Origin of the sequence: Microbacterium sp. TS-1 (genome assembly GCF_000509385.1) — a bacterium.
GTDB classification, from domain to species: Bacteria; Actinomycetota; Actinomycetes; order Actinomycetales; family Microbacteriaceae; genus Microbacterium; species Microbacterium arborescens.
In genome coordinates, this window is sequence record NZ_BASQ01000001.1 from 566,114 (window position 1) to 680,728 (window position 114,615).

Annotated in this window: 104 protein-coding genes, 6 tRNA genes and 1 other RNA gene (2 of these 111 only partly in view); 39 read left to right on the plus strand and 72 right to left on the minus strand. The window is 69.8% G+C overall.

Translation table 11 applies throughout. The annotated features are described in order from the left end of the window. Together MTS1_RS02645 and MTS1_RS02650 are read left to right on the plus strand one after the other, a co-directional pair. Window positions 1-36 carry the 3' end of a hypothetical protein gene (locus MTS1_RS02645; RefSeq protein ID WP_023951168.1) on the plus strand. Its footprint begins 927 nt before the window's first position, so 36 of the gene's 963 nt are visible here — the last part of the coding sequence; its start codon lies beyond the left edge, outside the window; its stop codon occupies window positions 34-36. Then, window positions 33-254, plus strand: coding sequence for an SCO4848 family membrane protein (locus tag MTS1_RS02650; protein ID WP_023951170.1), 222 nt, complete (start codon window positions 33-35; stop codon window positions 252-254). Before MTS1_RS02645 ends, MTS1_RS02650 begins: the two co-directional genes overlap by 4 nt. Before the next feature lie 20 nt (window positions 255-274). Here the strand turns inward: MTS1_RS02650 and MTS1_RS02655 are convergent, their stop codons facing one another. Next, complete coding sequence (locus tag MTS1_RS02655; protein ID WP_023951172.1) at window positions 275-1,543, minus strand: CDP-glycerol glycerophosphotransferase family protein; 1,269 nt, start codon at window positions 1,541-1,543, stop codon at window positions 275-277. 56 nt (window positions 1,544-1,599) lie between these two features. Between MTS1_RS02655 and MTS1_RS02660 the strand changes: the two genes are divergently transcribed. Beyond that, window positions 1,600-2,691 carry a glycosyltransferase family 2 protein gene (locus tag MTS1_RS02660; RefSeq protein ID WP_023951174.1) on the plus strand — a complete coding sequence of 364 codons (1,092 nt, stop codon included), beginning with the start codon at window positions 1,600-1,602 and terminating at the stop codon, window positions 2,689-2,691. A 31-nt stretch (window positions 2,692-2,722) separates the two neighbouring features. Here the strand turns inward: MTS1_RS02660 and MTS1_RS02665 are convergent, their stop codons facing one another. Genes MTS1_RS02665 through MTS1_RS02675 form a run of 3 tightly spaced genes read right to left on the minus strand, consistent with a single transcriptional unit; the run spans window position 2,723 to window position 6,943 of the window. Further along, window positions 2,723-4,171: a CDP-glycerol glycerophosphotransferase family protein gene (locus tag MTS1_RS02665; RefSeq protein ID WP_023951176.1), complete on the minus strand. Its 1,449-nt coding sequence runs from the start codon at window positions 4,169-4,171 to the stop codon at window positions 2,723-2,725. Further along, a complete protein-coding gene (locus tag MTS1_RS02670) occupies window positions 4,171-5,418 on the minus strand; it encodes a CDP-glycerol glycerophosphotransferase family protein (protein ID WP_023951178.1) in 1,248 nt (415 codons plus the stop codon). Before MTS1_RS02670 ends, MTS1_RS02665 begins: the two co-directional genes overlap by 1 nt. A gap of 43 nt (window positions 5,419-5,461) precedes the next feature. After that, entirely contained in the window at window positions 5,462-6,943 is a 1,482-nt protein-coding gene (locus MTS1_RS02675; protein WP_023951180.1) for a S1C family serine protease, read from the minus strand. Between the two features lie 100 nt (window positions 6,944-7,043). On the opposite strand from MTS1_RS02675, the gene MTS1_RS02680 reads away from it, so the two are divergent. Then, a complete protein-coding gene (locus tag MTS1_RS02680; RefSeq protein ID WP_023951182.1) occupies window positions 7,044-8,243 on the plus strand; it encodes an aminotransferase class I/II-fold pyridoxal phosphate-dependent enzyme in 1,200 nt (399 codons plus the stop codon). Here MTS1_RS02680 and MTS1_RS02685 read toward each other — a convergent pair. Both MTS1_RS02685 and MTS1_RS02690 read right to left on the minus strand, forming a co-directional pair. Next, window positions 8,217-9,035 (minus strand): carbon-nitrogen hydrolase family protein, encoded by an 819-nt coding sequence (locus MTS1_RS02685; protein WP_023951184.1) that lies wholly within the window; start codon window positions 9,033-9,035, stop codon window positions 8,217-8,219. The genes MTS1_RS02680 and MTS1_RS02685 overlap by 27 nt on opposite strands. Further along, window positions 9,032-9,547 (minus strand): DUF6328 family protein, encoded by a 516-nt coding sequence (locus MTS1_RS02690; protein ID WP_023951186.1) that lies wholly within the window; start codon window positions 9,545-9,547, stop codon window positions 9,032-9,034. Before MTS1_RS02690 ends, MTS1_RS02685 begins: the two co-directional genes overlap by 4 nt. A 135-nt stretch (window positions 9,548-9,682) precedes the next feature. On the opposite strand from MTS1_RS02690, the gene MTS1_RS02695 reads away from it, so the two are divergent. Then, window positions 9,683-9,756 (plus strand) — tRNA-Met (locus MTS1_RS02695). Between the two features lie 115 nt (window positions 9,757-9,871). Here the strand turns inward: MTS1_RS02695 and MTS1_RS02700 are convergent. Next, complete coding sequence (locus MTS1_RS02700; protein ID WP_233494890.1) at window positions 9,872-10,258, minus strand: MarR family transcriptional regulator; 387 nt, start codon at window positions 10,256-10,258, stop codon at window positions 9,872-9,874. 175 nt (window positions 10,259-10,433) lie between these two features. Between MTS1_RS02700 and MTS1_RS02705 the strand changes: the two genes are divergently transcribed. From MTS1_RS02705 to MTS1_RS02730, 6 genes are read left to right on the plus strand one after another with little or no spacing between them, the layout of a single operon-like run. Then, entirely contained in the window at window positions 10,434-11,489 is a 1,056-nt protein-coding gene (locus MTS1_RS02705; protein ID WP_023951190.1) for a polyprenyl synthetase family protein, read from the plus strand. Then, the gene (locus MTS1_RS02710) at window positions 11,486-12,361 is read left to right on the plus strand and encodes a squalene/phytoene synthase family protein (protein WP_023951192.1); all 876 of its coding nucleotides are present in this window, start codon (window positions 11,486-11,488) and stop codon (window positions 12,359-12,361) included. Before MTS1_RS02705 ends, MTS1_RS02710 begins: the two co-directional genes overlap by 4 nt. Continuing rightward, window positions 12,358-13,953: a phytoene desaturase family protein gene (gene crtI, locus MTS1_RS02715; RefSeq protein ID WP_023951194.1), complete on the plus strand. Its 1,596-nt coding sequence runs from the start codon at window positions 12,358-12,360 to the stop codon at window positions 13,951-13,953. The genes MTS1_RS02710 and crtI overlap by 4 nt, the downstream gene beginning before the upstream one ends. Before the next feature lie 3 nt (window positions 13,954-13,956). Continuing rightward, window positions 13,957-14,304 carry a lycopene cyclase domain-containing protein gene (locus MTS1_RS02720; protein WP_023951196.1) on the plus strand — a complete coding sequence of 116 codons (348 nt, stop codon included), beginning with the start codon at window positions 13,957-13,959 and terminating at the stop codon, window positions 14,302-14,304. Further along, the gene (locus MTS1_RS02725) at window positions 14,301-14,603 is read left to right on the plus strand and encodes a lycopene cyclase domain-containing protein (protein WP_023951198.1); all 303 of its coding nucleotides are present in this window, start codon (window positions 14,301-14,303) and stop codon (window positions 14,601-14,603) included. The genes MTS1_RS02720 and MTS1_RS02725 overlap by 4 nt, the downstream gene beginning before the upstream one ends. Further along, entirely contained in the window at window positions 14,600-15,475 is an 876-nt protein-coding gene (locus MTS1_RS02730; RefSeq protein ID WP_023951200.1) for a prenyltransferase, read from the plus strand. Before MTS1_RS02725 ends, MTS1_RS02730 begins: the two co-directional genes overlap by 4 nt. 30 nt (window positions 15,476-15,505) lie before the next feature. On the opposite strand, the gene MTS1_RS02735 is transcribed toward MTS1_RS02730, so the two are convergent. The 16 genes from MTS1_RS02735 to MTS1_RS02810 form a co-directional block, all read right to left on the minus strand. Continuing rightward, window positions 15,506-17,074, minus strand: a complete 1,569-nt coding sequence (locus tag MTS1_RS02735) for an MBL fold metallo-hydrolase (protein WP_023951202.1) — start codon at window positions 17,072-17,074, stop codon at window positions 15,506-15,508. A gap of 98 nt (window positions 17,075-17,172) precedes the next feature. Then, on the minus strand, window positions 17,173-20,100 hold the full coding sequence (locus tag MTS1_RS02740) for a DEAD/DEAH box helicase (RefSeq protein WP_023951204.1): 2,928 nt from the start codon (window positions 20,098-20,100) through the stop codon (window positions 17,173-17,175). A gap of 46 nt (window positions 20,101-20,146) precedes the next feature. After that, window positions 20,147-20,557, minus strand: coding sequence for a transcription antitermination factor NusB (nusB, locus tag MTS1_RS02745; RefSeq protein ID WP_023951206.1), 411 nt, complete (start codon window positions 20,555-20,557; stop codon window positions 20,147-20,149). Between the two features lie 16 nt (window positions 20,558-20,573). Then, the gene (gene efp / locus MTS1_RS02750) at window positions 20,574-21,134 is read right to left on the minus strand and encodes an elongation factor P (RefSeq protein WP_023951208.1); all 561 of its coding nucleotides are present in this window, start codon (window positions 21,132-21,134) and stop codon (window positions 20,574-20,576) included. Window positions 21,135-21,187: 53 nt separating this feature from the next. Continuing rightward, window positions 21,188-21,631: a type II 3-dehydroquinate dehydratase gene (gene aroQ, locus MTS1_RS02755; protein ID WP_023951210.1), complete on the minus strand. Its 444-nt coding sequence runs from the start codon at window positions 21,629-21,631 to the stop codon at window positions 21,188-21,190. A gap of 28 nt (window positions 21,632-21,659) precedes the next feature. Beyond that, window positions 21,660-22,736 (minus strand): 3-dehydroquinate synthase, encoded by a 1,077-nt coding sequence (gene aroB / locus MTS1_RS02760; RefSeq protein ID WP_023951212.1) that lies wholly within the window; start codon window positions 22,734-22,736, stop codon window positions 21,660-21,662. After that, complete coding sequence (locus MTS1_RS02765; RefSeq protein WP_023951214.1) at window positions 22,733-23,242, minus strand: shikimate kinase; 510 nt, start codon at window positions 23,240-23,242, stop codon at window positions 22,733-22,735. The genes aroB and MTS1_RS02765 overlap by 4 nt, the downstream gene beginning before the upstream one ends. Further along, window positions 23,239-24,450: a chorismate synthase gene (gene aroC, locus MTS1_RS02770; RefSeq protein WP_023951216.1), complete on the minus strand. Its 1,212-nt coding sequence runs from the start codon at window positions 24,448-24,450 to the stop codon at window positions 23,239-23,241. The genes MTS1_RS02765 and aroC overlap by 4 nt, the downstream gene beginning before the upstream one ends. A gap of 4 nt (window positions 24,451-24,454) precedes the next feature. Further along, window positions 24,455-25,315, minus strand: coding sequence for a shikimate dehydrogenase (locus MTS1_RS02775; protein WP_036304600.1), 861 nt, complete (start codon window positions 25,313-25,315; stop codon window positions 24,455-24,457). Further along, entirely contained in the window at window positions 25,296-26,711 is a 1,416-nt protein-coding gene (gene mltG / locus MTS1_RS02780; RefSeq protein WP_023951220.1) for an endolytic transglycosylase MltG, read from the minus strand. The genes MTS1_RS02775 and mltG overlap by 20 nt, the downstream gene beginning before the upstream one ends. Before the next feature lies 1 nt (window position 26,712). Next, complete coding sequence (gene ruvX / locus MTS1_RS02785) at window positions 26,713-27,183, minus strand: Holliday junction resolvase RuvX (protein ID WP_023951222.1); 471 nt, start codon at window positions 27,181-27,183, stop codon at window positions 26,713-26,715. Continuing rightward, complete coding sequence (gene alaS, locus MTS1_RS02790; RefSeq protein ID WP_023951224.1) at window positions 27,180-29,843, minus strand: alanine--tRNA ligase; 2,664 nt, start codon at window positions 29,841-29,843, stop codon at window positions 27,180-27,182. The genes ruvX and alaS overlap by 4 nt, the downstream gene beginning before the upstream one ends. Window positions 29,844-29,910: 67 nt before the next feature. Next, entirely contained in the window at window positions 29,911-30,213 is a 303-nt protein-coding gene (locus MTS1_RS02795) for a hypothetical protein (protein ID WP_036304601.1), read from the minus strand. An 88-nt stretch (window positions 30,214-30,301) separates the two neighbouring features. Next, window positions 30,302-30,931 carry a 30S ribosomal protein S4 gene (gene rpsD / locus MTS1_RS02800; RefSeq protein ID WP_023951228.1) on the minus strand — a complete coding sequence of 210 codons (630 nt, stop codon included), beginning with the start codon at window positions 30,929-30,931 and terminating at the stop codon, window positions 30,302-30,304. A 156-nt stretch (window positions 30,932-31,087) separates the two neighbouring features. Next, window positions 31,088-32,635 (minus strand): tetratricopeptide repeat protein, encoded by a 1,548-nt coding sequence (locus tag MTS1_RS02805; RefSeq protein WP_023951230.1) that lies wholly within the window; start codon window positions 32,633-32,635, stop codon window positions 31,088-31,090. Between the two features lie 3 nt (window positions 32,636-32,638). Beyond that, window positions 32,639-33,964, minus strand: coding sequence for a replication-associated recombination protein A (locus tag MTS1_RS02810; RefSeq protein WP_023951232.1), 1,326 nt, complete (start codon window positions 33,962-33,964; stop codon window positions 32,639-32,641). A 100-nt stretch (window positions 33,965-34,064) separates the two neighbouring features. Between MTS1_RS02810 and MTS1_RS02815 the strand changes: the two genes are divergently transcribed. The 3 genes from MTS1_RS02815 (at window position 34,065) to MTS1_RS02825 (ending at window position 36,349) form a co-directional block, all read left to right on the plus strand. Then, on the plus strand, window positions 34,065-34,367 hold the full coding sequence (locus MTS1_RS02815) for a hypothetical protein (RefSeq protein WP_023951234.1): 303 nt from the start codon (window positions 34,065-34,067) through the stop codon (window positions 34,365-34,367). Window positions 34,368-34,435: 68 nt separating this feature from the next. Continuing rightward, the gene (locus MTS1_RS02820) at window positions 34,436-35,698 is read left to right on the plus strand and encodes a DUF349 domain-containing protein (RefSeq protein WP_023951236.1); all 1,263 of its coding nucleotides are present in this window, start codon (window positions 34,436-34,438) and stop codon (window positions 35,696-35,698) included. Window positions 35,699-35,794: 96 nt separating this feature from the next. Beyond that, window positions 35,795-36,349: a hypothetical protein gene (locus tag MTS1_RS02825; RefSeq protein WP_023951239.1), complete on the plus strand. Its 555-nt coding sequence runs from the start codon at window positions 35,795-35,797 to the stop codon at window positions 36,347-36,349. Here the strand turns inward: MTS1_RS02825 and MTS1_RS02830 are convergent. The 10 genes from MTS1_RS02830 to pdxS all read right to left on the minus strand — a co-directional run bounded on the left by MTS1_RS02830 (window position 36,336) and on the right by pdxS (window position 46,654). Further along, a complete protein-coding gene (locus tag MTS1_RS02830) occupies window positions 36,336-38,588 on the minus strand; it encodes a bifunctional (p)ppGpp synthetase/guanosine-3',5'-bis(diphosphate) 3'-pyrophosphohydrolase (protein ID WP_023951241.1) in 2,253 nt (750 codons plus the stop codon). The two genes, MTS1_RS02825 and MTS1_RS02830, sit on opposite strands and share 14 nt — an antisense overlap. A gap of 49 nt (window positions 38,589-38,637) precedes the next feature. After that, complete coding sequence (secF, locus tag MTS1_RS02835) at window positions 38,638-39,627, minus strand: protein translocase subunit SecF (RefSeq protein ID WP_023951243.1); 990 nt, start codon at window positions 39,625-39,627, stop codon at window positions 38,638-38,640. Continuing rightward, the gene (secD, locus tag MTS1_RS02840; protein ID WP_023951245.1) at window positions 39,627-41,342 is read right to left on the minus strand and encodes a protein translocase subunit SecD; all 1,716 of its coding nucleotides are present in this window, start codon (window positions 41,340-41,342) and stop codon (window positions 39,627-39,629) included. The genes secF and secD overlap by 1 nt, the downstream gene beginning before the upstream one ends. A 44-nt stretch (window positions 41,343-41,386) precedes the next feature. After that, on the minus strand, window positions 41,387-41,890 hold the full coding sequence (yajC, locus tag MTS1_RS02845; RefSeq protein ID WP_023951247.1) for a preprotein translocase subunit YajC: 504 nt from the start codon (window positions 41,888-41,890) through the stop codon (window positions 41,387-41,389). Between the two features lie 79 nt (window positions 41,891-41,969). Continuing rightward, window positions 41,970-42,995 (minus strand): Holliday junction branch migration DNA helicase RuvB, encoded by a 1,026-nt coding sequence (ruvB, locus tag MTS1_RS02850; protein ID WP_023951250.1) that lies wholly within the window; start codon window positions 42,993-42,995, stop codon window positions 41,970-41,972. Next, the gene (gene ruvA, locus MTS1_RS02855; RefSeq protein ID WP_023951252.1) at window positions 42,988-43,605 is read right to left on the minus strand and encodes a Holliday junction branch migration protein RuvA; all 618 of its coding nucleotides are present in this window, start codon (window positions 43,603-43,605) and stop codon (window positions 42,988-42,990) included. The genes ruvB and ruvA overlap by 8 nt, the downstream gene beginning before the upstream one ends. 70 nt (window positions 43,606-43,675) lie before the next feature. After that, window positions 43,676-44,245, minus strand: coding sequence for a crossover junction endodeoxyribonuclease RuvC (gene ruvC, locus MTS1_RS02860; protein ID WP_023951254.1), 570 nt, complete (start codon window positions 44,243-44,245; stop codon window positions 43,676-43,678). Between the two features lie 124 nt (window positions 44,246-44,369). After that, window positions 44,370-45,131 (minus strand): YebC/PmpR family DNA-binding transcriptional regulator, encoded by a 762-nt coding sequence (locus MTS1_RS02865; RefSeq protein WP_023951256.1) that lies wholly within the window; start codon window positions 45,129-45,131, stop codon window positions 44,370-44,372. 10 nt (window positions 45,132-45,141) lie between these two features. Next, window positions 45,142-45,753 carry a pyridoxal 5'-phosphate synthase glutaminase subunit PdxT gene (gene pdxT / locus MTS1_RS02870; RefSeq protein ID WP_023951258.1) on the minus strand — a complete coding sequence of 204 codons (612 nt, stop codon included), beginning with the start codon at window positions 45,751-45,753 and terminating at the stop codon, window positions 45,142-45,144. Between the two features lie 4 nt (window positions 45,754-45,757). Next, entirely contained in the window at window positions 45,758-46,654 is an 897-nt protein-coding gene (gene pdxS, locus MTS1_RS02875; protein WP_023951261.1) for a pyridoxal 5'-phosphate synthase lyase subunit PdxS, read from the minus strand. Between the two features lie 88 nt (window positions 46,655-46,742). Here pdxS and MTS1_RS02880 point away from each other — a divergent pair, with 88 nt between their 5' ends. Both MTS1_RS02880 and pdxY read left to right on the plus strand, forming a co-directional pair. After that, entirely contained in the window at window positions 46,743-48,071 is a 1,329-nt protein-coding gene (locus tag MTS1_RS02880) for an aminotransferase class I/II-fold pyridoxal phosphate-dependent enzyme (protein ID WP_023951263.1), read from the plus strand. A 4-nt stretch (window positions 48,072-48,075) separates the two neighbouring features. Then, window positions 48,076-48,927, plus strand: coding sequence for a pyridoxal kinase PdxY (gene pdxY / locus MTS1_RS02885; protein WP_023951265.1), 852 nt, complete (start codon window positions 48,076-48,078; stop codon window positions 48,925-48,927). Window positions 48,928-48,936: 9 nt separating this feature from the next. Here the strand turns inward: pdxY and MTS1_RS02890 are convergent, their stop codons facing one another. From MTS1_RS02890 to thrS, 3 genes are all read right to left on the minus strand, one after another. Continuing rightward, window positions 48,937-49,518 (minus strand): hypothetical protein, encoded by a 582-nt coding sequence (locus tag MTS1_RS02890; protein ID WP_023951267.1) that lies wholly within the window; start codon window positions 49,516-49,518, stop codon window positions 48,937-48,939. A 90-nt stretch (window positions 49,519-49,608) separates the two neighbouring features. Beyond that, window positions 49,609-50,166, minus strand: a complete 558-nt coding sequence (locus MTS1_RS02895) for an HIT domain-containing protein (protein WP_023951269.1) — start codon at window positions 50,164-50,166, stop codon at window positions 49,609-49,611. After that, window positions 50,163-52,202: a threonine--tRNA ligase gene (thrS, locus tag MTS1_RS02900; protein WP_023951271.1), complete on the minus strand. Its 2,040-nt coding sequence runs from the start codon at window positions 52,200-52,202 to the stop codon at window positions 50,163-50,165. Before thrS ends, MTS1_RS02895 begins: the two co-directional genes overlap by 4 nt. 195 nt (window positions 52,203-52,397) lie before the next feature. Here thrS and MTS1_RS02905 point away from each other — a divergent pair, with 195 nt between their 5' ends. Continuing rightward, a complete protein-coding gene (locus MTS1_RS02905; protein ID WP_023951273.1) occupies window positions 52,398-53,561 on the plus strand; it encodes an SLC13 family permease in 1,164 nt (387 codons plus the stop codon). A gap of 23 nt (window positions 53,562-53,584) precedes the next feature. On the opposite strand, the gene MTS1_RS02910 is transcribed toward MTS1_RS02905, so the two are convergent. From MTS1_RS02910 to MTS1_RS02930, 5 genes are all read right to left on the minus strand, one after another. Further along, the gene (locus MTS1_RS02910; RefSeq protein ID WP_023951276.1) at window positions 53,585-54,241 is read right to left on the minus strand and encodes a DNA alkylation repair protein; all 657 of its coding nucleotides are present in this window, start codon (window positions 54,239-54,241) and stop codon (window positions 53,585-53,587) included. Next, window positions 54,238-54,744 carry a glycine cleavage system protein R gene (locus tag MTS1_RS02915; protein ID WP_023951278.1) on the minus strand — a complete coding sequence of 169 codons (507 nt, stop codon included), beginning with the start codon at window positions 54,742-54,744 and terminating at the stop codon, window positions 54,238-54,240. Before MTS1_RS02915 ends, MTS1_RS02910 begins: the two co-directional genes overlap by 4 nt. An 80-nt stretch (window positions 54,745-54,824) precedes the next feature. After that, window positions 54,825-54,896: transfer RNA gene (locus tag MTS1_RS02920), tRNA-Val, on the minus strand. A 27-nt stretch (window positions 54,897-54,923) separates the two neighbouring features. Further along, window positions 54,924-54,994 (minus strand) — tRNA-Cys (locus MTS1_RS02925). Window positions 54,995-55,049: 55 nt separating this feature from the next. Beyond that, window positions 55,050-55,121: transfer RNA gene (locus MTS1_RS02930), tRNA-Gly, on the minus strand. A gap of 151 nt (window positions 55,122-55,272) precedes the next feature. Between MTS1_RS02930 and MTS1_RS02935 the strand changes: the two genes are divergently transcribed. Then, window positions 55,273-55,349: transfer RNA gene (locus tag MTS1_RS02935), tRNA-Val, on the plus strand. Window positions 55,350-55,499: 150 nt separating this feature from the next. Here MTS1_RS02935 and MTS1_RS02940 read toward each other — a convergent pair. From MTS1_RS02940 to zapE, 4 genes are all read right to left on the minus strand, one after another. Then, window positions 55,500-56,234, minus strand: coding sequence for a VIT family protein (locus tag MTS1_RS02940; protein WP_023951280.1), 735 nt, complete (start codon window positions 56,232-56,234; stop codon window positions 55,500-55,502). Window positions 56,235-56,368: 134 nt separating this feature from the next. Further along, on the minus strand, window positions 56,369-56,932 hold the full coding sequence (locus tag MTS1_RS02945; protein ID WP_023951282.1) for a type II toxin-antitoxin system PemK/MazF family toxin: 564 nt from the start codon (window positions 56,930-56,932) through the stop codon (window positions 56,369-56,371). A gap of 181 nt (window positions 56,933-57,113) precedes the next feature. Further along, window positions 57,114-58,382 (minus strand): ammonium transporter, encoded by a 1,269-nt coding sequence (locus tag MTS1_RS02950; protein WP_023951284.1) that lies wholly within the window; start codon window positions 58,380-58,382, stop codon window positions 57,114-57,116. A 165-nt stretch (window positions 58,383-58,547) separates the two neighbouring features. Further along, entirely contained in the window at window positions 58,548-59,576 is a 1,029-nt protein-coding gene (gene zapE / locus MTS1_RS02955; RefSeq protein WP_023951286.1) for a cell division protein ZapE, read from the minus strand. A 33-nt stretch (window positions 59,577-59,609) separates the two neighbouring features. Between zapE and MTS1_RS02960 the strand changes: the two genes are divergently transcribed. After that, entirely contained in the window at window positions 59,610-60,317 is a 708-nt protein-coding gene (locus tag MTS1_RS02960; protein ID WP_023951289.1) for a dihydrofolate reductase family protein, read from the plus strand. On the opposite strand, the gene MTS1_RS02965 is transcribed toward MTS1_RS02960, so the two are convergent. Continuing rightward, complete coding sequence (locus tag MTS1_RS02965) at window positions 60,271-61,491, minus strand: S9 family peptidase (protein WP_036304602.1); 1,221 nt, start codon at window positions 61,489-61,491, stop codon at window positions 60,271-60,273. The two genes, MTS1_RS02960 and MTS1_RS02965, sit on opposite strands and share 47 nt — an antisense overlap. Before the next feature lie 25 nt (window positions 61,492-61,516). On the opposite strand from MTS1_RS02965, the gene MTS1_RS02970 reads away from it, so the two are divergent. From MTS1_RS02970 to MTS1_RS02985, 4 genes are all read left to right on the plus strand, one after another. Continuing rightward, on the plus strand, window positions 61,517-62,107 hold the full coding sequence (locus MTS1_RS02970) for a DUF3000 domain-containing protein (protein WP_023951295.1): 591 nt from the start codon (window positions 61,517-61,519) through the stop codon (window positions 62,105-62,107). Further along, on the plus strand, window positions 62,100-63,296 hold the full coding sequence (locus tag MTS1_RS02975) for an HRDC domain-containing protein (RefSeq protein ID WP_023951297.1): 1,197 nt from the start codon (window positions 62,100-62,102) through the stop codon (window positions 63,294-63,296). The genes MTS1_RS02970 and MTS1_RS02975 overlap by 8 nt, the downstream gene beginning before the upstream one ends. Before the next feature lie 72 nt (window positions 63,297-63,368). After that, complete coding sequence (locus tag MTS1_RS02980; RefSeq protein WP_023951298.1) at window positions 63,369-64,586, plus strand: thiolase family protein; 1,218 nt, start codon at window positions 63,369-63,371, stop codon at window positions 64,584-64,586. Window positions 64,587-64,597: 11 nt separating this feature from the next. Continuing rightward, window positions 64,598-66,742, plus strand: coding sequence for a 3-hydroxyacyl-CoA dehydrogenase NAD-binding domain-containing protein (locus MTS1_RS02985; RefSeq protein ID WP_036304603.1), 2,145 nt, complete (start codon window positions 64,598-64,600; stop codon window positions 66,740-66,742). Between the two features lie 60 nt (window positions 66,743-66,802). Here the strand turns inward: MTS1_RS02985 and pepN are convergent, their stop codons facing one another. After that, a complete protein-coding gene (pepN, locus tag MTS1_RS02990) occupies window positions 66,803-69,307 on the minus strand; it encodes an aminopeptidase N (RefSeq protein WP_023951302.1) in 2,505 nt (834 codons plus the stop codon). Window positions 69,308-69,371: 64 nt separating this feature from the next. Between pepN and MTS1_RS02995 the strand changes: the two genes are divergently transcribed. Together MTS1_RS02995 and MTS1_RS03000 are read left to right on the plus strand one after the other, a co-directional pair. Then, a complete protein-coding gene (locus tag MTS1_RS02995) occupies window positions 69,372-70,049 on the plus strand; it encodes a TetR/AcrR family transcriptional regulator (RefSeq protein WP_023951304.1) in 678 nt (225 codons plus the stop codon). Next, a complete protein-coding gene (locus tag MTS1_RS03000; RefSeq protein WP_023951306.1) occupies window positions 70,046-70,648 on the plus strand; it encodes a hypothetical protein in 603 nt (200 codons plus the stop codon). The genes MTS1_RS02995 and MTS1_RS03000 overlap by 4 nt, the downstream gene beginning before the upstream one ends. Here the strand turns inward: MTS1_RS03000 and dxs are convergent. The 5 genes from dxs to dut all read right to left on the minus strand — a co-directional run bounded on the left by dxs (window position 70,630) and on the right by dut (window position 77,505). Further along, entirely contained in the window at window positions 70,630-72,618 is a 1,989-nt protein-coding gene (dxs, locus tag MTS1_RS03005) for a 1-deoxy-D-xylulose-5-phosphate synthase (protein ID WP_023951308.1), read from the minus strand. The genes MTS1_RS03000 and dxs overlap by 19 nt on opposite strands. Window positions 72,619-72,721: 103 nt before the next feature. Then, window positions 72,722-75,580, minus strand: coding sequence for an aconitate hydratase (locus tag MTS1_RS03010; RefSeq protein WP_023951310.1), 2,859 nt, complete (start codon window positions 75,578-75,580; stop codon window positions 72,722-72,724). A 133-nt stretch (window positions 75,581-75,713) separates the two neighbouring features. Next, the gene (locus MTS1_RS03015; RefSeq protein WP_023951312.1) at window positions 75,714-76,481 is read right to left on the minus strand and encodes a DUF3159 domain-containing protein; all 768 of its coding nucleotides are present in this window, start codon (window positions 76,479-76,481) and stop codon (window positions 75,714-75,716) included. Continuing rightward, window positions 76,478-77,056 carry a DUF3710 domain-containing protein gene (locus tag MTS1_RS03020; protein ID WP_023951313.1) on the minus strand — a complete coding sequence of 193 codons (579 nt, stop codon included), beginning with the start codon at window positions 77,054-77,056 and terminating at the stop codon, window positions 76,478-76,480. The genes MTS1_RS03015 and MTS1_RS03020 overlap by 4 nt, the downstream gene beginning before the upstream one ends. Then, a complete protein-coding gene (gene dut / locus MTS1_RS03025) occupies window positions 77,053-77,505 on the minus strand; it encodes a dUTP diphosphatase (RefSeq protein WP_023951314.1) in 453 nt (150 codons plus the stop codon). The genes MTS1_RS03020 and dut overlap by 4 nt, the downstream gene beginning before the upstream one ends. 12 nt (window positions 77,506-77,517) lie before the next feature. Between dut and MTS1_RS03030 the strand changes: the two genes are divergently transcribed. Further along, window positions 77,518-78,015, plus strand: coding sequence for a DUF3093 domain-containing protein (locus MTS1_RS03030; RefSeq protein WP_023951315.1), 498 nt, complete (start codon window positions 77,518-77,520; stop codon window positions 78,013-78,015). Window positions 78,016-78,088: 73 nt separating this feature from the next. On the opposite strand, the gene MTS1_RS03035 is transcribed toward MTS1_RS03030, so the two are convergent. Next, a complete protein-coding gene (locus tag MTS1_RS03035) occupies window positions 78,089-78,382 on the minus strand; it encodes a DUF4193 domain-containing protein (RefSeq protein WP_023951316.1) in 294 nt (97 codons plus the stop codon). Window positions 78,383-78,610: 228 nt separating this feature from the next. Between MTS1_RS03035 and sepH the strand changes: the two genes are divergently transcribed. Next, entirely contained in the window at window positions 78,611-79,648 is a 1,038-nt protein-coding gene (gene sepH, locus MTS1_RS03040) for a septation protein SepH (RefSeq protein WP_023951317.1), read from the plus strand. A gap of 30 nt (window positions 79,649-79,678) precedes the next feature. Here the strand turns inward: sepH and MTS1_RS03045 are convergent, their stop codons facing one another. Beyond that, window positions 79,679-80,806, minus strand: coding sequence for an alkaline phosphatase family protein (locus MTS1_RS03045; RefSeq protein ID WP_023951318.1), 1,128 nt, complete (start codon window positions 80,804-80,806; stop codon window positions 79,679-79,681). Window positions 80,807-80,869: 63 nt separating this feature from the next. On the opposite strand from MTS1_RS03045, the gene MTS1_RS03050 reads away from it, so the two are divergent. Beyond that, a complete protein-coding gene (locus tag MTS1_RS03050) occupies window positions 80,870-83,329 on the plus strand; it encodes a DNA topoisomerase (ATP-hydrolyzing) subunit A (RefSeq protein WP_023951319.1) in 2,460 nt (819 codons plus the stop codon). A 110-nt stretch (window positions 83,330-83,439) separates the two neighbouring features. On the opposite strand, the gene MTS1_RS03055 is transcribed toward MTS1_RS03050, so the two are convergent. Next, window positions 83,440-85,509, minus strand: a complete 2,070-nt coding sequence (locus MTS1_RS03055; RefSeq protein WP_023951320.1) for a type IIA DNA topoisomerase subunit B — start codon at window positions 85,507-85,509, stop codon at window positions 83,440-83,442. Window positions 85,510-85,702: 193 nt separating this feature from the next. Between MTS1_RS03055 and MTS1_RS03060 the strand changes: the two genes are divergently transcribed. After that, window positions 85,703-85,921 (plus strand): hypothetical protein, encoded by a 219-nt coding sequence (locus MTS1_RS03060; protein ID WP_023951321.1) that lies wholly within the window; start codon window positions 85,703-85,705, stop codon window positions 85,919-85,921. Between the two features lie 81 nt (window positions 85,922-86,002). Here MTS1_RS03060 and MTS1_RS03065 read toward each other — a convergent pair whose 3' ends face one another. From MTS1_RS03065 to MTS1_RS03085, 5 genes are all read right to left on the minus strand, one after another. Continuing rightward, window positions 86,003-87,010, minus strand: coding sequence for a sugar-transfer associated ATP-grasp domain-containing protein (locus MTS1_RS03065; protein WP_023951322.1), 1,008 nt, complete (start codon window positions 87,008-87,010; stop codon window positions 86,003-86,005). A 50-nt stretch (window positions 87,011-87,060) separates the two neighbouring features. Next, a complete protein-coding gene (locus MTS1_RS03070) occupies window positions 87,061-88,074 on the minus strand; it encodes a sugar-transfer associated ATP-grasp domain-containing protein (RefSeq protein ID WP_233494891.1) in 1,014 nt (337 codons plus the stop codon). A 10-nt stretch (window positions 88,075-88,084) separates the two neighbouring features. Then, entirely contained in the window at window positions 88,085-88,783 is a 699-nt protein-coding gene (locus MTS1_RS03075) for a coenzyme F420-0:L-glutamate ligase (RefSeq protein ID WP_023951326.1), read from the minus strand. After that, window positions 88,780-90,102, minus strand: a complete 1,323-nt coding sequence (locus MTS1_RS03080) for an RNA polymerase sigma factor (protein ID WP_023951328.1) — start codon at window positions 90,100-90,102, stop codon at window positions 88,780-88,782. Before MTS1_RS03080 ends, MTS1_RS03075 begins: the two co-directional genes overlap by 4 nt. A gap of 230 nt (window positions 90,103-90,332) precedes the next feature. Next, window positions 90,333-91,259 carry a proteasome assembly chaperone family protein gene (locus MTS1_RS03085; protein WP_023951330.1) on the minus strand — a complete coding sequence of 309 codons (927 nt, stop codon included), beginning with the start codon at window positions 91,257-91,259 and terminating at the stop codon, window positions 90,333-90,335. A 91-nt stretch (window positions 91,260-91,350) separates the two neighbouring features. Here MTS1_RS03085 and MTS1_RS03090 point away from each other — a divergent pair, with 91 nt between their 5' ends. The 3 genes from MTS1_RS03090 to sucB all read left to right on the plus strand — a co-directional run bounded on the left by MTS1_RS03090 (window position 91,351) and on the right by sucB (window position 95,982). Next, window positions 91,351-92,817 carry a leucyl aminopeptidase gene (locus MTS1_RS03090; RefSeq protein WP_023951332.1) on the plus strand — a complete coding sequence of 489 codons (1,467 nt, stop codon included), beginning with the start codon at window positions 91,351-91,353 and terminating at the stop codon, window positions 92,815-92,817. Further along, a complete protein-coding gene (lpdA, locus tag MTS1_RS03095) occupies window positions 92,814-94,184 on the plus strand; it encodes a dihydrolipoyl dehydrogenase (RefSeq protein WP_023951334.1) in 1,371 nt (456 codons plus the stop codon). Before MTS1_RS03090 ends, lpdA begins: the two co-directional genes overlap by 4 nt. Window positions 94,185-94,248: 64 nt before the next feature. Then, a complete protein-coding gene (gene sucB, locus MTS1_RS03100) occupies window positions 94,249-95,982 on the plus strand; it encodes a 2-oxoglutarate dehydrogenase, E2 component, dihydrolipoamide succinyltransferase (RefSeq protein WP_023951336.1) in 1,734 nt (577 codons plus the stop codon). Window positions 95,983-96,000: 18 nt separating this feature from the next. Here the strand turns inward: sucB and MTS1_RS03105 are convergent, their stop codons facing one another. Then, window positions 96,001-97,320, minus strand: coding sequence for a hypothetical protein (locus MTS1_RS03105; protein WP_023951338.1), 1,320 nt, complete (start codon window positions 97,318-97,320; stop codon window positions 96,001-96,003). A gap of 120 nt (window positions 97,321-97,440) precedes the next feature. On the opposite strand from MTS1_RS03105, the gene MTS1_RS03110 reads away from it, so the two are divergent. After that, window positions 97,441-98,151: a DUF4191 domain-containing protein gene (locus MTS1_RS03110; protein WP_023951342.1), complete on the plus strand. Its 711-nt coding sequence runs from the start codon at window positions 97,441-97,443 to the stop codon at window positions 98,149-98,151. Window positions 98,152-98,178: 27 nt separating this feature from the next. Here MTS1_RS03110 and MTS1_RS03115 read toward each other — a convergent pair whose 3' ends face one another. Continuing rightward, window positions 98,179-98,613 (minus strand): RDD family protein, encoded by a 435-nt coding sequence (locus MTS1_RS03115; RefSeq protein WP_023951343.1) that lies wholly within the window; start codon window positions 98,611-98,613, stop codon window positions 98,179-98,181. 133 nt (window positions 98,614-98,746) lie between these two features. Between MTS1_RS03115 and glnA (MTS1_RS03120) the strand changes: the two genes are divergently transcribed. Beyond that, entirely contained in the window at window positions 98,747-100,171 is a 1,425-nt protein-coding gene (gene glnA, locus MTS1_RS03120) for a type I glutamate--ammonia ligase (RefSeq protein WP_023951345.1), read from the plus strand. Window positions 100,172-100,280: 109 nt separating this feature from the next. Further along, on the plus strand, window positions 100,281-100,688 hold the full coding sequence (arr, locus tag MTS1_RS03125) for an NAD(+)--rifampin ADP-ribosyltransferase (RefSeq protein ID WP_023951347.1): 408 nt from the start codon (window positions 100,281-100,283) through the stop codon (window positions 100,686-100,688). 6 nt (window positions 100,689-100,694) lie between these two features. On the opposite strand, the gene MTS1_RS03130 is transcribed toward arr, so the two are convergent. Further along, on the minus strand, window positions 100,695-101,366 hold the full coding sequence (locus tag MTS1_RS03130; protein ID WP_023951349.1) for a triacylglycerol lipase: 672 nt from the start codon (window positions 101,364-101,366) through the stop codon (window positions 100,695-100,697). Then, a complete protein-coding gene (locus tag MTS1_RS03135; protein ID WP_023951351.1) occupies window positions 101,363-102,160 on the minus strand; it encodes an alpha/beta fold hydrolase in 798 nt (265 codons plus the stop codon). The genes MTS1_RS03130 and MTS1_RS03135 overlap by 4 nt, the downstream gene beginning before the upstream one ends. A gap of 98 nt (window positions 102,161-102,258) precedes the next feature. Between MTS1_RS03135 and MTS1_RS16575 the strand changes: the two genes are divergently transcribed. Beyond that, the gene (locus MTS1_RS16575) at window positions 102,259-102,402 is read left to right on the plus strand and encodes a hypothetical protein (RefSeq protein ID WP_023951353.1); all 144 of its coding nucleotides are present in this window, start codon (window positions 102,259-102,261) and stop codon (window positions 102,400-102,402) included. Window positions 102,403-102,405: 3 nt separating this feature from the next. Here MTS1_RS16575 and MTS1_RS03140 read toward each other — a convergent pair whose 3' ends face one another. The 4 genes from MTS1_RS03140 to MTS1_RS03155 are packed head-to-tail and all read right to left on the minus strand — an operon-like array spanning window position 102,406 to window position 107,904. After that, on the minus strand, window positions 102,406-103,308 hold the full coding sequence (locus MTS1_RS03140; RefSeq protein WP_036304604.1) for a DUF808 domain-containing protein: 903 nt from the start codon (window positions 103,306-103,308) through the stop codon (window positions 102,406-102,408). 8 nt (window positions 103,309-103,316) lie between these two features. After that, on the minus strand, window positions 103,317-106,307 hold the full coding sequence (locus MTS1_RS03145) for a bifunctional [glutamine synthetase] adenylyltransferase/[glutamine synthetase]-adenylyl-L-tyrosine phosphorylase (protein ID WP_023951357.1): 2,991 nt from the start codon (window positions 106,305-106,307) through the stop codon (window positions 103,317-103,319). 4 nt (window positions 106,308-106,311) lie between these two features. After that, entirely contained in the window at window positions 106,312-107,649 is a 1,338-nt protein-coding gene (gene glnA / locus MTS1_RS03150) for a type I glutamate--ammonia ligase (protein WP_023951359.1), read from the minus strand. 33 nt (window positions 107,650-107,682) lie between these two features. Further along, the gene (locus MTS1_RS03155; RefSeq protein ID WP_023951361.1) at window positions 107,683-107,904 is read right to left on the minus strand and encodes a hypothetical protein; all 222 of its coding nucleotides are present in this window, start codon (window positions 107,902-107,904) and stop codon (window positions 107,683-107,685) included. Between the two features lie 78 nt (window positions 107,905-107,982). Between MTS1_RS03155 and ppgK the strand changes: the two genes are divergently transcribed. Continuing rightward, window positions 107,983-108,807 (plus strand): polyphosphate--glucose phosphotransferase, encoded by an 825-nt coding sequence (ppgK, locus tag MTS1_RS03160; RefSeq protein ID WP_023951363.1) that lies wholly within the window; start codon window positions 107,983-107,985, stop codon window positions 108,805-108,807. 338 nt (window positions 108,808-109,145) lie between these two features. Beyond that, window positions 109,146-109,508, plus strand: coding sequence for a hypothetical protein (locus MTS1_RS03165; RefSeq protein WP_023951365.1), 363 nt, complete (start codon window positions 109,146-109,148; stop codon window positions 109,506-109,508). 239 nt (window positions 109,509-109,747) lie between these two features. On the opposite strand, the gene rnpB is transcribed toward MTS1_RS03165, so the two are convergent. The 4 genes from rnpB to MTS1_RS03180 form a co-directional block, all read right to left on the minus strand. Further along, window positions 109,748-110,106: RNase P RNA component class A (gene rnpB / locus MTS1_RS16170), an RNA gene on the minus strand. Between the two features lie 41 nt (window positions 110,107-110,147). Then, on the minus strand, window positions 110,148-111,836 hold the full coding sequence (locus MTS1_RS03170; protein ID WP_023951368.1) for a bifunctional 3'-5' exonuclease/DNA polymerase: 1,689 nt from the start codon (window positions 111,834-111,836) through the stop codon (window positions 110,148-110,150). 7 nt (window positions 111,837-111,843) lie between these two features. Continuing rightward, entirely contained in the window at window positions 111,844-112,575 is a 732-nt protein-coding gene (locus tag MTS1_RS03175) for a zinc ribbon domain-containing protein (protein ID WP_023951370.1), read from the minus strand. A 1-nt stretch (window position 112,576) separates the two neighbouring features. Continuing rightward, window positions 112,577-112,650, minus strand: a tRNA-Val gene (locus tag MTS1_RS03180). Between the two features lie 137 nt (window positions 112,651-112,787). On the opposite strand from MTS1_RS03180, the gene aceE reads away from it, so the two are divergent. Next, a protein-coding gene (gene aceE, locus MTS1_RS03185; protein WP_023951372.1) for a pyruvate dehydrogenase (acetyl-transferring), homodimeric type crosses the window boundary here: on the plus strand, window positions 112,788-114,615 show its 5' portion. 902 nt of this gene lie beyond the right edge of the window; only the first 1,828 of its 2,730 coding nucleotides appear in the window; its start codon is at window positions 112,788-112,790; the stop codon falls past the right edge of the window.

A 114,615-nucleotide genomic window follows, 5' to 3' on the forward strand; every position in this document is an offset into this window, starting at 1 on the left:
GCCGAGCACGATCTCGACGGCGGGAAGGAATCATGACCGCTTTCCTGATGTCGATCCTCATCGTCGGGGCGCTGTTCAACGTCGTCACCTGGCCGACGTTCCTGCGGCGGGTAGCGCGCGATCCGCGCGCGACGGATGCCGCGGGCCGGCGCACCCGGTTCTTCACCGTGCACCTCGTTCTCGTCGTCATCGCCCTCGTGCTGGCGGCGCTGTTCGTGGTGGGCGCGGTGATGATCGGCGCCGCCGCGCTCTGAGCCTCGGGCGGGGCCGCGGGTCAGGCGTCGTCGAGCTCGGCCTCGTCGCGTTCGTCTGCGACCGTCACCGTGCGCGCGTCCCACTCCGCCCACCGCTGCATGAGCAGCTCGATGGCAGCGTGGAATCGTGCCGTCGCCGCGCCGGGCGATGTGTCGCCGAAGTAGTGGTGCGACCACACGCGGAGCTGCTGCGTGGCCTCCGGGTCGTCGGCGACGCGGTCGGCGATCTCGACGATCGACGCGGCGGAGTCCGCATCGAGCCACGCGGCGTCGGCGAGGTAGCCGCCCCTGTCGACGAGCGCCGCAGGGTCGACCGGACGGGTCACCAGCAGGGGCTTCGCCACCGCCAGCCGGTCGTAGATCATGGCCGAGATGTCGACGACGGCGAGGTCGGCGGCGGCCAGCTGCCAGCCCAGCTCCGGCCCGTCGTCATAGACGTGATGCGCGAGCGGGTCGGCGGCGTTGGCCGCGGCGATGGCGGCGACGATGCGTCGGTGCGCGTCGCCGTACGCCGCATCCACGACGCCGGAGCGAGGGTGCGGGCGATAGATCAGCCGATGCCGCGGTGAGGCGAGGACGGCCGAGACGAGCGATTCGCCGTGCGAGGCGATCGAGCCGTAGTGCGCGGCGGGCCGGTCGCCCTCCCACGTCGGGGCGTAGAGGATGACGCGGCGTCCGTCGTCGGGGTACGGCAGCGCACCCGAGAAGTGATCCGCTTGCGGCCGTCCGATCGCTATCGTGCGCGCGTCGAGGTCGTAGTCCCACAGGACGCGGCCGAGCCGTTCGCGGGCCGCGTCACCGGCGATCAGGGCGTAGTCGTACGCCTTGAACTGGTTGGTGGTCATGTACATCTTGTCGGACTCGCCGTGGTTGATGAAGACGTGCCACCGGTGCCCGTACCGGAACATCTGGAAGTTGCGGGTGTTCTGGTTGACGTAGAGGACGATGCGGATGTCCTGGGCCGCGACCACCGATTCGAGCGCCCGGACGGTCGGAGCGAAGACGACGGGCAGCGCGCCGTCGGAGAGAAGCGCCTGCGCACCCGTCGCGCTGCGGCTGATGACGACGACCGGCCAGGTCTCGGCGAGGAGCTGCAGCGGCTTGTACCACTGCCGCATCTGGTACATGTTCACCTCGCCGTCGGCGAAGTAGACGGCGATGCGGAAGTGGTCGGTCGCCGGCTTCGGCAGTAGCGCGAGGGAGCGCCGCACGTCGACGTACGCCGCTCGGTTCGATACCGCCCGCCGCACGAGGGCTACGGCTTTGCGCACGTCAGCGATGATTCCCACCCCTCCAGGGTACCGAGGGTGCGAGCCAGGACCGGGACGCGTGACATGATCGACGGATGCATGACGACGCGCACCGCTGGCGTCCCGCGCCTGTCCCGGCCCCGGACGCGGGCGTGTCCTTCGTCATGCCCGTCCTCAACGAGCGCGCCTACCTCGAACGTGCGGTGCGCAGCGTGCTCGCCCAAGAGCTCGACGCCCCGATCGAGGTCATCCTCGCCCTCGGCCCATCGTCCGACGGCACGGAGTCCGTCGCCCGCCGACTGGCCGACGAAGACGCGCGGATCCGCCTGGTGCGCAACCCCGCCGCCCATATCCCCGTCGGCCTGAACATCGCGATCCGCAGCTCCCGCTATCCGACGATCGTCCGGGTCGATGCCCACTCCGAGCTCGAGCCCGGCTACACCAGAGCGGCGCTGGAGACGCTCGCCCGGGTGCAGGCGGCGAACGTCGGCGGAGTCATGCGCGCCGAGGGGCGGAGCCCGTTCCAGCGAGCCGTCGCCCGGGCATACAACTCGCGCATCGGACTCGGCGGCGGCGCCTACCACGGCGGAACCGACGAAGGCCCGGCGGAATCGGCCTACCTGGGCGTGATGCGGCGCAGCGTGCTCGACGAGGTCGGGCTGTTCGACGAAGGCATCCGCCGCGGCGAGGACTGGGAGCTCAATCTCCGCATCCGACGCGCCGGGTACCGCGTATGGTTCGACCCCGACCTCCACGTCACCTACTGGCCTCGCGAGAGCTGGGCTCGCCTGGTGCGGCAGTTCCGGGCCACCGGCTCCTGGCGAGGAGAGCTCGTGCGGCGTTTCGGCCGGCGGAACGGCCTGCGCTTCTTCGCTCCCCCGCTGCTGGTCATCGCCGCCGCGGCGTCGCTCGTCGTGGGTGCGGTCCAGCTGTCGGGAGCGTTGTCGGGGCGCACCGGCATCCTGCTGTCCTTGTTGCACCTTCCGATCGCGGCCTACGCCGCGCTCGTCGCCGTCGTCGCGGCGGGGCGCGGTGGGGGCCGGAGTCTGCGCGACCGGCTGTGGACGCTCGCGGTCCTGCCGTCGATGCATCTCTCCTGGGGCGTCGGCTTCCTGCAGGGCGCCGCGCGCGGTGCCCGGGGCACTGTCGACACATCGCGCCTGGCGCGCAACACGCCGCTGCCCTGACTCCGCTTTGCCCGCTCTCGCTCGGTCCTGCTCAGTCGCGCGAGACGAGCCCCTGGTCGAGGATGCGCGCAACGACGCGTTCCGCAGCACTCCCGTCGTCGCGAGGGTTGAAACGCGCACGCCAGCGTGCGTAGCGCTCGGGGTCACCGGCCTCGTCCGCCGCGATTGCTCGGACCAGATCATCCTGCGTGCGCACGATCGGGCCTGGTGCCCACTCGGCGAGATCGAAGTAGAAGCCGCGCAGCTTGCCGCGGTAGTGCTCGAGGTCGGGCACGAAGAAGTAGATGGGACGGCCGGTGACCGAGTAGTCGAACATCACCGAGGAGTAATCGGTGATGAGGGCGTCCGAGGCGAGCTGCAGGGCGGCGAGATCGGGGTGCGACGTCACGTCGATGACGCGCGCGCCGCGCTCGTCGGTTCCCGGGGCGAGTGTGCGCGAGTGTCCGCGCACGAGCACGACCGCGCCCGTCGACGCGGCGAGGGCAGGCAGGTCGAGGAAATCGACGATCGTCTGTCGGTCATCCCGCCAGGTCGGCGCGTAGAGCAGGACCTTCTCGTTCGCCTCGATGCCGAGTGCCGCGCGCGCGGCATCCCGGTCGCCGGAGTGGAGGTCGTCGGTGCGCGGATACCCTTCCACCCACACGGGCTTGCGACGGAAGGCGTAGGCGGCACGGAGCACGCGTGCGCTGTACGGGTTCTGTGCCAGCAGGATGTCCCAGCGCCGGCTCTCGCGGAACACCGCCAGCGCCCGGCGAGGGTCGAAGCCGGGTCGATGCAGGGCCAGTCGCTTCAGCGGTGTGCCGTGCCAGGTCTGCAGCACAGCCTGCCCCGGCTTGCGGACGAACGGTCGGCGCAGCCAGTCATTGACCACGAGCAGGCGTGCCACCGCGCGGGCTCGCCACCACTCGGGGCTGCCGTCGACGACGGCGATCGCCCCCTCGGGCACGGCGACCGAGAGGTCGACGACGCTCCAATAGCGGGTGACCCCTGGGGCTGCCCGCGCCAGCTCGCGGTCGATGGCACGCGGGTTGTCGCTCGCGCTCCGGCCGTAGAAGCTCTCGAAGAACACGGCGTTCTCGAGGGGGCCGCGGTGTGCGGCGTAGCGCTGTTCGAGAGCGCGGCGCCCCTCGCCCGAATCCAGTGCCGGGTCGACGGGAGGGGCGATCGCGAGCCGTGCTCCGTCCCAACTCGCGCGGAGCAGGGGCGTTCTCAGTTCCGCGCCCGCGCCGTCGGCCTGATCCTCGCCCTGTGCCGGGACGCCGTCCACGACGAGGGCGTAGCTGCCGGACGGCAGCGGGAGCTCGGGGCCTCCCCAGCGCGCGGCGTGCAGGGGAAGGCGCGCGGTCCAGCCGCCGTCGCCGGCGGTCACCTCGCCGCGCGCTCCGGCGCGCGGACCGACGATCTCGATCCGGGCGGGAACATCCCCGGTACCGGTCACCGTCATCACCGGCAGCTCCTCGCCGCCGAAACCGATGCGCATCACGACCGCTCCCCCGCTGATTCCGGCACCGCCGCGACGATGGCTTCGTGCACGCGCCGCGCGTTCCGTCCGTCTCGCCACGCATGCATCCGGCGGCTCAGTCGGTCCGCACGGGACCGCCGACGGTCCGCCTCGGATTCATCCCCCAGCACAGCGTCCAGCTGTGCGCACAAGACCGCCCACGACCGTGCCGCGTCGTCGCCGGCGACCTCGGCATAGGTCCCGTAGAAGCCGCGGGTGCGCGCGTAACGCTCGACGTCCGGCGCGAGGAAGAGCGTCGGCAGGGGCACGAGCCCCGCGTCGTATGCGAGAGACGAGTAGTCGGTGACGAGCACGTCCACGGCGGCCAGCAACGGCGTGACATCAGGAACGAGGTCGCTTCCCAGCATGCGCACGCGACGCGTCGCCGCGGGAGGCGTATAGTCCCCGCCACCCAACGGGTGCGATCGCACGAGGAGAACGGCGTCATGGGTCTCCAAGACGCTCAGGATCCCCTGCCAGTCCGCCGAGTCGGGCGTCGCCGGGTCGGGCTCGCCGTCGCGCCACGTCGGCGCGTAGAGGACGACACGCGCGTCCGACAGCCCCGGGAGGACGTCATCGAGCAGCCGCCGTGCCTCGCGCCGCGCGGCGGGCGGGTCGGGCGGCGAGAGGACGTCCACGCGGGGCTCGCCCAGGACGGGAACACGGGCGTCGTCGAGTCCGAAGGCGCTCTCCAGCCGGCCGCGGACACGATGGGATGCTGCGGGCAGCAGATCGATCTGCGCCTGCGCCCGCCGGTACGCCAGCGCGAGGAGCCACCGGATGCCGGGAACGGCGGCCAGCCGCCCGGGTTCCGTCGTCACCGGAGAATCCAGGCCGATCCGCTTGAGCGGGATGCCGTGCCAGAGCTGCACGAGGAACGCACCGCCGACGCCGTATCGGTTGACATCGCCGAGGCCGTGGGTGACGACTACGACACCCGCGCGGGCAGTGCGCCAGAAACCGGCGAACGAGTCGCGCTGCACGGTCGGGATGCCCCGTCGTCTCGCCTCCTCTTCCTGGCGCGGCGAAGACACCACCCAGACGGCCCGACGGCGGGGCGCGGCCTGCCAAAGAGCGAGCGCTCCGTCCGCGATCCCCACGGCGCACCCGAAGACCCACGCGGATCGGTCCCGCGGGATGACGAAGGTGGCGAGGCGTCCCGCGAGATACACGGGGATGCGCAGGACCTTGCGTACGTTGCCCGCGCCGAACGAGAAGGACGCCACCCCGCGAGCCTATCGCGGGGTGGCGTCCGGGCCGGTACGGCGTTTACTGCTGCAACTGGCCGAGGGTGACGGTCGCCGTCTGCTCGCGGCCGTCGCGGACGTACGTCAGCTTCGCCTCGCTGCCGGCGGCCAGCGCCCGCACCTGAGCGGTCAGGTCGACCTGGTCGGTGATGGCGATGCCGTTGAACTGCGTGACGATGTCGCCGTTGCGCAGACCCGCGGATGCCGCGGCGCCCCCGGCGGTGACCTCGTTGATGAGGGCGCCGGCACGGGTCGCTCCCGGGGCGGAGGCGGCATCACCGACGGTCGCGCCGAGCAGGCCGTGGGTGGCCGAGCCGTTGTCGATGATCTCGTTGGCGACGCGCTCGGCGACCGTCGAGGGGATCGCGAATCCGACGCCGATGGAGCCGGCCTCCGTGGATGCACCGCCGGCGCTCGCGATGGCGACGTTGATGCCGATCAGGCGGCCCTTGCCATCGACGAGGGCGCCACCGGAGTTGCCCGGGTTGATGGCGGCGTCCGTCTGGATGACCGAGATCGCGATCGAGGACTTCGGCTGCGAGGGGGTCTGCTGCCCCTGGCCGAAGTCGAACTCGAACGGCGTCCGACCGCCGGGAGTCTCCTCCTGCTGCGTCCCGCCCTCGGACTCGGGCGCTGCGGACGACGCGATCTGGATGGAGCGGTTCAGCGCGCTGACGATACCCGTCGTCACCGTGTTCGACAGCCCCAGGGGGGCACCCACGGCGACCGTCTGGTCGCCGACGTTGAGCTTGCTCGAGTCGGCGAACTCGATCGGGGTCAGCCCGGAGGCATCGGTCAGCTTGATGACCGCGAGGTCGTAGGTCGGGTCGGTTCCCACGATGGTGGCGGCGTACACCCGGCCGTCCGACGTGGTGACCGACAGCTCCGGGTCTCCCGTGGCACCGTCGAGGGTGACGACGTGGGTGTTCGTGAGCACGTAGCCGTCGTCGCTCAGGATGACGCCGGAACCGGTGCCGCCGGAGGTGCCCGCCGACGCGGAGATGGTCACGACGCTCGGCAGCACCTTGGTCGCGATGGCCGTGGTGGCGTTGACCGAGTCGGGGTTGTTGACGGTGATCGACGACGGGCCCGAGCTCTGCGACGCGGGCGCGGACACGAAGGACGAGCCCACCGCCGCGGCTCCTCCGACCCCGGCCGCTCCGCCGACGAGCGCGGCGGCCACGAGGATGGCCGCGATCTTGCCGCCGCCGACCCTGGTGCGGTCATGCGGTTCGGGGGCGGTGGCGGTGGCGGGCTGACCGAAAGCCGCACCGGCGTGCGGCGCGGGCTGGCCGTAGGGCTGGGTCGGCTGCGTGTGGAACGTCGACCCGCTGTCTGCCGGGGCGCCGGGCAGGGGCGGGCGGGGCGGGATGGTCGCATCTGTGCGCGGCGCCGCTGCCGCATCAGGTGCCGACACGGGCGATGTACGGGCGTGGTCGGCAGGCTGCTCGGCGTCGCTTCGCGCGTCGGGAGTGCGGTCGTCGGGGAAGTTCTGGTCGCTCATCGAGGTTGCTCCTTTGTCCAAGCAAGAACAGGTTGCCGCGCGATGCTGTGGTTTGCCTATGCCGAGGTTGGGACACGCCTATGCGTGTAGCGTGAACCGGATGCACGAGGTTCCCGGCGCCTGGCGCCGCGCCGCACGCGGCGCCGGCCTGCTCACCGATGAAGGCTCCCCCGTTCCCACCATCTTCGCGGAGATGACAGCGCTCGCGGCTCGGACGGGCGCGATCAACCTGGGCCAGGGCTTCCCCGACGAGGACGGTCCCGTGGAGGTGCTCGAAGCCGCTCGGGCGGCTATCTCCGACGGACGCAACCAATACCCGCCGGGGCGCGGCGAGCCGGAGCTGCTGGCTGCCATCGCCGATCACCAGTCGCACTGGTACGGCATCGAGCTCGACGCCGACACGCAGGTGCTGGTGACCGCCGGTGCGACCGAGGCGCTCGCCGCCACGGTGCTCGCACTGGTCGACGGCCCGGACGACGAGATCGTCGTCTTCGAGCCTTACTACGACGCGTACGCGGCCCTGGTCGCCCTATCCGGTGCCCGGCTCGTGGGCGTGCCGCTGCGGTGGCCCGACTTCCAACCCGATCTCGACGAGCTCGCGGCAGCCGTCACCGATCGCACCCGCCTCATCCTGGTGAACGATCCGCATAATCCGACGGGTACGGTCTTCTCGCCCGAGACGATCGAGGAGATCGTGCGCCTGGCGCATCGCCACGACGCCGTGATCGTCACCGACGAGGTGTACGAGCATCTGACCTTCGACGCGCCGCACGTTCCGATCGCGACCGTGCCCGGTGCCGCAGAGCGGACACTGTCGATCTCGTCCGCGGGCAAGACGTTCTCGGTGACCGGCTGGAAGGTCGGGTGGGTCACGGGTCCCGCCGACCTCGTCCGCGCCGTTCTCGCCGTCAAGCAGTGGCTCACGTATGTCAACGCCGGCCCGTTCCAGCCTGCCGTCGCCGCCGGACTGCGGCTCCCCGACGCCGTCTTCTCGGGCATCGCCGACCGCCTGCGCGCGGGTCGCGACCTCCTGGGCGCCGGTCTGCGCGAGGCCGGCTTCGCGGTGTCGACTCCCGCGGGTTCGTACTTCACCGTCGCGGACACCGCACCCCTCGGGGCATCCGACGCCGATGCCTTCTGCCGGGAGCTGCCGGACCGTGCGGGGGTCGTGGCGATCCCGTTGACGGCTTTCGCCTCGCCGGCGCACCGGGGCGAGTACGCGACGCTGGTGCGGTTCGCCGCCTGCAAGCGCCCGGACGTCCTTGCCGAGGCGTCAGCTCGACTCGCGCGGGCCTTCTGAGCGCGGGACGACCTCGAAGCGACGCAGCCGCAGCGCGGGGTTGACGCGTCGCACGCGCTCGACCGCATGGACGTCGACGTGCGCGACGGCGACGTCGCTCGATGTTCCCACCGCGGCGATCTCCACGCCCTGCGGATCGAACACGCCGGAGTTGCCGACCCCCAGCGGCGGTGGATGGTCCGCTGCCGCGACGAAGAGGGTGTTCTCGATCGCGCGAGCCCGCAGAAGCGTGTTCCACTGCAGTTCCTTGAGCGGACCGCGCACCCACTGCGCCGGAACGAGGACGACGTGCGCGCCGGTGTCGGCGAGGACGCGGCCGATCTCGGGGAACCGCAGGTCGTAACAGGTCATCAGAGCGAAGCGCACACCGTCGATCTCGAAGGTCTCCGGGGGCGCGATCTCACCGGCCTCGACCCAGTCGGACTCGCGTTGCCCGAAGGCGTCGTAGAGGTGCAGTTTGCGATACGACGCGACGAGCCCGTCGGGGCCGACGGCCACGACCGTGTTGCGCACGCGTTCGGCGTCCGACGCCCGCTCCAGAAGGCCTGCGACGATGTACACGCCGTGGAGACGTGCGAGCTTGTGCAGCCCCTCGACGAACGGGCCCTGGAGGTCCTGGGCGTTCTCGCGGAGCGTCTGGTCGAACGGGTCGACGAAATAGCTCGAGTACTCCGGGAAGAGCACGACCCGGGCTCCGCGCGACCGAGCCCGTTCGACGAACCCGGCGATCGCGCGGAGGTTGTCGTCGACATCGGCGGCGGGTGCGAACTGAGCGACGGCGAGAGCTGTCATCGGTCCTCCGAACGGCGGTGGCGGTAGATGAGCGGCGAGACCACCCACAGCGCGGCGATGAGGAACGCCAGCGCGCCCCCCACTATCCAGGATGCCGCAGTACTGACGACGACGTCGAAGACGAAGACGACCACGCCCACCAGCAGGACCGACACCGTCACAAGCGCGAAAAGCAGAGCCGTGTGGCCGAAGGCGACCACGGCAGGCTTGGCCCGGCGTCGGAACAGGCCGCGGTGAAGTGCGACCGGGGAGAGGGCGACGATCGCGCTGAGGGCCGCCAGCACGATGAGGGTCAGATAGAACACCCGCTGCGGTCCATTCAGGTCGCGGAACGCGGGTTGGAAGGCGAGGGCCAGGAGGAACCCCGTCAATATCTGGGTGCCCGTCTGCAGCACGCGGAGCTCCTGCAGCAGTTCGTTCCAGTTGCGGTCGGCACGCTCATCCGCCGACTCGGCACGGCCGTCGTCTGCGACGTCATCGCCTCGGTCGGCGACCGGGGTCGCGGGGCTCATGTCGGTATCCTCCTCGCCCCGGGTCGCGGACGCCAATACCCGGATGCCGTTTGCGATGCGACACGCCCGAGTGCGCTTCGGATGGCGCCCCGATTGGACGACCCGCGGAGCCCGTGCTAGTGTTATCTCTTGTGCCGCGGGGTGGAGCAGCTCGGTAGCTCGCTGGGCTCATAACCCAGAGGTCGCAGGTTCAAATCCTGTCCCCGCAACAGAAAACACGAAGGCCCCGTCGAAAGACGGGGCCTTCGTCGTGTGCGCTCCTCGCGCGGCGCAAGCCCGCCGAACGCGGAACATCAGCCCGAGCGGAGCTCGGCGGCACCGGAATCAGTCGGCCAGCATCGCCTCGCTCATGCCGTCGAGGAATCGCGTGACCGCCCCGAGCTCTTCGGAGCTGAAGGGCCCCATCGCCTCCCGCATGCGCATCAGCCGGGCAGCGAAGTGGCGACCGAAGTCCCGACGTGACGACTCCGTGAGCGTGATGATCAGCGCGCGCCGGTCGTTCGGATGCGGCGCGCGCTCGATGAACCCTTCCTTCGCCAGGCGGTCGAGCATCTTCGTCGTGGACGCGCTCGATATGCCGAGATGACGAGCGAGGTCGTGCGGCTTCACCAGCTCGCCGCGCTGCTCCCGGATGCTGAGCATGCGCAGCGCCGAGAGGTCGGTGGCGTTCATATCCATGTCGGAACGCAGCCCCGTGTGCATGCGATCCATGGCGTCGCTGAAGGCTCTGACGGCCTCCAGAGCCGATCGCTCTACACGATTTCTCGAGACCTCGGCATTCGGGTCAGCCATGTGGACACCACCTCTCGAGCCTGGTTATCATCGGCTCAAACGCTAGTTAAGCTAGCAAAAACGCCTTGCAAACGGCATATCCAGGACGGTGAACGTGATCTCCTTGCCCGATGACAGCCGAGCCGCTGTCGATCGCGCGCTCGACGAGGTCCTCACCCGGCTCACGGAGCGGGCCATCCCGCGGGGCTCGTCGGCGCTCGCCCTCATCCGCGCCGCCGCCGCGGCGACAGCCGGCGGCAAGCGGTTCCGCCCGGCGCTGGTCGTCGCGGCGTTCGACGCGTTCAGCGGCGACCGCGGGAGCGCGCCCGGGCTCTGGGATGTCGCGGCAGCGTTCGAACTGCTCCACAGCGCGTTCGTCATCCACGACGATCTGATCGACCGCGACATCGAGCGTCGCGGTGTTCCCAACGTCGGCGGGACCTTCCGGTCGCACGCGCGGTCACTGGGCGTCAGCGCTGACGACGCCGAGCGGGTAGGCGATGCCGCGGCCGTCCTCGCCGGCGACATCCTTCTCTACGAGGCGGCGCGTCTCGTCGCCACCGCCGACGTCGCGTCGGCTCAGCGGGTACCCCTGTTCGACCTGCTCGACGACGCCGTGCTCGTGTCAGCGATCGGCGAGCTCGCCGATGTGGAGCAGGCGGTCGTGCCCACCGAGCCCGAGACCGCACAGCTGCTCAGCACGGCGCACGACAAGACCGCGGTCTACTCGTTCTGCGCTCCCCTCGCTGCGGGCGCCGTGCTCGCCGATGCCGACGACGGCGATCGCGCCGTACTGATGTCGGTCGGAGCAGACCTGGGCCTGGCTTTCCAGCTGGTGGACGACCTGATCGGCACCTTCGGCGACGAAGCTCAGGCCGGCCGCGGCGCGGGCGCGGATCTCCGCGAGGCCAAGCGGACACCGCTGATCTCGTTCGCGCGCGAGTCGGCGTCGTGGCCTCAGGTGTCGTCGGCGCTCGCGATGGCGCCGACCGGACCCATCGCGGTGCAGGCGGCACAGCGCGAGCTCGACGCGAGCGGTGCCCGAGAGCAGCTCGTGACGCTCATCGGCCAGACGCTCGCCTCGGTACGGCGTCGGGCGACCGAGCTGCCGCCCGCCCCGCGCGCCCTCATCGAGCAGCTTGCAGACGGCATCGAAGGACGGATCCCGTGAACCCCGACCACTCGGCCATCGCGCTGTACGACCGCACGGCGCGCGACGCGGCCGCCGTGGTCATCTCGGCCTATTCGACCTCGTTCGGCCTCGCAGCCCGCCTGCTGGGGCCGCGCGTGCGCCCGCACGTCCGCAACATCTACGCCCTCGTCCGTATCGCCGACGAGATCGTCGACGGCTCCGCCGAACAGGCAGGCATGCCCCTATCGGCTCAACGCCGCGTCCTCGACGCCCTCGAGACGGAGACGCTGGTCGCCGTCGATGAAGGGTTCAGTGCGAACCTCATCGTCCACGCATTCGCGTCGACGGCCCGGGAGTGCGGGATCGGCGCCGATCTCGTCCGCCCGTTCTTCGCGTCCATGCGCACCGATCTCGAGGTGACGTCCCACGACGCGGGCTCGCACGACTCCTACGTCTACGGCTCGGCGGAGGTCGTCGGGCTGATGTGCCTCCAGACCTTCGTCAACGCCGGCGGTTCGCACCCGCGTCCCGCCGACCCCGCCCTCGTCGACGGCGCACGCCGCCTCGGCGCAGCCTTTCAGGACGTGAACTTCTTGCGCGATCTCCCCCACGACGTCGGATCCCTCGGACGCGACTACCTCGGCGTCGACGGCGCCGGCGGCACCTCGTCACGCGTCGACGTCCTCGACCGCATCGACGCCGACCTCGACGCGGCGGGCGCCATCATCCCCCTCCTGCCGGCCGACTGTCGCCGAGCGGTGACCGCGGCCCATGATCTCTTCACCGCGCTTTCGCGTCGCCTGAGGCGTGCCGGTGACACCGACCAGCGGGTGCGCGTACCCAACACCGTCAAGCTCGGGCTCGCGGCCCGCGCGACGGTGGGCGCCGCTCCCCTGCGGGCCGGCGCATGAGCCGGGCACGTGCCGGCGAGGCGGCCCCGGGATCGCGCGCCGTCGTGATCGGCGGCGGCATCGCCGGGCTCTCCACGGCCGCTCTGCTGGCCCACGAGGGATACGCCGTGACCGTCGTCGAGGCGCGAGACGAGACGGGAGGGCGCGCGGGCTCGTGGGAGCGCGACGGCTTCCGGTTCGACACCGGCCCGAGCTGGTACCTCATGCCCGAGGTCTTCGACCACTTCTTCGCGCTCCTCGGGACGAGCGCTGCGGCCGAACTCGACCTGGTGCCTCTCGTGCCGGCATACCGCGTGTACGCCGAGCCGGAGGGCGATGGCGCCGGCGAGCACATCGACGTCGTGTCGGGACGTGCCGAGGCGACCGCACTGTTCGAGAGCCGCGAGCCGGGGGCGGGCGCTCGGCTCGACGAGTACCTCGATTCCGCCGCCGACGCCTACGACCTGGCCGTGTCGAAGTTCCTGTACGACACCTACGCCACGTCGGAGGGACTCCGCGACCCCGACATCCTCAAGCGGGCGCCGATGCTCGCGCCGCTGCTCACCCGATCGCTCAACCGCTTCGTCGAGAGCCGATTCGACGACCCGATGCTCCGCCAGGTGCTGGGTTACCCGGCGGTCTTCCTCGGCTCGTCACCGTATGACGTGCCGAGCCTGTACCACCTGATGAGCCACCTCGATCTCGATGACGCGGTGCTCTACCCGCGCGGCGGCTTCACCGAGATCATCGCGGCGATCGAACGTCTCGCCCGCGAGCGCGGCGTAGACGTGCGCACGGGTACCCCGGTGGCCCAGATCCTCACCGCCGACGATGGCTCGGCGACGGGCGTCCGTCTCGCCGATACGACGGAGATCCCGGCCGACATCGTCGTCTCGACCGCCGACCTGCACCACACCGAGACCGTGCTGCTGCCGCCCGACCGGCAGTCCTACCCGGAGCGCTGGTGGCGCAAGCGCACCCCGAGCTTCGGTGCGCTCCTGATCCTCCTCGGGGTCGAGGGAGAGATCCCGGAGCTGTCGCACCATACGCTGCTGTTCACGCGCGGCTGGCGCGAGAACTTCGACGCGATCTCGGGCCGCGACACCCACATCCCCGATCCCGCGTCGCTGTACGTATGCCGGCCGAGCGCGACGGACGACACAGTCGCACCCGACGGCTCGGAGAATCTGTTCGTCCTCGTCCCGATCCCCGCAGACCCGGAGCTCGGGCACGGGGGCGTGGACGGCGGCGGCGATCCCGCGATCGAGGCGGCTGCCGACCGCGCGATCGCCCAGATCGCGCAGTGGACGGGCGTGACCGACCTCGCGTCGCGAGTGACGGTCCGACGCACGATCGCTCCCGCCGACTTCGCCCGCGATCTCGGGGCGTGGCGCGGCAACTCCCTGGGTCTCGCGCACACGCTCGGGCAGAGTGCGCTCTTCCGTCCCGGCAACGCCTCGAAGAAAGTGCCCGGTCTGTACTACGCCGGCAGTTCCGTGCTGCCGGGGATCGGACTGCCGATGTGCCTCATCTCGGCGGAGCTGGTGGTCAAGCGCCTCCGCGGCGACACGACCGCCGGACCGCTTCCCGAGCCCGCGACGCCCGCCGGTTGAGCGGTGCCGGGGTCGTACCTGATCGCCCTGCTCGTGTCGCTCTGCGGCGTCGGGCTGCTCGACCGGCGGTTCCGGCTCGCGTTCTGGCGAGACCGACGACGGACGGTGATCGCCGCGTTGCTGGGGACGGTGTTCTTCCTGCTGTGGGATGCCGTGGGCATCACCACGGGCGTCTTCGTGAAGGGCACCAGTGCCGCGCTGCTCGGCATCGACCTCGCCCCGCATCTTCCGCTCGAGGAGCCGGTGTTCCTGCTGTTCCTCAGCTACCTCGCTCTCGTCGCCTACGGCGGAGCGCGGCGGTGGCGGGAGCGGACGGGCCGCGAGAGACGCCGAACGGATGCCGCGCCGTGACCTATCCCCTCATCGTCATCCCGTTCGTCGTCGCGACCGTCGTCGTGACCGCGCTATCGGCCCGGCGGCCGCGCTTCCGCGCGCGCATGGTCTGGTCCACAGCCGCCGCCGTCGTGCTCATCCTGCTGACGGCCGTCTTCGATAACGTGATGATCGCCGCCGGCTTGTTCACCTACCCGGAGGAGCACCTCAGCGGCATCCGGATCGGTCTCGCACCGCTCGAGGACTTCGCATACCCGCTGTGCGCAGCCTTCCTGGTGCCGGCCGTCGCGACCCTCTTGGAGAAGCCGAACCGATGACCGCCACCGCGCTCGCACGTCAGCTCCTCGTCGCCTCACGTCCCGTGAGCTGGATCAACACGGCCTATCCGTTCGCCGCGGCCTACCTCCTCACGACGCGCCAGATCGACGCGACGCTCGTCATCGGCACGCTCTTCTTCCTCGTTCCGTACAACCTCGCGATGTACGGCATCAACGACGTCTTCGACTACGAGTCCGACCTGCGGAACCCGCGCAAGGGCGGGGCGCACGGCGCGATCCTCGATCGCAGCGTGCACCGGGCGACGCTGTGGACAGCAGGTTTGTCGTGCCTGCCCTTCGTCGCCTACCTCGTCGCTGTGGGCTCGCCGCTGTCGTGGCTCGTCCTGGCTGCGAGCCTCTTCTTCGTCGTCTTCTACAGCGCTCCGCCGCTGCGACTGAAGGAGAGGCCGTTCGCCGACTCGATCACCAGCAGCATCCACTTCTTCTCCCCGGCGGCGTACGGGCTCGTGCTGTCGGGCGCCACCTGGACCTGGCAGCTCGCCGTCATCCTGCTGGCCTTCGCCGCATGGGGCATCGCCTCGCACGCCTTCGGCGCGGTCCAGGACGTCGGCGCCGACCGCGAGGCGGGCATCGCCTCCATCGCGACCGTGCGCGGAGCCCGGTGGACCGTGCGGTTCGCCCTGGCCTGCTACGCCCTGGCCGGCGCGCTCATGCTCGCGACGACGTGGCCGGGGCCGCTCGCGGCGCTCGTCGCCGTCCCATACCTCATCACGCTGTGGCCGTTCCGGAACATCACCGACGAGACGTGCGAGCGTGCGACCGCGGGCTGGGACCGTTTCCTCTGGCTCAACCAGCTCGGCGGCTTCCTCGTGACGCTGCTGCTCGTGTGGTGGTGGCTGATCACGACGTGATCGGCCACCACCCGTTGCGCATCGACGAGATCAGGCGGCGGAGTCGGTCGCGCTCGCGGTCTCGATGATGCGACTCGCGCGAATCGGGTGCCCCTGTGTGGTCAGGCAGCGCCCGGTCGCGAGATCCCACTTCCAGTCGTGCAGCGAGCAGGTGAGCACACCGTCCTCGATCTTGCCCGTCTTCGTGAGGTCTGCCCGCAGATGCGGGCAGCGCCGCTGCACCGTCCAGTCGCCCAGTTCGGCATCCTCGGTCTGATCCGACTGCTCGGCGTACCAGTTCTCGACGTACTCGATGCGATCGCGCGAAAGGCACTTGAGGAAGGTCGTCAGGAACTCGTTGAACTTGCCGCTGCGACCGACCTCGAACTGCATCGAGAGGAAGATCGAGTTCGACCAATCGATCTCATGGTCGCGGATGTTCGTCGAGACGAGGTCAGCGGGGATGGTGTACCAGTAGATGCACTCCTCCCCCGCGTACTCGCGCACCTTCGCCTTCGGGAAATCGACCACCATGTCCAGCTCGCCGATGCGGAAGCGAACCATGCCGCCGACCCCGTTGCGGATGGTCCGGGCGCGCCGCAGGAGCGGCTCCCACCACTGCTTGATCGCGGCCAGCATCTCCTCCGGCGGCAGGATCGGGGCGCGGCGCTCGACCTCGGCACGGATCTCCTCCTGGCGGCTGTCGCGCTGCTCGGCGAGGTAGCTCCACTTGTCCGAGAAGATGCGCTCGATCTCGGCATCCGTGTAGAGCGTCTGCGTCACCTGGAGGGCGCCGTCGTTCAGGTCGACCTGCGTCCCGGGAACGAACAGATATCCCTTCTGGTCGGGTCGCTCTTCGGCCATGTGCGCCAGGAACTGCGCCTGGTCGGTGAAGATCGAGTCGTTCTGCTCGCCCCAGCCGTTGTACCGGAAGAGCTCCTCGCGCAGGAACATCGGCGGCCCGGCCATGGGGAAGACGTGAGGCGCGTCGACCTTGTCGATGTAGTACATGGCGCGCTTGTTCTGCGCATCGCGCTTGAGCTGTGCGAAGTTCTGCTTGGCGTCCTGCGGCAGGTCGTAGACCATCGGCCACCAGATGGCGCCCGACACCTGCGTGAAGTAGGCGTCGGGCTTTCCGAACGACATCAGCTTCTCGAGGTCGAGCGGGTGCGAGTCGTTCTGGTTCAGCACCGACCCCGTGCCGTCGTCGACCGAGAGCGACGAGTCGCCGATCGGTCCGTCGCTCGGCGCCCGCAGCGGCGTGACCATGACCTTCAGGTCGCCGAACTCGAGAGGCACGCCCGCCTGCGTGTAGATGATGTTGTCGTACCCCAGCTCACGCAGATCCCGTTCGAGATCGTCGGTCGGGTAATCCGGCAGCAGTACACGGATGTCGGTGGGAACGTGCGCTCGCAGCAGTGCCGGGTCGAAGTGATCGCGGTGCCGGTGCGAGATGTACAGGAAGTCGGCGCGGCCGAAGCGTTCCCAGTCGAGCCCCCGGTTGTCGGGGAACGGGAACCACGAGCCGAAGAAGCTCGGTCCGACGACCGGGTCGCAGAGGATGCTGCCCCCTGCCGTCTCGATGAACATTCCGGCGTGTCCCAGGCCTGTGATGCGCATGACGATGACCTCCTGTTGCGACTGGTCGAGTCTACGTGAGGCCCCGGCGGAGGCCGGCCGCGGGGAACCGTGTCATTGCCGGGACGGATGCCGCCGGATCAGGCGAGCAGGTGCCGGATGTCGTCCGCGGTCAGCGCGTTCGAGAAGGCACCGTCCGCGTCGAGGACAGCGCTGATGAGACGCGCTTTGCGTCGCTGCAGCTCGACGACCTTCTCCTCGATCGTGCCTGCGGCGATGAGGCGGTACACGCTCACGGGTCGTTCCTGCCCGATGCGGTGGGTTCGGTCGATCGCCTGCTGCTCCGCCGCCGGGTTCCACCAGGGATCGAGGAGGAAGACGTAGTCGGCCTCGGTGAGCGTGAGACCGACACCGCCGGCCTTGAGGCTGATGAGGAAGACCGGGTCGTCACCCTTCCGGAACGCGTCGACGACCGCCGCCCGCCGGGTGGTGGAGCCGTCGAGACGGACGACCCCGATGCCGTGCGCGCGCAGATCGGCCTCGACGATGTCGAGGAAGGACGTGAACTGGCTGAATACGAGAGCGCGGTGCCCCTCCGCGATGAGCTCGTCGAGACGGCCGCGCAACGCGTCGAGTTTGCTGGGAACGAGCCCCGGGCCGGCCGCATCCACGAGCGCGGGAGCGAGCGCGAGCATCCGCAGGAGCGTCAGCGAGCGGAAGACGATGAATCGCTGACTGTCGAGATCGTCGAGCAGCCCCAGCACCTTGCGTCGCTCCCGCTGGAGCACGCGCTCGTAGACCGCACGGTGTCCGCTGGACAGCTCCACACGCACGTCCTGCTCCTGCCGTGGCGGAAGGTCGGCCGCCACGACGTCCTTGGTGCGCCGCAGCAGGAAGGGCTGGACACGCCGGCGCAGGCGCGCGAGCCGTCGCTCGCGCGCGGCACCGCCCTCGGCGTTCTCCTCGACGCGTCCGCGCTCGATCGGTGTGACGTACTCCTCGCGGAAGCGCCGGGCGGAGGGGAACAATCCCGGACTCGTCAGCGAGAGGATCGCCCAGAGGTCGGTCAGGCTGTTCTCCAGAGGCGTCCCGGTGGCCGCGAGGACGACGTCGGCGCGCAGGCCGAGCGCGGCGCGATGCACGCGCGTCCGAGGATTCTTGACGTACTGCGCCTCGTCGAGGACGACCGTCGACCACTCCTGCTCGGCATACGCGTGCGCGTCGAGACGCAGGAGCGCGTACGAGGTCACGACGACGTCCACCGCGGGCCGATCGAGCCGGACTCCCGCGCCCTCCACCACCGCGATGCGCAGCCCGGGCGCGTGACGGGCCGCTTCGTCGCGCCAGGCCGATACGACCGACGTCGGAGCCACGACGAGCGCTGGACGGCTCTCGCCGCGCTCACGCTCGCGCTGGAGCAGCGCCAGCAGCTGCAGGGTCTTCCCGAGACCCATGTCGTCGGCGAGGATGCCGCCCAGCCGAGCATCGCGGAGCGCCGCGAGCCACGCGAAGCCCTCGTGCTGATACGGCCGCAGGGTCGTCGCGATCCCCTCGGGGACCTCGGGGAGGGCGCGCCGCGGGCCCGCTGATACCGATTCGCGCAGACGATCGACCGCATCCCGCCAGCGCGACGCGGGCTCGGCTTCGTCGGCGAGATCCTCGAAGTCGGTCCACAGCTGCAGCTGATAGCGGTTGAGCCGGGCACCGCCGGTCTCCCACTCCACCAGGTCGCGCGAGTCCTCGATGAGCTCACGGAGGCGGTCGAGCGCCGGGTGCGAGAGCGAGAAGTAGGCGCCGTCCGAGAGCAGCATCTTCTTGCGGCGCTGGGCGAGCGCGATGAACAGCGGCCGGAACGGCACGCGGCGCCCCTCGACCTCGACGTGCACGCCGAGCTCGAACCAATCGGCATCCGCCGTCTCGACCGTTCGCACCCGGATGCGAGGATCGCCCGACAGCTCGCGGTAGGACCGCGTCACGCCCGAGATCTCGACCCGGACCCCGTCCACGGCCTGCAGCGCGGGCAGGAGCTCGTTCGTGAACTCGGCCGCGTCGACGCCGGTCCGGGTTCCGCTGGGCGAGAACGGTCGCTCGGTAGCGCTCGCCCACGCTGCCTCCAGCGAGGTGCGAAGCTCGGGGTCGACCGATGACGAACCAGCGGCGCTCTCCCACGGCACCTGACCGACTCCGGGCACCTGCCACGCCATCGCATACGCCAGCTCGTCGCGCGGGCGCTGGTTCACCGTGACGACGATCGTCGTCCGCTCCGGTGCCGGCAGCCGCACACCGCGGCCCCCGATGACGGCCGTCTCGCGGGCCAGCTGCGGATAGGCCTCGCGCAGGAAGTCGGCGCGCTCCGCTTCCGGCACGGTGACCGGTCCGCCCGCAGCCAGCAGCGAACGCACGCCCGGACCGACGCCGGCCGGCGCGAAGACGATCTGGAGCGAACCGCCTGCCTGGTCGATTCCGTAGACCCCGACGTGGCCGATGGGACGCGCGTGCGCGGCGGCATCCCCTCCGTCGAAGCGCACGACGGGGCTGAGGCGCAGGCCGCCGTCGACGCCGTCGACGCGCACCTCCACCGACGCCGCATCGCCGAGTCGTACGTCCTGATCTGGCCGGGTCGACACGATCGGGATCCCGAGAGCGGACGCCGCGCGAAGATGCGGCCAGAGCAGCTCGGAGTCGGCGCCGTCGAGGGTCAGCCACTCCGAATCGCCGTAGCCGCCCAGCAGCCGGGCGTCGTGCGCGATGCCGTACAGCGTCGAGAACCAGCGGGCGCGCGCCGGATCGACCCGCCAGGCGCCGCGGCGAAGCGACTCCCAGGTCTCGTCGCCCTGCACCCATCGCCCGCTCGTCGCGCTCCGCGAGAGCGGGCGCGCCGCCAGTCGGAGTTCGCCGTCGGACGTGGCGACGCTGCGTGCGGTGGCCGGGAGCACCCGCCGCGGGCCCCAGTGCGCCGTGCCCGCGCTCTCTCGCTGTCGCAGCTGCACGCCGAGGGCGACCGGGTTCTCCCCCGTCGTCGCGGGCGCGAGGACGGTACGCCACGACGGCGTCGTCCTCCCGATCACGGGTCAGGCCTCATAGGAGGATCCTCGCGCGTGCCTCCGACGTCGGTCAGCCCAGGCGCGCGACCCGGCCGAGCACGCCGTGCACGAAGGCACTCGACCCGTCGGTCGAGAACTCCTTCGCGAGCTCGACGGCCTCGTCGATCGCAACGGCCGCGGGGACGGCGTCGTTGTACACGATCTCCCAGACCCCGAGCCGCAGGATGGCCCGGTCGACCGCAGGCATCCGCGCGAGCGACCAGTCCTTCGCGAAGGTGGTGATCTGCTCGTCGATGTCGTCGCGGTTGTCGATGATCCCGTCGATGATCTCGCGCGCGTACAGCCACGACGCCTCGCGTGCGGGCTCGAGCGCCGCGCGCTTGGCCTCGGCGGCGAGGGTCACCCCGAGGTCGTCGCCGCGGATGTCGGACTGATAGAGGATGTCGAGGGCGCGCTTGCGCGCCTTGGAGCGAGCGCTCATCGGACGAAGGCCGGCGTCAGTTCACGCGGCCGAGGTAGTCACCCGTGCGGGTGTCGACCTTGACCTTCGTGCCCTGCTCGACGAACAGCGGGACCTGGATCTCGTAGCCGGTCTCGACCGTCGCCGACTTCGTGCCGGCCGACGAGCGGTCGCCCTGGAGGCCGGGCTCGGTGTACGTGATCTCGAGGACGACCGAGGCGGGGAGCTCGATGTAGAGCGGGTTGCCGTTGTTGAGCGCGATCTGCACCTGCTGGTTCTCGAGCAGGTAGTTCTTGGCGTCGCCGACGGTGACGGCCGGGACGGTGATCTGGTCGTAGTCGTCGACGTCCATGAAGACGAAGTTGTCGCCGTCGTTGTAGAGGTAGGTGAAGTCGCGGCGGTCGACGTTCTCGATCTCGATCTTCGCGCCCGCGTTGTAGGTGCGGTCGACGGTCTTGCCCGACACGACGTTCTTCAGCTTGGTGCGCACGAAGGCGCCACCCTTGCCGGGCTTGACGTGCTGGAACTCGATGACGTTCCAGAGCTGACCGTCGATGCTGAGGACGACGCCGTTCTTGATGTCTGCGGTCGATGCCATGAGTGTGGAGTTCCGTTCGTGTGGTCGGGCGGCCGACGGGCCGAGGATCGATTCTACGCGAGGATGTCGAGCAGCTGTCGCGTCGCGCGCGCGTAACCGCCGACGCCCTCACCGATGACGTGCACCGAGGCGACGTCGGCGACGTAGGAGTGGTGGCGGAAGCTCTCGCGGTCGTAGACGTTGGAGATGTGGACTTCGGCCACCGGCAGGGAGACTCCCGCGAGGGCGTCTCGGAGGACGACGGAGGTGTGCGTCAGTCCGCCGGGGTTGATCACGATGCCGGCGCAGTCCGCGCGGGCCGCGTGGATGGCGTCGATGAGGACGCCCTCGTGATTGCTCTGCACGCAGCGCACGTCGACGCCGCGTTCCGCCGCCGTCGCGATGACGAGCGCCTCGACGTCGGCGAGGGTCTCACGTCCGTAGATCTCGGGCTCGCGGGTGCCGAGAAGGTTGAGGTTCGGCCCGTTGACCAGCAGCAGGCGGCGGGGGGTGTTCACGCGCCCACCCTACCGACGACGCCCGGGCTCAGGCGCCGACCTCCTGGTAAGCGGCGAAGAGCAGCGACTCGTCGGGCGCCTGCAGCACGGTCGGCTTCGCGATGTCGTCGAGCACGATGAACCGCAGCATCGAACCCCGCGTCTTCTTGTCGCGCTGCATCGTCGCGAGCAGCTGACGCCAGGCACCCGCCCGGTACGACGTCGGCAGCCCGAGGGTCTCGAGGATGTCGCGGTGACGCTGGGCCGCGGCATCCGGAAGCCGCCCCGCCAGCCGCGACAGCTCGGCCGCGAACATCATCCCCACGGAGATCGCGGCCCCGTGACGCCACTGGTAGCGCTCCGCGTGCTCGATGGCATGCCCGAGCGTGTGCCCGTAGTTGAGGACTTCGCGTAGCCCCGCTTCGCGCAGGTCCTCCCCCACGACTTTCGCCTTCATGTCGATCGCGAGCTCGATGCTGCGCCGGAACGCGTCGCTGTGAGGGTCGACGGCCGACTCGGGATCCGCCTCGATCAGGTCGAGGATCTCGGGGTGCCAGATGAAACCGGCCTTGACGACCTCCGCGAAGCCGGCGACGCGCTCGTTGCGCGAGAGCCCGTCGAGCAGGTCGAGGTCGCAGACCACGGCGACGGGGGGCCAGAAGGCACCCACGAGGTTCTTGCCCTCCGCGGTGTTGATCCCCGTCTTCCCGCCGACGGCCGCGTCGACCATGCCGAGCACCGTCGTGGGCACCTGGACGACCGCGATGCCGCGCAGCCACGTCGCGGCCACGAAGCCGGCGAGGTCGGTCACCGCCCCGCCGCCGAATCCGACGACGGCATCCGTCCGCGTGAAGTCCGCCTGCCCCATGACCTGCCAGCAGAAGGCGGCGACCTCGACGCGCTTGCCCTGCTCGGCGTCGGGGATCTCCGCCAGCAGCACCTGACGGTCGCCGCCGAGGGTCTCGCGTAGGCGCTCGGCCTGCGCCGACAGGGTCGGGGCGTGCACGATGAGGACCTTGCGCGCGGCCTCGGGCAACACCGAGCCGACGAGCGGGAGGATGCCGCGCCCGATGGTGACGTCGTAGGGCGCGGCGCCCCCGACGGTGATGACGGTGGTGTCTGTCATGACGTCCCCTCCTGCGCCCACGCCGCGACGGCGTCGACGATGTCCTGAATCCGGCCGGTGGATGTGTCGAAGCGTGCGTCGGCGAGCTGCTCGTAGAGTTCGCGCCGGCCCTCGGCGACCTCCCGCCAGCGCTTCACCGGGTCTTCGCCCTGGAGCAGCGGGCGCGTGGTGCCGGCCAGGCGGGAGGCGATCGTCTGCTCCGAGACGGTGAGCAGCACGACGCGGTGCGAAGCGACGTCGCTCCGTGTGTCGGGGTGCAGCACCGCTCCGCCGCCGAGGGCGACGACGCCACCACGCGCGAGCGCCTCGGCGACCGCGAGACGCTCCAGCTCGCGGAAGCGCTCTTCGCCGTGCTCCGCGAACAGCCGCTCGATAGGGCCGTGGTCGCGGACGACGAGAGCGTCGCTGTCGGTGAACGTCGTGCCGAGGACGCGCGCCAGCTTCTTGCCGATGCTCGACTTGCCCGCGCCCATCGGCCCGATCAGGACGATCGCCGGGGCGGTCATCCGATCGCGTCGTCGCTCAGCGCCGCCGAGCGCAGCGTCTCGGGGATCGCCGCGAGGTACCCCTCGAGATTGCGGCGGGTCTCCGCGACGTTGTCGCCCCCGAACTTCTCGAGCACGGACTCGGCGAGCACGATCGCCACCATGGCCTCGGCGACGACGCCCGCCGCCGGCACGGCGCACACGTCGGACCGCTGGTGGTGGGCCGTGGCCGCATCGCCCGAGGCGACGTCGACGGTGCGCAGCGCCTTCGGCACGGTCGCGATCGGCTTCATGCCCGCACGGACGCGGAGGACGGTGCCCGTCGACATCCCGCCCTCGGTGCCGCCTGCCTTGTCACTGGAACGCGCGATGCCCGCGTCGGTCGCGAACAGCTCGTCGTGCGCCGCCGAGCCACGACGACGCGTGGTCTCGAAGCCGTCGCCGACCTCGACGCCCTTGATCGCCTGGATGCCCATGAGCGCCTGCGCGAGCTTCGCGTCGAGACGGCGGTCCCACTGCACGTGCGAGCCGAGCCCCGGCGGCAGCCCGTACGCAAGGACCTCGACGATCCCGCCCAGCGTGTCGCCGTCCTTCTTCGCAGCGTCGACCTCGGCGACCATCGCGGCAGAGGTCTCGGCGTGGAAGCACCGCAGCGGGTCCGCGTCCAGCGCGTCGACGTCGTCGGGCGTCGGCAGCGCCGAGCCGTCGGGAACCCGCACGGGACCGATCGAGAGCGTGTGGCTGACGAGCCGGATGCCGAGCTCGTTCAGGAACGACCGGGCCACCGCCCCCAGAGCCACGCGCGCGGCCGTCTCGCGCGCGCTCGCACGCTCGAGGATCGGGCGGGCTTCGTCGAACCCGTACTTCTGCATCCCGACGAGGTCGGCGTGGCCGGGGCGGGGGCGCGTCAGGGCGGCGCCCCGTCCGCGTGAGCGTTCCGTGAGCTCGATCGGCTCGGGGCTCATCACCTCGACCCACTTCGGCCACTCGGTGTTGCCGATGCGCAGGGCGATCGGGCTGCCGAGGCTGAAGCCGTGTCGGACGCCCGTCGAGATGGTGAGTTCGTCCTCCTCGAACTTCATGCGCGAGCCACGGCCATAGCCGAGCTTGCGCCGAGCGAGGTCGGCCTGGATCGCGGCGCGCGAGACGGGCACGCCGGCGGGGAGGCCCTCCATGAGGGCGACGAGTTCGGGGCCGTGCGATTCGCCGGCCGTGAGCACGCGGAGCATTCGTCTATCCTCCCATGAGCGACCGGCGCATGACGGCGACGACGTCCTCCTCGCCGGTCAGCGGGTCGTCGGGCGAGCCCGAGGCGAAGATGCGGATCTGGAGCACCGCCTGATGGAGCAGCATGGTCGCGCCCGGATGGGCCGGCTGTCCCGCCGCGAGCCAGGCGTGTCCGAGTGCGGTGGGCCACGTGCCGTAGACGACGTCGTAGAGCGTTCCGCCGGTCGCGGCGAGCCGCTCGGCGTCGGGGTCGGAGAGCGGAGCATCGCCCGGCAGGGTCGATACGGTCAGCTCGACCTCCCCCGCGGGAGCATCGAGCGGCGACACGGTCGTCGGAATGCCCCGGCTCGCCGCGAGCGCGAGCAACGGGTCGGCCGCGGCGGGGCGTCGTGCCGCGATGTCGATCCGGCCGACGCCGATGCGCTCGAGGGCGAGGAGCGCCGACGTCGCCGTCGCGCCGGCACCGACGATGCGGGCACGGGGCGCAGCGGCGGACCCGATCTCCGTCAGTGCGGCCGCCAACCCGCCCACGTCGGTGTTGAACGCCGCCCAGCCGTCGCCGGAGCGGACGAGCGTGTTCGCCGCGCCGGTCGCGGTCGCCGCGGCATCCCGCGTCCGAGCCGCGTCGTGCGCGAGCGTCTTCAACGGCATCGTCAGCGACAGTCCCCGCCACTCCGGCCCGAGCGCCGCCAGCTCCCGAGCGAACGACGACTCGTCGACGCGCCGCCGCCCGTACCGCCATGGCAGACCGAGCCGGTCGTACGCCGCGGTGTGGAGAGCCGGCGACAGGCTGTGACCGATCGGCGAGCCCCACACCTCGAAGCGGCGCGGCTCTCCCGCAGACGGCTCAGCAGCCGCGGTTGTCATTCGCGTCGCACCATGCGTGCCACTGCTCGATGCCGGCCTGGTGCTCCTCGTAGGTCGCAGAGAAGATCGTCTCGCCGGTGTCCATGTTCCAGGTGACGAAGTAGAGCCACGGCCCGTCCGCGGGATGCATGGCGGCGTCGATCGCCTCGTCGCCGGGATTGGCGATCGGCCCGGCCGGCAGCCCGGCGCGGACGTAGGTGTTCCACGGGTTGTCGTCCTCGAGCGCCTCCGCCGACGAACTGACCGTGCCGTCGTGCATCTCGTTGTAGCCGTACTGCGCCGTCGAGTCCATCTGCAGGGGCATGCCGTCCGCGAGACGGTTGGCGATGACGCGCGAGACCTTGTAGAAGTCGTCAGACAGACGCGCCTCGCGCTGGATGATGGACGCCGTCGTGAGGATCTCCTCGCGGCGCTCCTGCGGCACTCCCGCGGCGTCGAGCGACTCGATCGTCCGGTCCACCATCGTCCGCACGATGTCGGTGGCCGACAGGCCCGGATCGAACTGATAGGTCGCCGGGAAGAGCCAGCCCTCGAGCGAGGCGGCAGCGACACCGTAGGCAGAGGGGTCGGCGACCGCGGCGGTGAAGTCCGCCGCCGGCATCCCCGTCCCCTGGGCGAGCACCTCGACGGTCTGGTCCAGCGTCAGCCCCTCCCGCAGCTGCGCCGCGTTCTGGCGCTTGCTGGTCGGGTCGAGGATAAGGGCGAGGGCCGCCTCCGAGGTCATCCGCTGCTGCAGCGCGTACACGCCGGGCTGGAAGGTCGGGTTCTGGGCGGTCGCGATGAGGTGGTCGTAGAACGCCGTCGGCGTCTTGGTGACGCCCTGGTCGAAGAGCGTCTGAGAGATCGTGGATCCGGTGTCACCGTCGACCACGGTGACCAGCACCTCGCCCGTCGCCTCGCCGGGCTCGAAGTCCTTCGGCTCTTCCCAGCCCATCACGGAGCGGATCTGCGTCTCGTAGGTGCTCCAGACCCACGCGGCGCCGGCACCGATACCTCCGATGATCGCGAGGATCACGATCAGCACGACCCACTTCGCGATGCGGCTCTTCTTCCGGTCGCGGTCGTGGCGGCTGGGAACAGCCCCCACCTCGTGCGTGCTCACTTCTCCCGTGAACAGGGCGTCGAGCGTGCCGACCGCAGGCGCAGCGGCCCTCGGCGCCTGCGCATACGACGGCTGCTCGCCCTGAGCCCGATCGCGGGACGCCGTCGCGTGCACCGATCCGCGGTGCTCGGCAGCGGAGGTCGGGACGTGCTCCGGGCGCGGAGCCTCCCCGGTGCGCGGGGATTGCTCGGGACGCGCTGCACCACCCGGCGAGGATGCCGGACTCTGGGCGGCCGCACGCGCGGCGCGTCGGCTCGTCGGGACGGCGTTGTCGTGCGGCGGGCGATCAGTCATGTCAGGGGTGCTCCTGCGAGGATGCGACGGAAGCGCCGGGCGGGTTACCGGTGCTCTTCTCGACGTCGAGTGCCTGCTGGAGGAGCACTACGGCGGCGACCTGGTCAACAATGCTACGAGACGATCGCTGCGATCGGCCCGAACCGCGCAATGCGCTGTGCGCGCTGACGGTGCTCAGCCGCTCGTCGACGAGACGGACGGGGTGCCCCGCAGCGGCCAGAGCCTCGGCGAATCCGCGAGCGTCGGCCGTCGAAGCCGTCTCCCGTCCGCTGAGGGCGACCGGCAGGCCGACGACGAGCTCCACCGCGTCGTACTCCGCCGCGAGCGCGCTGATGCGCGCCACGTCGCCCTCACCGCGCGGCACCGTCTCGACCGGTACCGCGAGCAGTCCGTCTCGGTCGCACCGTGCGACGCCGATGCGGGCGGTGCCCACGTCGACGCCGAGGCGCACGCCCGGGCGGAATCCGCTCACAGGCCGCTCGCCGCGTCGCGGACGGCGCGGAGGGCCGCGGGCAGCGCCGCGGCGTCCGTTCCGCCGCCCTGCGCCACATCGTCACGTCCGCCACCGCCGCCACCGAGAGCGGATGCCGCGGCCTTGGCGAGCACGCCGGCCTTGGCACCGGCAGCGCGTGCGACGTCATTGGTCGCGACGACCACCACCGGCCGCTCCCCCACGACCGCGCCGAGCGCGACGATCGCCGCCGCGTCGGCCCCGAGCCGATCGCGTACCTGCAGCGCGAGGGTGCGCACGTCGTCCGCCGACCCCGCTGACCCCAGCGACTCGGCGACGATCTGGAACGGCCCCGCAGCAGCGGCCGCCGACACGAGCTGCGGCAGCCGGTCGGCGAGGGCGCGGGCCTCGAACTGTGCGATCCGCTTCTCGGCGGCCTTCAGGCTCGCGGCCAGCTCGGCCACGCGCGCGGCGAGCTGGTCGCGCGGCGTCTTCAGCGAGCTCGTGAGCTGCGAGACGATGGCACGTTCGGCGGCGAGCTCGCGGAAGGCATCCTGGCCGACGAGGGCCTCGACGCGCCGGTTCGACGCACCCACCGACGACTCGCCGATGAGGTTGATGAGACCGACCTCGGCGCTCGACGACACGTGCGTCCCCGCGCAGAGCTCGCGAGACCACGGGCCACCGATGTCGACCATGCGGACGGTCTCGCCGTACTTCTCGCCGAACAGCGCCATCGCGCCCGCGGCCTTCGCCTCGTCGAGCGACATGATCCGGGTCGTGACCTCGAGGTTGTCGCGGACGGCGTTGTTGGCGATCTCCTCGATCTCGGTACGCGTCTCGGGCGAGAGGGCCTGACCCCACGAGAAGTCGAAGCGCAGGTAGCCGGCGCGGTTGAGCGAGCCGGCCTGTGTCGCGCTCTTGCCGAGCGTGTCACGCAGTGCCGCGTGCACGAGGTGCGTCGCGGAGTGGGCCTGCTGCGCAGCGCGGCGGTTCGCGGCATCCACCACCGTCGTGGCGGCTTCACCCACGGCCACTTCGCCGGTCGTGACCTCGACGGTGTGGCTGACGAGACCGGGCACCGGCTTCTGCACGTCGAGGACCTCGAGCTCGTAGCCCGGGCCCACGATGACGCCCTTGTCGGCGACCTGGCCGCCGGATTCGGCGTACAGGGCCGTCTCGGCCAGGATGACCTCCGCGATCTGGCCCTGACTCGCGCGGTCGACGGAGACACCGCCGACCAGGATGCCGAGCACCCGGCTGCCGGTCTCGAGCTCGGTGTAGCCCGTGAACACCGTCTCACCCTGAGCGCGGAAGTCGCGGTAGACGCTCGTGTCGGCGAGCTGTCCCTTGCGGGACCGCGCGTCGGCCTTGGCACGCTCGCGCTGCTCCTGCATGAGCGAGTCGAAGGCCCCCCGGTCGACGCTGAGACCCGCCTCCTCGACGATCTCGAGCGTCAGGTCGATGGGGAACCCGTAGGTGTCGTGCAGCAGGAACGCCTGTGCACCGCTCAGCTCTCCCGCGCCGGCCTGCTTGGCCTGTGCGACGGACTCGTCGAGCAGCTCGGACCCCGCGGCCAGCGTGCGCAGGAAGGTCGCCTCCTCGGCGAGGGCGTACTGCGAGAGTCGCGCGTAGTCGGTCTCGACGATCGGGTAGGCCTCTTTCATCGCGTCGCGGGACGCGGCGAAGAGCTCGGCGAAGCTCGGTCCCTCGACGCCCAGCAGGCGCATCGATCGGATGGCCCGACGCATCAGACGACGCAGGATGTAGCCCCGGCCGTCGTTCGACGGGGTGACGCCGTCGGAGAGCAGCATGAGCGACGACCGCACGTGATCCGCGATGACACGGAAGCGCACGTCGTCCTCGTGGTCGGCGCCGTACGTCTTGCCCGACAGCTCGACCGCCTTGTCGAGCACGGGACGCACCTGATCGGTCTCGTACATGTTGTCGACGCCCTGCTTGATGAAGGCGACCCGCTCGAGTCCCATGCCGGTGTCGATGTTCTTGTTCGGCAGCTCGCCGACGATCGTGAAGTCGTACTTCGAGCGCACGTCGGCGATCTCGTACTGCATGAACACGAGGTTCCAGATCTCGACGTACCGGTCGTCGTCGGTCGCCGGGCCGCCGTCGATGCCGTACGCGGGGCCGCGGTCGAAGAAGATCTCGGAGCACGGACCCGCGGGACCGGGCAGCCCGGTGCTCCAGTAGTTGGTGTCCTTGCCGAGACGCTGGATGCGCTCATCGGGCAGCGTCGAGTGCTTCAACCACAGCTCCCGGGCCTCGTCGTCCTCTTCGTAGACCGTGACCCAGAGATCCTTCGGATCGAACCCGAGGCCGCCCTCCGACTCGGGGCTGGTCAGCAGTTCCCACGCGAACGAGATGGCGCCCTCTTTGAAGTAGTCGCCGAAGGACCAGTTGCCGAGCATCTGGAAGAACGTGCCGTGACGAGGGGTCTTGCCGACCTCCTCGATGTCGTTGGTGCGGATGCACTTCTGCACGTCCGCGGCGCGCGGGTAGGGAGCAGGCACATCGCCCGAGAGGTACGGGATGAAGGGGACCATGCCCGCGACGGTGAACAGCAGCGCGGGGTCATCGGTGACGAGCGATGCGGAGGGCACGATCGTGTGCCCCTTCTTCTCGAAGTAGTCCAGGTAGCGCTGGGCGATCTCGGCGGTCTTCATCGGGTTCCTTCGGCAGGCAGGCATCGGCGTCGCGCCCCGGGGCGCGACGCCGCAATCGGGTCGGGTATCAGTCTGAGGAGTCGGCGGCGCTCTTGGCCTTGGCGACGGCGTCCCGCGCCGCGTCCGCGACGTCGGAGGCGGCGTCTGCGGCCGAGTCGAGGGCGTCGGATGCCGCGCCCTTCACGTCCGCCGCGAGACCCTCGATGCGGGCCTCCTGCTCGCGGTAGGCATCGCCGATCCGGTCGGCGAACTCGGAGATCCGCGCATCGACTTCGGCGAGCATCTCGTGACCGCGCGGATCCTTGTTGACCACGTGCGCGGCGACGAAACCGCCGGCGACGCCCAAAACGAACCACAGCGCGTTCTTCATGGCATCCATGTTAGGTGCAAAGCACGAAGGGCGCCGGGAGAACCCGACGCCCTTCGCGGCAGTGCTGAGACTCAGCGAGCCGTGCGACTCAGCGCGCGGCGTAGTACTCGACGACGAGCTGGACGTCACACGTGACGGGCACCTCGGCGCGCTTCGGGCGACGCACGAGGCGCGCCTGCAGCTTGTCGAGCTCGACCTCGAGGTAGCCCGGGACCGGGGGCAGGACGTCGGCGTGACCACCGGCGGCTGCAACCTGGAAGGGCTCGAGCGACTCGCTCTTCTCCTTGACGTGGATGAGCTGACCCGGCTTCACGCGGAACGACGGGCGGTCGACGAGCTGGCCGTCGACGAGGATGTGACGGTGCACGACCAGCTGGCGGGCCTGTGCGGTCGTGCGGGCGAAACCGGCACGAACGACGAGCGCGTCCAGACGCATCTCGAGCTGCTCGACCAGGTTCTCACCGGTCAGACCGTCCTTGCGGCGGGCCTCGTTGAACTGGATGCGCAGCTGCTTCTCGCGAATGCCGTACTGCTCGCGCAGACGCTGCTTCTCGCGCAGACGGACGGCGTAGTCGCTGTCGGCCTTGCGCTTGGTGCGGCCGTGCTCGCCCGGAGCGTAGGGACGCTTCTCGAGGTAGCGGGCGGCCTTCGGGGTCAGCGCGACGCCGAGGGCGCGCGACAGACGGACCTTGCGGCGGTCCTGAGACTTCGTGGTCACGAAGCTCTCCTTCCGATGACGTGGTCGCGACGTTCACGACTCACGGACGTATCTCCGCCTCCTCGCCCGTCTCGGACTGCACGCCGGGGCACGCCGAGAGGTCTTGATCAGAAGAGAGGGATGCCCGAAAACTGGGCTTCGAGCCGGTCGAGTCTATCAGACAGTGCCCGCGTCGACCGCGGTGACGAGATCGAGGATGCCGGCCGGATAGAACGGGGTCGCATCCCGTCGCAGGTCGTCGATGCGATACCAGCCGACCGTGGTGTCGCCGTCGAGCACGGGGAGACGCTCTCCGTGCGGCAGAGCCTCGAGCGAGGCGCTGCGGACGGCGAAGACATGAGCGATCTCGTGGCCGCTCTTGCGGCCGTCGTCGAAGATGTTCTCGCTCACCGTGAGCAGCCGCAGCTGCTCGACGTCGGCGGCCAGTTCCTCGCGCAGCTCCCGGCGCATGGCCGCAGCCGCGGTCTCGCCGTACTCGATGCCGCCGCCGGGAGCCCGGAGGAAGGGCCCTGACCCGGGTGCGCCGGGGTACTCCTCAGCCAGGACGTACCCGTCGGAGACGACGAGGGCCACGGAGATCGCCCGGATGCGGTGCGGCGAAGCCAGCTCGTCCGCGTAGGCGGTCACCGCACGCCCGTAGGCGGGCAGGTGCGGGGCGAGGGCGCGCAACGCGGTCCGGAGCGCGGGCGCGGGCTTCTGATCGCTGAACAGTGCGAGCGCCTCGAACGCCCGGGCGGCGTCGGCGAGCGCATCGGTGTCGGGAAAGCGATGCAGCAGTGCCAGAGCACCCGAGGGATCGCCGATGTTGCGAAGCGAGCTCGCCAACTGGATGACGCACGCCGAGCGCCGCTCACCGGTCAACCCCGCCTCGAGCGCCGCCCGATACAGCGGGATCGCCTCGGCCTCCTCGCCGAGGAAATCGTGCAGCGAGCCCCGCTCGTAGCTGCGGACCGCCTCGTCTGCGTCCGCCGCGAGCTCGTCGAGCTCGGCCCACAGAGCTGCGGTGCTCTTGCCTGCGGCAGCACCCCAGAACGCATCGAACGGATCGGCGCTGTGGGCGTCGGTGGCGCCGGCTGCTGTGCTGTGGGCGACGCTGTCACCGGCGACGAATGCAGCGAGGAGGTGACGTACGCGCGACTGCAGGTCGCGGAGCTCGGGGTCGACTTCCCGGCTCGCCGCGAATCGGACCAGCCCGCGCAGGGCCGGGCCGGCATCGCTGGTCTCCCCCGCCATCAGATGATCGACGAGATCGGATGCCGCCATGGTCCGCACCCGCCCGGTCTCGTGTTCGCCCCACGCGGGCTCGGCGACGCGGGTGCAGTCCGCCGCGATGATCACGTGCCGGCGGCGGCGGGCGTTCGCCGCCGCCCATTCGGCGCCGGCGTCGAAGACGGCCCCGGCGCGATACCCGGTCTCCTCCAGCAGCTCGCGCACGCCCGCGGCGACGGCGTCCTCACCGGGATCGATGAGGCCGCCGGGGAGTTCGCCCAGCACGCGCTGCGGGCCCACCCGATACTGATCGAACAGCACGACCGTGTCATCGGCCGTGACCGCGACCACCGTGACGGTGTCGCCGACCTCGACGACGTCCCAGTCGCTCTCGCTTCCGTCGGGCAGCCGGTAGCGGTCGCGACGCACGCGCACGTATCCGTCGAAGGCGGGCGAGGAGCCCAGCAGCGTCCACGGGGGCACAGGGTCGGCCACGGGTCAGTCCCCCAGGATCTTCCGCAGCTTCTCGACGCGCGCACCGATCTCGCGCTCGACGCCGCGATTGGTCGGCTCGTAGTACCGCTTGCCGCGGAGCTCGTCGGGAAGGTACTGCTGCGTGGCGACTCCGACCTCGAGGTCGTGGGGGTAGACGTACCCCTTGCCGTGTCCGAGCCGCTTCGCTCCCGCGTAGTGGGCGTCGCGCAGGTGCTTGGGCACGCGACCGAAGCCGCCGGCGCGGACGTCGGAGATCGCAGCGTTGATGGCGTTGTAGGCGGCGTTCGACTTGGCGGTGGTGGCGAGATACGCCGTCGCCTCGGCGAGCGGGATACGGCCTTCGGGCATCCCGATGAAGGCGACCGCGTCGGCGGCGGCGACGGCGATCGTCAGCGCCTGCGGGTCGGCCAGGCCGATGTCCTCGGAGGCCGAGATGACGAGACGCCGGGCGATGAAGCGCGGGTCCTCGCCCGCCTCGATCATCCGGGCGAGGTAGTGCATCGCGGCGTCGACATCCGACCCGCGTATCGACTTGATGAAGGCGCTGATGACGTCGTAGTGCTCATCGCCCTGCCGGTCGTAGCGCAGGAGCGCACGGTCGACCGCCTGCGCGACGTGGTCCGCCGTGATCACCGGCGCGTCGTCGTCATCGCCGGGCTCGGCCATCGTGGCCGCGGCCTCGAGCGAGGTCAGCGCGCGCCGGGCATCGCCCGAGGCCAGCCGGATGAGGGCGGTCCGCGCGTCGTCGGCGAGGACGATCGAGCCGGCGAGTCCGCGGGCATCGGTGACGGCGCGGTCGATGAGCCCGCCGAGGTCGTCATCGCTGAGCGGCTGGAGAGTGAGCAGCAGTGAACGCGACAGCAGCGGCGCGACGACGGAGAACGACGGGTTCTCCGTCGTCGCCGCGATGAGCAGCACCCAGCCGTTCTCGACGCCCGGGAGAAGAGCGTCCTGCTGCGCCTTGGTGAAGCGGTGGATCTCGTCGAGGAACAGGATCGTCGAGATGCCGTAGAGGTCGCGCTGCGTCATCGCCTCCTGCATGACCTCGCGGACATCCTTGACCCCGGCGGTCACGGCCGAGAGCTCGACGAACCGGCGCCCCGACGAGCGCGCGATCGCCTGAGCGAGCGTCGTCTTGCCCGTCCCCGGCGGCCCCCAGAGGATGACGGAGACCGCTCCCGCTCGGTTGCCGTCGGGCGAGGCGAGGGCGACCAGGGGCGAGCCGGGCCGCAGCAGATGCCCTTGGCCGGCGACCTCGTCGAGCGAGGTGGGTCGCATCCGCACGGCGAGCGGCGTCTGCCCGGAGAAGAGCGCGCTCGAATCGGTCATCCCCTCAGGCTAGTCGCGCGCGGGGACACCGGGATTTTGTCGCGGTACCGACGCGCGCCGTAGGCTTGAGCGGCCCGGAACGGGGCACGGAGGAGGCAACGTGGCAGGTCGCGGCAAGAACCGGGACGATCGCGCGGCGCAGGAACGCGCCCGCCTGTACGCTGCGCGGCGCGAGTACCACGAGGGTCTGGCGGGGCGCCGGACCCGCGACAACATCGTCGCCGCCGTCGCCGGCGGCGTCCTGATCCTCGCCGCGATCGGTGCTCAGGTCGCGTATTTCACCGCCGGCCCCGGAGCCCCGGCACCCGCCGAGACCCCGGCCCCGACTCCGACCGAGACGATGCCGGGATCGCCGACGCCGACACCGTCGGATTCCACTCCGGCAACGATCCCGACTCCCTGACCCCCTCCGTACTAGGCTGTCCCCCGACCTGACCCCCATGCGGCGCGAGCCGCGACGAGGTGCCTTCCGTGACTTCCACCCCTGACTCCACGATCACCCCCGCCGACGACGCCCCGTGGGGTCGCGTCGATGACGACGGCACCGTCTCGGTGCGCGAGGGGGATCAGTGGCGCGTCGTCGGCCAGTATCCCGACGGCACGCCGGAAGAGGCGCTCGCCTACTTCCAGCGCAAGTTCTCCGACCTCGCCGGCGAGGTGACGCTCATCGAGGTGCGTCACCGCCGTGGCGGAGCCTCCGCCGCCGATCTCCGCTCGACCGTCAGCACGCTCCGCTCGCGCATCGCGGGGGCAGCGGCCGTCGGCAACCTGGCCGCGCTCGAGGCGCGCCTGGTCGCCCTCGAGGGCGAGCTCGACGCGGCTTCCGAGTCGGAGGCCGCCGAAGCGAAGCAGGCTCTCGACGCCGCGATCACCGAGCGCACGGGGCTCGTCGAGGCGATCGAGGCGATCGCCGCACGCGACCCGAAGTCGATCCAGTGGAAGCAGACGTCCGCCGAGGTGAACGATCTCTTCGAGCGATGGCAGCGCCATCAGGCCGACGGCCCGCGCCTGCCCCGCGGCACCGGCCAGCAGCTGTGGAAGCGGTTCCGCGACGCCCGCTCGACCATCGACAAGCACCGCCGCGAGTTCTACGCGAGCCTCGACGAGACCCACAAGAGCGCACGCGACGCCAAGCAGCGGCTCATCGAGCGCGCCGAGGCCCTCGCCCCGCGCGGCGAGGACGGCATCGGCGCGTACCGCGACCTGCTGGAGCAGTGGAAGCAGTCGGGCCGCGCGGGCAAGAAGGCCGACGACGCGCTCTGGGCACGCTTCAAGGCCGCGGGCGACGCCCTCTACGGTGCCCGCGCCGAGCGGGAGCAGGCCGACGCCGAGGCATCCCAGGAGAAGATCGTCGCCAAGCGCGCGCTGCTCGACGAAGCCGCTGCCGTCAACGCCGAGAAGGACACGGCGGCCGCGCGGGCGCTGCTGACCGGCATCCAGCGCCGCTGGGACGAGATCGGTCGCATCTTCCCCCGCGACAAGGAGCGCGCCCTCGACGACGAGCTCCGCAAGGTCGAGCAGGCGGTGCGCGCACGCGAAGACGCCGACTGGAAGAACAACAACCCCGAGACCAAGGCACGCCAGGGCGACATGCTGTCGCAGCTCCACGACGCGATCGCCAAGCTCGAGGCCGAGGTCGCCGAGGCCGAGGCTTCGGGTGACAAGCGCGCCATCGCACAGGCGAAGGAAGCGCTCAGCGCACGCAAGGCCTGGCTCAGCGCTCTCGGAGGCTGACTCTCGTCTCCGGCTAAGGGCCTGTGGAGGCGACGCTCTCCACAGGCCCTTAGCTCGTTAGCACCGCCGTTCCCACGTTGGCGCGAGACTGACGCAATGGTCTCACCATACGTCTACGCCCCGGGCACTCGCCTCTCTCTCGCCGAGCTGGGCGCCGCCCGACTGGACGGCGACGTCGTCGAGGTCGGCGAAGCCTTCATGCCCGCCGATGCCGTCGAAAGCCCTGAGATCCGGGCCGCGTCGCTCCGCCCCCTCGTCGCGCAGGGTCTCGCTCTCACACACGAGTCCGCCGCGTGGGTTCACGGCGCGCTGTCCGAACCTCCGCTGCGGCACAGCGTGCAGCGATGCACCGAGCGCCGCCGGAATCACGTGCTCGATCCTCGGCTCCGCTACCGCGACCTTCAGCTCCCCGCGAGCGAGACGGTTCGCCTCGGCGGCATGCCGGTGTCGAACCGCGTTCGCACCCTGTGCGACCTCCTGCGCGCCGACGCAGCGGCAGGCGATGGACCGCGTGCCGGCGCCGTCGCGATGATCGGGATGTTCCCCGACATCCTCGCCGACGCCCGGGTGGCGTTGGCGTGCGGCGGGCCGCTGCCGCACAAGCGCCGGGCGCTCGCGTGGTTGGAGAGCTGGCCGGTTAGGACGACGTGACGCGGTAGACGTCGTAGACCGCGTCGATGCGCCGCACCGCGTTCAGCACACGGTCGAGATGCACGGTGTCACCCATCTCGAACACGAACCTGCTGAGTGCGAGCCGATCATTGTTGGTCTGAACCGACGCCGAGAGGATGTTGACGTGGTGCTCGCTGAGCACGCGCGTCACGTCGCTGAGGAGCCCGGCGCGATCCAACGCCTCGACCTGGATCTGGACGAGGAAGAGACTCTTCGTCGTCGGCGCCCACGACACCTCGATGAGGCGCTCCGGATCGCGCATGAGCGACTCGACGTTCGTGCAGTCGGAGCGGTGCACGGACACGCCGCTTCCCCGCGTGACGAAGCCGACGATCTCATCGCCCGGAACGGGTGTGCAGCATTTGGCCAGCTTGACGAGGATGTCGGGCGCGCCGCGGACGAGGACTCCGGAGTCGCTGTCTCGCTTCTGCCGGGATCGTCCCACGGCCGGCAGCTGGATCGGCCCGGTGGAGGTGTCCTCCTCCGCTCGGACGAGCGCGGTGACCTTCTCGATCACCGACTGCGTCGAGACATGCCCCTCGCCCACCGCCGCGTACAGCGCCGTGACGTCCTCGTAGCGGAGCTGGTGGGCGACCTCGCTGAACGCGTCCTGCCCCATGAGGCGCTGGAGCGGCAGATTCTGACGCCGCATCGCCCGCGCGATCGCGTCCTTGCCCTGCTCGACGGCCTCCTCACGCCGCTCCTTGGTGAACCAGCCGCGGATCTTGTTGCGCGCTCGTGTGCTCTTGACGAAGGTGAGCCAGTCCTGGCTCGGGCCGGCATCGGGGTTCTTCGAGGTGAAGACCTCGACGACGTCGCCGCTGGAGAGCGTCGACTCGAGCGGCACGAGACGCCCGTTGACCTTGGCGCCCATCGTGCGGTGGCCGATCTCGGTGTGCACGGCGTAGGCGAAGTCGACCGGGGTGGCACCCGCGGGCAGGCCGATGACCCGCCCCTTCGGAGTGAAGACGTAGACCTCTTTCGCACCGATCTCGAAACGCAGCGAGTCGAGGAACTCCCCCGGGTCGGCCGTCTCGGCCTGCCAGTCGGAGATGTGGGCGAGCCACGCCATGTCGTTGTCGACCGCTTTGGCGTCGGCCTTGCCGCCCGCCATCCGCTCCTTGTACTTCCAGTGCGCCGCGACACCGAACTCGGCCTGCTGGTGCATCTCGTGGGTGCGGATCTGGATCTCGACCGTGCGCCCGCCCGGACCGATGACGGTCGTGTGGAGGGACTGGTAGAGATTGAACTTCGGCGTCGCGATGTAGTCCTTGAAACGCCCGGGAAGGGGCGTCCACCGCGCGTGGATCGAACCGAGCACCGCGTAGCAGTCGCGGACCGTCGTCACCAGAACGCGGATGCCGATCAGGTCGTAGATGTCGTCGAACTCGCGACCCCGGACGACCATCTTCTGGTACACCGAGTACAGCTGCTTCGGACGGCCCATCACGCGGCCGCGGATCCGCAGTTCACGGAGGTCGCTCTCGACCGCATCGATGACCGTCTGCAGATACTGCTCGCGCTGGGGCGTGCGCTGGGTGACCAGGCTGTCGATCTCGGCGTAGAGCTTCGGGTGGAGCACCGCGAACGACAGGTCTTCGAGCTCGCTCTTGATGGCCTGGATGCCGAGCCGGTGTGCGAGCGGGGCGTAGATCTCGAGCGTCTCCGTCGCCTTCTTCGCCGCTTTCTCGGGCGGAACGAAACCCCACGTCCGGGCGTTGTGCAACCGGTCGGCGAGCTTGATCAGGAGCACGCGGATGTCGCGCGACATCGCGACGATCATCTTGCGGACCGTCTCGGCCTGCGCGGCGTCGCCGTACTTGACCTTATCGAGCTTCGTCACGCCGTCGACGAGCATCGCGACCTCGTCGCCGAACTCGGCTGTCAGCTGGTCGAGACCGTACGAGGTGTCTTCGACGGTGTCGTGCAGGAGCGCGGCCGCGATGGCCCGGGGGCCGAGGCCGAGCTCCGCCAGGATCTGCGCGACGGCGAGCGGGTGCGTGATGTACGGCTCGCCGCTCTGGCGCTTCTGCTGCGCGTGGGCCCGCGAGGCGGTCTGGTAGGCGCGATCGATGATCGCGATGTCGCCTTTGGGGTGGTGCGCGCGCACCGTTCGAACGAGCTGCTCGAGCCCTTCGCGGGGGGCCGCTCGCGAGAAGATGCGCGGGACGAGGCGGCGGAGCGAACTCTGGGCAGGGGGCGGGGTGATCTCGGTCATGCCCTCACCTCCGCCATGCAGACATCGATTCTACGCGCCCTCGCGGCGCTCAGGCCTCGACCGAGGCTCGCTCGCGCGACTCGCGCACCCGAGCGTCGTTCGCCTTGATACCGGGCTCGCCCTCGCGCAGCAGCGCGAACAGCGGCACGGCGACGAACAGCGTCGAGTAGGCGGCGACCAGCGTGCCGACGAAGATCGACAGCGAGATGTCGGTGAGCGTCTGGGCACCGAGCCAAAGCGCGCCGATGAAGAGGATCGCTCCGGTCGGGAGGGCCGCGACGATCGTGGTGTTGATCGAGCGCACGAGCGTCTGGTTGGCCGCCAGGTTGACCGATTCGCCGAACGTCCGCCCCGACTTCTCGCCGTCCTCGAACGTGTTCTCGCGGACCTTGTCGAAGACGACCGTGGTGTCGTACAGCGAGTACGACAGGATCGTCAGGAAGCCGATCACGGCGGCGGGAGAGATCTCGAATCCGAAGAGCGAGTAGACGCCCACGGTGACCACGAGCACGTCGACGAGGCCGATGATCGCGGCGACGGACATCTTCCAGGTGCGGAAGTACAGCGCGAGGATCAGGAACGTCAGGGCGAGGAAGATCGCCAGGCCCCACAGCGACTGACGGGTGACGTCCTGACCCCAGCTCGGCCCGATGAACGACGAGCTCACCTCGGCGGCGGGGACGTCGTAGGCCTCGGCGAGGCGCGCGGTCACATCACGGGTCTCGGCATCCGACATCTGGTCGGTCTGCACGCGCACGGCGTCCTCGCCGATCGTGGTGACCTTCGTCGTCGCTCCGGGAACGACGTCCTGGACGGCGGCGGTCGCCAACAGCTGGTCGGTGTTCGAGACGTTCGTCACCGTGAACTGCGACCCGCCCGTGAACTCGATGGAGAACTGCGGGGGCTTCACGACGAGGACGAGGACCGAGCCGAGCACGAGGGCTGCGGCGATGATGAACCACAGCGTGCGACGGGCGACGAAGGGGAACGACAGCTTGCCCGTGTAGAGGTCGTTTCCGAACCGGTTGAAGAATCGCATCAGTGCTTGTCCCCCGTCGCGTCGCGCTTCTCGCCTGCGGCCTGCTCGGCGCGCTTGCGTTCCGCGATCGTCTGTCGCCGTTCGGCCTCGCCGCGCGACTTGGCGGCTCGGCGACCGGCCGCGGTCTTCGCGCCGGCAGCGACCGGAGCGCGGAACTGCGCACGCCCACGGTAGACCGCGCCGAGCGCATCGGGGTCGAGACCCGACAGCTTGTGACCCGACCCGAAGAACCGCGTGCGCACGAGCAGCTGCAGCACGGGGTGGGTGAAGAGGATGAAGATCAGGATGTCGATCGCGGTCGTCAGTCCCAGCGTGAACGCGAAGCCCTTCACCGTCGAGTCGGCGAGGATGTACAGCACCACGGCGGCGAGGATGTTGATCGACTTCGAGATGAAGATCGTCCGCTTCGCGCGGGACCAGCCGTCCTCGACGGCACCGGTGATCGACTTGCCGTCACGCAGCTCGTCTCTGATCCGCTCGAAGTACACGATGAACGAGTCGGCTGTGAAGCCGATCGTGACGATCAGGCCGGCCACACCCGCCAACGACAGGCGGAAGCCCATGCGCCACGCGAGAATCGTCAGTGCCGCGTAGGTGAGCACAGCCATGACGACCAGCGAGGCGATGATGACCGTTCCGAGTGCCCGGTAGACGACGAGTGAGTACACCGCGACCAGCGCGAGACCGATGAGACCCGCGATGAGTCCGATCTGCAGCTGCTGCGAACCGAGGGTCGCGGAGATCGTGTTCGTGCTCTGCACCTCGAAGCTCAGCGGCAGAGCGCCGAACTTGAGCTGGTCGGCGAGGATCTTCGAGCTGTCCTGGTCGAACGAGCCCGTGATCGACGGCTTGCCGGTGAGGATGACGGCGTCCATCGAGGGCGCCGAGAGCACGTCGCCGTCGAGGACGAAGGCGAACTGGTTGAGCGGCGACTGCTGCCCGTAGAGCCGCTGGCTGATCTTGCCGAATGTCTCGGTGCCCTGCTGGTCGAACGTGATGTTCACGGCCCAGCGACCGGTGCTCTGCTCGAGGCCGTTGGTGGCGTTGTCGATCGACGACCCGTCGAGCTCGACCGGCCCGAGGATGTACTTCGCCGTCCCCGTGCGATCGCACGTGATCAGCGGCTGATCGGCCGGCGCGTCGGCCGGGTCGTTCGCCGGATCTGTGCAGTCGTAGGCGAGGAACTGCGCCTGCAGCGCCTCGGTGATCCACGCGGGATCGCTGCCGTTGGAGGGCGTCGTCGATGGCGTGGCCGGCAGGTTGGGGTCGGGCGTGGGATACGGCGTCTCGTTGCCGTCGTCACCGACGAAGCTGGTTGCGGGAGTGCCGGTGTAGAGCACGGCGCGCAGCTGGAGCTGTGCCGAGGCGTCGATGCGCTCCCGCGTCTCGTCGTCGACCTCGCCCGGCAGCTGCACCACGATCTGGTTGCCGGCCTGCGTGGCGATGTCCGCCTCGACCAGTCCCGACGCGTCGACGCGCTGGCGGATGATGGAGGCAGCCTGCTGCATCTGCTCACTCGAGGGCACCGCCCCGTCGGACTGCGCCTGGAGGACGATCTGCGTCCCGCCCTGGAGATCCAGCGCGAGCTCGGGAGCCCACGAGCTCGCCTTGAACACATAGACGCCGAGGGCGTTGATGCCGAACAGGAGCGCCGTCAGGACCACGAGTCCGGTCAGCGCGCGCCAGGCACGGCGCACAGGTGTGGAAGTCGCCACGGGGAGGTCAGCTTTCGTCGAGCGAGCGCCGGGTCAGCGGCGGTTCAGGCGCGGGGCTTGTCGTCGCGGTCGGCCGCACCCTCGGAGGCGGCGTCGGCGCGATCGCGCGCGGCGTCGTCGCTGACCGAGGTGATGAGCCCCTGCTCGACGTCGGCGACGTACTCCTCGTGGTGCTCTTCGGCCTCGATGTACTCGTCCTCGGTGAGCGTGCCCTCGGCGGGGTCGACGACGCGGAGGATCGCCTGGCTGTGGACCTCGACCTCGACGCCGGGCGCGAGCTCGACGCGGGCCGACTTCGAGAGGTCTTCGCCGTCGTACTCGACGATCGTCCCGTAGAACCCGCCCTGCAGCAGCACCTTCGCGCCGGGGAGGAGCTGACGCGACTTCTCGGCCTGCTCCGCCTTCATCCGCTGGGCGCGACGACGCTGGCTCCAGAACATGAAGACGATGAGCAGCGCGAGGATGATCAGCAGCCCGTACTCGGCGAAGAACTGCACCGCCGGGTTCGCGGGAGGAGCGTCGGCCGGGGTGGTGGCGAAGAAGAGCATGGAGGTGGGAGCACCTTTCACGGGTAGGCACGCGAAGAATGCGCACCCTCGGGATTCGTCGGCGAGAAGCCTTCAGCGATTATAGGTTATCGATCTCCAGCGCCCCGTCGGCACGGGGAACGCCGAGATGGCGGTAGGCCGAGGGCATGGCCACGCGGCCACGCGGCGAGCGGCCCACGAAGCCGATGCGGACGAGGTACGGCTCGACGACCGACTCGATCGTCTCCGCTTCCTCCCCCACGGTCACCGCGAGGGTGTTCAGCCCGACCGGTCCCCCGCCGAAGCGGCGGACGAGGGCGTCCAGCACGGCGCGGTCCAGGCGATCGAGCCCGATGGCGTCGACGTCGTAGAGGTCGAGCGCGGCCGCGACATCCGCCTCCGTCGCGCCCGCCGCCGTGTTGCCGTGCACGACCACGAAATCTCGGACGCGGCGCAGCAGGCGGTTCGCGATACGAGGCGTGCCGCGGGAGCGGCGCGCGATCTCGGACCGCGCGATGGGCGGGACGTCGACGGCGAGGACGCTCGCCGACCGCTGGATGACGCGTTCGAGCTCTTCGGGCTCGTAGTACTCCATGTGGGCGGTGAAACCGAAACGGTCGCGAAGCGGATTCGGCAGCAGTCCCGACCGGGTGGTCGCACCCACGAGCGTGAAGGGGGCGAGTTCGAGCGGGATGCTGGTGGCACCGGCTCCCTTGCCGACCATGATGTCGATGCGGAAGTCCTCCATCGCGAGGTACAGCATCTCCTCGGCCGAGCGCGCCATTCGATGGATCTCGTCGATGAAGAGCACCTCGCCGGGCACGAGGCTCGACAAGAGGGCTGCGAGGTCGCCCGCGTGCTGGATGGCGGGACCGCTCGACATACGCAGGGGACGGCCGCTCTCGTGGGCGACGATCATCGCGAGCGTCGTCTTGCCGAGCCCGGGAGGGCCCGACAGCAGGATGTGGTCGGCGGGTCGGTCCTGCATCGCGGCGGCCTGCAGCAGGAGCTCGAGCTGCCCGCGCACCTTCTGCTGCCCGACGAATTCGGCGAGCGACGTCGGCCGCAGGGCCCCCTCGACCGCGAGCTCGGTCTCGTCCGCGGCCAGCTCGTGCGCGTCAGACACCGGTCTGCTCCGGTCGCGCGGGGCCGAGCTGCGCCAGCGCGAGCTTCAGCAGGGCGGGCACGGTCGCCGGGGCGGCGGCATCCGCCGTCACCTGCGCGACGGCCTCCGCCGCGACGCGCTCGCTCCAGCCGAGGGCGACCAGCGCCGCCACGACCTGACCGCTGAGCGTTCCGGCGCCGGCGGGAACGGATGCCGGCTGCCCGGAGGGCACCGCCTGGAGCTTGCCCGCGAGCTGCACCACGATGAGCTTCGCGGTCTTGGGTCCGATCCCCGAGACACGGCGGAAGGGAGCGTCGTCCTCGGCGGTGACGGCCTCGGCGATCTGCGCGACGCTGAGCGCCGACAGGACGCCGAGCGCGGACTTCGGGCCGACGCCGGTCACCCCGATGAGCAGGAGGAAGACCCCGAGCTGCTCGCGCGTCTCGAAACCGAAGAGCGAGAGGGCGTCTTCGCGGACGACGAGGTTCGTGTGCAGCACGATCTCATCACCGACATGGAACGAGCGCGGGATGTCGGGGGTCACGGCGACCGAGAACCCGACCCCGCCGACGTCGATGACGACGCTGTCGGACTCGAGGTGCAGCACGCTGCCGCGCAGGGAGGAGATCATGATCCGAGCCTAGGCGGCGCTTCGCAGGTATGTTCGAGCGACACGCGTGACGCCCGGCCGCACGGCCGCCTCAGCGGCGTGACAGGCGTTCCGCATCCGCCCAGGCCCGCTGGGCGGGAGTGAGCGCTGCGGCGCCGGTCCCGGTCCCGGTGCCACCGGGACCGCGGCGCCAGGCATGACAGATCGCGAGGGCCAGGGCGTCGGCGGCATCCGCCGGCTGCGGCAGGGAGTCCAGACGCAGCACGCGGGCGACCATCGTCTGCACCTGCAGCTTCTCGGCCGAGCCGTATCCGGTGATGGCCGCCTTCACCTCGGAGGGGGTGTGGGTCGCCGCATCGAGGCCGCTCTCGGCGGCGACGAGGAGGGCGATGCCGCTGGCTTGCGCGGTTCCCATCACGCTGGTGCGGTTGTGCTGCGCGAAGACGCGCTCGACCGCGACGACGTGCGGCCGATGCTCCGCGATGACGGCCCGGAGCCCCGCGGCGATCGTCGCGAGCCGGCGTTCGATGGGCAGATCGACGGCCGAGCGGACGACTCCGACGTGCACGAGGGCAGCGGATCGGTCGCGAGCGACGTCGACGACACCGACACCGCATCGGGTGAGGCCCGGGTCGACACCGAGAACGCGCAGAGAGGTCACTCCCCCACGCTACGTCCGTCGCGGCGACCCGGCGCGACGACAGCCCGCGAAACGCGCAGTTCCCGACACCCCACGCAGAACGAGCTGCGGTGGATGCCGGGAACTGCGCGCGATGCCGGAACTCTTACTCGTCGTCGTTCTCGAGCTCGGCCTGCACCTCGGGCGTCAGGTCGAAGTTCGTGTAGACGTTCTGCACGTCGTCGCTGTCTTCGAGGGCGTCGATGAGACGGAACACCTTGCGGGCGGTGTCGGCGTCGACCTCCACCTTGAGCGAGGGCACGAACTCGACGTCGGCGGAGTCGTACTCGATGCCGGCGTCCTGCAGGGCGCTGCGCACCGACACGAGGTCGGAGGCCTCGGTGATGACGCCGAAGCCGTCGCCGTGCGGCTCGACCTCTTCCGCTCCCGCCTCGAGCACCGCGAGCATGACGTCGTCCTCGGTCGTGCCCTCGGACGGCACGACGATGACGCCCTTGCGGCTGAAGTTGTACGCGACGCTGCCCGGGTCGGCCAGCGTTCCGCCGTTACGGCTGAGAGCGGTGCGAACCTCGGCGGCGGCACGGTTCTTGTTGTCGGTCAGACACTCGATGAGGAACGCGACGCCGTTGGGCCCGTAGCCCTCGTACATGATCGAGGAGTACTCGACGGCTTCGCCGCCGATCCCGGCGCCGCGCTTGATCGCGCGGTCGATGTTGTCTTTCGGGACCGAGGTCTTCTTGGCCTTCAGGACGGCGTCGAAGAGCGTGGGGTTGCCCTGCAGATCGGGACCGCCGAGCTTGGCAGCGACCTCGATGTTCTTGATGAGCTTGGCCCACGACTTGGCACGGCGCGCGTCGACGACGGCTTTCTTGTGCTTGGTCGTGGCCCATTTGGAGTGACCGGACATGCGCTCGATCTTACCGGGCGGATGCGCGCGCCTCGCGGACGCGCGCGAGGAACCTCTCGTGGAAGCGACGCTCGCCCGAGACCTCCGGGTGGAACGCGGTGGCGAGCAGTCGCCCCTGCTCGACCGCGACGACCCCGCCCTCCGGCAGGGTCGCGAGCGGCCGCACCCCCGGCCCGAGTTCGGTGACGAGAGGCGCTCGGATGAAAGCCGCGCGCACCGGCGCGTCCCAGCCGGCGACGGCGAGCGCCGTCTCGAACGATTCGGTCTGACCGCCGAAGGCGTTCCGTCGCACGGTCACGTCGAGCCCGCCGAAGGTCTCCTGCCCGGCGATCGCCCCGTCGACGCGGTCGGCGAGCAGGATGAGCCCGGCGCACGTGCCGTAGACCGGCATGCCCGCCGTGATCGCGTCGCGGATGGGCTGCTGCATCCCGAACGCGCGTGCCAGCTTGTCGATGACGCTCGACTCGCCGCCCGGCAGGACGAGTCCCTCGATCGTCGCGAGGTCGTCCGGGCGGCGGACGAGGGATGCCGCCGCACCGAGCCCCTCGAGCACGCGCAGGTGTTCGCGGACGTCCCCCTGCAGGGCGAGGACTCCGACGCGCGGCGGCGTTCCCTCGCTCACCGGATCACCAGCCGCGGTCGGCGAGACGGTGCGGAGCAGGCAGATCGGAGACGTTGATGCCGACCATCGCCTCACCCAGGCCGCGCGAGGCCTCGGCGACGATGGCGGGGTCATCGTGGAAGGTCGTCGCCTTCACGATCGCCGCGGCACGGCGAGCGGGGTCGCCCGACTTGAAGATGCCCGATCCGACGAAGACGCCGTCGGCGCCGAGCTGCATCATCATGGCGGCGTCGGCGGGGGTGGCGACACCGCCCGCGGTGAAGAGCACGACGGGCAGGGCGCCGCTGGCCGCGACCTCGGCGACGAGGTCGTACGGCGCCTGGAGCTCCTTCGCCGCGACGTACAGCTCGTCGGGGCTCTTCGCCTGCAGAGCCCGGATCTCGGCGGTGATCGTGCGGATGTGCCGCGTCGCCTCCGAGACGTCGCCCGTGCCGGCCTCGCCCTTGGACCGGATCATCGCCGCGCCCTCCGTGATGCGGCGCAGCGCCTCGCCGAGATTGGTCGCACCGCAGACGAACGGGACGGTGAATCCCCACTTGTCGATGTGATGGGTGTAGTCGGCCGGCGAGAGCACCTCGGACTCGTCGATGTAGTCGACGCCGAGCTCCTGCAGCACGCGCGCCTCGACGAAGTGTCCAATGCGGGCCTTGGCCATCACGGGGATCGACACCGATGCGATGATCTCGTCGATCAGGTCGGGGTCGCTCATGCGGGCGACGCCGCCCTGGGCCCGGATGTCGGCGGGGACACGCTCGAGCGCCATGACGGCCACCGCGCCGGCATCCTCGGCGATCCGCGCTTGATCGGCCGTGACGACGTCCATGATGACGCCGCCCTTCAGCATCTCGGCGAGCCCGCGCTTGACGCGCGAGGATCCGGTGACGGTCTGGTCGTTCGACACGATGGAGCTCCGATCTGGGCCGCCTGGTCGGGGATCTCGTTCGGCCTAGGCCAAAAGTTAGCATGGCATCCGACATAAGATCGTCCCGATGACTTCCCGCGACACGATCTCCGGGCACACGGCGGGCGACATCGCCGACAGCGTCCGGATGCTGCTCGAGCGCGGCGCCCTGCGCGCTGACGACGTCCTGCCGCCCGTGCGCGCACTGGCCGAGCAGCTCGGCGTCAACCGCAACACCGTCGTCGCCGCATACCGGCTGCTGGCGCAGGCCGGGGTCGTCGTGGCTCGCGGCCGCGGCGGAACGCGCATCGCCGAGGTCTCCCCCGTCGCCGCCGAGGGGGTCGCCGCCGACACAGTGCTGCGCGACGTCGGGTCGGGAAATCCCGATCCCGCTCTCATCCCCGACCCGAGCGGCGTGCTCGCCCGGGTCGCCGGGCGCCCCGTCCTGTACGGCGAGCCGGTCATCGACGCCGGCCTCGCCGAGTGGGCCACACGCTGGTTCGCCGCGGACTCGGCGAGCGAGGCCGACATCCACCTCACCGTCACGGGCGGCGCCGTCGACGCCGTCGAACGACTCCTGGCGCAGGCGCTCACCCGCGATGATGCGGTCGCGCTCGAAGACCCCTGCTTCCTCGCCAGCATCCATACCGTCCGGCTCGCCGGCTATCGTGCGGTCCCCGTTCCCGTCGACAGCGAGGGCATGACGGTGGACGGTCTGCACGCGGCCCTGGACGCCGGTGCCCGAGCCGTCGTCATCACCCCGCGAGCCCAGAACCCCACCGGCTCGAGCCTGTCGGCCGAGCGCGCCGCGGCGCTGCGCGAGGTGCTGGCCGATCACCCCTACGTCCTGGTGATCGAGGACGACCACTTCTCGCTCTTGTCGACCCAGCCCTATCGCTCGGTCATCGGCGAGAACCACGAGCGCTGGGCGCGCGTGCGCTCGGTGTCGAAGTTCCTCGGGCCCGACATGTGTCTCGCGGTCACGGCATCCGATCCCACGACGGCCGAACGTCTCTCGCTGCGCCTCGGCTCGGGCACCACGTGGGTCAGCCATCTGCTGCAGCGACTGGCCCACGCTCTCCTCTCCGACGGCACCGCCGCGGCTGAGATCGCCGCCGCTCGAACCCACTACGCCGACCGCAACGCCGCCTTCGCCGCGGAGCTCACGCGCGCGGGCCTGCCCTGCGCACCCGGCGACGGGCTCAGTCTCTGGGTCGAGGTGCCCGGCACTGCTCGTTCCGTCGCCGACGCCCTGATGCGCCGCGGGTGGCTGGCGCGCACCGGCGACGAGTTCCGGCTGGCCGAGGACGCCCCGTCGCGGCACCTGCGCCTGACCGTGCACGATCTGAACGACGCCGACGCCGCGCAGCTCGCGCGGGACCTCGTCGCATCCGCCCTCCCCTCTCGAAAGGCATGACCCCATGAAGGTGCTCTCGATCCAGTCGGCCGTCGCATACGGACACGTCGGCAACTCCGCCGCGGTGTTCCCGCTGCAGCGCATCGGCGTGGAGGTGATGCCGGTCTACACGGTGAACTTCTCCAACCACACCGGCTACGGCGTCTGGGGCGGTCCGATGATCAGTCCCGACGATGTCCGCGCCGTCATCGCGGGCGTCGAGGATCGCGGCGCCTTCCCGCAGATCGACGTCGTCCTGTCGGGGTACCAGGGCGGCGAAGGAATAGCCGACGTCATCCTCGACACCGTCGCGCGCGTCAAGGCGGCGAACCCGGATGCCGTCTACGCGTGCGACCCGGTCATGGGCAACGCGAAGTCGGGATGCTTCGTGGCACCGGCCATCCCCGTTCTGCTGCGCGAGCGCGTCGTGCCGGCCGCCGACATCATCACGCCGAACCAATTCGAGCTCGGCTTCCTGACCGAGACCGAGCCCACCGATCTCGACTCGACGCTCGCATCCGTCGACGCCGCCCGCGCGATGGGGCCGCGCACGGTGCTCGTGACGAGCGTCGAGCGCCCGGAACGCCCCGAGGGAACGATCGAGATGCTCGCCGCGGACGACGCCGGAGCCTGGATCGTCCGCACTCCCCACATCCCCATGAAGGCGAACGGATCGGGTGACGTGACGGCGGCCCTGTTCACGGCTCACTACCGCAGCACCGGCTCCGCAGCCGAGGCGCTGGCCCGTACGACCTCGAGCGTGTTCGACCTGCTCACGCGCACACACGAGTCGGGCGAGCGCGAGCTCCAGCTCGTAGAGAGCCAGGAGGCCTACGCGCACCCGCGGATGCAGTTCACGGTCGAGCAGGTGCGCTGACCGGCGCCGTTACTGTCCGCTGGACTCGGTCCACGCCTGCTCCCACTGCGGAGCGTCATCGGGGCAGAGGAACCGGGTGCCGAAGACCATGATGCTCACAGCACCCTCGCGGGACGCGTCGTCGATGGCGAGACTCTGGATGAGCGGGGACGACGCGACGTGCACCTGGTAGACGTCCTGATCGACCTGGTGACCGTTGAGGATGGAGGTCTCGCACGCGTCCAGAGCGAGGGCGAGCGTCACGGTCTCGGCCTGCTCCGACCACTGACCGCCGTTCGCCTCGACGTGCGCGCGCTGCTGCGCGACGAGCTCCTGCTGCTCGAGCGTCTTCGCGGTGAGCGTGGTCTGACCCACGGGCTGCTGCTGCGCCGCGATGAACGCGTCGCGCTCGGCCAGGGCATCGGCGGTCGCGGATCCGTCGCCACCGGCGTCGGGGGTCGCCGCTGCGCTCTCGTCCGGCACTGCCGTCGTCGTCGGAGTCGCCTCGGTCGGGTTCGCGTCTCCCGCGGGCGTGCACCCCGTCAAGGCGAGGGCCCCGACAACAGCCAGTGCGGCGAGAGTCGCGGTGCGGGGACGGGCGGTGATCGACATGGTGCCTCCTCAGTGAGCGCTCAGGCTATCGTCATCGCGCCACCCGGCACCCGGGCTTGCGTTCGAGGCCGAGCGTGAGGAAGTGTGCGGTCAGCTCGCCGGCCACGCGGCGGCGACGGCCTCGCGGACTTCGCCGAGCAGCTGCGGGAGCGCCTTCGTCTTCGCGATGATCGGGAAGAAGTTGGCATCGGTCGCCCACCGTGGCACGACGTGCTGGTGCAGGTGCCCGTCGACCCCGGCCCCCGCGACAGCGCCCTGATTCATTCCGAGGTTGAAACCGTCGCACCGCGACACCTCTCGGAGCACCCGCATGGCCGTCTGCGTCAGCGCGCCGATCTCGGCGACCTCCTCGGGCGTCGCGAGATCGTACGTCGGGATGTGCCGGTACGGGCAGACGAGCAGGTGACCGGAGTTGTACGGGAAGAGGTTCAGCAGCACGTAGGCCGTGCGGCCGCGCGCGACGATGAGCCCGTCGGCATCCGATTTGCCGGGCGCGGCGCAGAACGGGCATTCGTCACGAAGTGGTTCGGGGCCCGCCTGGATGTACGCCATCCGGTGAGGGGTCCACAGGCGCTGGAACTCGTCGGGCACCCCGGCCAGGTGCGCGGCGTCCTCGACCGGGCGCGGGGCGTCCGACGAGCCGGTCACGCGAGCTGCTCCGCCGTGTCGCTCAGGTGCTCCGCGGTGTCGACGAGTGTGCGGTTGCCGATGGCCGCGAGGATGCGCTCGACGGCCTCGTCCACGGGCACGCCGTTGGTCTGCGATCCGTCACGGAAGCGGAACGAGACCGTGCCTGCTGCGCGGTCCTGCTCGCCGGCGATGAGCTGGAGCGGCACCTTCTGCGTGGTGTGGGTGCGGATCTTCTTCTGCATGCGGTCGTCGGAGCGATCGAGCTCGGCGCGGACGCCGGCCTTGCGCAGCCGCGAGACGATCTCCTGCAGGTACGGCGCGTAATCGTCGGCGACCGGGATCGCCACGACCTGCACCGGCGCGAGCCAGACGGGGAAGGCACCCGCGTAGTGCTCGAGGAGGATCGCGAAGAACCGCTCGATCGACCCGAAGAGTGCGCGGTGGATCATGACGGGGCGATGCTTCTCGCCGTCGGGACCGGTGTACTCGAGCTCGAAGCGCTCGGGCTGGTTGAAGTCGAGCTGGATTGTCGACATCTGCCAGGTTCGCCCGATCGCGTCGCGCGCCTGAACCGAGATCTTCGGGCCGTAGAACGCCGCGCCGCCCGGATCCGGGACGAGCTCGAGGCCGGAGCCCTCGGCGACGCGGCGCAGGGTCTCCGTCGCCTGCTGCCAGAGGGCATCGTCGCCGATGAACTTCGGGTTGCCCTCCTCCTTCGTCGACAGCTCGAGATAGAAGTCGTTGAGTCCGTAGTCGCGCAGCGTCTGCAGCACGAACTCGAGGCTGCGGACGAGCTCGTCCTCGACCTGATCGGGGGTGACGTAGATGTGGGTGTCGTCCTGGGTCATCCCCCGCACGCGGGTGAGGCCCGAGAGGGTGCCGCTCTTCTCGTAGCGGTAGACCGAACCGAACTCGCTCAGGCGCAGCGGCAGCTCACGGTAACTGCGCCCCCGCGAGCGGAAGATCAGGTTGTGGAACGGACAGTTCATGGGCTTGAGGTAGTACTCCTGCCCCTGGCGGGTCACGTTGCCCTCGGCGTCGACGATCTCATCGAGCTTCATCGGCGGGTACATGCCGTCGGCGTACCACTGCAGGTGCCCGCTCGTCATGAACAGGTCGCCCTTGGTGATGTGCGGGGTGTTGACGACCTCGTAGTCGTTGGCGAGCAGCTGCTCGCGCATGTAGCGCTCGATCTCGTACCGGATGATGCCGCCCTTGGGGTGGAACACCGACAGACCGGGTCCGATCTCATCCGGGAACGAGAACAGGTCGAGCTCGACCCCGAGCTTCCGGTGATCGCGGCGAGCCGCCTCGGCAAGCCGCTCCTGGTAGGCGCGAAGCTCGTCCTTCGACGGCCATGCGGTGCCGTAGATGCGCTGCAGCTGGGGGTTCTTCTCGGAGCCGCGCCAGTAGGCGGCGGCGACGCGGGTGAGGTCCCAGCCGTTGCCGACCATCCGGGTGCCGGGCACGTGGGGTCCGCGGCACAGGTCCTTCCAGGCGGTCGAGCCGTCGCGGGTGACGTTGTCGTAGATCGTCAGTTCGCCGGCGCCGATCTCGGCCGAGGCCCCTTCGGCCGCGTCGGCGCCCGAGCCGGGACCACCGGCGAGGTCGACGAGCTCGAGCTTGAACGGCTCGTCGGCGAGCTCGGCGCGCGCCTCGTCGGCGGTGACGACCCGCCGGACGAACCGCTGGTTCTCGCGGACGATCCGCTCCATCTCCTTCTTGATCGACTTGAGGTCCTCCGGAGTGAAGGGCTCGTCGACGCCGAAGTCGTAGTAGAAGCCGTCCTCGATGGGCGGCCCGATGCCCAGGTTCGACTGCGGCCGGATACGCTGCACGGCCTGGGCCAGCACGTGCGCGGTCGAGTGGCGGAGGATCGCGAGGCCGTCGGGGCTCGACACGGTGACCGGCTCGACGGCATCCGTCTCGCTGACCACGGTGGCGAGATCCTTCAGCTCTCCGTTCACGCGCAAGGCGACGACGGAGCGGTCGGGGAAGAGGGCGAAGCCGTCGGCGGGGTACGACACGTCCGACGGGGAAACGACGTCAGTCAAGGGAACATCTCCAGATGGGTGGCTCGGATCAAGGCTACTCAGCTTCGGACGCTCGCCGCGTCCCGCCCGCTCAGGCCGAGAGCGTTCGGCCGGCGGCGACGAAGCGTATGAGCACGCGGGCTCCGATCCGGCGACGTTCCATGCGTCGATCCTAGTCGTGGGCGTCGATGGCTTCGGGGCGACGCACGAGGGCGCATGATGGATGCCGTGAAGCTCGCCATCGCCGGAGCCGCACTGCTGCTCGTGGCGGCGGGCGCGGTGGTCGGCGGCATCCTGCCTCCCGACGATCTCGCCGGCATCGCCGAGCGTGTCGCGCCGATCCTCGCCTTCGTCGTAGCCGTCACGATCGTGGCGGAGCTGGCGGCGAAGGCCGGCGTGTTCGACGTCGCTGCGGGGTGGCTCGCCCGCGCCTCACGGGGCCGGACGACGCTGTTGTGGCTCCTCGTCGTGGCGCTGGCCGTCGTTGCGACGGCTTTCCTGTCGCTCGATACGACCGCCGTGCTGCTCACGCCGGTCGTCGTCGCCGTCGCGCGCGCCAACGGGCTGCCGCCGCTCCCCTTCGCTTTCACGACGGTGTGGCTCGCGAACACCGCGTCACTCGTGCTGCCGGTCTCCAACCTGACGAACCTGTTGGCTCTCGGCCGGCTGCCCGAGGGCGGGCCCGTCGCGTTCCTCGCGCTCATGGGGCCTTCGGCGGCCGTCGCGATCGCGGTGACGGTGAGCCTGCTGTTCGCCATCCACCGGCGCTCGCTCGTCGGGCGGTTCGACCCGGCCCCGGTGCCGCGCGTCACCGACCGGATGCAGCTGGCCGTCGCATCCGTCGTCGTCGTCGCACTCATGCCGGCCCTCGTCAGCGGGCTGGAGCCGTGGATTCCGGCGACGATCGCCGCGGTTCTGCTCATCGGCCTCTTCGCATGGCGCTCGCCCCGCGGACTGTCGCTTCGGCTCATCCCCTGGCAGTTGCTCGTGTTCGCCGCGGGGCTGTTCACCGCGATGGCTGCGCTCGAGTCGCTCGGGTCGGCGGCGGTGGTCTCGGTGATCGCCGGCGAGGCCGGCGGCCCCTTCGAGCTGTGGCGGATGGCGGGCACCGCCCTGGTCGCGGCGAACACCGTCGACAACCTGCCCGCGTACCTGCTGCTCGAGTCGGCGGCGGGAACCCCGGATCGCCTCGGCGCGCTGCTCGTCGGCGTCAATGCGGGACCGCTCATCACCCCCTGGGCGTCGCTCGCGACGCTGCTCTGGCACGAGCGGCTGCACGCCGTGGGCGTCGACGTCCCCTGGCGGCGTTTCGTTCTCTGGGGACTCGTCGCCGCGCCCCTCGTCGTCGGGCTGTCGGTCCTCCCGCTCGCTCTTCGGTGAGCCTCCCGCACCGGCGGCACCGGTCAGACGTGCTTGAGCGCCTCGCGCCTGCTCAGGCCGGCCACGCCCCGCTCATCGACGAACCATCGCACCCACGCGGCATCGACGCGCGCCCGATCGCGCAGCGCCCATCCGATCGCCTTGCGGATGAAGAAGTCCGCATCGCCGAGGTTCGGGACGACGACATCCGTGAAGAGCTGCTCGTCGAACTCCGAGCGACGGGTCAGTTGCGACAGGATCGCGATCCTGCGTATCCAGAGGTTCTCGTCCCGAGCCCACGCGCGGACGACGGGCGCCATCTCGTCGGCGTGCTCGATGAGCAGCTCGCGCACGCGCCCGCTGAGCTCGTCGGTGATGTCCCACCACCGCCCGGTGCGCACCATGTGCTCGATGAGCGGCACCGTCGGCAGGGTTCCCGACAGCGGTGGCAGCGCGAGGAGCGCCATCGCCGCATAGCGCTCCTCGCGGTGGCGGGCCTCGTCCCAGAGCTGCAGCGAGGCAGCGCGCAGCACCGCGGCATCCTGCTCTCCGGCGCCGAGCGTACGGGTGACCCGGCGCACCTCGGGGAGGCGGATCCCGAGGAACGGTATCGCAGACTTCATGTACGCCTGCTGCGCGGCGGCTCGTTCCGGCTGCGCCGCAGCGCGGAGCGCGGCGCGGATGTCGTCGACGAGGGTCACGTCAGGGTGAGGTCGACCTGGATCTCACCGGCGAGGCGCTCGAGGTCCGCCACGATGTCGGCCGCGTCGAACTCGGCGGGCAGGCGCACGACCAGGGTCGCCTCGAAGAGCGTGCCACCGGCCATCGGAGCGTCGAGGGTACGGGTGGTCAGGGCGTCGATGCTCAGCGCATGAGCGCCGATCGCGTCGCTGACTTCGCGGACGATGCCGGGACGGTCGTTGCCCAGCACCGTGAATCGAAGTACCTGGCCGCTCGCGACGACCGGCGGCAGCGGCTGGTGGGTCGTGATGCGCAGCAGCCCGTCCAGCCGCTCGAGGGCGTCGACGAGGCCGGCCTCACGGTCAGCGGGAACGTCCACCAGCACGATGCCCGCGAAGGCCCCGGCAAGCTCCGCGAGTTCGCTGCGCTCCCAGTTGCCGCCGTGCGCGGCGACGGTGTCGGCGAGTGTGCGGACGAGTCCGACCCGATCGTCTCCGACGACCGTGAGCACGAGCTGAGTCATGGCGCCGAGCCTAACCGGCAGCGCTGACCAGCGTCCCTCGAAACGACAAAACCCCCGGTGAGACCGGGGGTTTTACTCGGTGCGCGATACTGGGATCGAACCAGTGACCTCTTCCGTGTCAGGGAAGCGCGCTACCGCTGCGCCAATCGCGCCTATACAGGCTGTTCAGTTATGAGGCGAGGTGGCGACGGGATTCGAACCCGTGTAAACGGCTTTGCAGGCCGGTGCCTAGCCGCTCGGCCACGCCACCGTGTGTGGTTCTGACCCACGTGCCGGATCTCCCTCACGGGAGATCCTCGCACTCGAGCGGATGACGAGATTCGAACTCGCGACCCTCACCTTGGCAAGGTGATGCGCTACCACTGCGCTACATCCGCATTTCGTTCCGGATCGCTCCGGCACTTGTTAAACATTAGCCGACGATCGCACGAGTGCAAAACCGGCGACGCCCCGCGCGTGTCTCGCCTCCGCGTTCGGGAACCGTCGCGGCATCCGGTATGCTCGTGTCTCGGCCCTCACGGGCCAGATGGGCGATTGGCGCAGTTGGTTAGCGCGCTTCCTTCACACGGAAGAGGTCGTGGGTTCGAGTCCCGCATCGCCCACCATCCCCCGCCCCGGTCGCCACGACCGGGGCGCTTTTCGTTGTCGTGTGCTCTGCGCCCGCCGAGCACGCACGGTCACGACGAGAACGCACCGCACATGGTGCGCGCTCGCCGCAGCGGTGCGTCCTCGCGGTGCACGAGATCCGCGCCGGGTCAGACGGCGCCGGAGACGCCCAGCAGCGAGCCCACCGTGAAGGTCGCGATCAGCGCGAGAGCCCCGCCGGCGACGACGCGCGCAACGGGACGCAACGGCGGACTGTCGCCCAGGCGCGCGCTCAGATACCCGGTGAGAGCGAGAGCGATGAGCACCGCCACGAAGGTGACGGGAACCCGGATGTCGGCGGGCGGCAGGAGGATCGCGAGAAGCGGCAGCAGCGCACCGACGGTGAACGCGAGCGCGCTGGCGCCGGCCGCCGCCCACGGGCTCACGACCTCGTCCTCGGTCAGCCCCAGCTCGGCCTCGAGGTGCGCGGCGACGACATCGTGCTCCGTCAGTTCCTCCGCAACCCGCCGCGCAGTCTCGGGCGAGAGCCCGCGCTGTTCGTACAGCCCCGCGAGCTCGACGAGCTCAGCCGCGGGGTCTTCGGCGAGCTCGCGGCGCTCCTTGGTGATCATGGCGCGCTGGCTGTCGCTCTGACTGCTGACCGATACGTACTCACCGAGCGCCATCGAGATCGCGCCGCCCACGAGTCCCGCAACGCCGGCGGCGAAGATCGGCGCCGTCTCCGTCGTCGCCCCCGCGACGCCGACGACCAGGGCGGCGGTCGACACGATGCCGTCGTTCGCGCCCAGGACGCCCGCGCGCAGCCAGTTCAGCCGCCCCGACATGGATGACGCGTGAGGCTCGCCCGGGTGCGCCCCCGGTACCTCCGGGAACGATTCGCTCATGTCGCCATGAAACCATCCCCGCCTCGATCACGGCAGGCCCCCACGCACCGAGGACGCACTGCCGCTGCGAGAGCGCATGGTTCCCGGTACGTTCTCGCCGAGAGGGTGCACTCTCGGCGCGGGACTAGCGCAGGTCAGCGGGCGGTGCGCCACCCGTAGCGCTGCGAGAGCGATTGGGCGACCCGAGCGTAGGTGGTGCGGTCGAGGGCTCCGGCGGTGCGGCGGATCCCGCTCGCGGGGACGAGGTAGATCTGGTCGACGTCGAGCCACGACGGGCGCCGCTCGCGGTCCCAATCCCCCGTCCCGAGCGGGATGTGGTCGCGCTCGCCGTCGTGCGGCTTGCTCGTGAGCTTCATCGCCCAGCTCTGGCGGCCGTCGGCGCGCGCGAGCACGAGCAGCGGGCGATCCTTGCCGCGCGCGGCATCCTCCGCATACGGAACCCACGCCCAGACGATCTCGCCGGGATCGGGCTGCCCGTCGGGCGTCGGCTCGTAGGCGAGCCGCAAGCCGACGGCATCGGGGAGAGCGACCTCGACGACGGATGCCGCGCCGGCGACCCCGCCGCCCGGCGCGGAGGGCCTGCTCGGGCGAGCCGGTGCGACGGTCGCCGACCGCGGACGCGCTGTGGCCGGCCGACCCGAGCCACCCGCCGTCCGACGCGGTCGCAGCAGATCCCACACACGCGAAAGCACACCCATGCGCCCAAACCTACCCAGCCCGCGAGGCGCGCCCCGCCTCATCCTCCGCCTCACCTGGCAGCTCGCGCCCCTTCACCTCCCGCGAAGCGGCGGCGCCTGCCAACCGAGCGCCCACGAGAAACAGGGCGGGGCACCGCGGAGTGATCCGCGATGCCCCGCCCGAGTCAGAGCCGAGGCCTGATCAGACCTTGGCGTCGGAGAGGGTGTACCCGACCTCGCCGTGCATGACCGTGTCGATGCCGGCGATCTCGTCCTCGTTCTTCACGCGGAAGCCGATCGTCTTCTCGATCGCGAACCCGATGATGAAGGCCAGCACGAAGGAGTAGACGAGAACGGCGAGGGCCGCGATCGCCTGGACGATCAGCTGGCTGGCGTCGCCGCCCATGAACAGGCCCGTGCCGTTGGCGAAGAAGCCGAGGTAGAGCGTTCCGATGAGGCCGCCGACGAGGTGGATGCCCACGACGTCGAGCGAGTCGTCGAAGCCGAGCTTGTACTTGAGCTCGATGGCCAGCGCGCAGGCGGCACCGGCGATGAGGCCCAGCACGATCGCCCAGATGGGGTCGACCGAGGCGCACGCGGGGGTGATGGCGACGAGACCCGCGACCGCACCCGATGCGGCGCCGACGGAGGTGGGCTTGCCGTCCTTGATCTTCTCGACGAGGAGCCAGGCCAGCAGAGCGGCGGCGGGAGCAGCGATCGTGTTGATGAAGGCGAGCGCGGCGGTGCCGTCGGCGGCGAGCTCGGAGCCCGCGTTGAAGCCGAACCAGCCGAACCACAGCAGACCGGCGCCGAGGAGCACGAACGGCGGGTTGTGGGGAACGTGGACGCCCTTCTGGAAGCCGACGCGCTTGCCGAGGACCAGAGCGAGGGCGAGAGCGGCAGCACCGGCGTTGATGTGCACCGCGGTGCCACCGGCGAAGTCGATCGCTCCGACACCGAAGACGTCCTGCAGCCCCTTGGTGATCCAGCCGCCGTATTCGAACGAGCCGTCATCGGCGAGGCCGAAGTTGAAGACCCAGCTCGCGACCGGGAAGTAGACCACGGTCGCCCAGACACCGGCGAACAGCATCCACGCGCCGAACTTGGCACGGTCGGCGATCGCTCCGGAGACGAGCGCGACGGTGAGGATCGCGAAGGTGGCCTGGAAGCACACGAATGCCATGGGCGGGAAGGCGGCGTCGTCGGGGGTCTCGAGCAGGCTGCTCAGACCGATCGCGCTCCAGTCGATCGACCACGGGGCGACGGTTCCCTCAGCGCCGGGGAAGGCGATGGCGTAGCCGAAGAGCACCCAGAGGACGCCGATGAGTCCGAGGGCGCCGAAGCTCATCATCATCATGCTGATGACGCTCTTGGCCTTGACGAGACCGCCGTAGAAGAATGCGAGTCCTGGCGTCATCAGCAGGACGAATGCGGCCGCGATGAGTATGAATGCGGTGTTGCCTTGATCCATCTCGAAGGGAACCTCTCTGCAGGGACGCAGGTGTAGCGTCGGGTCCCCTCAGTGTCGAGGCACCCAGTTTCCCCCGACGGCGCAGTCGTGTTTCCGGACGGTTACGCGAGCGCTCCCCCGGTAAACATCAGGTTTCCTGGCGCCGCGCGAGCCCTGCGCAGGTGCTCAGGAGTGGGTGAGAGCCACGAGGCGCGAGATGGCGCGCAGGTACTTCTTGCGGTATCCGCCGCCGAGCATCTCGTCGCCGAAGACCTCGTCGAGAGGCCGGCCCGTGGCGCGGATCGGGATCTGCGCGTCGTAGGCGCGGTCGACGAACGCGACGAAGCGGAGGGCGGCCGACTGATCGGTCAACTGCGTGACGTCGCGCAGACCGATCGTGGAGATGTCGTCGACGAGGCGGATGTAACGCGACGGGTGGACGGTCGCGAGGTGCGCGATGACGTCGGCGAAGGGGTCGTCCGAGACGAGACCGGATGCCGCGGCTTCCGCGATCGCCGCCTCGTATTTCTCGGGCGCGAGCGCGACGGCGTGCCCGTCGACGGCACGCTGCCGGTAGTCGGTGCCGTCGATCCGGATGGTCTGGAAGCTCGCCGACATCGCGTGGATCTCGCGCAGGAAGTCCTGAGCGGCGAAACGCCCCTCGCCGAGCGCGTTGGGCGGCGTGTTCGAGGTCGCCGCCAGGCGCGTGCCCGATGCGACGAGCTCGCCGAGGAGCCGGGTCATCACCATCGTGTCGCCCGGGTCGTCGAGCTCGAACTCGTCGATGCACAGCAGGTCGGCGCCGCGCAGCAGCTGCACCGTGTTCTGGTACCCGACGGCTCCCACGAGGGCGGTGTACTCGATGAACGAGCCGAAGTACTTCCGGCGTGCCGGCATCGCGTGGTAGATCGCGGCGAGCAGGTGGGTCTTGCCGACGCCGAAGCCGCCGTCGAGGTACACCCCGGGCTTCGTCTCGGGCGCCTTCTTCGCGCGGCGGAACAGTCCCCCGCGGGCGGCCGGCGCCCCACCGCCGGCGAAGGTCTCGAGGAGGTCTTTCGCCTCCTGCTGCGACGGGTACTGCGGGTCGGCCCGGTACGAATCGAACGTCGCCTCGTCGAACTGCGGCGGCGGCACCAGGGCGGCGAGCATCTCGGTGCCGCTCACCTCGGGACGGCGGTCGCTGAGGCGCAGGATTCCGGCGGATGTGCTCGTCACGGATCAACCCTAACCGCGTGAAAGGATGACGCCGTGCGTGTGACCGAGATGCTTCCGGAAACCGGCGAGAGCGCAGATTCCACGACGGATGCCGGACGGGTGTGGCTCGCAGGGCGCTACCGGCGAGCGCCCGGCGGATACGTCCGCGTGAACATGGTCACTACCCTGACCGGGTCGGCCTCCGGCGGCGACGGGACGAGCGAGACGATCACGAGCCCGACCGATCGCAGCATCCTCGGCATCATCCGCCGGGACGCCGACGTCGTCGTCGTGGGCGCGGAGACCGTCCGCGCGGAGGGCTATGTCGTTCCGCGTACGGCGGCCCTCGCCATCGTCTCGCGGTCGGGGCGTCTCGACGGCCACCGCCTGACCGACGCCGAGGCGGGGCGGGTCGTCCTGGTCGTTCCCGACGGCGCCCGTCCCGAAGCGCCCGCCGGCGTCACCGTTGTCACCGCCGGCAGCGGGCCCGACCTGTCCCCCGCCGACGTGCTCGCCGTCCTGTCGGCCCGCGGGTGGGAGCGCGTGGTCTGCGAGGGCGGACCGACCCTTGCTGCGCAGTTCATCGCCGCGGGCGTGGCCGACGAGATCTGCCTCACGGTCGCGCCGCGCATCGGACCGGTCCGGCATCCCGTCCTGCCGGTTGCGGACGAGGTGCCGACCGCCGTCGCGGGTGCGCTGATGGATGCCGCGGGCTTCAGCTATCTGCGGCTGAGCGTCGGCGCTCGAGCCAGTCGCGGATGACCGAGGTCCAACGCTCCGGATCGTAGTTCCACAGCTTCGTGTGCCGGGCCGTCCGGAACACCTCCAGCTCGACCAGATCGGGACGCGCCTCTGCCAGCTGATACGACGCGTCCGCCGGGACGAAGCCGTCGTCGTCGCTGTGCAGGATGAGGATCGGATGCCGAAGCTCGGCCGCACGGGCGACCACATCGAGCCGGTCGAACGGGATCGGGGTGTTCAACCCGACGACCCGCGACCCCCACGCGCTGTCGAGCGCGCGCACGGCGGTGCTCGCGACGGGGGCGGGGATGCGCAGCAGGTGCGCCTGGTAGTCGAGCACGATGCGCCAGTCGATCGCCGGCGACTCGAGCAAGACTCCGGCGATGATGTCGCGATGGGCCGAGTTCAGGGCGACCTGGAGGGCGATCGCGCCGCCCATCGACCACCCCATGAGGAAGATGCGGCGCGCGCCGCGGCGGCGGGCCGCTCCGATCGCGGCATCAACATCGCGCCATTCGGTTGCACCGAGCATGTACGTGCCCGATCGGCTGCGCGGCGCCTCGCCGTCGTTGCGGTACGACACCAGCAGGGACGACACACCGGCGGCGTGGAACACCGGCACCGCACGCAGCGTCTCGGCCCGTGTCGTGCCGCGCCCGTGAATCTGGATGACCCACGTGTCGCTCGGCTCCCCCGCCGCGTCCGCGGCCGGGAAGAACCATGCGGGGCAGGGTCCGAGCGGAGACCCGACGAGCTCGGAGTGGTAGGGCAGGTGCAGCTCTGCCGGATCGGAGTAGTACCACCCGCTGAATGCCGCGGCGGCTGACAGCCGGTCGTCCGTTCCGATCTGCGTGAGCAGCTTGCGCTTGACCGACGTCTCGTCGAGCGCCAGCACGGCACCGACCTTCACGTACGAGGCGGTGCCCGTCGTGAACAGTCCGTACCGCCCCGGCAGCTCGGTGTCGGGAGTGCGCGAGAGGGTGAGCGTCTGCGCGGCGACGTCGACCGCGAGCAGCCGCGTGTCGGGCACCCGCCCGGCGGGCGTCACGACCTTACGGGCTACGCGCATCGAAACGGTGCCGAGCGCGGCCAACGAGATCCCGAGGGCTCCGGCCAATGCCGCGATCGTCGTCTTCGCGGCGGTGGCTGCTGCGGGAGATGCGCCCGCAGCCCCGGCGCGCCTGGAACCCATCATCGAGGCCTCACTCTAGTCTGTCGACGTGGCCGATTCCCGTCCTCCCGCCGACGCGACGGCATTCGTCGTCGCACGCGAGGCGGTGCTGGCGATGACCTTCCGCGACGACCTCGTGGTCCGCGAGATCCCTGCCCCGACCGGCCTCGCGCCCGACGCCCTCGCGCTTGCGGGCGATGTGCGACCCGAGGATCACGCCGTCGACTCCCCCTACGGCACCGGCCGCATCGTCGTCCTCCACGACGACGACGAGCCGGATGCCTGGGGTGGGGCGTGGCGCATCGTCGCATTCGCCCAGGCGCCGCTCGAACCCGAGATCGGCGTCGATCCGCTTCTCGCCGAGGTCGCCTGGTCGTGGCTCATCGACGCGCTCGATCATCGCGGCGCCTCGTTCCACTCCATCTCGGGGACCGCGACGAAGACGCTCTCGCGCGGTTTCGGAAGTCTCGCCGACGAGGGCGACGGTGCGCAGATCGAACTGCGCGCTTCGTGGACCCCCGTCGGCGACATCACCGCCCACATCGACGCCTGGGCGGAACTGACCTGCATGCTGGCCGGCCTTCCTCCGGGGTCGGAGGGCGTCGCCGTCTTCGGAGCACGCCGGGGGAACCGTGGCTGAATACACCGTCATCGCCGATGACGCCGGACTCGAACGCGCCGCGCAGCTGCTCGCGGCCGGCGACGGACCCGTCGCCGTAGACGTCGAGCGAGCGTCGGGCTTCCGCTACTCGCAACGGGCCTATCTCATCCAGGTCTTCCGCCGCGGAGCCGGCGTGCACCTGTTCGATCCCCCGGCGATCACGACCTTCGCCCCTCTCCAGTCCGCCATCGGCGACGTCGAGTGGGTGCTGCATGCCGCGAGCCAGGACCTGCCTTCGCTCCGCGAGGCCGGGCTCGACCCGACGTCGATCTTCGACACCGAGCTCGCCGCACGCCTGCTCGGGCACGCCCGCGTCGGGCTCGGCGCCGTCGTCGAGGACACCCTGGGCATCGTCCTCGCCAAGGCGCACTCGGCGGCCGATTGGTCGACGCGCCCGCTGCCGCAGTCGTGGCTCGAGTATGCAGCCCTCGACGTGGAGCACCTCATCGACGTGCGCGATGCGCTCGCAGGCGAGCTCGAGGCGCAGGGCAAGGTCGAGTTCGCCGCACAGGAGTTCCAAGCCGTGCTCGACCGGCCGGTCAAGCCGCCGCGCGAAGACCCCTGGCGCCGGCTCAGCGGCCTGCACACGATTCGGGGCCGCCGCGCGCTCGCGGTGGCGCGAGCACTGTGGACCGCGCGCGAGGAGTACGCCCGCGAGCAGGACATCGCCCCCGGTCGGCTCGTCCCCGACCGCGCGCTCGTCGCGGCGCTCGCCGCCGACCCCAAGACGAAGCAGGACCTGGCGAAGGTCAAGGACTTCACGGGCCGCGCGAGCCGCTCGCAGCTCGACCGCTGGTGGGCGGCCTTCGAGGCCGGCCGGGCCGAGCAGTCGCTGCCGCCGGACCGGCTGCCGGGCGACGGCCTGCCGCCCGTGCGGGCCTGGGTCGACCGCAACCCTCCCGCCGACGCCCGCCTGAAGGCTGCCAAGCCGCTCGTCGAGCAGCGCGCGGAGGAGTTGTCGATGCCGACGGAGAACCTGCTCACTCCTGAGCTGCTGCGCCGCGTGGCATGGGCACCGCCCGCGGAGATCTCGGCGGAGACGGTCGGGACGGCACTCGCGGAGCTCGGCGCGCGGCCGTGGCAGATTGAGCAGACTGCACAGCTGATCGCTCAAGCCTTTGTGGATTCCGTGAACGGGGATGCCGCACCTTCCTCGGCCGGTTCGTAGGTTCGACCCAACCGATTTTCCCGGCCTCCGCGGCTCTCTAGGCTGGGGAGGATCCCATCTTCTGGAGGCAAAGTGGCCGAGATCTCGGACGTCTACTTCATCGACGGCATGCGCACCCCGTTCGGGCGCGCCGGCGAGAAGGGCATGTACTGGAACACCCGAGCGGACGACCTCGTCGTCAAAGCGATCCGGGGCGTGATCGAACGCAACCCCGATGTGCCGCTCGACCGGATCGACGACGTGGCGATCGCCGCGACGACCCAGCAGGGCGACCAGGGCCTGACCCTCGGCCGCACCGCAGCGATCCTCGCCGGCCTCCCGCAGAGCGTGCCGGGCTTCGCGATCGACCGCATGTGCGCGGGTGCGATGACGAGCGTCACCACGATGGCCGGGTCGATCGGCATCGGCATGTACGACCTCGCCCTCGCGGGCGGCGTCGAGCACATGGGTCGCCACCCCCTCGGCGGCGGCGACACCGATCCCAACCCGCGCTTCCTCACCGAGAAGCTCGTCAGCGCAGACGCCCTGAACATGGGTATCACCGCCGAGCGGCTGCACGACCGCTTCCCGGTCCTCACGAAGGAGCGCGCCGACCGGTTCGGCATGCGCAGCCAGCATAAGGCTCAGGCCGCGTACGAGGCGGGCAAGCTGCAGCCTGATCTCGTTCCCGTCGCGGTGAAGTCCGCGGACGGCGCCTGGGGCCTCGCGACCGAGGACGAGGGCCGCCGGCCCGAGACCACGATGGAGGGCCTCGCTCAGCTGAAGACGCCCTTCCGCCCGCACGGGCGCGTCACCGCGGGCACCTCCTCACCTCTCACCGACGGCGCGACCATCAGCCTCCTCGCCGGCTCGCGCGCGGTGAAGGAGCTCGGCCTCACTCCGAAGATGCGGATGGTCTCGTTCGGCTTCGCCGGCGTCCAGCCCGAGGTGATGGGCATCGGCCCCATCCCCTCGACCGAGAAGGCGCTCGCCAAGGCCGGCCTGACGATCGACGACATCGGCCTGTTCGAGCTCAACGAGGCGTTCGCGGTGCAGGTGCTGTCGCTTCTCGACCACTTCGGCATCGACGACGACGATCCGCGCGTCAACCCGTGGGGCGGCGCCATCGCGGTCGGTCACCCCCTGGCGGCATCCGGTGTGCGTCTGATGATCCAGCTCGCCGCTCAGTTCGCCGAGCGTCCGGACGTCCGCTACGGACTGACGGCCATGTGCGTCGGCCTCGGCCAGGGCGGTTCCGTGATCTGGGAGAACCCGCACTACACCGGCAAGAAGAAGACCGCGAAGAAGTGAGGCGCGCCGACATGACCTACGACGACATCGACTTCTCCCCTCTCGACGCCCTGACCGGCGACGAGGTCGTCACCCACTCGCTCGTGCGTGATGTCCGGCTCCCCTCGGGCCGCACGCTCGCGCTCATCACCCTCGACAACGGCCGCGACCACACCCGACCGAACACGCTCGGTCCGGCGACGCTCGCCGAGCTGGGCGGCGTCCTCGATACGCTCGCCGCGCGTGCGGCAGCGGGCGAGATCGACGCCGTCGGCATCACCGGCAAGCAGTACATCCTGGCCGCGGGAGCCGACCTCTCCGATGTCTCACGGTTGCCCTCGAAGGAGATCGCGAAGCTCGTCGCGCAGCGCGGGCACCAGGTGCTCGGGCGCCTGTCGCAGCTGGGTGTCCCCTCCTTCGCTTTCGTGAACGGCCTCGCCCTCGGCGGCGGTCTCGAGATCGCGCTGAACAGCACCTACCGGACCGTGGATGCCTCCGCGGCGGCCATCGCCCTGCCCGAGGTCTTCCTCGGTCTCATCCCGGGCTGGGGCGGCGCCTACCTGCTGCCGAACCTCATCGGCATCGAGAACGCGCTCGAAGTGGTCATCAGCAATCCGCTCAAGCAGAACCGCGTGCTCAAGCCTCAGCAGGCGTTCGACCTGGGCATCATGGACGCGATCTTCCCCGCGGTGAGCTACCTCGAGGACTCCCTCGCCTGGGCTGACCGCGTACTGTCGGGTGCCGTCTCGGTCACGCGCAAGAACGAGCCCGGCAAGCTCGAGCGCCTGACGAAGTGGCCGATCGCCGTCAAGGTCGCTCGCGGGATGCTCGAGTCCAAGATCGGCACCGTGCCGAAGGCGCCCTACCTGGCGCTCGAGCTGCTCGAGAAGGCCCGTAGCGGATCGCGCGAAGAAGGCTTCGCCCGCGAGGACGACGCTCTCGCCGAGCTCATCTCGGGCGACCAGTTCGCCGCGTCGATGTACGCCTTCGACCTCGTGCAGAAGCGCGCGAAGCGGCCCGTCGGCGCTCCCGACAAGTCGCTGGCGAAGAAGGTGACGAAGGTCGGCGTCATCGGTGCGGGCCTCATGGCCAGCCAGTTCGCGCTGCTCTTCGTCCGCAGGCTCCAGGTGCCCGTGCTCATCACCGACCTCGATCAGGCGCGCGTCGACAAGGGGCTCGCCTACATCCGCGAGGAGATCGGCAAGCTCGAGGCGAAGGGCCGCATCGATTCCGACACGGCGGGCAAGCTCCGCTCGCTCGTTCACGGCACCGTCGACAAGAGCGAGTACGCCGACTGCGACTTCGTCATCGAGGCGGTCTTCGAGGAGGTCGGCGTCAAGCAGCAGGTCTTCGGCGAGATCGAGAAGATCATCGCCGACGACGCGATCCTCGCGACGAACACCTCGTCACTGTCGGTGGCGGAGATCGGCGCGAAGCTCGCTCACCCCGAGCGTCTGGTCGGTTTCCACTTCTTCAACCCCGTCGCGGTCATGCCGCTGATCGAGGTCGTGAAGACGCCGCAGACGACGGATGCTGCCCTGTCGACCGCCTTCGTGGTCGCGAAGGGGCTCGGAAAGAACGCCGTCCTGACGGCCGACGCGCCCGGCTTCGTCGTGAACCGACTGCTGGCGAAGGTCATGGGCGAGGCGGCGCGCGCCGTCTACGAGGGCACGCCGGTCGCCGATGTCGAGAAGGCATTCTCGCCGCTCGGGCTGCCGATGGGGCCCTTCCAGCTCATCGACCTCGTCGGCTGGAAGGTCGCCGCACACGTGCAGGACACGATGACCTCGGCGTTCCCCGACCGCTTCTACGCGAACGAGAACTTCCATCAGCTCGCGGAGCTCTCCGAGGTCGTCGAGAAGGACAAGGGAGGGCGCGTCACCGGATTCACCAAGGCCGCGGAGAAGATCGCGAAGAAGGCGACGGGTTCGTCGCCGGTCGCGGCCGAGACGATCCTTCAGCGCGTGCAGGACGGCCTGGCACAGGAGATCAAGCTCATGCTCGACGAAGGCGTCGTCCCCGAGGTGCAGGACATCGACCTGTGCCTCATCCTGGGCGCCGGCTGGCCGTTCATCGATGGCGGGGCCTCGCCCTACCTCGATCGGGAGGGCGCGTCGGAGCGCGCGTTCGGCGACACGTTCCACCACCCGCCCATCCGCGGGATCGCGAATCGCTGACACCTCGCGCCGCATCACGACGAGGACCCCGTGGCACGAAGCCGCGGGGTCCTCGTCGTGTCACGCCGGCAAGCCGCCCTGCGCGCTCTGCACGCGAAGGTCTCGCTCGAGGATGTCGCGCTGCTCGATCACGATGCGCCGCAACGAGGCCGGCGCTTCGGGATGCGAGTCGAGCCACGCCGTCGCTTCCGTGAGGTCATCCGCCGCGGGGAACAGCCCGCGCACGAGGCGCCGCGCGATCTCGATGCTGCGGGTCGCCCAGACCCGTTCGATGCGCGAGAAGTAGTCCGCGTCGAAGGCCGCGATGAGATCGCGTCGCCCTCCGGCGCGGACACCCGCGATCGTGGCGTCGAGCTCGTCGTTCGACAGGGTCTCGTCCGTCCAGGCCTCGACCCAGGCGGCCTCGCGCACCGCCGCCTCCGGCAGTGCCGCGCGGGCAGCGCGGTGGGCTCGTCTCCCCTTCGCGGTGTCGTCTCGCATCAGCTCGGCGTCGATCTCGGCGGGGCTGGCCTCGCCCGTCGCGGCGAGCGCGAAGAGCCAGCTCCACCGCAGGTCGGCATCGAGAACGAGACCGTCGGGGATTCGCCCCGCGCCGGCGAGCAGCTGGCGCAGCGACGCCGCACGCCCCGCATCCACCGCGGCGGAGGCCCCCAGGGCACGTGCCCACACCAGTTGCGCATCGCTGCCGGGGCGGGCTTCGTGCAGGGACTGCCAGACGGTTTCCAGCCAGCGCGCGGCGAGCGTCTCCCGCTGCGCGGGCGCTGCGTAGTGGGCGATCGCGTAGTCGGCATGAGCGACCGCGTCGCCGAGCAGACCGATGTGGGTGTCGGCTGCAGCGTGCACTCTGACGATCTCGAGGTAGCGCGCGACGTCGAGACGACCGTCGCGCACCGCGTTCCAGAGCGCACCCCATGCGACCGACCGAGCGAGGGGGTCGCCGATCGTCGACAGCGATCGCTCGAGCGCGGCCGTCGTCTCTTCGTCGAGGCGGACCTTCGCATAGGTTCGGTCGTCGTCGTTCGGGATGATCAGGCTTCGGGTATCCCCGGGCAGCGGCGTCCGAGCGTCGACGAGATCGAGGTCGACTCCATCCTCGCGCCGCAGCGCCCCCTCCGTCTCCACGTAGCGTCCCATCGTCACGCGATGGGGTCGTGGATCTGTCTGGACGACGGTGACGCCGTCCGGCCCATCGCGTTCGACCGACAGATCCGACATCCCGGTGGTCTCGAGCCAAGCGCGGCTCCACGCGCGCAGATCGCGTCCGGAGGTGTGCTCGAGCGCGTCCAGCAGATCAGCGAGCGTGGTGTTCCCGTAGGCGTTGGCGGCGAAGTACTGACGCGCACCGGCGAAGAACGCCTCCTCCCCCACGTACGCGACGAGCTGCTTGAGCACGGACGCTCCCTTGGCGTACGTGATCCCGTCGAAGTTGAGCTTGGCGGCCTGCAGGTCGGGGATGTCGGCCACGATCGGATGCGTCGTCGGCAGCTGGTCCTGCTCGTACGCCCAGCCTTTGCGCCTGCTCGCGAAGCTCACCCAGGCATCCGGATAGAGCCCGGTCGCGACCGACGCGTGCGAACCCATGAAGTCGGCGAAGGATTCCTTCAGCCACAGGTCGTCCCACCAGCGCATGGTCACGAGGTCGCCGAACCACATGTGCGCCATCTCGTGGAGGATCGTGTTGGCGCGCGCCTCGCGCTGCGCCGACGTCGCCGCCCCGCGGAAGACGTAGGCCTCGGTGAAAGTGACGAGCCCCGGGTTCTCCATCGCGCCGAGGTTGTACTCGGGAACGAAGATCTGGTCGTACTTGCCCCACGGGTAACCGAGCCCGAACGCCTCCCCGAAGTATGCGAGCCCGCGGCGAGTGATGTCGATGACTTCCTCAGCGTCGAGGTGAGGCGCAAGCGAGGCGCGGCAGAGCACGCCCAGCTCGACGGGCCCCTCCGGCCCGTCCCACACGGCGTCGACGCGGTGGTACGGCCCCGCGGCGACGGCGGTGATGTAGCTGGAGATCGGGAGGGTCTCGGCGAAGGCGACCTCGACGCCGCCGTCGATGTCGCGGCGGACGGCCTCCGCACCGTTGGACAGCACCCGCCACCCCCGCGGCGCCGCGACCCGCATCCGCCAGCGCGCCTTCAGATCGGGCTGCTCGAAGCACGGGTAGACACGCCTGGCGTCGGCCGGTTCGTACTGCGTGTACAGGTAGACGCCACCGTCGACCGGGTCGACGAAACGGTGCAGGCCCTCGCCCGAGCGACTGTAGAGGCCGCGTGCCTCGATCGAGACCGTGTTCCGTTCGGCGAGGCGGTCGATGCGGATGCGGGCGCCGTCCCAGTCCACGGGCCGGCTCTCTCCGTTCACGGTGACCGCGTCGACGCTCGAACCGAGGAAGTCGACCCAGGTCTCTCCCCCGACGGTCGCATCGAACGAGAGGACCGCGCGGGTGCCGAAGGTCGTCTCGTCGGCCCGCGGCGCGTCGCGGACATCGAGGAGAACGTCGACGGTGTGGAGCCGGATCTCGGCTGCACGCCGCTGAGCATCGGAACGGGAGAGGTTGTCGCCGGTCATCCCTCCATGCTTTCACGCGAGCGTGGGCCGGACGGCCTGAGAAGTCGCGCTGTAGAGTCTGAACATGTTCAGCACACCGTCGCCGACCGGATCGAAACGAGACCGCACGCGTGCCCTGATCGTCGAGACCGCGCTCCGTTCGTTCCGCGAGCGTGGCTACGACGCGACCACCATCCGTCATATCGCCTCGGAGGCCGGCGTCTCGGTCGGCACGACGAACTACCACTTCGCGTCGAAGAACGAGCTCGTGCAGGAGTTCTACCTCCAGGTGCAGCAGGCGCACCGAGCTGCCGCCCTCCCCCGACTCGCGTCCGAGCGTGACCTCACGACCCGACTCGCGATCGTCTTCCACACGGGCCTCGATCAGTTGACGCCGACTCATGGCCATGCGCCCGAGTTCCTGACGGCCGCGGTGTCCCCCCGCTCGTCGATCAACCCGCTGTCGCCCGAGTCGGATGCCTCGCTCACGATCGTGGAGGAACTGTTCCGCACCGCCGTCGACGGCGCCGACCACAAGCTCCCGAAGGACATCGCCGAGGCGCTGCCCGGGGCGCTCGTTCTCGCGCATCTGCTGCTTGCGATGTACTGGGTATACGACCAGTCCGACGACCAGGCGAAGACGCGGCGCTTGCTCGACAGGGGCTTGGCGTTTCTCGCGATGGCGCTCCCGCTCGTCCGCCTCCCGATGCTGCGACGGCCGCTGCGGGAGCTCCTCGACCTCATCGCGGAGACACGATCGTGACGGGCACCGACCCCGAACCGCCGCTCGCGTCCCGTCGAGACTCGCCGCGCACGGATGCCGAACCTCTCGCGTTCACCCGCGCCGAGTTCCTGACGGGCGCCGCCCGCGCGTGGGGCGCGACGACGCTGCTGCTCATCGTCTCGTGGGCGGTGGTGACGGGCGGCTTCAGCTTGGTCGTGGGCACCGTGATGATCGTGATCGCCTCCGTCCCCGCCGTCGTGATCGGTTCGCCCGGCGCATACGCGCTCGGCCGCTTCCTGCGACGTTCGCCGCGTATCGGCGTACACCTGATCGCTTTCGCGGCGTACGGCGCGTTGGTCGGCGTCGTCACCACGGCGGGCGCCCTCATCACGTTGATGGGCGGATCGGCCGACGGCTGGGCGGGATCGATCGCTCTCCTCGTCAACGTGCCTCTCAGCGCGATGGGGCTGGCAGGAGCATGGTTCATCACCGCGCGGCGAGCACTGCGCCTCGACTCCGAGGGATTCGGCGACGGTGTGCCGGCGTCGGATGCGGATGCCGCGACCGAGGACGCTCTCGACGAGCGCTACCGCATCATCGACCCCGATCGGAGACGACGTCAGCGGCCTCGAGACTGACGCTCGCCGTCCGCGGCCTCCGCACGGTCCGGTGCGTCAGCGGAATCCGACCAGTCCGACTCCGCGTCCGCGCTGGGGCGAGCGATCGGGATGCGGGTGCCGAGGACCTGCGCGACGACGTCGTGCGCGATCTTCGCGGCCGTGATGCCCGCGTCTTCGAGGATCTCGTCGCGCTCCGCGTGGTCGATGAACTCGTCGGGCAGCCCCAGCTCGTCGACGGCGGTGTCGATGCCGGCCTCGCGCAGCACCTGGCGGATGCGGGTGCCGATGCCGCCGACACGGATCCCGTCCTCGATCGTGATGACGAGCCGGTGTTCGGCGGCGAGGTCGACGACCGAGCGCGCGACCGGCACCACCCAGCGCGGATCGATGACGGTCGCGCCGATTCCCTGTGCTCGCAGGCGCTCGGCGACATCGACGCCGAGACGCGCCATCGGACCGATACCGACGATGAGCACGTCGTCGGACTCGCCCCGCACCAGCACGTCGGTCCCGTCGTCCAGACGCTCCACGGCCGGCAGCTCGTCACCGACCGAGCCCTTCGGGTAGCGGACGACCGTGGGGGCGTCTTCGATCTGGATCGCTTCGCGGAACACCTCGCGCAGACGCTCGGCGTCGCGGGGCGCGGCGATGCGGACGCCGGGCACGAGCTGGAGCATCGCGAGGTCCCAGATACCGTGGTGACTGGGACCGTCGGGCCCGGTGACGCCGGCCCGGTCGAGCACGAATGTCACGCCGGCACGGTGCAGCGCGACATCCATCATCATCTGGTCGAACGCGCGGTTCATGAACGTGGCGTAGATCGCGACGACCGGATGCAGGCCGCCGAAGGCGAGGCCGGCGGATGCCGCGACGGCGTGCTGCTCGGCGATGCCGACGTCGAGGACGCGATCGGGGAACCGTTGCGCGAACGGCAGAAGTCCGGTCGGACGCAGCATCGCGGCGGTGATCGCCACGACATCAGAGCGGCGTTCCCCCGCCGACACGAGCTCTTCGGCGAACACGTCGGTCCAGCTGATCGTGCTGCCCGAGGAGACCGGCCGGCCCGTCGCGGGGTCGATCTTCCCGACCGCGTGGAACTGATCCGCTTCATCGAGGCGCGCGGGCGCGTAGCCGCGGCCCTTCTCGGTGATCGCGTGCACGATGACCGGCGCGCCGTACGACTTCGCGAGCCGCAGCGTCTCGATCATGGCCTCGAGATCGTGCCCGTCGACGGGCCCGAGGTACTTGATGTCGAGGTTCGAGTACAGCGCCTCGTTGTTCACGAAGCGGGACAGGAACCCGTGAGTACCCCCGCGGAGTCCGCGGTAGACGGCCCGCGCCGCCGGCCCGAGGCGGCCGAACAGCGACGCCGAACCCTCGTGGAGCGACCGGTACCCCTCGGTCGTGCGCACCTTGTTCAGGAAGCGCGCCATCCCGCCGATCGTGGGGGCGTACGAGCGACCGTTGTCGTTGACGACGATCACCAGGTTGCGATCGTTGTCGTCGGAGATGTTGTTGAGCGCCTCCCACGTCATGCCGCCGGTCAGCGACCCGTCGCCCACGACTGCGACGACGTGCCGGTCGGTGCGACCGGTGCGGGCGAAGGCTCGCGAGATGCCGTCCGCCCAGCTGAGCGAGCTCGACGCGTGCGACGACTCGACGACGTCGTGCTCGCTCTCACTGCGCTGCGGGTACCCCGCCAGGCCGCCGCGTGAGCGCAGCCGCGAGAAGTCCTGCCGCCCGGTCACGAGCTTATGGACGTAGGACTGGTGTCCGGTGTCGAACACCACCGGATCGTTGGGAGAGTCGAAGACCCGGTGGATCGCGAGCGTGAGCTCGACGACGCCGAGGTTGGGGCCGAGGTGCCCGCCGCTGCGCGCGACGTTCTCGACGAGGAACGAGCGGATCTCGCTCGCGAGAGCCTCGAGCTGCGGAAGCGAGAGGGCGTCCAGATCGCGCGGGTGCGAGATCGAGGAGAGCAGCGACATCGCGCTCCTCCTTCCATCGGTGCCGGTAAGTCTAACGAGCAGGATGCACGAGAGGCCGGAGCTGGACGCTCCGGCCTCTCGTGGACTACTGCAGCTCGGCGTCTCAGACGAGCGAGCGCAGCACGTACTGCAGGATGCCGCCGTTGCGGTAGTAGTCCGCCTCACCGGGGGTGTCGATGCGCACGACCGCGTCGAACTCGACCGTCTCCTTGCCCTCGGGCGAGAACTCGCTCGGCTCGGCGACGACCTTGACGGTCTTGGGGGTGACGCCCTCGTTCAGCTGCTCGAGACCCGTGATCGAGATGATCTCGGTGCCGTCGAGTCCGAGCGACTTCCAGCTCTCGCCAGCGGGGAACTGCAGCGGCACGACGCCCATACCGATCAGGTTCGAGCGGTGGATGCGCTCGAAGCTCTCCGTGATGACGGCCTTCACGCCGAGCAGGTTCGTGCCCTTCGCGGCCCAGTCACGCGACGATCCCGAGCCGTACTCCTTGCCGCCGAAGATGACGAGCGGCGTGCCCTGCGCCTGGTAGTTCTGGCTCGCGTCGTAGATGAACGACTGCGGGCCGCCCTCCTGGGTGAAGTCACGCGTGTAGCCGCCCTCGACGACCTTGCCGTCGTTGACCGCCGCCGTGAGCTCGTTCTTCAGGCGGATGTTGGCAAAGGTTCCGCGGATCATGACCTCGTGGTTGCCTCGACGCGAGCCGTAGGAGTTGAAGTCCTTCTGCGCGACACCGTGCTCGGTGAGGTACTGCGCGGCGGGGGTGCCGGCCTTGATGTTTCCGGCCGGGCTGATGTGGTCGGTCGTGACCGAGTCGCCCAACGTGGCCATGACGCGCGCACCGGTGATGTCGCTGACCGGGGTCAGCTCCATCTGCATGCCGTCGAAGTACGGCGCCTTGCGGACGTAGGTCGAGTTCTCGTCCCACTCGAACACCGGACCGGTCGGCGTGGGCAGGTTCTTCCAGCGCTCGTCACCGTCGAACACGGTGGCGTACTGCTTGATGAACTGCTCGCGCGAGATCGACGAGTCGATGATCTCCTGGACCTCGTCCGGGGCGGGCCAGATGTCCTTCAGGAAGACGTCGTTGCCGTCGGAGTCCTTGCCGAGCGGGTCGGTCTCGAAGTCGAAGTTCATCGACCCGGCCAGGGCGTACGCGACGACCAGGGGCGGCGAGGCGAGGTAGTTCATCTTGACGTCGGGGCTGATGCGGCCCTCGAAGTTGCGGTTGCCCGAGAGCACTGCCGTGACCGCGAGGTCGTTGTCGTTGATCGCGGCCGAGACCTCTTCGATCAGCGGGCCCGAGTTTCCGATGCAGATCGTGCAACCGTATCCGACGGTGTAGAAGCCGAGGCTCTCGAGGTCCTTGTCGAGGCCCGACTTCTCGTAGTAGTCGGTGACGACCTTCGAGCCCGGTCCCAGCGTCGTCTTGACCCACGGCTTGCGCGTGAGACCGCGCTCCGAGGCCTTGCGCGCCAGCAGACCCGCCGCGATCATGACCGACGGGTTCGAGGTGTTGGTGCACGAGGTGATCGCCGCGAGGGTGACGGCGCCGTTGTCGAGCATGTAGCTCTCGCCCGACGGCTGCGTGACCTTGACGGGGTTGGACGCCGCGTGCGGCGCGCCGCTGGACAGCAGGCCCGCGTGGGCGTGGTCGTGCTGGTGCGAGACGGTGTCGTCGGAAAGCGTCTCGTGCTCGACACCGGGAGCGGTGCCCGGGTCGGACGCCGGGAAGGTGCCCTCGACCTCGACGGGCTCGTCGGCTGCGGTCGCGTAGTTGAGGATGTCCTTCGCGAACTGCTCCTTCGACTCCGACAGGAGGATGCGGTCCTGCGGACGCTTCGGGCCGGCGATCGAGGGGACGACCGTCGAGAGGTCGAGCTCCATGTACTCGCTGTAGCTCGGCTCGTTCGCGGGGTCGTGCCAGAGCGACTGCTCCTTCGCGTACGCCTCGACGAGCGCGACGGTCTGCTCGTCGCGGCCGGTCAGACGCAGGTAGTCGAGCGTGACGTCGTCGATGGGGAACATCGCAGCGGTCGAGCCGAACTCCGGGCTCATGTTGCCGATCGTGGCGCGGTTGGCGAGCGGGACAGACCCGACGCCGGCGCCGTAGAACTCGACGAACTTGCCGACCACGCCGTGCTTGCGCAACATGTCGGTGATCGTCAGCACGACGTCGGTCGCGGTGACGCCCGCGGGGATCTCGCCGGTGAGCTTGAAACCGACGACGCGCGGGATGAGCATCGACACGGGCTGACCGAGCATCGCGGCCTCGGCCTCGATGCCGCCGACGCCCCAGCCCAGGACGCCGAGGCCGTTGACCATCGTGGTGTGGGAGTCGGTGCCGACGCAGGTGTCGGGGTATGCGCGGAGCACGCCGTCGACGTTGCGGTCGTAGATGACCTTCGCGAGGTGCTCGATGTTCACCTGGTGGACGATGCCGGTGCCCGGGGGGACGACCTTGAAGTCGTCGAATGCACCCTGACCCCAACGGAGGAACTGGTAACGCTCGCCGTTGCGCTCGTACTCGATCTCGACGTTGCGCTCGAGGGCGTTCTCGCTGCCGAACAGGTCGGCGATGACCGAGTGGTCGATGACCATCTCGGCGGGCGAGAGCGGGTTGATGCGGTTCGGGTCACCGCCGAGCGCGGTCACCGCCTCGCGCATGGTGGCGAGGTCGACGATGCAGGGCACGCCCGTGAAGTCCTGCATCACGACGCGGGCGGGCGTGAACTGGATCTCGGTGTCGGGCTCCGCCGATGCGTCCCACGAGCCCAGCGCACGGATCTGCTCCCGCGTCACGTTCGCGCCGTCCTCGGTGCGCAGGAGGTTCTCGAGCAGCACCTTGAGGCTGAAGGGAAGACGGTCGTAACCCTCGACCGTGGCGATCCGGAAGATCTCGTAGTCGGTACTGCCGACCGTCAGGGTGCTCTTGGCTCCGAAGCTGTCAACAGTGGACACGTCTGCTCTCCTTCATCGGCGGGCCGCGCGCTTGCGCGCACTGTCCCATCATCCCCTCGCCGCACCGGTCGATCTAGTGAGGCGACCCTTAGTCGGATCGGGGGAAATTTATCTTGACGTCAAGATAAATATATCACTCGGCGGGCCTCTTATAGAGCGCCCGCACGGCGAGCCAGGTGACAGCCGCGAGCGGGGCGAACAACGGAAGCCCCATGACGAGCTTCAGGGTTCCGAGGGCGGCGACCTCGTCAGCGAAGTACAGCGGCAGCTGCACCGCGAGCCTCAGGTAGAACAGGGCCGCCCATGCGATCGCGAGCCAGAAGTAGACGCGACGCTTGCGCTTATCGCGACGCCACGCGATTCCCTCGTTCATCAGGAATCCCGCCGCGAGCCCGATGAGCGACCACCCGATGAGAGCAGAGACGAGGAAGGCCGTGCCGTACGCGGCGTTGGTGATCAGCCCGGGGATGAAGTTGTCCTGACCGCGCCCTGTCCACAGCGCGAGGCCCGCGGCGACGGCGGTTGCGATGAGGCCGCCGAAAGCCGCCCCGGCAGGCCCCCGCTGGATCAGGCGGAGCAGCGTGAAGACGGCGGCGACCCCGACCGAGAGTCCGAGCGACAACCAGAGGTTCGCTTCGCGCGTCTCGGGGTCCGTCGTCAGCGTGAACACCACGATGAAGACCAGACCGGGCAGGACGGCTTCGACGATTCCGCGGAATCCGCCCATCGCCCGCCAGACGACTCCCCCGGTCGAGGCGTTCGTCTCCGGATCGAAGCCCGCCCTGCGCGCGGCCTCGCCGAGGGCGGCGCCCAGCACACCCGACGTCGATCCCGCCGGCTCCGGCGGAGTCAGGTCGTCGCGACGCTCGGTCGCCGCCTCGGGACGCTCGTCGCCGTTCACGCTGAGCCGGGGGTCGCCGGCATCTTCAGCGGGATGAGGTCGCGCGGCGGCATGGGCGACCCGCCGCGCACGACCACGAGCGACCGGAACAGATCCTCGACCTGCGCGGCCGCCTCGACGTCGTTGGTGGCGGCCCCGCCGATGACACCGCGAAGGAACCAGCGCGGACCGTCGACGCCAACGAATCGCGCGAGACGCTTGCCGCTGCCGTCAGCTCCCGCGATCACGGGAACCTCTGCGAGCAGCTCCGGCCCGAGGGGGCCCTCGCGCTCTTCGACGCGGCCGCCCTGCTGTCGCACCTGCTGACGGATCTGCTCGCGTGTCTCGTCCCACAGCCCCGTCGAGCGGGGCGCCGCGAACGGCTGCACCTGCAGCGTGGACCCGGCGTAATCCAGACCGACCGCCACGATGCGCTTGGTCTGTTCCTCGACCTCGAGGCGCAGGTTGAGACCCTCGCGGGGCAGCACCTTGATGCCGCCGAGGTCGATGTAGGGACGGACCGGGTTGGCCTCGGACTCGTCGAACGGTCCGGCTGTGGCGCGGTCGGCGGGCGCGGACTTCGCGTCGTCGCTCATGCGGATACTCCTGTCTGCTGGTAGCCGGTCGAGCCGAACCCACCTTCGCCGCGAACGCTCTCGGGCAGCGTGTCGACGGGGATGAAGCGGGCGCGGGTCACCGGCATGACGATCACCTGTGCGATGCGGTCACCGGGCGCGATGTCGTACGTCTCGGACGTGTCGGTGTTCAGGAGGGTGACCTTGATCTCGCCGCGGTAGCCGGCGTCGACCGTTCCGGGAGAATTCACCACGGTGATGCCGTGCTTCGCGGCGAGGCCGCTGCGCGGGACGACGAAGGCGGCGAAGCCTTCGGGCAGGGCGATGCGAACGCCGGTGCCCACAAGTGCGCGTTGTCCGGGCTCGAGATGCACCGTCTCGGTGGAGACGAGATCTGCTCCGGCATCCCCCGGGTGGGCATACACGGGAACGTCGACGGCGATAATGGGGACGTCCACGGATTCGGTCACCCCACGAGGCTAATGCACAGTTCCGCCCCCGCCACCCCGCCCGCTACGAGCTATCGCGAGCGCCTGAGCCCATCGCTCTGGCTGCTGGTGAGCGCGGCCGTCTGCGGCCCGATGGTCGCCCTCGTGCTCGCCCCGCTCGACTCGATCGTCGGGCTCGTCGCGGGGATCGTCGTCGGCGCACTCGTCGTCGCGGGCCTCATCGCCCTGTCGCCGGTCGTCGAGGTGTCCGGCGGACGCCTGCGCGTCGGCCGCGCGAGCATCGAGCTCGAGTATCTCGGTCAGATGGAGGCGCTGACGGGCGACGATGCACGGCAGGCGCGCGGACCGGGTCTATCACCGAGCTCGTGGCACCTGCTGCGGGGCGGCATCGACGGTGTGGTCCGCGTCGCGATCGACGACGATGACGATCCGGTCACGCACTGGGTGTTCTCCTCCCGGACGCCGTCCCGGGTCGTCGCGGTGGTCGAGAGCGCTCGCGCCGACGCCGCCTCACGCGCCCGACGCTCCTAGGCCGTCACACCGCTTCGCGCAAAAGACAGACCCTCGACGCCGGGGCGTCGAGGGTCAGCGAGAGTCGTGACGGTCAGGCGGCGCACTCGGTGCAGATCGCGCCGACCTTGGTCTCGTGGTCGATCTGAGTGCGGTGCTTCACGAGGAAGCACTCCATGCACGTGAACTCGTCCTCCTGCGGGGGAAGGACGACGACATCCAGCTCGAGGTCCGAGAGGTCAGCCCCGGGCAGCTCGAAGCCCGACGGGTTGTCGGCGTCCTCGTTGTCGATCGAGCCCGACGACTTGTCGGGCACGCGCTCCTTCAGGGCCTCGATCGACTCGCTGTCGTCCTCGGTCTTGCGGGGTGCGTCGTAATCCGTAGCCATGTCGAAAGGCCTCTACTTCCAGGTGTTGCCGGTTGCCGCGCCGAGTGGGGCGGCGATAGTTTGCATGACCGGCGCGTATTTCGCAAAACGTCGCGGAAGATCCTTCCGGGAACGGCTGCTGACGACCGGTTCGCCCCCCGAAACCGACGGCGCGCCCCGGATATTCCCACGGTCCCCGGATGCCTGTGACACCATGACGGCACACGTATCGCTGGGAGGGTTCTGCGCATGGAACAGCTCAAGGTCATCGGGACCGAGGAGGGCATCCTCGTCCTCGCAACCGAGTCCGGGGAGCGCTTCGCGTTGCCGGTGAACGAGACGCTGCGCGCCCAGTTGCGCCGCGCCCGTCCGGCTGACGAACCGCGGGCTCCCCGCCCCAGCCCTCGCGAGATCCAGTCGCACATCCGCGCCGGCATGAGCGCCGCGGATGTCGCCACGCTCCTCGGCATCCGGGTCGAGGACGTCGCCCGATACGAGCGGCCGATCATCGCGGAGCGCGAGCACATCGTCGGACAGGCCCTCGCGGTGCCGGTCCTCATCGCGGGCGAGCTCGAACCGGACGCCCAGCCGACCTTCGGCACCGCGGTTCGCACGAAGCTCGCCGAGGCGGGCGCGACCGGTGAGCGCTGGAGCAGCTGGCGCGAGCCCGACGGCTGGATCGTCAAGCTCGAGTTCACCGTGGGCGAGGTCGAGCACGACGCCCGGTGGTCTTTCGACCCGCGACGCTCGTCGCTCGCGCCCCTCAACTCCGACGCGACCCAGCTGTCGCGGCAGGGATCGCTGCCCGAGGGGCTGATCCCGCGGTTGCGAGCCCTCGACACGCCGCAGGCCAAGGACGAGTCGCGGTTCGACAGCGGAGCGTTCGGCCCCCGGCATCATCCCGCCGCCGAGCCGGAGGCGGCCACGTCCGCCCCGCTCCGCAGCACGACCGCGAAGGACGCGGCGATCAAGCGCGCTCCCGAGCCGGTCGTGACGTCGTCCGAGACCGCCGACCTCCTCGAGGCACTCCGCCGCCGTCGCGGACAGCGCGAGCCCATGCCCGGCGAGGACCGCGGGCAGGACACGCGCGAACGGACACCGGTCGCGCTCTTCGACGCCCTCGAGCCCGGCTACCGCGAACCCGCTGAGCCCACCCCCGAGCCCGAGGCGCCCCAGGCGGAGCCGGCGAGCGAGGACACGACCCCGGAGACCCGCCGCCGCGGCGGCCGCACCTCAATGCCGTCGTGGGACGAGATCGTCTTCGGCGCGCGCAGCGAAGACGCCTGAACACTCACGCGGCGCGCCGCACGCGGGCTCTCAGGCGAACACGCCGAAACGGATGAGGGGAACGATCCGCTCCTGGTCGGTGAGCGACCCGTGCTGTCCGACCATCCGCTGCGGCTTCTTGTCGGCCAGCCGGTCGTCGTAGTACGCCACACTCGACCGAGCGGCGACGAGAACGTCTCCGATGCGCGGCGCCACCTCGGGGTGAACCGTCCCGAAGAGTCCGGCGTCGACGGCTTCGGCCCGGGTCATCACCCACGAACGATCCGATTCCGACTCGCGCCAGCGGGAGGCCACGCGTTCGGCGGCGCCGGCTGACGCGTAGAGGTGAAGCATCCGCGGTTCGCCGCCGATGACATCGACCTCATCGAGCAGGTCGTCGCCTTCCCGCAGCAGGACGTGCCGGTGCGCGGGGACGTCGATCATGCCGTGATCCGCCGTCAGCACAGCACCGATGCCCGGCCCCAGCTGACGATCCCACCGGCGCAGCTCGGCGTCGAGCGACTCCAGCTCCGCCGCCCACCGGTCGCCCTCCCAGCCGTGCCCGTGGCCGATGACGTCGAGCTCCGGGATGTAGACGTAGACGAGAGCTCCCTCGTGGGCTCCGGCGAGGGCCTCGGCCCGCGCAAGCCGTTCACCGATCCCCGAAGCCGACACGAATTCCGCCCCCCGCACGGTCGCCGTGGTGAACCCGGTCGCGGCGTACTGAGCACGGCTCACGACGAAGCAGCGTCGGCCCGCTGCGGCCTCTCGCTCGAACACGGGCTGCGAACGCTGCCAGGAGAGCGGGTCGAGGCCATCGTCCTCCCAGCCGGTGAGCTGGTTCGGGGTCGAGGCCGTGCCGGGCACCCTCACCCGGTATCCGACGATGCCGTGCTCCCCCGGCGACACAGCTGTGAAAAGACTGCTCAGGGCGGCGGCCGTCGTCGCGGGGAACACCGTGCGGGCGGCATCCCGCTTGGTCATGCGCTCGGAGAGGAAGCGAGCGTAGGCGGCGCGCTGCGCGAGGTTGCCGCGTCCCAGCCCGTCGGCGACGATGACGATGGCCGACCGTGCCGGAGCGAACCAGTCGGACCGGCCCGACAACGAGGTCAGCAGCTGCGGCAGCACACCGGTGAGGCTCCGGGCCGTGGGCGGGTCGGTCGGTAGGCTTGAGGGCATCGCGGACAGTCTGACACAGACCGCATCCGCCCTCCCATCCCCGATCGAGGTCCGAACAGCTTCATGGCCGCATCCCGCACCGCTTCACCCGTCCCCGACCAGCCGGAGCGCATCGAGGACGTCGACGTCTCAGCGGAGATGCAGGGATCGTTCCTCGAATACGCCTACTCGGTCATCTACTCGCGCGCTCTCCCCGACGCTCGCGACGGCCTGAAGCCGGTGCAGCGGCGCATCCTCTTCCAGATGGCCGACATGGGCCTTCGCCCCGACAAGGGCCACGTCAAGAGCGCCCGTGTCGTCGGTGAAGTGATGGGAAAGCTGCACCCGCACGGCGATTCGGCGATCTACGACGCGCTCGTCCGCCTCGCGCAGGACTTCGCTCTGCGGGTGCCCCTGGTCGACGGTCACGGCAACTTCGGCTCGCTCGACGACGGCCCCGCGGCAGCGCGGTACACCGAGGCGCGGCTCGCGCCGTCTGCTCTCGCCCTCACCGAGAACCTCGACGAGGACGTCGTCGACTTCATCCCGAACTACGACGGTCAGTTCCAGCAGCCGGCGGTCCTGCCCGCCGCATACCCCAACCTGCTGGTCAACGGCACGACCGGCATCGCGGTCGGTATGGCGACGAACATGGCGCCGCACAATCTCATCGAGGTCGTCGCGGCAGCCGTGCACCTTCTCGAGAATCCCGATGCGACGCTCGACGAGCTCATGGAGTTCGTTCCGGGCCCCGACCTGCCCGGCGGCGGCGTGATCGTGGGTCTGGACGGCATCAAGGATGCCTACACCAACGGGCGCGGCACCTTCCGCACCCGCGCGAAGGTGTCGGTGGAGTCGCTGGGTCCGCGCCGCACCGGCCTCGTCGTCACCGAGCTGCCCTACATGGTCGGTCCCGAGCGGATCATCGAGAAGATCAAAGATGCGGTCAACGCCAAGAAGTTGACCGGCATCTCTGATGTACAGGACTTCACCGATCGCAACCACGGGCTGCGTCTCGTCATCACGATCAAGACCGGATTCGACCCCAACGCGGTGCTCGAGCAGCTCTACCGGTTGACCCCGCTGGAGGACTCCTTCGGCATCAACAACGTCGCGCTCGTCGAGGGACAGCCCCAGACCCTCGGGCTCAAGGAGCTCCTCCGGGTGTATCTCGACCACCGCATCGAGGTGGTCACGCGACGCAGCCGTTACCGGCTGGCCCGGAAGCAGGAGCGCCTGCACCTCGTCGAGGGACTGCTGATCGCGATTCTCGACATCGACGAGGTCATCCAGGTCATCCGCACCTCGGATGACGGCGAGCAGGCGAGGACGCGACTGATCGACGTCTTCGATCTCTCGCAGCCGCAAGCCGAGTACATCCTCGAACTGCGTCTGCGCCGCCTGACGAAGTTCTCCCGTATCGAGCTGGAGACCGAGCGCGACCAGCTGAAGGCCGAGATCGCACACCTCGAGGAGCTCCTCGCGAGCGACGTGCTACTGCGAGCCCAGGTGGCCCGCGAACTCGAGGCGGCGGCCGAGACCTACGGCACGCCCCGTCGCACGCTGCTGCTCAACGGCGGCCCCGTGACCGCGCGCTCGGGCAAGAAGGCCGCCGCCGACCTGCAGATCGCCGACGCGCCCTGCCGCGTCTTCCTCTCGGCGACCGGCCGGATGGTCCGAGCAGAGCTCGGCGAAGACCTGCTCAGCAGCGGCATCGTTCCGCCCGCCCGGCGCAGCAAGCACGACGCCATCCGCTCCGCCGTCGACGCGACGGTCCGCGGTGACCTCGGCGCCGTCACCAGCACCGGACGCCTCGTGCGCTTCTCCCCCGTCGACCTGCCGTCGGTCCCGGGCAACAGCGTTCAGCTCGCGGCGGGCTCGAAGGCCGACCAGTATCTCGGGCTCGGAGCCGGTGAGCACGTCGTGGCGATCGTGCCGTTGACCGGCGAACCGCCCATCGCCCTCGGCACGGCGCAGGGCGTCGTCAAGCGCGTCGCGGCGACCGAGCTGGCGGCGGGCAAGCCCGACGCCGAGATCATCTCGCTCAAGCCCGGCGACCGCGTCGTCGGCGCCGCCCCGGCACCCGACGGCTCCGAACTGGTCTTCGTCACCTCCGACGCCCAGCTGCTGCGATTCGATGCGGCGGCGGTGCGTCCGCAGGGCCGCGCAGCCGGCGGAATGGCGGGGGTCCGTGTCGCGGACGGTGAGCGCGTCATCGCGTTCACCGCGGTCGCGGCATCCGATGACACGGTCGTCGTGACGATCGCGGGCTCGACGCAGTCCCTCGCCGGGGCCGATGCCGGCAGCGGCAAGGTGTCGGCGTTCTCGGAGTTCCCCGCGAAGGGACGAGCGACCGGCGGAGTCCGGGCTCAGCGGTTCCTGCGCGGCGAGGACACGCTGACCGTCGCGTGGGTGGGCGACTCCCCGCGCGCGGTCGGCCCCGACGGTGCGACGCGGAGCCTGCCCGAGGCCGGGGCCAAGCGCGACGCCTCCGGCCAGCCGCTCGACGGCGTCATCGGCGCGATCGGCACCGTCGTCGCCTGAGCCTGCCGCCCCCGAGCCTCGGAGAATGACGTAGACCTCGGACGGTTGACCGGAATTCCTCCGAGGCTCGCGTCGTCCTCCGAGTTTCGGAGGGGCAGCCGCGACGCGGGTCAGGCGTCGATGGACTCGCGCGAGAGCCGATCGCTCGAGGTGACGATGAAGTCGCGGCGCGGGGCGACCTCGTTGCCCATGAGCAGCTCGAAGACCGCGTTGGCGGCATCTGCATCCTCGACGCGGACACGGCGCAGCGTGCGGCCGGCGCGATCCATCGTGGTCGTCGCCAGCTGATCGGCATCCATCTCGCCGAGGCCCTTGTAGCGCTGCACCGGCTCCTGCCACTTGCGCCCCGACTTGCGGAGCTTTGCGAGCAGTCCGTGCAGTTCGGCCTCCGAATAGGTGTAGATCGTCTCGTTCGGCTTCGAGCCGGGATTCACGACGACCACACGATGCAGCGGAGGCACGGCGGCGAACACGCGGCCCTCCTCGATCAGCGGTCGCATGTAGCGGAAGAAAAGGGTCAGCAGCAGCGTGCGGATGTGCGCGCCGTCGACGTCGGCATCGCTCATCAGGATGACCTTGCCGTAGCGGGCCGCGCTCAGGTCGAACGAGCGCCCGGAACCGGCACCGATCACCTGGATGATCGCGGCGCACTCGGCATTGGAGAGCATGTCGCTCACCGAGGCCTTCTGGACGTTCAGGATCTTGCCGCGGATCGGGAGGAGCGCCTGATACTCGCTGTTGCGGGCGTGCTTGGCCGTACCGAGGGCCGAGTCGCCCTCGACGATGAACAACTCGGATTCGGCCACGTCGTTGCTGCGGCAGTCCGCCAGCTTCGCCGGCAGCGACGACGACTCGAGGGCCGTCTTGCGGCGCTGCGTCTCTTTGTGCGTGCGCGCCGAGATGCGCGCCTTCATCTCGGAGACGACCTTCTCGAGCAGCTGCCCGGTCTGCGCCTTGTCGTCGCGCTTCGTGGAGGAGAAGAGCGCCCCCATCTCGCGATTGACCACCGAGGCGACGATCTGGCGCACGGCCGGTGTTCCGAGGATCTCCTTGGTCTGGCCCTCGAACTGGGGCTCGGGGAGCCGGACCGTCAGCACGGCCGTGAGGCCGGCGAGGATGTCGTCCTTCTCGAGCTTGTCGTTTCCGACCTTCAGCCGTCGCGCGTTCTGCTCGACCTGGCTGCGGATGACCTTCATGAGCCCCTGCTCGAAGCCCTGCTGGTGCGTTCCGCCCTTCGGGGTGGCGATGATGTTCACGAACGACCGGGTGACGGTCTCATAGCTCGTCCCCCACCGCAGCGCGATGTCGACCTCGCAGGAGCGCTCGACTTCGGTCGGCACCATGGCGCCGTTGGCCTGCAGCACGGGCACGGTCTCGGTGAACGTTCCCGAGCCGGTCAGGCGCCACGTGTCGGTGATCGGCGCGTCGGGGGCCAGGAACTCCGCGAACTCCGAGATGCCGCCGTCGAAGCGGTAGCTCGTCTCGACCCGCTCCTCGCCGCGCTCGTCGACGATGACGATCTCGAGGCCGGGGACGAGGAAGGCGGTCTGACGTGCACGCTGCACGAGCTCTTCGAGGTGGAACGCGGCATCCTTCGTGAAGATCTGCCGGTCGGCCCAGTAGCGGATGCGGGTTCCGGTGGTGCCTCGGGGCGCCTTGCCGACCACGCGCAGCTCTGAGGAACGCTCGAACGGCGTGAACTCCGAGTCGGGAGCGTCGCCCGCGAACAGACCGGGCTCGCCGCGGTGGAACGACATCGCGTAGGTCTTGCCCCCACGGTCGACCTCGACGTCGAGACGCTCGGAGAGGGCGTTGACGACGGAGGCTCCGACGCCGTGGAGTCCACCCGACGCGGCGTACGAGCCGCCACCGAACTTTCCGCCGGCGTGCAGCTTGGTGAAAACGACCTCGACACCGGTCAGACCGGTGCGGGGCTCGACATCGACGGGGATGCCGCGCGCGCGGTCGCGAACCTCGACGCTGCCGTCGGCGTGGAGGACGATGTCGATGCGCGAGCCGTAACCGCCCAGGGCCTCGTCGACGGAATTGTCGATGATCTCCCAGAGGCAGTGCATGAGGCCGCGCGAGTCGGTCGAGCCGATGTACATGCCAGGGCGCTTGCGGACGGCCTCCAGCCCTTCGAGCACCTGGAGGTGATGGGCGGAATACTCAGCAGTCACGATCTCCAAGCGTATCCGCGCGCACCGACACGAAGGGGAGGACACACGCCCTCGGGAGCGACTCGGGCCCGAGTGCGGGCGGTGAGCGTACGCGCTGAGCGAAATGATCGTCAAATGGGGCATACCCCCGGCTGGTCGTGGTTGTATCGAGGGACTCAGTTGCACGACCCGATCGACCGAGGAGGCACCCATCATGACCACGAACACTTCCGAGAGCACCGCCGTCCTCGACCACCGCCTGACCGCGGCCGATCGCTGCGACTCGTGCGGCGCCCAGGCTTACATCGCCGCAGAGGTGAACGGCAGCGAACTGCTCTTCTGCGCCCACCACGGACGCAAGTACGAAGAGAAGCTGCGCGCCGTCGCCACCAGCTGGCACGACGAGACCTCGCGCCTCGTCGCCGCCGGCTGAGGACGGCTCCACGACGAAAGCCCCGAGCATCGCGCTCGGGGCTTTCGCGTTCCCCGGCACCGCGGGGTGCCGGGTCGCGGGTCAGAAGCCGACGGCTGCCTGATAGACGGGGAGCAGACCGGTACGCACGCCCGAGGCGGACGGCTTGGGCTGGAACACGCTCGAGTTGTGGTTCCCCTCGATCACGACGGGGCCGTTCGGCGTGATCGCCAGATCCCACCCGACGTAGGGTGCTTCCGGCGTCCGGCGCGCCAGCTGCTCGGTGAGGGCGAGCACCTGGTCGAACAACGGCACCGTGAAGCCGACGATAGGGGTGCCGGTGACCGGGTGCTCACGATAGACGTTCGAGTTCTTGTCGACGCCCGGATACAGCGCGACGCCGTGCTCGTCGAGCATCGTGAACATGCCGCCCGAGGCGAAGTTGTCGATGACGTCGCCGTTCCCGATGCGCAGGACGCCGGCCAGAAGGCGGACGTGGCCGTCGGGGGTGAGGAACGTGATCATCCTCACCGTGTTGACGCTGTCGGGGTAGAGCGAGGCCATCTCGGGGTGCTGGACGATGAACTCGTCGACGATCGACTGGCCGGCCGCGGTCGCCTCGGCCCGGAACGCGGCGGCATCCGTCACGTTCTCGTGCAGGGTGATCCCCCCACCGCCGTGCCCGTCGAGCGGCTTGGCCAGCACCTTCGGGTGACGCGCCAGGAACGCGCCGAGCTCGGCGTCGTCGACATCCCGGAGGTCGAGCGTCTCGCGGCCGAGCAGATCGGCGTACTCGCGCGCGAAGCGCCGCTTGTCTTCGAGCTTCGCGCGCCCCTCGGGCGTATTGTGCATGCGGGTGATCCGGAACGACTTCGGGTGCGTCATCCAGGTCGCGCGCTCGCGGGCGTTCAGCAGACGGATGTCCCACACCGCGTAATCGCGGAAGCCCATGTCGTACTTGACCGAGCACCACAGCATGTCGGCGATGATGAGCGGCAGCGGTGCTCTCGACACCTTCTGCACCTGGCGCCCGAACTCGATGAGATTGCCGACCCGGATGTTGCGGGCTCGGTCCAGGAGGTAGCCCAGCCGGACGCGTGATCGACCCATTGCTCGTTCTCTCCGTGTTCTCGGTGTTGCGGTTGCGGATCCGCGGGCGCTCAGAAGCGCATCGCGGCGCGGTAGCGCGGCAGCAGCCCGCGCCGGATGCCCGACACCGACGGCTTGGACTGGAACACGCCCGTGTTGTGGTTGCCCTCGATCACCACCGGGCGCTCCGGCGTGATGGCGATGTCCCAGCCGATGTACGGCATCTCGGGAACACGGCGGGCAAGGCTATCGACGAGCTCGAGGACCTGCGGGTACAGCGGGACCTGGTACCCCGTGATCGCGACTCCCGTGATCGGGTGCGTCTCGAAGGGACGGCCCTCTTCGTCGCTGGCGGCGTGGAGCGCCCGGCCCTCATCGTCGAGCATGGTGTACATGCCACCGTTGGAGAAGTTGTCGATGACGCCGCCGTTGCCGACCTTCAGAACCGCGGCGAGGACGTGCACGACGTCGTCGGGATCGCGATAGGTCACGACTCGCAGCGAGTTGACGCTGCCGGGATACAGGCGCGCCATCTCGGGATGCTGCACCAGCACCTCCTCGACCAGCGTCTCGCCCGACGCGAGGAGTTCCTCGCGGAGGCTCGCGACGTCGCCGATCGACGCGACCTCCCGCATCGTGATGCCGTTGCCGCCGACTCCCCCGGGGTTCTTCGTGATGACGCGCTCGCGCCCGTCGAGGAAGGCTGCCAGCGCCGCGGTGTCGGATGAGGCGACATCGAGCCACGCGCGCCCGAGCTCGTCGCCGAACCGGCGCGCGAACTGGAGCTTGTCGTCGAAGACGCCGCGCACGGAGTTGTCGTTGAGGCGTCGTGAGAGGTGGAACGACTTGGGGTCGGTCATGTAGGTGCGGCGCTCGCGAGCCTTGAGGATCCGGAAGTCCCACTCGGAGTAGTTCTCGAACGTCGTCTCGTAGCGGACGGCGCACCATGCCATGTCGGCCGCGACCCACCAGACCGGCGCCTTCGAGAGGGCGGCGGACTGCCGGGCGAACTGCAGCACCCGCTCGCGATCGAACGAGACGACGCGGCGGACGAAGAAACGCGCGCGCCGGTAGACCCGGTTCACCGCTCCCACGTCAGACCTCGCGGATGACGCCGAGCGGCGTCGACTCGTGACCCTGGCCCAGCGGGTTGTCGCGCAGGATCCGCACGAGCCGCTGCTCTCCGGCCTTGTCGAGCGTCGAGCCGAGGATGTTGCCGCCGATGTCGTTGATGTCGACGACCGCCACCTCGGCGATGCCGCCCAACCGGGACTTGATCCGCGCGGCGACGCCCTTCGGATCGGTCGGCCCCAGGACGACCGCCTTGTTGTACGGCGGGATGGTGCCCGACGTCGGGCCGTCGATCGCGCGCGCCTTGTCTCCCGCGACGCGGTAGAAGTCGCCGCGTCGACCGAAGATCTTCGTCACGGCGCTGACAGCCGCGGCGAACAGGATGCGCGGTGTACCGCACTCGCGGAGGGCCATCTCCATCGTCTCCGGCATCCCCAGACCGATTCCGTAGGGCGTGCGGGTGACGTACTTCGACAGGAACCTCGCGAGCGGGCGGACGCGGATCTCGTCGAGCGTGTACGAACGGCCCTGCGTGATCGCGACGATCTTCTCGGTGACGAACAGCAGGTCCCCCGGCTGGACGGCCGAGGCGGCGTACTCCGAGATGACGGCGTCGAGATCGTCGCCGGGCATCACCACGCGGGTACGGATCGGGATCCGCGCGTAGGACGTGCCGTCGACGACGACCTCGAGAGCCTTGCCCTCGTTCGCGGCGCCGGTCACTCGAGGTAGTCCCGGAGCGACTGCGACCGCGACGGGTGGCGCAGCTTGGCCATCGTCTTCGATTCGATCTGACGGATGCGCTCGCGCGTGACACCGAACGTGTCGCCGATCTGGTCGAGGGTCTTCGGCTGACCGTCGCCGAGGCCGAAGCGCATGCGGATGACGCCTGCCTCGCGCTCGCTGAGCGAGTCCAGAAGCGACTCGAGCTGGCGCTGCAGCATCGTGAAGCCGACGGCGTCGGCCGGGACGACCGCCTCGGTGTCTTCGATGAGGTCTCCGAACTCGCTGTCGCCGTCCTCGCCGAGCGGGGTGTGCAGCGAGATCGGTTCGCGGCCGTACTTCTGGACCTCGATGACCTTCTCGGGGGTCATGTCGAGCTCGCGGCTGAGCTCCTCGGGCGTGGGCTCGCGGCCCAGGTCCTGCAGCATCTGACGCTGCACGCGGGCGAGCTTGTTGATGACCTCGACCATGTGCACCGGGATGCGGATCGTGCGGGCCTGGTCGGCCATGGCGCGCGTGATCGCCTGGCGGATCCACCAGGTCGCGTAGGTCGAGAACTTGAAGCCCTTGGTGTAGTCGAACTTCTCAACGGCGCGGATCAGACCGAGGTTGCCCTCCTGGATAAGGTCCAGGAACTGCATGCCACGGCCCGTGTAGCGCTTGGCGAGCGAGACGACGAGTCGCAGGTTGGCGCCGAGCAGGTGACTCTTGGCACGCTGTCCGTCACGCGCGACCCACTGCAGGTCGAGCCCCAGCTGGTTGGACTTCTCGGCGGCCGACATGTGCGACAGCTTCTCTTCGGCGAAGAGTCCGGCTTCGATGCGCATCGCCAGCTCGACCTCTTCGGCCGCGTTGAGCAGAGGCACCTTGCCGATCTGCTTGAGGTAGTCCTTGACCGGGTCGGCCGTGGCGCCGGTGATCTGCGTCGAGTAGACGGGGACGTCTTCCTCGTCGCTCGAGGAGATGACGATCGCGCCGGTGGGCAGAGCCTCGGTGACGGCCGGCTTCTTCGGCTCGTCGTCGTCCTCGTCGTCGTCGGCCTTGGCAGCGTCGCCCGCGGGGGCGGCGTCGTCGTCCGAGGCGTCGTCGGCGTCGACCTCGACGTCGACCTCGACGTCCTCGTCGTCCATCTCTTCGTCGTCGTCGGCCTTGGCCTTGGAGGCCTTCGCGGGCGCGGCCTTCTTGGTCGCGGCCTTCTTGGCGGGCGCCTTCTTCGCAGCGCTCTTCGGCGCAGCCTTCGCGGCGGTGGCGGGCGCGTCCTCGACGAGTTCGGTGTCCTCGCTCGCGCGGGTGCGGGTGGTCTTCGTGCCTGACGTCACGGTTAGCCTCTCACCGGTGCGAACGCACCGGGTTCTCGGACACTAGTAAGACCCTTGTCAAGTCCCCCGCCACTCGAGCGAACGAGGAGCACAGGATCGACAACGGGTCAGGTCCTTCATTGTCTCATATCTCGTGCGCTGTTCCTGCGCAAGCATTCATTCCTATGAGAACGCCGACCGGGCGTGACGCATTCCCTCCATCGGGAATCGCGGTGCGCAACGGGCCGATGTCAGGAGCGTCCGCGCTTGTCGTCGTCGCCCGGTGGGCGCGAGGCGAGGAATCGTTCGAGCTCGGCGGCCAGCTCATCCGCGCTCGGAAGATCACCCGTATGGATGATGGGCTGCCCGAGAGCCGACGCCGCCATGTAGGAGTCGTACCGCTCCTCGAGCGTGTGCAGCATCGTCGTCAGCTCTTCGCTGCCCGAGACCTGGTCCTCGACCTTCTCGAGGTAGTCGCGGTTCTCGTTGCGGAGCGTGTCGCTGTCGAAGACGAGCCCGGTCGCGACACTCAGACTGTCGAGGCCGGCGATGGCCGCAGCGGGGTACTCGGTGTCACCGAGGTAATGAGGAACCAGCAGCGCGAAGCCCGCAACGCGCGCATCCGCCTCGGCGAGACGGAGCTCGAGCAGATGTCCCGCGGTGGCGGGGATCTGCGTGCGCGGCTGCCAGACCGAGTGAGCCGCGGTCAGCTCCGATCGGGTACCGCTGACCGTCGCCCCGATGGGACGGGTGTGCGGCACCGGCATCGGAATGGCATGCACCCACGTGATCGAGGCGACCTGCATGCCCTCTGCCAGCCCCACGACCGTCTCAGCGAAGGCTTCCCAGGCGAAGTCCGGCTCGTAGCCCGCGAGCAGCACGAACGGCTGACCCAGCGAGTCGTGCGCGAGCGACAGCTCGAGGCGCGGCGCACGGTAGTCGGTCAGGTGGTCCTCGTCGAAGGTCACGATCGGCCGACGCGCGCGGTAGTCGAACAGGACGTCGTTGTCGAAGGCGACGATCGGCGTCGGGTCGAGCTCTCCGCGGAAGTACTCCACGATGCGGGAGACCGCGCCGCCGGCATCCGTGAACCCGGTCAGCGCGATGACGAGCGGCAGCCCCGCGGGGACGGGCGGGGACCCGGCGGCACGTGCGTAGAGCGGTCCGGACAGCGGCATGCTTCAACTCTACGAGGCGCTTCATGCCCCGGAGGCGGCTCGCCCCTCGCTGACAGCGAACGCCGCCGGCTCGCGAACCTAGGATGGGAGGATGCCGTTCCCCGAGATCGCGCACACCAGCGCGCCCGTCACCGAGTCCGACGCCGACGCCCTGGTCCTCGCTCTGCCACCGCTCGACGAGCACGCAGACGTCGCCGGCTGGCCGGGCATCGCCGAGATGCTGGCAGCCGTCGGATTCACCGGCGCACGAGGATCGGTGCACCGCGTGTTCCTGCCCGCCGTGTCGTCGACGCCCGTCGTCGTCGTCGGAACCGGAAGCGACCCCGACGTCCACGCGCTGCGTGATGCCGTCGGCACCGCGGTTCGCGTGACCACCGGGTTCGCCTCGCTCGCCGTCGCCGCACCGCTCGCGCCCGCCGAGACCTGGGGCGCCCTCGCCGAGGGCGCCGTCATGGGCGGTTACCGCTTCGCGGGATACAAGGGCGGCACGCCGAAGTCGCGAGCAGAGCGCGTCACGATCCACTCGTCCGCCTCGCCCTCCGCCGAGGAGATCGCCGGGGTCAACGCGCTCGGACGATCGCTCGCGCTGGTGAAGGACCTGGTCAGCACGCCCGCCGAGTGGCTCTCTCCCGCCGACTTGGCGGAGCGCGCGATCGAGGCCGTCGCCGGCCTGCCCGTCGAGGTCGAGGTGCTCGACGAGGCGGAGCTCGAACGGCAGGGCTTCGGCGGAGTGCTCGGTGTCGGGCAGGGCTCGGACCGGCCGCCGCGCGTCGTGCGGGTGGAGTACTCCCCCGCCGATGCCGCGCGCCACGTCGCTCTGGTCGGCAAGGGCATCACGTTCGACACGGGAGGCCTCTCGCTGAAGCCAGCCGCGAGCATGGTCGGGATGAAGTACGACATGGCCGGTGCCGCGACGGTGCTCGCCGTCGTCCAGGCCGCGGCTGCGCTCGCTCTCCCTGTGCGGGTCTCGGCATGGCTGTGCGTGGCCGACAACATGCCTTCCGGCCGCGCGACGCGTCCGGGTGATGTGCTCCGGATGCTGGATGGGACGACCGTCGAGGTCCTGAACACCGACGCGGAAGGTCGCCTCGTCCTCGCGGACGGCCTCGTCGCCGCCAGCCGGACACGACCCGACGCGATCGTCGACGTGGCGACCCTGACGGGGGCGATCATCGTCGCGCTCGGAAACCGTCACACCGGCGTCATGGGAGACGACCACGCCGTCGCCGACTACCTGGCGGCCGCCGAGCGCGCGGGCGAAGCCGCCTGGCAGCTGCCTTTGCCGGCGCACATGGAGGACGAGCTCGACTCCCCCATCGCCGACATGCAGAACGCGAAGATCGGCGACCCCTCCGGCGGCTCGCTCTTCGCCGGGCTGTTCCTCCAGCGCTTCGTCGGTCGCGCCGGCGACGAGGACGACGCGCCCCGCATCCCCTGGATCCACCTCGACATCGCGGGGTCCGGCACGACCAAGGCCGCGTTCGGCGGCACCGACAAGGGGCCGACCGCAGCCACCGTCCGCTCACTCGTCGAGTACCTGCGGGGTTCGCAGCGATGACCGATCACAGCGTCGATCTCGTCGTCCTCGGCGGCGGCAGCGGAGGCTACGCGGCCGCGCTCCGCGCGGCTGAGCTCGGTTCCTCGGTGGTGCTCGTCGAGAAGGACAAGGTCGGCGGAACCTGCCTGCACCGGGGCTGCATCCCGACCAAGGCACTCCTGCACTCCGCGGAGGTCGCGGACAACGTCCGCGGCTCGGAGCACGTCGGCGTCCGCGCTGCGTTCGAGGGCATCGACGTCGCGGGGGTCCATGCGTATCGCGACGGCATCGTCGCCAAGAAGCACAAGGGTCTCGAGGGTCTGATCGCGGCACGGAAGATCACCGTCGTGCACGGCGAGGGCAGGCTCGAGGCGGACGGTGGCGTGACCGTGGGCGGCGACCGTTACCGCGGCACCGACGTCGTGCTGGCAACCGGTTCGTACAGCCGCTCGCTGCCGGGGCTCGAGCTCGACGACCGGATCATCACGAGCGAGGGCGCCCTGGCGCTCCCCACTGTGCCGCGTCACGCCGTCATCCTCGGTGGTGGTGTCATCGGCGTCGAGTTCGCGAGCATCTGGCGCTCCTTCGGCGCGGACGTGACGATCATCGAGGCGCTCGATCGATTGCTGCCGGCGGAGGATGCCGCGATGAGCAAGACGATCCAGCGCGCGTTCCGCAAGCGCGGGATCGACGCGCGCACGGGAGTCCGCTTCAGCGCCGCGGAGTCGCACGCGGACGGCGTCCGGGTGTCGCTCGAAGACGGCACCACGCTGGAGGCCGACGTACTGCTCGTCGCGGTCGGCCGCGGTCCCGCGACGGCGGGCCTCGGCTTCGAGGACGCCGGTGTCGAGCTCGATCGCGGCTTCGTCCGCGTCGACGAGCGGCTGCGCACCACGCGCGACCGCGTGTGGGCCGTCGGCGACATCGTTCCCGGCCTGCAGCTCGCCCATCGCAGCTTCCAGCAGGGCATCTTCGTCGCCGAGGAGATCGCAGGCCTGCGCCCCACCGTCGTTCCCGACAGTCTCGTTCCGCGCGTGACCTACAGCAGTCCCGAGGTCGCCTCCGTCGGGCTGACCGAGGAGCAGGCCCGCGCCGCGCACGGCGACGCGATCGTCGTGCGTGAGTACAACCTCGCCGGAAACGGGAAGAGCGAGATCCTCGGGACGGCCGGGCTGGTCAAGGTCGTCCGACGCCTCGACGGCCCGATCCTCGGTGTGCATCTCGCGGGCGACCGCGTCGGCGAGCTCATCACCGAAGGCCAACTCGCCGTGGGCTGGGAAGCCCACCCCGAGGACATCGCACCATTCATCCACGCCCATCCGACTCAGAGCGAAGCTCTCGGAGAAGCATTCCTGGCGCTGGCGGGCAAACCGCTGCATGCGCTCTGACCGGTCGACCGATGCAGATCAGTAAGCTAGAAGGACATCGGCATTTCTTGAAGGAGACAGATTCATGAGCACTTCCGTGGTCCTCCCCGCGCTCGGAGAGAGCGTCACCGAGGGAACGGTCACCCGCTGGCTCAAGAAGGTCGGTGACACCATCCAGGAAGACGAGGGTCTTCTCGAGATCTCCACCGACAAGGTGGACACCGAGATTCCGTCGCCCGTGAGCGGCGTCATCGAAGAGATCCTCGTGCAGGAGGACGAGACCGTCGAGGTCGGCGCCATCCTGGCGAAGATCGGCGATGGCTCGGGTGCGCCCTCCAGCGACGCCCCCACCGAGCAGGCGCCGGCCGAAGAGGCCCCCGCCCCCGCGCAGGAGGCCCCGGCCGCCGAGGCGCCCGCGGAGTCCGCGCCGCAGCAGTCCGAGCCCGCGCCCGCAGCAGCCGGCGACGCGAAGGATGTCGTCCTCCCCGAGCTCGGCGAGAGCGTCACCGAGGGAACCGTCACCCGCTGGCTCAAGCAGATCGGCGACGACGTCGCCGTCGATGAGCCGCTCCTCGAGATCTCGACCGACAAGGTCGACACCGAGATCCCCGCTCCCTTCGCGGGCACTCTCGTCGAGATCCTCGTCCAGGAGGACGAGACCGTCGAGGTCGGCTCCGCGCTCGCGCGCATCGGTTCGGGTGTTCCCGCTCCGGCTGCCGAGGCGCCCGCCGCTCCCGAGCCGGCTGCCGAGAAGCCGGCCGCACCGGCCGAGGCCCCCGCGCAGCAGTCCGCGCCTGTCCCCGCCCAGCAGTCCGCTCCTGCCCCCGCGCAGCAGTCCGCGCCCGCTCCCGCGCAGCAGTCCGCTCCCGCCGCCGCACCGGCAGCTGAGGCCGCCCCCGCAGCCGACAACGACGGCGTCACGTACGTGACCCCGCTCGTGCGCCGCCTCGCGCAGCAGCAGGGTGTCGACCTCTCGTCGATCAAGGGCAGCGGCGTCGGCGGTCGCATCCGCAAGGAGGACGTCCTCAAGGCCGCGGAAGCCGCGTCGGCGAAGCCCGCCGCAGCGGAGGCACCCGCCGCGCCCGCTCAGGTCGAGGTCTCGGAGCTCCGCGGCACGCGGGCACCGATGTCGCGCCTGCGCAAGGTGCTCGCCAAGCGCGCCGTCGAGTCGATGCAGCAGACCGCTCAGCTGACGACCGTCGTCGAGGTGGACGTCACCAAGCTGTCGGCGTTCCGCGACAAGGTGAAGGTCGACTTCAACGAGAAGACCGGGGCCAAGCTGTCGTTCCTGCCCTTCTTCGCTCTCGCCGCGGCGGAGGCGCTCCAGACCTTCCCGATCGTGAACTCGACGGTCGACGGAGAAGAGATCGTCTACCCGGCCACGGAGAACATCTCGATCGCGGTCGACACCGAGCGCGGACTGCTCACGCCCGTGCTGCGCGACGCCGGTTCGAAGAACCTCGCCCAGATCGCACAGGACATCGCTGACCTCGCCGCACGCACGCGCGACAACAAGCTGAAGCCCGACGAGCTCGCCGGCGGCACGTTCACGATCACCAACACCGGTTCGCGCGGAGCGCTCTTCGACACCCCCGTGGTGTTCCTCCCGCAGTCGGCGATCCTCGGCACCGGCATCGTCTACAAGCGCCCCGGCGTCGTGACGGTGGACGGCAAGGACGCGATCTCGGTGCGCTCGTACGTCTACCTCGCGCTTTCGTACGACCACCGCACGATCGACGGCGCCGACGCGGCGCGCTTCCTGAGCGCCATGAAGGCACGCCTCGAGGGTGCCCAGTTCGAGGGGAACCTCGGCTACTGATCAGCTGAGTCCACCGCATCACGGCTGGTCCGCGACGTCGTATACGTCGCGGACCAGCCGTTTCTCGTCATGGGTGACGACGACCACGATCTGAGAGGGGCGTTCCCCCGAGGGGTCGTCGACGCGCACCACTTCCACTCCGCCGAGATCGTCGAGCAGGCGCACCTCACGCGGCGCGTCGGCGGTCGCGATGCCTTCCGGCAAGGCTGCATCCGGTCGTTCGAGAACCGCGGCGCGGCACGCCGGATCGTCGCTGCGCAAGCAATCCGCAAGGTCGTCGACGACCCGGAGATCAGGGTCGGTCGGCGGTGTCTCGACACGCGACGACGGCGACGACCGATCATCCCCCGGGGCGTCCCCGCCGGCCGACGGATCCGGGGAGCCGGCTTCCGCCCGGGGCTGCTCCTCCGCTTCCGAGGCCGGCACGTCCGCAGCGGATCCTTCATCGCCGCCCGCGCCATATGGCAGAGAGAGGCCGATGGCGACTGTCGCACCGACCGCGGCCAGCGCGACCCACATCACGCGTCGCCGGCCGGCGGACGGGACCGCGCCACTCCGCTCGGGTCGTCGTCGCTGCCGCGAGAGAAGACCGGTCGCATGCTGCAGTGCCGCACGGGTCCCGGCGATCGCGGTGCTCACGCGCCCCATCAGCTCGCCGTCGACGAGCCCCGCCGCCGCGCTTCGCGCCACGACCGCGGCATCCGCCGAGGGGCTCTCTCCGGCAGCACCGCCCGACGGGCGATGTAGGCCCATCGGCGGCGCGATGACGAACGGCTCCGGAGAGGCCACCGCGAACAGGTCGTCCTCGAGACCGGGCGCCGCGAACGGCAGTGTGATCCGGTCCGCCAGGGCGTCACCGACCCGCTGGCGGATATCGGGGGACAGCGTCGCGTCGGGGATGCGACCGAGCACGGTGCGCGACGACATCTCCCATCCCCGCGCTCCCGTGGGGACGAGCACAGGGCGTCCATCGCTCGTCGACCACCACTCCCCCGTGCGCCATTCCGACCGCGCCGCATCCACCGCGCCGCGCAGGACGCTGACGACCAGGGTCACCGCTTGACCGGATGTGAGGTCGAACGCTGCGTCTGCGCCGCACAGGCGCGCACGGAGGAGCGGCAGGATCACGAGCGTCTCGTCCGCGACCCGATCGACGTCGTCGGGAGCGAGAAGGTGACCGCCGGAGCGCGCTGACCACATCTCGTGAGGCACGCGCGTCGCTGCGACCCGGTACACAGCTCCGTGGGGCGACGCCAGGATCTCACCGGGGAAGGGAGCGTCAGGGGGCGCCACACGCCGCAGCGGCGCGGGAACATCGGCGGACGGCGTGTGATTCATCGTGTCAGCGTCGCTCCCGCTCGTCCCCCTCTCACCGGCATCGAGTCGATCTGTGCACGGTCACCGCGCAGGGGCGGTTGTGGAGGCGGAACGACGCGGCCGAAAAGGTAGGCTGTGAGCATGTCGTCCCGCAGCACCGCACCCGAGAAGCGCCCCGGATTCTTCTCCCAGCTCCGCTCCCTCTTCACCTTCACGAAGGAGTACTACAGCTGGCTGCCGTGGCTGCTCATCGGCATCGTGGTCGCCGGTGTGGGCCTGGGCGTGCTCGTCGGGTTCCTGATTCCGCCGGGAGCGATCTGGAGCGTCATCCTGTGGGGCGTCACGGGCCTGCTCTTCGGCATCCTCGGCGCCATGATCACGATGACGCGTCTGGCGACGCGGGCGATGTACAAGCGCATCGACGGGATGCCGGGCGCGACGGGACACATCATCTCGACCAACCTGGGGCGCAAGTGGCAGGCCTCGGAGATGCCGGTCGGCGTCAACCCGAAGACGCAGGAGGCTGTGTACCGCGCGGTGGGTCGTGGCGGTGTCGTCATCATCGGCGAGGGCGCCCGCGGGCGTCTGACGCGACTGATCAACGACGAGCGCAGCAAGGTCAAGCGCGTCGCTTCGGGTGTTCCGATCCATGTCCTCTACGTCGGCCACGGCGAGGACGACGTTCCCATCGCCAAGCTCGCCCCGACGATCAAGGCTCTGCCGAAGGCGATCGACCGCACCACGATGGCAGCCGTCATCAAGCGCATCGAGTCGGTCTCGCAGTCGGTGACGTCGCTGCCGATCCCGAAGGGCGTCGACCCCATGAAGACCCGCGCTCAGCGACCCCGCTGATCCGTCCGGAGGCGCGGACCCGCTCCGTCAGACGCGGACGAGGATCGTGCCCGCTGCCTTGTCGTGCAGCCCCCGCTGATCGGGATCGAACACGACGGCGGGGATGACGAGGATGAGGAGCAGCGTCCGGACGATCGGACGCCAGAGGCCGGTCCAGCCACCGTGCAGGAGCTCGAGGCGCAAGCCGACGATGCGGTGTCCCGGGCTTCCACCGATCAGGGGGATGAAGATGACCTGCAGCGCCGCGAAGACCGTGAGCGGCGCGAACTGCGTCACCCCCGCCTCTCCGGGAAGAGCGAACTGGTCGAACCCGAGGAACGCGGTCGCGAGCAGGGTCGCCGCCGCGTAGTCGATAGCGAGCGCCGCGAGACGCCGTCCCAGGCGGCCGACGCTGCCGGGCCCGTGCTCGGGACGCCCCAGCCGCTCGCCGGGATAGGTGTTCTCGCGCAGGGATTCGGGCACCCGTCCAGCCTAAACGGGGCCGGCCGCGTAACATCCCGGAAACATCCGAGATACTGCCGGGCAACTGGATGCCGATAGGTTCGAAGAGGTCTGGATGACTCCAGGCTGTTCCTCACCCGATCTTGGAGACTCCATGTTCAAAGATTCTTCCGAGGTGCTCAAGTTCATCCAGGACGAGGACGTCAAGTTCCTCGACATCCGTTTCACGGACCTTCCTGGCGTGCAGCAGCACTTCAACATCCCGGCCTCGACCGTCGACGAGGAGTTCTTCACGGTCGGTCAGCTGTTCGACGGCTCGTCGATCCGCGGCTTCGCGAACATCCACGAGTCGGACATGCAGCTGATCCCGGACGTGTCGACGGCCTACGTCGACCCGTTCCGCGAGGCGAAGACGCTGATCATGATCTTCGACATCTACAACCCGCGCAACGGCGAGATCTACGCCAAGGACCCGCGGCAGGTCGCGAAGAAGGCTGAGAAGTACCTCGCCTCGACCGGCATCGCCGACACCGCGTTCTTCGCCCCCGAGGCCGAGTTCTACATCTTCGACGACGTCCGCTACGAGGTGAAGCAGAACTCGAGCTTCTACTCCGTCGACTCCGAAGAGGGCGCGTGGAACACGGGCCGTGTCGAAGAGGGCGGCAACCTCGCCAACAAGACCGCTTACAAGGGCGGCTACTTCCCCGTCTCGCCGGTCGACAAGACGGCCGACCTGCGCGACGACATCTCGCTGAAGCTCATCGAGTCGGGCCTCGTGCTCGAGCGCGCGCACCACGAGGTCGGCACCGGTGGACAGCAGGAGATCAACTACCGCTTCGACACCATGGTGCACTCGGCGGACGACATCCTGAAGTTCAAGTACATCGTCAAGAACACCGCCGAGATGTGGGGCAAGGTCGCGACCTTCATGCCCAAGCCGCTCTTCGGCGACAACGGCTCGGGCATGCACACCCACCAGTCGCTGTGGCTGAACGGCGAGCCCCTCTTCTACGACGAGAAGGGCTACGGCGGTCTCTCCGACATCGCCCGCTGGTACATCGGCGGCCTGCTCAAGCACGCTCCCGCGGTCCTGGCGTTCACCAACCCGACGCTCAACTCGTACAAGCGTCTGGTCAAGGGCTACGAGGCTCCGGTCAACCTGGTGTACTCGGCCGGCAACCGTTCGGCGGCCGTCCGCATCCCGATCACGGGTACCAACCCCAAGGCCAAGCGCATCGAGTTCCGAGCCCCCGACGCCTCGGGCAACCCGTACCTCGCGTTCGCCGCGCAGATGATGGCGGGCCTCGACGGCATCAAGAACCGCATCGAGCCCCACGAGCCCGTCGACAAGGACCTCTACGAGCTGCCGCCCGAGGAGGCCAAGAACATCCCGCAGGTTCCGAACTCGCTGCTCGACTCCCTCGAGGCGCTGCGCAACGACCACGAGTTCCTGCTGGCCGGCGGCGTCTTCACGCCCGAGCTGATCGAGACCTGGATCGAGTACAAGATCGAGAACGAGATCCAGCCGATCAACGCCCGTCCTCACCCCTACGAGTACGAGCTGTACTTCGGCGTCTGACGCCTCGGCTGCGACGAGCCCCGTCGCCCACTCTGCACGAGTCGGGCGGCGGGGCTCCGTCGTCGGTGCGTGGTTGCATCACGGGCATCGCCGGGGCGATCCTGATCGGGTGAATCTCACCGACATCCCCGGACCGTTCTTCCACGGTACGAAGGCCTCGCTTCGCGTCGGCGACCTGCTCACCCCGGGCTTCCCATCGAATTACCGCCCGGAGATCACGATGAACCACGTCTACTTCACAGCGGTGAAAGACGGCGCCGGTCTCGCGGCCGAGATCGCCCCGGTCCCGGGTGAGCCGCATGTCTACGTCGTCGAGCCCACCGGCGAGTTCGAGGATGACCCGAACGTCACCGACAAGAAGTTCCCCGGCAACCCCACGCGGTCGTACCGCTCCGCCGCTCCCCTGCGCGTCGTCGGCGAAGTCACCGACTGGACCCGCCTGTCGGCCGAGGCGCTGCAGACGTGGCGGGAGCGCATCGATCGGATGGCGGCCGAACGCGCCGAGATCATCAACTGACGAGCCTCACTCGGCCAACCGCACGACCTCGGCGATGACCCGCGGGTGCGCGAGGATCCGGAAATGTCCTCCGGTCTCCAGTCGGACGTTGCGCGCGCCGTCGAGCTCGCTTCCGCCCGGGATGTGAGGGTCGAACTCGCCGTAGACCGACACGATGCGCGCGTTGGGTGCGACTTCGCGCGCCAGCGCCAGGATTCCGGGCGCGCTCGGCGAGAACGCACGCAGCGCGGGCACGAGCATGAGCCGACCGTACACAGACCCCGCAAACGGGCTCGCGACGGCCACCATGCCCCGGACGCGGCTGCCGACAGCGGCATCCACCATGACCTGCTTGCCGACGAGCCCGCCCTTGCTGTGCGCGACGATCACGACGTCGTCGAGTGCGTGCCGCTGCAGGTACTCCGCGACGTGGCGGGCAGCACGCGGCACCGGCCAGCGGTTCCGCCCCAACGCGGTGATGACGTGCACCGGATGCCCGCGATCGTGCAGCTCGGTGATGAGCGGCTGGAGGAACCGCCACGTCTCGTAGACGCCGGGCAGCACTACGATGGGTCTACCTTCTCCCGACACGAAGTCGCCGGGATCCGTCCGCGAGAAGAAGGCTCGAACCTGCCACACGGCGGCGTAGGCGTAGTCCGCGACCCACCAGACGGCATTCCTCACGGGGCGGAAGGTCACGGGCCCTCCCCCGGCTCGCTCGACGCGGCGACGGCGAGGATGCCGCGAGCGACGGGCTCCGCCGCGGTGCGCTCCACGTGGTGGCCTTTCCCCGGCACGACCAGGACGCTGCCCCGTGCCGCTCGGCCGGCGAGGCGCTCGACCCACGCGTCCCCGGCGATCGGGTCGCGGCCGCCGCGCACGAGAAGCGTCGGGACGTCGACCTCCGCCACGCGGTCCTCGATGGGATAGGCGAGCATATGGCGGACCTGCGCGAAGAACCAGCGCGGGCGGGTGCGGAAGTAGTCGAGCGTGACGCGGGCGTTCACCCGGGGCGGCTCGAGCAGTCCATCGCGGGAGAGTGCCAGGGCCTGCGCGCCGAGCGTGCGGTGGTGATCATCGACGACCGGGCCGATCAGGGCGAGCCCACTCACCAGATCCGGATGCCGCGACGCCGTCTCCACCGCCCACTGCGCTCCCATCGAGTGCCCGACGATCACGGCCGGTCGGCCGACCACGCGGCGGAGCAGTTCCGCAAGCGCATCGGCCATCATGGCGACCGGCACGTTCCGGTCCGGCACCGGCAGGCCCGCGAAGCCGGGCAGATCGATGCTGTGCACGGCTGCGGTCTGCGCGAGCAGCGGGTGCAGCCGCAGGAACGACCGATGCGACATCCCCACACCGTGGAGAAGCACGATAGCCGGGAAGGACGCCACCGCGTCCGAGCTCCAGACGCGGAACTCCAGTCCATCGACGCAGAAGCGACGTTGCGAAGGTTCGACACGCGCCGCGCGGGGCAGCGTCGCGGTCGTCATCACTCCGTCAGGCTATGAGACGCATCGACCGTGAGCAGGCGGCTTGACTTCGTGTCAACCACCGTGACCGGATGCCGCCGCCACGGTGGACTGCTGTCATGACCGACGCATCCCGTGACCAGCAGCCCATCGCCGACCCCGCCGCGCAGGACACCGATCGCGATGACACTTCGATCGTGCCCGACCTCGACGCCGATCCCGTCGAGGCGGAGGAGGACCGGATTCCGGACGCCGAGCACTGACGCTCAGTGCGCGCCGGCGCCTCCGGCGTGCTGCGGTTCGCCGTTGCGGAGGCGCCGGAGCACGGTCAGCACCCCGACGATGACGAGGCCGACGAGCAGCCCGGCGACGGCCGAGACGGCGGTCTCACCGATCCAGACGACGACACCGCCCGCAGCTTCGAGAAGGTGCTCCACCCCGTGCAGAAGGTCGAGGGTGAAAGTCACACCCACCTCGCCGAGGTTCGCGAGCACGAGGTGTCCGCCGACCCACAGCATCGCGACCGTTCCCACGACGCTGATCACGCGGAACACGGCGGGCATCGACCGGACGATCCGCATGCCGGTGTGCCGGACGCGTGACGACGGGTTCTTCGCCATCCGCAGGCCGATGTCGTCGATCTTCACCAACAGGGCGACGGCGCCGTAGACGATCCCCGTCATGAGCAGGGCGATCACCGCGAGGACCGCCAGGGTCTGCCAGATACCCATCCCCTCGTCGAGATTCGACAATGAGATGAGCATGATCTCGGCCGACAGGATGAGGTCGGTGCGAACGGCGCCGAGCACGAGCTTCTTCTCGTCGCGCGGACCGTCGTCGTCCGCTCCGTGGTGCACACCGAACCACTCCAGCATCTTCTCGGCTCCCTCGTAGCAGAGGAACATCCCGCCGAGGATGAGGAGGAAGGGCAGCACGGCCGGCGCGAACGCGGTCAGCAGCAGCGCCACCGGGATGATGATGAGGAACTTGTTCGCGATCGACCCGAGCGCGATCTTCGCCACGACGGGCAGCTCTCTGGCGGGGGTGATCCCCTGGACGTACTGCGGCGTCACGGCGGCATCGTCGATCACGACACCCGCCGACTTCGCGGAGGCGCGCAGAGCCGCGCTCAGGATGTCGTCGACGACAGCCAGCAGACCAACCGACATGTTTCCCCTTAGCCGTAGAAGAGCTTCTCGAACACGCGGCGGGCTTGACGCGCAGCGCGCATCCAATCCTCCTCCACGATGGTCGCCGATCGCGCCGGATACTCCAGCAAACGACCGATTCCGTCCAGTCGTCCGCGATCGGTCGGCAGGACGTCGCTCGTCTGTCCCGACAGCAGGGTGTTCGCCGACCGGAGCCGACTGGCCAGCCGCCACGCCGCCGCGAGCTTCTCCGCGGCATCGCGCGGGATGAGCTCGGCTTCGACGGCCGCCTCGAGGGCCGCGATGGTCGAGGTCGTGCGCAGGCCCGGCACCCGGTGGGCGTGCTCGAGCTGGATGAGCTGCACGAGCCACTCGACGTCGCTCAGACCGCCGGGACCGAGCTTGAGATGCCGAGAGCGGTCCTGTCCCTGCGGCAGTCGCTCGCTCTCGACCCGGGCCTTGATGCGCCGGATCTCACGGAGACCTTGAGGATCGGGGGCCACCGGATAGCGCAGGTCATCGGCCAGCGCGAGGAAGCGATCGATGAGCGTCACGCTGCCCGCGACGCCACGTGCGCGCAGAAGGGCCTGCGCCTCCCACGACAGGGACCAGCGCCGGTAATACTCCGCGTACGACTCCAGCGAACGCACGAGCGGGCCGTTCCGCCCTTCGGGTCGCAGCCCCGCGTCGAGCTCGAGCGGCAGGCGATGATCCTCGGAGTATCGGCGCACACCCTGAACGAGCTGGAGGGCGAGTTCCTGAGCGCGCTGCGCCGGCACGCCGTTCGCGTCGAAGACGTAGATGATGTCGGCGTCCGAGCCGAACCCGAGCTCGGAACCCCCGAAACGCCCCATCGCGATGACGGAGAAATCGAGGCGGTCGTCTTCGGCCGGTACCACCTCGCGCCGCACGGCGCGCAGTGTCGCCTGGATCGTGACCTCCGTGACGGTGGTCAGGCCTTCGGCGAGCTCTTCGATCGACAGCTCGCCGACGACGGCCGCCATCGCGAGGCGCAGCAGCTCTCGCCGGCGGAGGGCCCGGACCGCCGACATCGCGTCGTCGATCGAGGCATGCCGGGTCTGAATGGCCCGCGCCTCTTCCTGAAGCACGAATCCGGGTCGGGGCCGCAGTTGATCGGGCGAATCGAGCCAGGCGATCGACTCGGGGATCCACTCCATCAGTTCACCGACGTAGCGCGAGCCCGAGAGCAGCCGGGTGAGACTCTCGGCGGCTCCCGACGAGTCGCGCAGCATCCGAAGGAACCACGGCGTGTTCCCCAACCGCTCGCTGATGCGCCGGAACGCCAGCAGCCCGTAGTCGGGATCGACTCCGTCGGCGAACCAGCGGATCATGACCGGCATGAGGTGCCGCTGGATGACGGCCTTCCGGCTGAGGCCGCTCGTCAGCGCCCCGATGTGCCGCAGCGCGCCCGCGGGGTCACGGAACCCGATGGCGGCGAGCCGCGCCCTCGCCGCCTCGGGCGAGAGCGTCTGCTCGTCAGCGGGCAGCGCCGCGACCGCCGAGAGCAGCGGCCGGTAGAACAGCCGCACGTGGATCTCGCGCACCTCGCGCTTGATCTCCTCCCACACCGCGACGACCCGGTCGCCGCCGTCACCGATACGCGACGACCGAGCGAGTGTGCGCAGCGCCGCCCCGTCTTCGGGCATGAGGTGGGTCCGGCGCAGTTCGCGCAGCTGCAGCCTGTGCTCCATGACGCGCAGACGCCGGTAGTCGAGCGCGAAGCGCGACGCATCTTCGCGTCCGATGTATCCCTCCGACACGAGCGCGTCCAGCGCGTCGAGAGTCGAGCGCTCCCGGATACGGTCATCGGTCGCGCCGTGCACGAGCTGCAGCAGCTGGACGGTGAACTCGACATCGCGGATGCCGCCCGGCCCGAGCTTGAGCTGCCGCGCGACCTCGGCCGGAGGGATGTGGTCGGTCACCCGCTCCCGCATCTTCTGCACGCTCTCGACGAAGTTCTCGCGGGCCGCGCTCGCCCACACCATCGGTTGCACGGCGTCGACGTACTGCTCGCCGAGCTGCACGTCGCCGGCCAGCGGGCGGGCTTTGAGCAGGGCCTGGAACTCCCAGCTCTTGGCCCAGCGGTCGTAGTAGGCGATGTGCGAGTCGAGGGTGCGCACGAGTGCGCCCTGCTTCCCTTCCGGGCGCAGGTTCGGATCGACCTCCCACAGCGGCGGCTCGATCTCCACTTCCGAGATGCCGCGCATCGTCTGGATCGCCAGCCGCGTGGCGATCTCCACGGCCTGCGACTCCGAGACGGTGTCTTCGTCAGCCGATCCTCCGACGAAGATGACGTCGACGTCGCTGACGTAGTTCAGCTCGCGCGCCCCGGACTTGCCCATCCCGATGATGGCGAGGCGTGTCGCGGCGACCGCGTCGCGCTCGAAACGACCGGCACCCGGGACACCCGCGACGAGCCTGCTGCGTGCCACGGCGAGGGAGGCCTCGAGGGCCGCACCGGCGGCGTCCGCGAGCGCGGCGGCGACCGCGTGCAGGATGATCGTCGGATCGGATGCCGCGAGGTCGAACCGGGCGATGCGCGCCAGCATCCGGCGGTACCGCACCCGCAGTGCGACCCAGGCGTCATCACCCGAGGACGCCGCGAAGCCGTCCTCGGCGCCGACGGCATCCAGCATCTGCACGATCAACTCGTCGCGTGTCGGGAGCCCGTCGCCCTCGGAGGCGAGGTCGGCGAGCTCTTCCGGATGCCGCAGGTAGAAGTCGGCCAGCCCGAGCGACGCGCCGAGCACCGACCACACCACGGCGGGCCGGCCTCGCAACGAGTCGGTCACGATCGATGCGTCCCGCCGAGCGATGCGCAACAGCGCAGACACCGCCGAATCGGGGTCCGCGGCGGCCTCGGCCGACGCGATCAGCTCGTCCCGGTCGACCCCCGTCAGGTCGGCGAGTTCGGCGAGGTCGGCGTCAGCCCGTCCGAGATCGTCGAAACCCGCGCGGGCCAGCCCCGTCAGCCCGGTCGAACGAGGTGACCGGGTCATGGCCTCAGAGCATCTCCAGGTTGCTCTTGAGCTCGAACGGCGTCACCTGGGCGCGGTAGTTCTGCCACTCGCGACGCTTGTTCAGCAGCACGTAGTTGAACACCTGCTCGCCGAGCGTCTCGGCGACGAGCTCGGACTCCTCCATGTATTCGAGGGCGTGATCGAGGCTCGCCGGCAGCGGCGCGTAACCGAGGGCCCGACGCTCCGAATCGGTGAGCGACCACACGTTGTCCTCGGCCTCGGCGGGAAGCTCGTAGCCCTCTTCGATGCCCTTCAGGCCCGCTGCGAGCAGCAGTGCATAGGCGAGGTACGGGTTCGCAGCCGAGTCCAGCGCCCGGTACTCCACACGCGACGACTGGCTCTTGTTCGGCTTGTACATGGGCACGCGCACGAGCGCCGAGCGGTTGTTGTGGCCCCATGTGATGAAGCTCGGGGCCTCGTCGCCGCCCCACAGACGCTTGTACGAGTTCACGAACTGGTTGGTGACCGCCGAGATCTCGTTGGCGTGACGGAGAAGGCCGGCGATGAACTGTCGACCGGTCTGCGAGAGCTGGTACTGCGCGCCCTCCTCGTAGAACGCGTTCACGTCACCCTCGAAGAGCGACATGTGGGTGTGCATACCGCTGCCAGGGTGGCCGCCGAGGGGCTTCGGCATGAAGGTCGCGTAGACGCCCTGCTCGATCGCCACCTCCTTGATGACGGTCCGGAAGGTCATGATGTTGTCGGCCGTCGCGAGGGCGTCGGCGTAGCGCAGGTCGATCTCGTTCTGGCCCGGGCCGCCCTCGTGGTGGCTGTACTCGACCGAGATGCCGAGGTCTTCCAGCATCCGCACCGAGCGCCGGCGGAAGTCGTGGGCCGTGCCGCCGGGGACGTTGTCGAAGTAGCCGGCGGAATCGACCGGCTCGGGACCGTCCGGCCCGTACGACGACGACTTCAGCAGGTAGAACTCGATCTCGGGGTGCGTGTAGAACGTGAATCCGGAATCGGCGGCCTTCGCGAGGGTTCGCTTGAGAACGTTGCGAGGGTCGGCGACCGCGGGCTGGCCGTCGGGCGTCGTGATGTCGCAGAACATCCGAGCGGTGGGGTCGATCTCACCGCGCCAGGGCAGAAGCTGGAACGTCGTCGGATCCGGGTGGGCGAGCAGGTCGGACTCGTAGCTGCGCGTCAGCCCCTCGATGGCCGAACCGTCGAACCCGAGCCCCTCGGCGAACGCGCCCTCGACCTCGGCCGGCGCGATCGCCACCGACTTCAGGGTGCCGATCACATCGGTGAACCAGAGCCGCACGAACTTGACGCCGCGCTCCTCGATCGTTCGCAGTACGAAGTCCCGCTGCTTGTCCATCGCGTCCTCTCCGAGACAGGGTCGGATCCCAGACTACTGGCGGCGAGCGCCCTCCGACGGCGGCGTGCCCCAGTCGTCTTCCTGAGCCTCGTCCTCGCGCCACGCCTGCGCCCGCTGCGCCATGATCTGCGGCGCCCGGGCCGCCTCTTCTGCCGAGGCGAACGGACCGGCACGATCGGCGCCGGGCGACTGCTTGCCGCGCTCGACCTCGTGCGTCGTGAGGTTGTACCAGTACTCGCCGTCGCTCTCGGGCATGGTCGCTCCAGACTGCGCCTGCGGTGGCGCTCGGTCCGAGCCTAATCCGCGCGGCTCGTGCTCGATAGGCTGAGCCGTATGAGTGCGAGTGCGACGCGGGCCGTCGGAGTGGACATCGGGGGAACCGGGATCAAGGGAGCCGTCGTCGACCTGTCGACCGGCGAGCTCCTGACCGACCGCATCAAGGTCGCCACCCCGAAGGGCGCCGAGCCCGAAGACGTCCTGGATGCCGTCAAGGTCGTGCTCGACCGCCTCGAGGTGACCGACGCGGGTGACGTTCCGCTCGGCGTGGCTTTCCCCGCGATCGTGAAGAACGGCCGCACCCTGTCGGCGGCCAACGTCGCCGACACCTGGATCGATTTCGAGGCCGAGAGCTTCTTCGAGAAGGGGCTCGGCCGTCAGATCCACTTCGCCAACGACGCGGATGTCGCCGGGGTCGCCGAGCTGCGTTACGGCGCCGCACGCGGCCAGGACGGGCTCGTCATCCTGACGACCCTCGGCACCGGCATCGGCTCGGCCATGATCTACAACGGCGTCCTGATCCCCAATTCCGAGCTCGGCCACGTCCACCGGGCGAAGCACGGCAAGGACGCCGAGGCGTGGGCCGCATACTCCGCGATGGAGCGCGACCAGCTCGACTGGCCCGAGTGGGCCGAGCGGCTGCAGTGGTACTACAGCCACATCGAGTTCCTCTTCTCCCCCGACCTGTTCGTCGTGGGCGGCGGAGTGTCCAAGCACGCCGACAAGTTCCTGCCGCTGCTCGACCTGAAGACGCCGATCGTGCCTGCCGTGCACCGCAACAACGCCGGCATCATCGGCGCAGCGGCTCTCGCGCTCGCGGGCGAACGCCCCGGTGTCCTCGACGAGACGACGGAAGACCTCGCCGGCACGACCGCCCACTGACCGTCGCACGGTCGGTTTGCGGCGGCCACTCGGGCGTCAGGCGCACTTCTGCGGATCGGGCGCGCTTCAAGCCGCGCCCGATCCGTGGAAGGGCGCCTGACGCGGGCGGGGCGAGGCGGTCAGGCGAATGGGCCGGCCTGACGCCGGGTCTGCGACATAACTTGTAGGCCATGAAGGGCTTTTACGGCTGAGTGATGTTCTTCCCGGTCAGCGGCCAGAATCTGACGATGGGCGTACCAGTGCGCTGACGGGTGCTCCTGCCCCGAGTCGGCGATAGCCTCCCAGTGGGTGCCGAGCGTTTGCGCTGACGCACACCTAGCCTTTCGTAGACTCGCGGGATGAACCGCATCCTTCTCGCGTCGACAGCGACGCTCACACTGCTGCTCGCCGGATGCGCCGTCTCGTCGCCCGAGGTGGAAGCCACTCGCGCCGCCACCCCACCCCCAGCACCCACTGCTCTCCCCACCCCGACCGAGATCGTTGGAACGCCCGTCGCTGACGAGGTCGACGCGATGAAGGATGTTTGGGAGGATGCGACACCGGAGCAGCAGACGTGGGCGCTGCAGCAGATCGAGGCCGCGGCCGCCGAAGGCGACCCCACCACAGCCATCGTGGAACGGGCCGCCGAGATGGGCTTCACCGTCACACCTGAAGCCGTCGACGAGTTCCTCGCATGGCTCGCGACGCACCCGACAAACTAGACGGAGACGACCCACCCTCTTAGCTCAGCCCCCGCGGGGGCCGGGCAGCTCATCAGCTGCTGAGGCACGCTCGACCACGGGATGTCGATCTCGTAGCCGCATCCGCCGCAGACGTACCCGCCGTCGACCTTCCCGGACCGCGACGGCGAAGGTGTTGCTGTTCTGACCGATGCGGGCGAAGTCCGGGGTCTGCCCGCTCTGCCCTGCGCGGGTTGAGGTGCAGATCAGGGCCAGTTAGGCGAATGGGCCGGCCTGTACGCCGGGTTCTGTCCGGGGGCGTGAGCCCCGTGGACGGCCATCTCTCTCGGCGACACGTTGCCGTGCCGCTCCAGCGGTCTACCCGGGGACTCGGCGGACCGCGTCAACATCCCCTGTCTGACCTTGCTCCGGACGAGGTTTACCGTGCGAGTCGTGTCACCACGACCCCGGTGGTCTCTTACACCACCCTTTCACCCTTACCGGCGCGAACGCCGGCGGTCTGCTTTCTGTGGCACTGTCTCGCGGATCACTCCGGGTGGGTGTTACCCACCGTCCTGTCCTGTGGAGCCCGGACGTTCCTCGGTGCGGTTGCCCGCCACGCGACCGTCCAGCCGACCCATTCGCCCGTCGAGTCTACCGGCGGGCCGCCTTCGCCCGTCGTCAGCTCTTGTCGGCGGATGCCGCGATGCGCACGTCCAGCAGGAAGTCGAGGGGGAACGAGCCGAAGAGCAGCCGCCCGGCGGCATCTGCGGCCTCGCGAACGGCTGCCGCAGCGGCCTCGGCGTGTTCAACCGGGGTGTGCACGATGATCTCGTCGTGCAGGAAGAACGCCAGGTGCGCCCGCCCCGTCACGGGGTGGTCTCCGACGCTCGGAAACGACACCAGGCGCTGCCGCAGGTCGGCGAGCCAGGCGAGCGCCCACTCGGCGGCGGTTCCTTGGACGACGAAATTGCGCGTGAAGCGGCCGCGCTCGCGGGCCCGTGACCGGGCGAGCGTCTTGATGGCGTCGGATGCCTCGGGCTCGGCGGCATCCGCTTGAAGGTCTCGCCACCCGGCTGACGGGGCCGGGCTGGTGCGCCCGAGGAGCGTGCGCACCGAGCCGCCCTCCTCACCCACGCGCGCCGCGTCGTCGACGAGAGCCATCGCCCGCGGGTAGGCGCGGCGCAGCGACGGGACGAGCCGGCCGCTGTCACCCGTCGTCGCCCCGTACATCGCACCGAGCAGCGCCATCTTCGCCTCCTGGCGCGTCGGGACCGTACCGCGTGCCACGATGCCCTCGTACAGGTCGCGCCCCCGCGCGGCATCGGCGAGAGCGAGGTCTCCGGACATCGCCGCAAGGATGCGCGGCTCGAGCTGAGCGACGTCCGCGACCACCAGCTGCCACCCCGGGTCGGCTCGTACCGCCGGTCGCAGCATCCGCGGCAGCTGCAGCGCTCCCCCGCCCGATGACGCCCAGCGCCCCGTGACGACTCCTCCCGGCACGTAGACCGGACGGAACCGATCGGTCGCGATCCACTCGTCCATCCACGCCCAGCCGTTGGCGCTCAGCAGCCGCATCGCGCGCTTGTAGGCCAGGAGCGGCTCGATGACCGGGTGGTCGTGACGTCGGAGTTCCCACTTGCTCGTCGACTCGACGAGCACACCCACCCGGTGCAGCGAGCGCAGCAGTCGCGGCTGCGAGTCGAGGCTCGCCGTCGGATCGCCGAGGGCGGCCCGCACCTGTTCGGCCAGGTCGCGTACGAGACTCGGCAGCTCACCCGGTCGCGGACGTGGACCGAGCGCGTCGGCGAGGATCGCGTCGTGCACCTCGCGGCTCCACGGGACGCCGGCGGTATGCAGTTCGACGGCGACGAGCGCTCCAGCGGACTCCGCAGCCGTCAGCAGGCGCAGTCGGCCGGGGTCGGTCGCGCTCTCGACCGCCCGGGTCTGACGCGCGAACTCCGCCAGCGTCGCGTCGAGGTCGTGCGGGAGCGCGTCGGCGGCCGGCTCGAGCGAGAAGAGGACGTCGCGGTCAGACACCGGGTCGTCCGGCGCAGCATCCCAGACGGTCGCCGCCCGCAGCTTCGCGCCGTCCGTGACGAGCGAGCTGTCGCGAAGAATCGCATGGCACAGGCGCACATCGTGGCACCGCGCGACACGCACCCCCGCGGCGAGGATGTCGTGGTACCAGGCCGTCGTATCCGACCAGATCCATCGTGCGTCGGGATCGGCTGCGATCTCACCCGCCAGCTCGCCAGCGTTGACACGACCGCGCTCGATCACCGCGCCGGCGGCATCCACGACCGCGATGTCGATGTCGCCGTCACCGCGGCGGCCGACCGCGCGCCAGCGGGCGCGCGCGGCCGTCATCGACGGATCACAGACCGGATTCGTCGGTGCGGACGAGGATGCAGCCGCACTCGGGGCACGTGACGACCTCGTCGGCAGCAGCCTGTCCGATCGCCTTGAGGTCGGTTCCGGAGAGCTCCATGTGACATCCGCCGCACGTGCGGCGCTGCAGGAGACCGGCGCCCGGCGTCCGCTGGGCGAGCGATTCGTAGCGCGCGAGGAGATCTGCCGGGACCTTGGCAGCGACCGCGGCGCGGTCACGGGTGGCGGCGTCGAGGCGCGCCTGGGCGTCCGCGACAGCGGCCTTGCCCTCGGCGCTCAACCGACCCCCCTCGTCGTTCACCTCGGCGATCAGGGCCTGCTGCGCGGACACCGCGGCCTCTGCGGCCTCCAGGCGCTCCATGGCCTCGAGCTGCGCGTCTTCGAGCTCGCTCTTGCGACGTGAGAGCGAAGCGATCTCGTGCTCCAGGCCCTGGGCATCTTTCGGGTTCGACGTCGCGGCCAGCCGCTCGGCGTCGCGCGCGGCCCGCGCGTCGACCACTGCGACGTCCGAGGCGATGCGCTTGAGCTCGGCCTCGATGTCGTCGCGCTTGCCGAGAAGGCCCGTCAGCTCGACGGAGAGCTCCTGGCGGCGTACGAGCAGCTCGTTGACACGCGCAGCCTGAGCCGGATTGCGCTTCGCGGCCTCCGCTCCGCGCGCCTGCGCGTCGAGGCGGGCGATGTCCAGCAGCAGCAGCTGATCTGCGGGGGTGGCTTTCATGTGGGCCCAGAGAGACTCGAACTCCCGACTCCCTCGGTGTAAACGAGGTGCTCTAACCAACTGAGCTATAGGCCCCTGGTCTCAGTGTACGAGAGCGCCGACCCCTCCGAGCGTGAGTAGGCTGTCGTGCGGTGCTTGTGCGCGCCCGACAACGCCCGCGCCCTGCCCGTGGTGATTACCTGGCACGATCTGCCATACGAGAAAGGTCGCCCGTGACTGTCAACGATCAAGACCCCTACTCCCAGGACGCCCTGGACAGCGACCCGGAAGAGACCGGTGAATGGCAGGAGTCGCTGCGCCAGCTGGTCGATGCGAAGGGCTCGGGTCGCGGTCGCGAGATCATGCTGAGCCTCCTGCAGGCATCGCACGAGCTGCAGCTGAACGTCCCGCAGGTGCCGGTGACGGACTACATCAACACCATCGCGCCCGAGAACGAGCCGGAGTTCCCCGGTGACGAAGAACTCGAGCGTCGCTACCGTCGCTGGATCCGCTGGAACGCCGCCGTCACCGTGCACCGCGCTCAGCGCCCCGGCATCGGTGTGGGCGGACACATCTCCACCTACGCATCGTCGGCCTCGCTCTACGAAGTCGGCTTCAACCACTTCTTCCGCGGCCCGGACCACCCGTCCGGCGGCGACCAGATCTTCATCCAGGGCCACGCCTCCCCCGGCATCTACGCCCGCTCGTACCTCGAGGGACGCCTCAGCGAGAGCCAGCTCGACGGCTTCCGTCAGGAGGCGTCGAAGGCGCCCGACGGCATCCCGTCGTACCCGCACCCGCGTCTCATGCCGGACTACTGGCAGTTCCCGACGGTCTCGATGGGTCTCGGCCCGATCAACGCCATCTACCAGGCGATGAACAACAAGTACCTCACCAACCGGGGCATCAAGGACCTGTCCGATTCGCACGTCTGGGCCTTCCTCGGCGACGGCGAGATGGACGAGGTCGAGAGCCGCGGTCAGCTGCAGGTCGCTGCCAACGAGGGTCTCGACAACCTCACGTTCGTCATCAACTGCAACCTCCAGCGCCTCGACGGCCCGGTCCGCGGAAACGGCAAGATCGTCCAGGAGCTCGAGGCGTACTTCCGCGGCGCGGGCTGGAACGTCATCAAGGTCGTCTGGGGTCGCGGCTGGGACGAGCTGCTGTCGCAGGATGACGAGGGCGCGCTCGTGCGTCTGATGAACACCACGCCCGACGGCGACTTCCAGACCTACCGCGCCGAGGACGGCGCGTTCATCCGCGAGCACTTCTTCGGTCGCGACGAGCGCACCGCGGCTCTCGTGAAGGACTGGTCGGACGACGACATCTGGGGCAAGCTGCGCCGCGGTGGTCTGGATTACCAGAAGGTCTACGCCGCCTACAAGCAGGCGATGGAGCACAAGGGCCAGCCGACCGTCATCCTCGCGAAGACGATCAAGGGCTACGGTCTCGGTCACCACTTCGAGGGCCGCAACGCGACCCACCAGATGAAGAAGATGACGCTCGAGAACCTGAAGCACTTCCGCGACTCGATGCGCATCCCGATCACCGACGCGCAGCTCGAGGAGAACCCGTACCTCCCGCCCTACTACCACCCGGGCGCCGAGGACGAGACGATCCGCTACATGCTCGAGCGTCGCCGCGAGCTCGGTGGGTTCCTGCCCCAGCGCCGCACGAACCACGCGCCGCTGACGCTGCCCGGCGACGAGTCGTACGCTCTGCCGAAGAAGGGCTCGGGCACGCAGGAGATCGCCACCACGATGGCGTTCGTCCGCCTGCTCAAGGACCTGCTGCGTGCGAAGGACTTCGGTCACCGCATCGTGCCGATCATCCCCGACGAGGCGCGCACGTTCGGCATGGACGCGTACTTCCCGACGGCGAAGATCTACAACCCGCACGGGCAGAACTACACCTCGGTCGACCGCGAGCTGCTGCTGGCGTACAAGGAGAGCCCGCAGGGCCAGATCCTGCACGTCGGCATCAACGAGGCCGGCGCCGTCGCGGCCTTCACCGCGATCGGAACGTCGTACGCGACGCACGGCGAGCCGCTCATCCCGGTGT

Bases quoted from the DNA above. Each gene is read 5' to 3' on its own strand.
- sepH (WP_023951317.1), top strand. From the start codon at position 78,611: ATGGAACAGCTCAAGGTCATCGGGACCGAGGAGGGCATCCTCGTCCTC.
- MTS1_RS02735 (WP_023951202.1), bottom strand. From the start codon at position 17,074: ATGCGCATCACAGGCCTGGGACACGCCGGAATGTTCATCGAGACGGCA.
- MTS1_RS02700 (WP_233494890.1), bottom strand. From the start codon at position 10,258: ATGGATCGCATGCACACGGGGCTGCGTTCCGACATGGATATGAACGCC.
- MTS1_RS16575 (WP_023951353.1), top strand. From the start codon at position 102,259: ATGACCGACGCATCCCGTGACCAGCAGCCCATCGCCGACCCCGCCGCG.
- MTS1_RS03175 (WP_023951370.1), bottom strand. From the start codon at position 112,575: ATGAAAGCCACCCCCGCAGATCAGCTGCTGCTGCTGGACATCGCCCGC.
- MTS1_RS02765 (WP_023951214.1), bottom strand. From the start codon at position 23,242: ATGACCGCCCCGGCGATCGTCCTGATCGGGCCGATGGGCGCGGGCAAG.
- glnA (WP_023951359.1), bottom strand. From the start codon at position 107,649: ATGGACAAGCAGCGGGACTTCGTACTGCGAACGATCGAGGAGCGCGGC.
- MTS1_RS03135 (WP_023951351.1), bottom strand. From the start codon at position 102,160: ATGACGACCGCGACGCTGCCCCGCGCGGCGCGTGTCGAACCTTCGCAA.
- MTS1_RS03045 (WP_023951318.1), bottom strand. From the start codon at position 80,806: ATGCCCTCAAGCCTACCGACCGACCCGCCCACGGCCCGGAGCCTCACC.
- MTS1_RS02730 (WP_023951200.1), top strand. From the start codon at position 14,600: ATGACCGCCACCGCGCTCGCACGTCAGCTCCTCGTCGCCTCACGTCCC.
- mltG (WP_023951220.1), bottom strand. From the start codon at position 26,711: ATGACTGATCGCCCGCCGCACGACAACGCCGTCCCGACGAGCCGACGC.
- MTS1_RS03050 (WP_023951319.1), top strand. From the start codon at position 80,870: ATGGCCGCATCCCGCACCGCTTCACCCGTCCCCGACCAGCCGGAGCGC.
- MTS1_RS03030 (WP_023951315.1), top strand. From the start codon at position 77,518: ATGCACAGTTCCGCCCCCGCCACCCCGCCCGCTACGAGCTATCGCGAG.
- MTS1_RS03085 (WP_023951330.1), bottom strand. From the start codon at position 91,259: ATGCCGCTGTCCGGACCGCTCTACGCACGTGCCGCCGGGTCCCCGCCC.
- MTS1_RS03165 (WP_023951365.1), top strand. From the start codon at position 109,146: ATGAACCGCATCCTTCTCGCGTCGACAGCGACGCTCACACTGCTGCTC.
- MTS1_RS02965 (WP_036304602.1), bottom strand. From the start codon at position 61,491: ATGATGGGTTCCAGGCGCGCCGGGGCTGCGGGCGCATCTCCCGCAGCA.
- MTS1_RS03170 (WP_023951368.1), bottom strand. From the start codon at position 111,836: ATGACGGCCGCGCGCGCCCGCTGGCGCGCGGTCGGCCGCCGCGGTGAC.
- MTS1_RS02945 (WP_023951282.1), bottom strand. From the start codon at position 56,932: ATGGGTGTGCTTTCGCGTGTGTGGGATCTGCTGCGACCGCGTCGGACG.
- MTS1_RS02950 (WP_023951284.1), bottom strand. From the start codon at position 58,382: ATGGATCAAGGCAACACCGCATTCATACTCATCGCGGCCGCATTCGTC.
- aroB (WP_023951212.1), bottom strand. From the start codon at position 22,736: ATGACAGACACCACCGTCATCACCGTCGGGGGCGCCGCGCCCTACGAC.
- MTS1_RS03140 (WP_036304604.1), bottom strand. From the start codon at position 103,308: ATGTCGGTTGGTCTGCTGGCTGTCGTCGACGACATCCTGAGCGCGGCT.
- MTS1_RS02865 (WP_023951256.1), bottom strand. From the start codon at position 45,131: ATGTCCGGTCACTCCAAATGGGCCACGACCAAGCACAAGAAAGCCGTC.
- MTS1_RS03155 (WP_023951361.1), bottom strand. From the start codon at position 107,904: ATGCCCGAGAGCGACGGCGAGTACTGGTACAACCTCACGACGCACGAG.
- MTS1_RS02685 (WP_023951184.1), bottom strand. From the start codon at position 9,035: ATGACAGCTCTCGCCGTCGCTCAGTTCGCACCCGCCGCCGATGTCGAC.
- MTS1_RS03060 (WP_023951321.1), top strand. From the start codon at position 85,703: ATGACCACGAACACTTCCGAGAGCACCGCCGTCCTCGACCACCGCCTG.
- MTS1_RS02995 (WP_023951304.1), top strand. From the start codon at position 69,372: ATGTTCAGCACACCGTCGCCGACCGGATCGAAACGAGACCGCACGCGT.
- MTS1_RS02940 (WP_023951280.1), bottom strand. From the start codon at position 56,234: ATGAGCGAATCGTTCCCGGAGGTACCGGGGGCGCACCCGGGCGAGCCT.
- yajC (WP_023951247.1), bottom strand. From the start codon at position 41,890: ATGCTCTTCTTCGCCACCACCCCGGCCGACGCTCCTCCCGCGAACCCG.
- MTS1_RS02825 (WP_023951239.1), top strand. From the start codon at position 35,795: ATGGTCTCACCATACGTCTACGCCCCGGGCACTCGCCTCTCTCTCGCC.
- pepN (WP_023951302.1), bottom strand. From the start codon at position 69,307: ATGACCGGCGACAACCTCTCCCGTTCCGATGCTCAGCGGCGTGCAGCC.
- dxs (WP_023951308.1), bottom strand. From the start codon at position 72,618: ATGTCGCTGCTCTCCTCGATCTCGCACCCGCGCGATCTGGACGCCCTC.
- MTS1_RS02880 (WP_023951263.1), top strand. From the start codon at position 46,743: ATGACTTCCCGCGACACGATCTCCGGGCACACGGCGGGCGACATCGCC.
- MTS1_RS03105 (WP_023951338.1), bottom strand. From the start codon at position 97,320: ATGAATCACACGCCGTCCGCCGATGTTCCCGCGCCGCTGCGGCGTGTG.
- MTS1_RS02810 (WP_023951232.1), bottom strand. From the start codon at position 33,964: ATGACCGATTCGAGCGCGCTCTTCTCCGGGCAGACGCCGCTCGCCGTG.
- lpdA (WP_023951334.1), top strand. From the start codon at position 92,814: ATGACCGATCACAGCGTCGATCTCGTCGTCCTCGGCGGCGGCAGCGGA.
- sucB (WP_023951336.1), top strand. From the start codon at position 94,249: ATGAGCACTTCCGTGGTCCTCCCCGCGCTCGGAGAGAGCGTCACCGAG.
- MTS1_RS02690 (WP_023951186.1), bottom strand. From the start codon at position 9,547: ATGAGCCCCGCGACCCCGGTCGCCGACCGAGGCGATGACGTCGCAGAC.
- MTS1_RS02905 (WP_023951273.1), top strand. From the start codon at position 52,398: ATGATGGATGCCGTGAAGCTCGCCATCGCCGGAGCCGCACTGCTGCTC.
- MTS1_RS02660 (WP_023951174.1), top strand. From the start codon at position 1,600: ATGCATGACGACGCGCACCGCTGGCGTCCCGCGCCTGTCCCGGCCCCG.
- MTS1_RS02675 (WP_023951180.1), bottom strand. From the start codon at position 6,943: ATGAGCGACCAGAACTTCCCCGACGACCGCACTCCCGACGCGCGAAGC.
- MTS1_RS03065 (WP_023951322.1), bottom strand. From the start codon at position 87,010: ATGGGTCGATCACGCGTCCGGCTGGGCTACCTCCTGGACCGAGCCCGC.
- MTS1_RS02665 (WP_023951176.1), bottom strand. From the start codon at position 4,171: ATGCGCATCGGTTTCGGCGGCGAGGAGCTGCCGGTGATGACGGTGACC.
- glnA (WP_023951345.1), top strand. From the start codon at position 98,747: ATGTTCAAAGATTCTTCCGAGGTGCTCAAGTTCATCCAGGACGAGGAC.
- crtI (WP_023951194.1), top strand. From the start codon at position 12,358: ATGAGCCGGGCACGTGCCGGCGAGGCGGCCCCGGGATCGCGCGCCGTC.
- MTS1_RS03035 (WP_023951316.1), bottom strand. From the start codon at position 78,382: ATGGCTACGGATTACGACGCACCCCGCAAGACCGAGGACGACAGCGAG.
- MTS1_RS02795 (WP_036304601.1), bottom strand. From the start codon at position 30,213: ATGAAGAACGCGCTGTGGTTCGTTTTGGGCGTCGCCGGCGGTTTCGTC.
- efp (WP_023951208.1), bottom strand. From the start codon at position 21,134: ATGGCATCGACCGCAGACATCAAGAACGGCGTCGTCCTCAGCATCGAC.
- MTS1_RS03090 (WP_023951332.1), top strand. From the start codon at position 91,351: ATGCCGTTCCCCGAGATCGCGCACACCAGCGCGCCCGTCACCGAGTCC.
- MTS1_RS02915 (WP_023951278.1), bottom strand. From the start codon at position 54,744: ATGACTCAGCTCGTGCTCACGGTCGTCGGAGACGATCGGGTCGGACTC.
- MTS1_RS03020 (WP_023951313.1), bottom strand. From the start codon at position 77,056: ATGAGCGACGACGCGAAGTCCGCGCCCGCCGACCGCGCCACAGCCGGA.
- MTS1_RS02890 (WP_023951267.1), bottom strand. From the start codon at position 49,518: ATGTCGATCACCGCCCGTCCCCGCACCGCGACTCTCGCCGCACTGGCT.
- MTS1_RS02650 (WP_023951170.1), top strand. From the start codon at position 33: ATGACCGCTTTCCTGATGTCGATCCTCATCGTCGGGGCGCTGTTCAAC.
- MTS1_RS02985 (WP_036304603.1), top strand. From the start codon at position 64,598: ATGACCTACGACGACATCGACTTCTCCCCTCTCGACGCCCTGACCGGC.
- MTS1_RS03110 (WP_023951342.1), top strand. From the start codon at position 97,441: ATGTCGTCCCGCAGCACCGCACCCGAGAAGCGCCCCGGATTCTTCTCC.
- MTS1_RS02775 (WP_036304600.1), bottom strand. From the start codon at position 25,315: ATGACAACCGCGGCTGCTGAGCCGTCTGCGGGAGAGCCGCGCCGCTTC.
- aroC (WP_023951216.1), bottom strand. From the start codon at position 24,450: ATGCTCCGCGTGCTCACGGCCGGCGAATCGCACGGCCCCGAACTCGTC.
- nusB (WP_023951206.1), bottom strand. From the start codon at position 20,557: ATGAGCGCTCGCTCCAAGGCGCGCAAGCGCGCCCTCGACATCCTCTAT.
- MTS1_RS03145 (WP_023951357.1), bottom strand. From the start codon at position 106,307: ATGACCCGGTCACCTCGTTCGACCGGGCTGACGGGGCTGGCCCGCGCG.
- MTS1_RS02830 (WP_023951241.1), bottom strand. From the start codon at position 38,588: ATGACCGAGATCACCCCGCCCCCTGCCCAGAGTTCGCTCCGCCGCCTC.
- ruvA (WP_023951252.1), bottom strand. From the start codon at position 43,605: ATGATCTCCTCCCTGCGCGGCAGCGTGCTGCACCTCGAGTCCGACAGC.
- MTS1_RS02680 (WP_023951182.1), top strand. From the start codon at position 7,044: ATGCACGAGGTTCCCGGCGCCTGGCGCCGCGCCGCACGCGGCGCCGGC.
- alaS (WP_023951224.1), bottom strand. From the start codon at position 29,843: ATGAAGACCGCCGAGATCGCCCAGCGCTACCTGGACTACTTCGAGAAG.
- secF (WP_023951243.1), bottom strand. From the start codon at position 39,627: ATGCGATTCTTCAACCGGTTCGGAAACGACCTCTACACGGGCAAGCTG.
- pdxY (WP_023951265.1), top strand. From the start codon at position 48,076: ATGAAGGTGCTCTCGATCCAGTCGGCCGTCGCATACGGACACGTCGGC.
- ppgK (WP_023951363.1), top strand. From the start codon at position 107,983: ATGAGTGCGAGTGCGACGCGGGCCGTCGGAGTGGACATCGGGGGAACC.